The following is a 112,019-nucleotide window of genomic DNA, read 5'->3' on the forward strand; positions in this document are numbered from 1 at the left end:
CGCGGGCGCGTCGCTTTGCGCCATCGCCATCGCCATCGGGGACAGCGCCGCCAGGATTACCGCCGCCATTACTTGCTTCCGCATCTTGCCTCTCCGTCATGGATCACCGGCAGTGTTATAGTTGACTAACACGGTTTTTGCAGGCGATGATGCCGCGCTGTTTGCCGAAAATCGGCATCGGGGAGTGGATGTGCGCCGGATATGAGCAAGCTCGACGCGTTCGACATTCAGTTGCTGAACCTGCTGCAGGACAATGCGCTGGCGACCGCCGAACAGCTGGCGCGGCGCGTGCCGCTGTCGGCATCGGCGGTCACGCGGCGGGTGCGGCGGCTGCGCAGCGCAGGGTGGATTGCGGCGGATGTCGCGATCCTCGCGCCCAGGCTGACCGCACGGCGGCTGCGCGCGCTGGTGCGGGTTCAGGTCCATGAGCATGCCGAGGAACGCGGGATCGCGGCGCTGCGCGCGGCGCTGGCGGTCGAGGAGTCGGTGCAGATGATCCTGGACGTCGCGGGCGCTGACGATCTGGCGGTGCTGATCTGCGCGCGCGATATGGCCGACTATAATGCGCTGGCCGAGCGGCTGTTTCAGAACGACCCTGCCGTGCGGCGGTACGAGACAAGCTTCATCAAGCGCGTACACAAACAGAGCGCGCTCGTTCCACTGACAACCGGAGACATAGGGTGAAAAAAGGCCACCCCGGCATGTGGGGGGTGGCGCGAGTGACGGGGCTCGAACCCGCGACCTCCGGCGTGACAGGCCGGCGCTCTAACCAACTGAGCTACACCCGCTTGAGCCCTGCGCCGAAGCGCGTTCCCTTGCGAGAGCGCGGCACCTAGACGGGTGGTCCGGGGCTGTCAACACCCGTTTCGCGGATATTTTGCGGGCGCGGTGCGGCGGGGTTGCCGCCGGTCACCAGCGTGCCGTGTTCGAACAGGAAACCGGCGATGTCGGGCTTGCCCGCAGCGCTCAGCACCGTCTGGATGATGATCAGCAGCGGCACCGCCAGCAGCGCGCCGGGCGTGCCCCAGACCCAGCCCCAGAAGCTGAGCGAGATCAGGATCATGATCGGGTTGATGGTCAGGCGGCGGCCGACCACCAGCGGGGTGATCAGATTGGCCTCGATCGTGTGCAGCCCGATCACGATCGCGGCAGGCAGCAGCGCGGCCCAGATGTCGGAAAAGGTCATCAACCCCCCGACCGCGAGGAACCCGGCGGCAAAGATCGGGCCGAGATAGGGAATGTAATTGAGCAGCGCGACGATCCCGCCCCACATCAGCGGCGTCGGCATGTCGATCAGCCACAGCGCGCCGGCCACCGTCAGGCCGAGCCCGACATTGATCAGCGTGATCGTGCCGAGATAGGCCGAGGTATCGTCGACCACGTCCTGGATCACCCGGGCGGTCGCCATCGCGCCGCCGAAGCTGGTCCGGCTGGTGATCGCGCTGCGCCGCAGCCGGGTCCAGCCGGACAGGAAGAAGAAGATGACCAGCACCGCAAAGAACATCTCGATGAACGCAGTCGGCGCGCTGGTTGCGGCAAGCTCGAGAATCGATCGCGGCGGCGCTTCGGCGGCGGCGGCGGCCGGCTGGATCGTGCGGGTCGAGGCCAGATCCTGGATCGTGCGGTTCACGAAATTCTCGAAATTCGCGTAGAAATCGATCAGCGGCTTCACGTTCGACTGGATATTGTCGATCCGCTCGGGAAGCAGCGACAGCCAGCCCCAGGCGGGCACGACGATCGATGCCAGCGCGGCATTGGCAGCGGTCAGGAACAGCAACAGACAGATCAGCGCGGCGAGCGGCGCGGGCACGCGGTGCCGCTCCAGCCATTCGAGGATCGGGACCAGCGCGATGGCGATGACGATCGCGGCGGTGAGCGGCAGGAAGAAGGGCGATCCGGCCTTGAGCGCGAACGGAATGGCCAGCACCAGCCCGATGCCGATCATCAGCGTCAGCCCGGCGAGCAGCCGGTCACGGCGGTTCTCCGCCTCGCTCTCCTGCGCTGCGGCCGGCACCATCGGCACGAAGTGCGAGGACGATTCCGACGCGCCCTCGTCCGCGTCCGCGCGCCGCTCGCCACCAAACCCCTCGTCCACCCTGAACCTGCCTTTCCTGACTGAATTCTAGCGCGATTTGCGCCGCTTGTAATCCTGCCGCGCGTCCGCCGCTTCCGCGTGCGCAGAAACTTGCTAGGCTGGGTCGCATGGGAGAGATTTTGCTGGTCATCGACGAGGGGACGACCTCGACCCGCGCGATGCTGTTCGCACCCGATGGGCGTTGCCTCGACAGCATCGCGGTGCCGTTGCGGCAATTCTATCCCCAGCCGGGATGGGTCGAGCATGACCCCGACCAGATCTGGGCCGAATCGGCCAATTGCGCGGCAGTGATGATCGAGCGCGCCAGTGGCCCGGATCGAATCGCCGCGATCGGCATCACCAACCAGCGCGAGACGGTGATGTTCTGGGATCGCCACACCGGCCGCGCGCTCGGCCCGGCGATCGTGTGGCAGGACCGGCGCAGCGCCGAGCTGTGCCGAACGCTCAAGGAACAGGGCGAGGAAGCGGGGGTGCAGGCGCGTACCGGACTGCTGCTCGACCCCTATTTCAGCGGGACCAAGATCGCCTGGGCGATGGCCAACTGGCCGCAGCTGCGCGACGCGGGCGATCGGCTGGCGGTGGGCACGGTCGAAAGCTGGCTGGTGTGGAAGCTGACCGCCAATGAACATCGGGGCGGGTTGCACGTCACCGACGCGACCAATGCGTCGCGCACCTTGCTGATGGGCCTGGGCAGCGGGGCGTGGAGCGACGGGCTGCTCGACCTGTTCGATTGCCCGCGCGGGGCGCTGCCCGAGATTGTCGATTGCGCGGGACGGTTTGGGGAAACGACGCTGTTCGGCGGGCGCATTCCGATCTGCGGCCTGGCCGGCGACCAGCAGGCGGCGACGATCGGGCAGGCGTGCCTGGCGCCGGGCGAGACCAAGGCGACCTATGGCACCGGTGCATTCATGCTCACCAATGCCGGCGAGCGCCAGCCGACGTCGCGCCACCGCTTGCTTTCGACCGTGTTGTGCCAGCTCAACGGCAAACGCAGCTATGCGATCGAGGGGTCGGTGTTCGTCGCGGGGAGCGTGGTCAAGTGGCTGCGCGATTCGCTGGGGCTGATCGCGGATGCTGCGGAAACCGAAGCGCTGGCGCGGTCGGTCGCCGACAATGGCGGCGTCTACTTCGTCCCCGCCCTGTCCGGGCTCGGCGCGCCGTACTGGGAGCCGGAGGCGCGTGGGGCGATCAGCGGGCTGACCCTTGCCAGCGGCAAGGCGCATGTCGTGCGCGCCGCGCTGGAGGCGATGGCGCACCAGAGCCATGACCTCAAGACCGCCTTTGCCGCCGATGGCTGTGACTGGTCGCGGCTGCGGATCGACGGGGGCATGGTCGCCAATGACTGGATTGCGCAGGATCTGGCCGATGTACTGGGGGTGACGGTCGAGCGGCCCGCCTTCACCGAGACGACCGCGCTGGGCGCAGCGATGCTGGCGGGCGTGGGCTGCGGGCTGTTTGCCGGACTGGAGGAAGCCGCAACGATGCGCGGGCGGGTCGAGACGTTCGAGCCGGCGATGGATGGCGGCGCGCGGGATACGCGGCTTGCCGGGTGGGCGAAGGCGGTCGCGGGGGTGCTCGCCTAGCCCCCCGTCGCCCCGGGCTTGACCCGGGGCTGGGCTTCTTCTTTCTCAACGTCGGCCAAGAAAAGCCCGGCCCCGGGTCAAGCCCGGGGCGACGATAAGTGGGTGTGAGTGGCATTGCGCTGCACCCAACCGACCGTTATGGTAACACAATACACCACATACTCTCTGGGGGGATTTTTCCATGAAGATCAACGTTTTCGCGCGGCTGACGCTGGGCGTCGCGGCGCTCGCGCTGACCGCGCCGGCGCTGTCGCAGAGCGGCAGCGGGCCGCGTTACGGCACGGTCGGGCTCGAGCTGACCGGGCAGGACAAGAGCGTCAAGCCGGGCGATGACTTCTGGTCGTACGTCAATGGCGGCTGGGCCAAGTCGGTCGAGATTGCCGCCGACCGCTCCTCGGCGGGCTATGGCGTCAAGCTGACCGACGAAGCCGAAGTGTCGGTCCGTGCGATCCTCGACGACATGGCCAAGAACCCCGGCCAGTTCGGCGCCAAGGGCAAGCAGATCGGCGACCTCTATGCCAGCTGGATGGACGAGGCCGGGATCGAAGCGCGCGGCACCGCGCCATTGAAGCCCTATCTCGCCAAGATCGCGGCGGCGAATGACCGCGCCAAGCTGCAGACGCTGTTCGCGAGCACCGGCTATGCCAGCCCGGTCGATATCGGGATCATCCCCGACCTGGCCGACCCGACCCAGTACACCGCCTTCGCCAGCCAGGGCACGCTCGGCATGGCGCGCGACTATTATCTGCTGGAGGGCGAGAAATACGACAAGTTCCGCGCCGCCTACCGCGCCTATGTCGAGCAGGTGCTGACGCTCGCCGGGATCGCCGATGCCGCCAAGAAGGCGGACGGGATCGTCGCGTTCGAAACCGCGATGGCCAAGGTCCATTGGAGCCCCGAGCAGAACCGCAACATCATGGCGCTGTACAAGCCGATGGACCGCGCCGGCATGGCAAAGCTCGCCCCGGAATTCGACTGGCCGGCAATGATGCAGACCGCGGGTCTGGGATCGCTGCCCAAGATGATCATGGGCAACGACACCGCGCTGACCGCTTTGGGCAAGATGTTCGCGCAGGTGCCGGTATCGACCTGGCAGGACTGGATGACGTTCCACTTCATCTCGTCCAATGCGGCATATCTGCCCAAGGCGTTCGACGATGCCTCGTTCAACTTCTACGCCAAGACGCTGTCGGGCACCCCGCAGAAGCGCGAGCGGTGGAAGCGTGGCGTGCAGCTGGTCAACGGCGCGCTGGGCGAAGCAGTCGGCGAGATTTACGTCGCGCGCCACTATCCGCCCGAAAGCTCGGCCAAGATGAACGAGCTGATCGTCGACCTGCGCGCCAGCCTTGAGGAGCGGCTGAAGGCCAACCAGTGGATGGACGCGGCGACCAAGGAAAAGGCGCTGGCCAAGCTCGCCGCGTTCGACCCGCGCGTCGGCCACCCCGCGACCTGGATCGACTATTCGAGCATGAAGATCAGCCGGGGCGACCTGCTCGGCAACATGGTGGCCGCACGCGAATGGGGGCAGCAGTACCAGCTGTCGAAGCTGGGCAAGCCGGTCGACCGCGCGGCATGGGACATGACCCCGCAGACGGTGAACGCCTATTACAACCCGCTGATGAACCAGATCACCTTCCCGGCGGCGATCCTGCAGGCGCCCTATTTCGACGCCAAGGCGGACCCGGCGGTCAACTATGGCGCGATCGGCGCGATCATCGGGCACGAGATCGGCCATGGCTTTGACGATCAGGGCAGCCAGTTCGGTGCCGACGGCAAGTTCGCCAATTGGTGGACGCCCGAAGCCAAGGCCGCGTTCGCCAAGCGCACCGGCGTGCTGGTCGAACAGTTTAACCAGTATGAGCCGGTGCCCGGGACCAAGATCAACGGCAAGCTGACGCTGGGCGAGAATATCGGCGATCTGGGCGGCATCGAAATGGCCTATGGCGCCTATCAGCGCTACCAGGCCAAGCATGGCAAGGCCCCGGTGATCGGCGGCCTGACCGGCGATCAGCGCTTCTTCCTGTCCTACGCCCAGGCCTGGCAGTCCAAGGTGCGCGAAGATGCCGAGCTGCAGCGCCTGCTGACCGACCCGCACAGCCCGGCCAAGTATCGCGTCAACGGCATCGTGCGGAATGTCGACGCGTGGTATGTCGCGTTCAACGTGAAGCCGGGCGACGCGCTGTACCTGCCGCCGGAGCAGCGGGTGAAGATCTGGTGAGGCGACTCGCCTGACGCGATGGGGGGCCGGTTCGGAAGGACCGGCCCTTTTTTGTCGTTGGGACTCCCCCTCCCCTATCGTCGCCCCGGGCTTGACCCGGGGCGACGAAGCGGGTGTGGCGACGAGCAGTCTTAGTCGCTACCTGCCAGTTGGTCGTACAGGTCGACCCAATCCGGATTCGCCTTCTCGATCAGCGCAAACTTCCACTCGCGGTGCCAGCGTTTGACCCGTTTCTCGCGCGCAATGGCGTCGCGAATGTCCTCGGCATAGTCCGCCCAGACGAGGCGGGTGAGGTGATGCTCGGCGCAGTAACTCGACCCGGCGCCGGTGCGGTGCTGATGGACGCGCGCAGGGAGGTTTGCCGAGACGCCGGTGTACATCTTGCCGCGATACCGGTTGGCCATGATGTAGACCCAGCCGCCTTTGGGTGTGCGTGGCATGGCACAATCCCATCCTAGGTTGGGTCGGCAGTCAAGCCACTCACCCCACCGTCGCCCCGGGCTTGACCCGGGGCCGGGCTGCCTTCTTCTTCACCATAGGCAAAGAAAAGCCCTGTCCCGGGTCAAGCCCGGGACGACGCGAGGGGTGAGGTCGGTCTGAAACTCAGGCCACCCCCTCCTCCACGAACAACGCCTTCAGATCCTTCTTCAGGATCTTCCCGTTGGCGTTCCGCGGCAGCGTCTCCGCGACGAACTTGATCGCGACGGGCGTCTTGAAGATCGCCAGCCGTTCGCGGACCCACGCCTGCAGCTCGGCCTCGGTCGCCTCCATGCCGGGCGCGAGGTGGACCACCGCCGCGGGCTCCTCGCCCAGCGTCTTGTGCGGGATGCCGATCAGCGCGCAGTCGGTGACGGCGGGGTGGGCGTAGAGCACGTCCTCGACCTCGGACGAGTAAATATTCTCGCCGCCGCGGATGATCATGTCCTTGGCGCGGTCGACGATGTAGAGGAAGCCTTCCTCGTCCAGCTTCGCCAGATCGCCGGTGCGGACCCAGCCGTCGCGGAAGCATTCGGCGGTCGCTTCGGGCTTGTTCCAGTATCCCTTCACGATCATCGGCCCCTTGGCCCACAGCTCGCCGACCTCGCCGACGGGCAGCTCGCGCTCGCCCTCCGGGTCCATGATCTTGAGGTCAGCGACCGGCACGGGCGGGCCCGCGCTGGTCGGGCGGTTCAAATAATCCTCGCTCGAATGGCTGGTCACCGTCGCCATCGTCTCGGTCATGCCCCAGCCGTTTCCGGGCAGCGCGCCGAATTCGGTGTAGATGCGCTTGACCAGCTCGGGCGCCGAGGGCGCGCCGCCATAGGCAATCGCCTCAAGGCTGGAGAGGTCATATTTGTGGCGGTCGGGGTGCTCCAGGATCTGCCACGCGATCGTCGGAACGCCGCCGGTCAGGTTGACCTTTTCGCGCTGGATGATCTCCATCGCCTCGACCACGTCCCATTTGCGCATGAACACCGCGGTGTTGCCCGACGCCAGCGTGCCCATCAGGCTCGCCGAACAGGCGGTGACGTGGAACAGCGGGATGACCAGCAGGCCGACCTTGGGCTGCGGCTCGGGCGGCATCTCGCCGCGGCGCAGATAGGAGCGCGCGGCGGCATATCCGCCCGACATGATGTTGGTGCAGAGGTTGCGGTGCGTGCCGAGCGCGCCCTTGGGCGAACCGGTGGTGCCGCTGGTGTAGAAGATCGTCGCATCGTCCTCCGGCCCCAGCGTCGGATCGGCCGGAAGCGGGACGTCAGGCAGCGATGCCCAGCTGTTGGGCGCGCCGATCAGGTCTTCGAGCTTGTCGACGCCCTCGGGCAGCTCGCCGTCCCAGCGGCTGACGATGGTGCGCTCAAGATCGGGCAGGTCGGGCAACCGCTTCTGCAACCGGGCGAAGCGCTCGCCGTCGAGGAACAACACCTTCGACCCCGAATCGCGCAGGCCATAGTCGAGCTCGCCGCCGGTCCACCATGCGTTGAGCGGGACCAGGATCGCGCCGATGCTGACCGCGGCAAAGAAGATCACCGGCCATTCGGGCGTGTTGCGCATCGCCAGCGCGACGCGGTCGCCCTTGCCCACCCCCATCTCGCGCAATTTGGTCGCGAGGTGCGCGGTGGCGCGGAAATTCGCTTCGTAGGTGACGCGCTCGTCTTCATGGATGGTGAAGATGCGCTCGCCATGGGTGCGCGACAGCTGGAGCAGCGCGGCAAGATGCGGCGGGGCGTTCTTCCACACCCGCGTCCTGATGCCGCGAATCTCGATTTCTTCCATTTCCAGCTTCTGGCCGGGCGCGGTCATCAGCGCCTGGGCTTGCGCCAGCGTCATCTTCGGCCAGGACGGGTCGAGCGGGATGAGCGGTTCGGGGGCCAAGGCGGGTCTCTCCAATGCTGTCATCATTTCGTAGTTGAATGTCGGGTTTGGCGATTCCACCACGCCCGAACACACTTCATTCTTGATTCATTAGCCGCTCAACGCAATAGGGAAGCGACACAAAGGCGAACGCCCCCGAACAAGGATTCGAATTAGAGGTATGGACTCCAGCGCCTTCGCTACCGCTACGGAAAGCGGCTTCGACGCCGACCGGCTCGCCCGCATCGATGCGTTCGTCAAGGCGCGCTACCTCGACTCGGGAAAACTGCCCAACGCCCAGCTGCTGATCGCGCGCGACGGCAGAATCGCGCATTTCAGCCATCAGGGTGCGGCGCGTGAGGGCGGCGATGCGGTAAACGACGCCTCGATCTACCGCATCGCGTCGATGACCAAGCCGGTGACGTCGATCGCGTTCATGCAATTGGTCGAGCAAGGGAGCGTCGCGCTCGACACGCCGGTCCACCACGTCCTGCCCGAGTTCAAGGGGCTGGGGGTCTATAATGGCGGCGGCGGCGGGGTGCCGTTCGTGACCAGGCCGACGACCGAGCCGATGCGGATGATCGATCTGCTGCGGCATACTTCCGGCCTCACCTATGGCTTCCAGAATCGCGGCAATGTCGATGCGGCGTATCGCGAGGGGCGGATCGAGAATTGGCACGGGCAGCTCGACCTTGACGGGTTCGTCGCGGCGCTGGGCAAGCTCCCGCTCGAATTCTCGCCGGGTGAGGCGTGGAATTATTCGGTCGCGACCGATGTGCTGGGCGCAGTGGTCGAGCGCGTGTCGGGGCAGAAGCTCGACACCTATTTTCAGGACCATATCTTCGCGCCGCTCGGCATGCACGACACCGGCTTCTGGGTGCCGGCGGACAAGGTCGATCGCCTGACCGACTGCTACACGTTCAAGGCCGGCGAAGGCCGCGTGATGTACGATCGCGGCGCGGAATCGGCGTGGAGCCGCAAGCCGACGCTGTTGTCGGGCGGCGGTGGCCTCGTCTCGACCGCGCTCGACTATCACCGCTTCTGCACGATGCTGCTCGAAGGCGGCACGCTCGACGGCGCGCGGATCATCGGGCGCAAGACGCTCGATCTGATGGTGATGAACCATCTCCCCGGCGGCAAGGATCTGTCGAGCCTGTCGCGGTCCTTGTTCAGCGAGACGCAGAATGCCGGGACCGGATTTGGCCTGGGCTTTGCGATGAACATCGATGTCGCGCGATCGATGATCCCGGGCAGCGTCGGGGAGTTTTACTGGGGCGGGATGTTTTCGACCGCCTTCTTTGTCGATCCGGTCGAGCGGATCACCATGGTGTTCATGACGCAGCTGTCGCCATCGGGGCTCTACCCGATCCGGCGCGAGCTGAAGACGATGATCTATTCGGCTTTGACATGATGCGCTGCGCCGAAACCCATTTCATCGTCACCCCCGCGAAAGCGGGGGCCCATCTCCTGACTGTGCCGCTGGATGCAGCGGCGGGAGATGGGTCCCCGCTTTCGCGGGGATGACGATTTTGATTGCAGGAGAGAGTTCAATGACTTCCCCCATCACGACTGAAAAGCAGGGCGATATCCTCGTCATTACCTCGAACAACCCGCCGGTGAACGCGCTCGGCGCGGCGGTGCGGCAGGGGCTGGACGCGGCGATCAAGGAACTGAACAGCGATGACAGCCTGAAGGCCGCGGTGATCCGCTGCGACGGGCGCACCTTCTTTGCCGGGGCCGACATCACCGAATTCGGCAAGCCGATGCAGGAGCCGGGCCTCCCGACCGTGGTCGACACGATCGAGGCGAGCGAGAAGCCGGTCGTCGCCGCGGTCCACGGCACGGCCCTTGGCGGCGGGTGCGAGGTTGCGCTGGCCTGCCATTACCGCATCGCCGTCCCCTCGGCGAAGTTCGGCCTCCCCGAAGTGAAGCTCGGCATCCTGCCGGGCGCTGGCGGCACGCAGCGCCTGCCGCGCGTCGCGGGGGTCGAATTCGCGCTTGAACTGGCGGCGAAGGGCGATCCGGTCCCGGCCAAGGTCGCGCAGGCCGCCGGACTCGTCGATCGCCTGGCGGGTGAGGACAGCCTGACCGCCGACGCCATCGCCTATGCCCAGGAAGTGGCCGACGCCCGCCCCCTGCCCCGCGCCAGCGAAAAGCCGGTGAGCGTCGAGCCGGGCGTGTTCGACACCTTCCGCAAGACCAACGCCAAGCGCTTCCGCGGCTATGACGCGCCGGCCGAGATCATCGCGGTGATCGAGGAAACGGTCGACAAGCCCTATGCCGAGGGCGTTCAGCGCGAGCGCAACGGCTTCATGAAGCTGATCATGGGCACGCAGTCGGCTGCGATGCGCCACATCTTCTTCGCCGAACGCAAGGCCGCGAAGATCGACGATGTGCCCGAGGATACGCAGCTGCGTCCCATCAAGAAGGTCGGCGTGATCGGCGCCGGCACGATGGGCGGCGGCATTTCGATGAACTTCCTGTCGGCCGGCATCCCGGTGACGATCGTCGAGATGCAGCAGGAAGCGCTCGACCGCGGCACCGGCGTGATGCGCAAGAATTACGAGGGCAGCGCCGCGCGCGGCCGGATCAAGCCCGAACAGGTCGAACAGGCAATGGGCCTGCTGACCCCGACGCTGAGCATGGACGACCTCGCCGATTGCGACCTCGTCATCGAGGCGGTCTATGAGAATATGGACGTCAAGAAGGACATTTTCGGCAAGCTGAGCACCATCTGCAAGCCGGGCGCGATCCTCGCCTCCAACACCAGCTACCTCAACATCGACGAGATTGCGGCATCGACCAGCCGTCCGGGCGATGTCGTCGGCATGCACTTCTTCTCGCCCGCCAATGTCATGAAGCTGCTGGAAATCGTGCGCGGCGCACAGACCGACAAGGATGTGCTGGCGACCGTCATGGACGTCGCCAAGAAGATCAAGAAGGTCGCGGTGGTCGCGGGCGTGTGCCACGGCTTCATCGGCAACCGCATGCTGATGCCGCGTCAGGTCGAGGCGATGAAGCTGCTGATGGAAGGCGCGACCCCGGAGCAGGTCGACCGCGTCCATGTCGAATTCGGCATGCCGATGGGCCCGTTCCAGATGAGCGACCTGGCCGGCGTCGACATCGGCTGGCACCGCGACCCGACCCGGATCGAAAGCATCCGCGACGCGCTCGCCGCCGAGGGCCGCTGGGGCCAGAAGAAGCAGGCCGGCTTCTACGACTATGACGACAAGCGGAACCCCTCGCCCAGCCCGCGCGTCGCCGAGATCATCGAGGATTTCCGCAAGAAGACCGGCGCGGTGCAGCATGAGGTGACCGCCGAGGAGATCATCGAGCGTACGCTCTACACGATGGTCAACGAAGGCGCGCTGATCCTGCAGGAAGGCATGGCGCAGCGTGCATCGGACATCGATGTCGTGTGGATCTATGGCTATGGCTGGCCGGTCTATCGCGGCGGCCCGATGTTCTGGGCGGACACTGTCGGCCTCAAGACCATCGTCGCGGGGCTGGAGAAGCATGGCTTCGAAGTCGCGCAGCTGCTCAAGGACAAGGCCGAGAAGGGCGAGCGCTTCAATGGCTGATGCCGCAGCGACCGGCGCGGAGGCGGGCGAGGTGGAGGCGCTGCGCTTCCGCCTCGGCTTCTTCAAGCTGGTCGTGCGCGACCTCCCCGCGATGGAGCGCTTCTACTGCGACACTTTCGGGTTCGCGGTAAGCAATCGCGTGGTGCTGCCCGGGCTGGAGGAGTCGATGCTCAACCTGCCCGGCCAGCCCTTCACATTGGTGCTGTTCCATCACACCGATGGGCGCGCGGTGACGGTCGGCAACGGGCATGGCCCGGTCGGCCTCACCACCGCCGATCTCGACGCGGCGGCGGCGCGCGCAATCGCGCATGGCGCGCGCCCATTGCACGGGCCGCATGAGTTGCCGGGCGCGCGGCTGACCTTCCTGCTCGACCCCGAGGGGCATGAGATCGAACTGATCCAGCGCACGGGCACGGCGGGATGACACTGGCGCGCGCGTCCGCGATCGACATCGCCACCGCAATCGCGGCGGGCGAGACGAGCGCGCGCGCGCAGTGCGAGGCCGCCATCGCGCGGATCGAGGCCGGGGACGGCGCGATCAACGCGGTGGTGGTGCGCGATTTCGACCGCGCGCTGGCCGCGGCGAACGCAGCCGATGCGGCGGTAGCACGCGGCGAGCGCCGCCCGCTGCTGGGCGTACCGATCACGGTCAAGGAAGCGTTCGACGTCGCCGGCCTTCCGACCAGCTGGGGCTTCGCGCACGCCGTCAACAACATCGCCACGAGCGATGCGGTTGCGGTGCAGCGGCTCAAGGCAGCGGGCGCGGTGATCCTGGGCAAGACCAATGTGCCCAAGGCGCTGGGCGACTGGCAGAGCGTCAATTCCGTCTATGGCCGAACCAGCAACCCGCATGATCCGGAGCGCACCTGTGGCGGCAGCTCGGGCGGGGCGGCTGCGGCGCTGGCCATGGGCTATGTGCCGATCGAACTGGGCAGCGATATTGGCGGGTCGATCCGGGTGCCGTCGCATTTCTGCGGCATCTGGGGGCACAAGCCGAGCTATGGCGCGCTGAACGGCTATGGCCACCGCTTCCCCGGCACCGATGGCGCGGAGGCGGTGCTCAGCGTGATCGGGCCGATGGCGCGGCGTGGCAGCGACCTCCCGCTGCTGGTCGACCTGCTCGCCGACCTGCCCTTGCCGCGGGCTGCCGCGCCTGCCCGGCGGGTGCTGGTGCTGACCGCCCATCCGGCGACCGCGACCGCTGCGGCCGTGATCGACGGGGTGGAGCGCGCGGCGCACGCACTGGCGCGCGATGGGGTGGAGGTGATCCGCGCCCACCCTGCCCTGCCCAATCTGGCGGCGCAGCATGATGCATACACTGCGCTGCTCGGCACCGTGTTCGCGCGGTCCGACCCGAGCCTGCACGACACACTGCCGCGCCTGCTGCCGTACCTTGCGATGCTCGACGCGCAGGCGCGCAATAGCCGGGCCTGGGCACAGCTGTTTGCGGAGGTCGACGCGGTGATCGCCCCGCCCGCCGCGACCCAGGCGTTTCCGCACGACCCGCGCCCGCAGGTGCAGCGGACGCTCGACATTGACGGCGTGGAAAGCGGCTATGACGCGCACCTCGCTTGGGCCGGGCTCGCCACCTATCCGGGCCTGCCCGCCACCACCTTCCCGGCCGGGACCGCAGGCGGCCTGCCGACCGGGGTACAGGTGCTGACCGACTTCAATCACGACCATCTTGCGATTGCGACCGCGCGCCGCATCGCCGCTTTGCTGGACGAGGAGCCATCATGACCGATCTCGACACCTTCCGCGCGGAGACCCGCGCCTGGCTGGAAGCCAATGTCCCCGCATCGATGCGCGAGCCGATGCGCGGCGAGGGCGACGCCAATTGGGGCGGACGCAAGGCCGATTACAGCAAGAACCCCGACCAGAAACTGTACATGGACCGCATGGCCGCGCGCGGCTGGACCGTGCCCGACTGGCCGACCCAATATGGCGGCGGCGGGCTGTCGCCGGCGCAGACCAAGATCCTGCGTGAGGAGATGGCGGCGCTCAACTGCCGCAATCCGCTCAACAGCTTCGGCATTTCGATGCTTGGTCCGGCGCTGCTCAAATACGGCACCGAGGAACAGAAGCTTGAGCATCTGCCCAAGATCGCGCGCGGCGAGATCCGCTGGTGCCAGGGCTATTCGGAGCCGAATGCGGGCAGCGACCTTGCCGGCCTCGCCACCAGCGCGATCAGCGATGGCGACGATTATATCGTCAACGGTCAGAAGGTGTGGACCAGCTATGCCGACAAGGCGGACTGGATCTTCTGCCTCGTCCGCACCAGCAAGGACAGCAAGCAGGGCGGGATCAGCTTCCTGTTGTTCGACATGGACTCGCCCGGCGTCTCGACCAAGCCGATCCTGCTGATCAGCGGCTATTCGCCCTTCTGCGAAACCTTCTTTGACAATGTCCGTGTGCCGAAGAAGAACCGCATTCACGACGAGAACAAAGGCTGGGACGTCGCCAAATATCTGCTCGGCCATGAGCGCGAGATGATTTCGGGCATGGGCCTCGCCGCGCCCGGCGGCAACCCGCTGATCGAAGGCGCAATCGCGACGATCGGGCTGGATGCGCAGGGGCGCCTCGCCGACCCGATCCTGCGCGCGCAGCTCGCGCTGTTCGAAGTGCGGTCCAAGGCATTCTCGGCGATGTCGGAGCGGTTCATCGACCAGTTGAAGGCCGGACAGGCGCACCCCGCCCAGCCGTCGATGATGAAATATTACGGCACCGAGCTGAACAAGGACCGCCACGAGCTGGTGATGGCGAGCGGCGGGTCGGACACGCTGGAATGGGAAAGCGAACGCTCCAACGGCGGCGCCAAGCCGCGCGCGTGGCTGCGCACCAAGGCGAATTCGATCGAAGGCGGGACCAGCGAGGTCCAGCTGAACATCGTCGCCAAGCGGATTTTGGAGCTGCCGGCGTGACGCATTAGCCCTCTCCCCTTCAGGGGAGAGGGTTGGGAGAGGGGCAGTCTGAAACAGATACGGGCCGGAGTTGGAGAGACTGCCCCTCTCCCCGGCCCTCTCCCCTGAAGGGGAGAGGGAGAAAGTGATGCCACTCTACCTCAACGACGAACAGACCATGCTCCGCGAGAGCGCCCAGCAATTCGTGGCGCAGGCCGCTCCGGTCAGCCATATGCGCGCACTGCGCGACGCCAATGACGCGACCGGGTTCAGCCGCGACCTGTGGAAGCAGTTCGCCGAAATGGGCTTCACCGGCATCCTGATCCCGGAGGCCGATGGCGGCCTTGGCCTCGGCCATGTCGAGGCGGGGGTGGTGCTGGAGGAGATCGGGCGCAACCTGTCCCCCTCCCCCTTCCTCACCACGGCGGTCGCGGCCGTGGCGGCACTCAAGGGCACCGCGCAGCGCGAACGCTGGTTCCCCGGCATCCTGTCGGGCGATACGGTCGCAGCGCTGGCGATCGATGAACGTGCCAAGCATGGCGACGCGATCGCGATGAAGGCCGAACGCTCGGGCAACGGCTTCAAGCTGACCGGGGCGAAGCAGTTCGTCGCGCATGGCCATGTCGCCGACCTGCTGATCGTCGCCGCGCGCACCGCCGGGTCGCCCGAGGATGCCGACGGCGTGACCTTGTTCGCGGTGCCCAAGGATGCGGCGAACCTCACCGCCGACCCGCAGCGGCTGGCCGATGCGAGCCTTGCCGCGCGCATGACCTTTGACGGGGTCGAGGTCGATGCCGATGCGGTGATCGGGGAGGTCGATGGCGGCCGTTCGGTGCTGAGCGCGCTGCTCGGCGCCGGGCGCACGGGCGCTGCGGCGGAAATGCTCGGCGTCGGCGGCGGCGCGATGGACATGACCGTCCAGTATCTCAAGGAACGCAAGCAGTTCGGCGTGCTGATCGGCAGCTTCCAGGCGCTCCAGCATCGCGCGGCGCACCTCTATTCAGAGCTGGAAGTCGCGCGCGCCGCGGTGCTCAAGGCACAGCAACTGCTCGACGCGGGCGACGCCAAGGCGGACGAAGCCGTGTCGGTCGCCAAGGCGATGGCCGGCATGGCCTCGACGCTGGCGGTGCAGGAAGGCGTGCAAATGCACGGCGGCATCGGCATGACCGACGAATATGATATCGGCTTCTACATGAAGCGCGGGCGCGTGCTGGCCGAACTGTTCGGCGATACCAACTACCACGCCGACGCGCTCGCGCGGGCGGCTGGGTATTGACCTTCTCTAGCCCCTCCCCTTCAGGGGAGGGGTTGGGGTGGGGCCGATCCTCACAGGCCATCGGTCTCGGTGAGACTGAGACGCCCCACCCCCAACCCCTCCCCTGAAGGGGAGGGGCTTAAGGAATGAACATGAGCGAACCGGAAAAACGCGCCGAAACCGCCGCCGAGCAGGTGACCCAACTCGTCGAATTGCTCGACGTCGAAACCATCGATGTCGACCTGTATCGCGGCGCGCGTCAGCCGGGCGGGGTCGGGCGCGTGTTCGGCGGGCAAGTGATCGCGCAGGCGCTGCAGGCGGCGCAGCGCTCGGTCGAGGGCAAGGACGCGCATTCGCTCCACGCCTATTTCATGCGGCCGGGCAATGAGGATTTCCCGATCATCTATCGCGTCGTGCGCGATTATGACGGGGGCAGCTTCGCCAACCGCCGCGTAATCGCGCTGCAGCAGGGCATGCCGATCCTGAACATGATCGCGTCGTTCCAGCGGCCCGAGGAAGGACTGTCGCATCAGGCCGACATGCCCGATGTGCCGGGGCCGGACGAGTTGCGCTCCGAGTTCGAGCTGCGCGAGGAAATCCGCGACCATGTGCCGGAGCGGTTCCGCCCCTTCTTCCTGCGCCCGCGCCCGATCGAAATCCGCCCCTGCTCCCCGCGCAACTGGTTCAAGCCGGAAAAGCGCGATCCGGTACAGCATAGCTGGTTCCGCACCGCCGCCGCCCTGCCCGACGATCCCGCGCTGCACCGCGCGGTGCTGTCCTATGCCAGCGACATGATGCTGCTCGGCACCGCGACGCTGCCGCACGGCGTCAACTGGATGACGCGCGGGCTGCAGAGCGCGAGCCTCGACCACGCCGTATGGCTGCACGAGCCGCTGCGCGCCGATGACTGGCTGCTCTACACCACCGACAGCCCCTGGGCCGGCCATGCGCGCGGGTTCAACCGCGGCCGCATCTACAGCCGCGACGGACGGCTGGTGGCGAGCGTGGCGCAGGAAGGGCTGATGCGGATGCGCGAGGGGTGAGGGTTTCAGAACCGCACCAAACCCCGTCGCCCCGGGCTTGACCCGGGGCCGGGCTGTTTGTTGTCACCCGCCAAGGAAGAAGCCCTGGCCCGGGTCAAGCCCGGGCAGACGAGCGACTATTCCTTCGGCCGGATCACATAGGCCGCCGGCAGGTACAGAAACACCTCGGTCAGGCTCGCGCGCGACCATTCGACCGGCCGGTCCAGCCCGCGCACTTCGACGCCGTAGCCGGGGCCGAAGCGCGCCGCCGTCGTCGCGGCATCGGCGGCGATCATCTCGATGATTCGGGTGCGATACTGGTCGGGGTTGAGCACCGACAGCGTCATGTCGCCGCTCTTTTCGATCTGCGCGCGGCCCGTCGCCGGCACCGCCTTGATGAACTTCGCGATCCGGTCGAGCGCGGCGCGCGCGTCCATGCCGGGCTCCAGCTTCACCTTGATGATGAAGCTGGTCCGCTCCGAATCCGGGCGGCTGTCGCGCGACAGATTGAGGTTGCCGTAATTGGCCAGCGTCAACGGCTCGACCACATAATCGCCGGTCGCCAGTTCAACGCCGTGCCTGCCCGCCTGTTCGATCGCGCTGCGCACCATCGCATAAATTTCCTTGCGGCGCGTCGCCTCGTCACGCGTGTCACCGGCGATCGACACGCGCTGCACCGCGAAATCCGCCGTGCGCCGCAGTGTGATGATCGGGATCGACGTGCCCTGGAACCCGTCGCGATTGGCCGCCGCGCGGGTGGCGGTCACCACCACTTCCTGCGCCGCGGCGGGCAGGATGCTCGCCGCCATCAATGTTGCCGCCGTCAGTGCCCGAACGATCCGCATTGCCCTGCTCCCATTTGGTTCGGGTGCAGCGTCGGGCTTTGTCCCCGCCGGGTCAACGCCCTGTCAGGGCGCGTCAGAAACCCGGCGCATCGTCGTCATCGGCATCGTCGCGCACCGCCATGCGATACTGCACGCGGGCGATGCAGCCCTGCGCGCCGCGCGGCGCGGCTTCGGCGCGTCCGGCAATGATCATGCGGCGCGCATGCTCGCCAAAATCTGCCGCCGGTTCGCTGGCGAGCACGGTGACCGCACCGGTCGCGCCCCATGGGGCAATGTCGTAGCGGACAATCGCCCAGCCTTCGATTCCGCGGCGACGAAAGGCGTCGGGAAACTCCTGCGCGAGCGGGCGGACCCAGCGGATCGTTTCGGGGCAGGTTCCGGTCGGATATTCGCTCGCGGGCGGCATCGGCGGGGCGGGCACTGGCGCGGTTGCGGCGCGGCGGAAGGGAATGGTGCAGCGCGTGCGCGGCGCGTTGCCGACATAGCGGCTGCGGGCCGCCGCATCGCTTGCGGCCGCTTCCAGCACGCGGTTGCCATCGCTGGCGACGATGCCAAGGTTTTGCGGCACGCCATCCGCATCGACATCGAACCTCGCCACGGCATAGGACGGGATGCCCGGCGTCTGGGGGATGCGGCGGCCGTCGATATAGGCGCGCAGCAACATGCGCGGGCGACCCGGCCCGGCGCAGTCGCCGGCCTTGCGGATCTGTTGCATGATGGCCGGAAATTCCGACGGGTTCACCATGCGCAGCGCCGCGACGCGGTAGAGATCGGCCGGTGCCGCACGGTCCAGCGGAATGCTGCGCGGGGTGAAGGTCATGGTACAGGCGGCCCCCGCGGCACTCGCCGGAAAGCGCCACAGGCTGAGCGCCGGGGCAAGGTCGGTGCCCTGCACATAGGCCTTGCCCCCGGATACCGCGACCCGCTGGGTAATGCCGAGCGGGCGGCCATCGTCACCGATGGTGAACCCCATTTCATACGAACGCGGCGCTTCGGTCCCCAACCGGGCGACCTGGGTGAACGGCGCGACCACGGAAAGCGGCGTAACGCTCCGCCCGCCACATTGGGCGGTGGCTCCGTCATAATCCACCAGATGCGGGCCATAGGGCGGGCTCGGAACCCGGGGCGCAGCGAAATGATCGGGCGCACGCGGCGGCGCCGGGGGCGGCACCGCAATGGTGGCGGTCTGGGCGGCGGCGATGAGGAGCGTCAGCATGAAGCGCAGCGTCCGCCTTTTTTGTTACCGGATCAAGGCATTAGGTTCGAGAAGCAAATGCCCCCTCGGTGAATGCAAGGGCATTTCCAGCGCTAAACCGCCGTCTTCCCATATTCCTGCCGCGTCACCGGATGGCTCGACGACAGCCCGCCATCCACCGCCAGTGCCTGGCCGTTGACATAGCTCGCATCATCCGAGGCGAGGAACAAAGCCGCGCGCGCCAGTTCATCCGGCTGAGCACCACGGCGCAGCGGGTTCAACCGGCCGACGCGGTCCATCTTCCCCGCCTCGCGCGCATAGTCGAAGGTCGGCTTGGTCATCCCCGTCTCGGTCAGCCCCGGGCACAGCGCGTTGACGCGGACATTCGACCCCGACAGCTGCTGCGCCGCGACGGCGGCGAGGTTGATCACCCCGGCCTTGGATGCCGAATAGGCCGGACTGCCTGCGCCCGACCGGATGCCGGCGACGCTGGCGGTCAGGACAATGGCGCCCTTCCCGCGTTCGGCAATCTTCGGCGCGCCATGCTTGATCGCGAGCAATGGCCCGATCAGGTTCACGCGCAACACTTCGGCCATCAGCTCCGGCGTGGTGTCGAACAGATTGGCCATGCCGCCCGAAATCCCGGCATTGGCGAACAGCACGTCGAGCCCGCCAAATTCGGCGACCGCCAGATCGACGGTGGCGATCACGTCCGGCTCGCTACCCGCGTCCATGCGGATCGCCTTGGCCGCGCCCCCCGCAGCGGCGATCAGCGCGACGGTTTCGTCCGCGCCTTCGGTCTTGTCGGCGACGATCACCCGCCCCCCTTCGGCCGCGAACAGGATCGCGGCGGCGCGGCCGATCCCGCTCCCCGCGCCGGTGACGATGATCGACTTGTCCTGAAAACGCATACCTACCTCCGTTCGCCCTGATGACCAAGTCGCCAAAGCCCCCGGCTTTGGCTGAAACGTCCGGGGGACGTTTCACTTGGTCATTGTCGAAGGGCCGTTCTTCTTCTCGCCGTTCAAGTAAGGACTGTGCTTCGATAAGCTCAGCACGACCGGGGGTGGGGCTAGATCGTCACCCCGCCATCGATCACCAGCGCCTGTCCGGTCGTATAGCGCCCCGCCGCCGAAGCGAGGAACACGACGCCCCCGGCAATATCCTCCGGCTCGCCCAGCCGGCGCAGCGGGGTCTGCTTGTTCACCCGCGCCTCGGCCGCGGGGTCCTCCCATAGCGCGCGGGCAAAGTCGGTCTTGATCAGTCCCGGCGCGATGCAGTTCACGCGGACATTGTCGGGGCCATATTCGACCGCATAGTTGCGCGCGAGCTGGAAGTCCGCCGCCTTCGACACGTTATACGCCCCGATCACCGGCGACCCGCGCAGCCCGCCGATCGAGGAGATGATGACGATCGCCCCGTCCTTCCGCTCGCGCATTTCGGGCGCGACCATCTGGATCAGCCAGTGGTTGGACAGGACATTGTTATCGAGGATCTTGCGGAACTGGTCATCCGCAATGCCCGCCAGCGGCCCGTAATAGGGGTTGGACGCGGCGTTGCAGACCAGGATGTCGATGCGCCCGAACACGCGGCGCGTCTCGTCCACCAGATGCTGCAGCGCATCCTTGTGCGAGATGCTCGCGGCGATCGCGATGGCGGTACCGTCGCCATGCTTCGCGTTGATCGCGGCGGCGACCGCATCGCACGCATCCTGGTTGCGGCTGGAGATCACCACCCGCGCGCCCTGATCGGCGAGCGCCTCTGCCGACGCCTTGCCGATCCCGCGCGAGGATCCGGTGACGATGGCGACCTTACCGGTCAGGTCGAACAGGCTCATCTTCTTCTCCCTCTCCCCTTCAGGGGAGAGGGTTGGGGAGAGGGGCATATCGATGCGCCCTGTCCTCGCCCTACTGCCCCTCTCCCAACCCTCTCCCCTGAAGGGGAGAGGGCTTTTTGATTACGCCCCCGCCTTGCGCGCAAATTCCCACGCGCTCGCCGCCAGCCCGGGCACGCGCGCCGCCGTCTCCTCCGCATGCGCATTGCTGGCATTGCCGTCGAGCAGGCGGCGCTTGATCCCCTGCACGATACTCATCAGCCGGAACTGGCCGAAGGCGAAATACCAGTTGAGGTCGGGAATCCCGTCGCGCCCGGTCGCGGCGCAATAGCGCTCGACCATCTGCTCGACCGTCGGAATGCCCGTCTCCGCCCCGGTAATCCCGCCGATCCCCGAAGCGCCATTGGCGGGGATCATCCAGTTCATCAGCAAGTAGCTGAAATCCGCCATCGGATCGCCGAGCGTCGACAGCTCCCAGTCGAGCACCGCCTTCACGCGCGGCGCATCGGCGTCGAAGATCATGTTGTCGATGCGGTAATCGCCATGGACGATCGACGTGCGCGTCTGCGGCGGCAATGTGCGCGGCAGCCACTCGATCAGCTTTTCGACATCCTCCAGATCGTCGGTCTGCGCCAAGCGATACTGCTTGGTCCAGCGCCCCACCTGCCGCTCGAAATAGCTGCCCGGTTTGCCGTAATCGCCCAGCCCCGCCGCGACATAATCGGTCTCGTGCAGCTGCGCCAACCGGTCGCAAATCTCGTAATAGATCGCGGTGCGCTGCGCCGGCGTTTTGTCGGGCAGCGACCCGTCCCAATAGGTCGCGCCCTCGACCAGCTCCATGATGTAGAAGGCCGATCCGACGACGCCATCATCCTCGCACAGCCCATAGGGCTTCGCCACGGGAAAGCCGGTCGGGTGCAGCCCGGCGATCAGCCGATATTCGCGATCCACCGCATGCGCCGAGGGGAGCAGCGGCCCGAACGGCTTGCGCCGCAGCACATAGGCGCCGCTCGCCGCGTCGATGCGATAGGTCGGGTTGCTCTGCCCGCCGGGGAATTTGGCGTAGCGCAGCGGCCCTTCGAACCCCGCGACATTGGCCGCCATCCACGCGGTCAGCTTCGTCACGTCGAGGTCGTCGACCTGCTCCATCGGCTGTCCGCCGCGATGTCCCGCCGGCGGGGTCATGCGAACTCGATCACGGAGCGCACCGCGTCCCCCTGGCGCAGATTGTCGAAGGCGTGGTTGATGTCCTCCAGCTTGATCCGCTCAGCCACCATCGTGTCGAGGTCGAGCACGCCGTCGAGATACATTTGCACCAGCCGCGGCAGATCGATCGGAAACTGCATCGATCCGGCGAGCGACCCCTGCAATTTCTTGCCCGACAGGAAGGTCGGGCCGGGAATGCTGACCGATTCACCCGGCTTGATCATCCCCAGGATCGTCGCGGTGCCGCCCCGGCGCAGCACGTGCCACGCGGTCTCCGCCGTCTGCGGCCGCCCGACCGCCTCGATCGCGTAGTGCACCCCGCCATCGGTGAGCTTGAGCACTTGCTTGATCAGGTCGGGGGCCATGGCGTCGAGATCGTGGGTCGCGCCCATTTTCCGCGCCAGCGCGCGCTTTTCCGCCACCGGATCGATCGCGATGATCTTGCCCGCCCCGGCAATCTTGGCGGCGTTGATCGCCGACAGGCCGATGCCGCCGCACCCGATCACCGCGACCGTCTCGCCCGGCGTTACCTTGCTGTCGCGGAAGATCGACCCTGCCCCGGTCAGCACCGCACAGCCAAGCAGCGCAGCACGGTCGAGCGGCATGTCCTTGCTGATCGCGACACAGGCATTTTCGTGGATCAGCATCTGTTCGGCAAACGCCGACAGGTTGAGGAAATGGTTGACCGGCGTGCCGTCGGAAAGCGTCAGCTTGGGCGCGGCATCCGCCGGGCGGCGCGTCGAATTGTCCAGACAAAGCGACGGGCGGCCCGAGATGCAGAACTCGCAGCTGCCGCAGAACACGGTGAAGAAGGTGATGACATGATCGCCGGGCTTGAGCCGCGTGACCTCGCTCCCCACCGCCTCGACCACGCCCGCCGCTTCATGGCCGGGCACGGTCGGCATCGCGTGCGGATAGGCGCCGTCGACGAAATGCAGGTCCGACCGGCACACACCGCACGCCGCGGTACGCACCAGCACCTCGCGCGGGCCCGGCTTGTCGATGCGGATATCGTGGATTTCGAGGGGTTTCCCGGCCTCGAACAACACTGCTGCTTTCACTTGAGCTCCCCAAACCTCAATCGTCACCCCCGCGAAAGCGGGGGCCCATCTCCTGCGCTATCCATCCACCTCACCGGCACGATTGCCACGCGTCCGGGAGATGGGCCCCCGCTTTCGCGGGGGTGACGGCAGAGGATTACCGCGTCACCGCCATGTCACCGCTGCTCGGGCGATCGGCCTTGAACTCGCCATACTTGCCGAACTCGCTGCGCGCGATCGCGCGGTTGTGCACCTCGTCCGGGCCGTCGGCAAAACGCAGCGTGCGCATGCTCGCCCAGGCGCTCGCCAACGGCGTATCGCCCGACACGCCCGCGCCGCCGAATGCCTGGATCGCATCGTCCAGGATCTGCAGCGTGATGCGCGGCCCCATCGCCTTGATCATCGCGATTTCGCCCTGCGCCGACTTGTTGCCCGCCTTGTCCATCATGTCCGCCGCCTTGAGGCACAGCAGGCGCATCATCTCGAGGTTCGAGCGCGCTTCGGCGACGCGCTGTTCCCAGATCGAATGGTCAGCGATGCGCTTGCCGAACGCGACACGGCTCAACAGCCGCTTGCACATCAGCTCGAGCGCCATTTCGGCAACGCCGATCGACCGCATGCAATGATGGATGCGCCCCGGCCCGAGGCGGCCCTGCGCGATCTCGAACCCGCGCCCTTCGCCAAGCAGGATATTCTCGACCGGAACGCGCACATTCTCCAGCACGACCTCGCCATGGCCGTGCGGCGCGTGATCATACCCGAACACCGAAAGCATGCGTTCGACCCTGACGCCGGGCGTGTCCATCGGCACCAAAATCTGGCTCTGCTGCGCGTGGCGCGAGGCATCGGGGTTGGTCTTGCCCATCACGATCGCGACCGCGCAGCGCGGATCGCCCACGCCCGACGACCACCATTTGCGGCCGTTGATGACATAATGGTCGCCATCGCGAACCATCGATGTCTGGATATTGGTCGCGTCGGACGAAGCCACGTCCGGCTCGGTCATCAGAAAGGCCGAGCGAATCTCGCCATTCATCAGCGGCTTGAGCCAGCGCTCCTTGTGCTCGCGGGTACCGTAGCGGTGCAGCACTTCCATGTTGCCGGTGTCGGGCGCGGAGCAGTTGAACACCTCGCTCGCCCAGCCGGCGCGGCCCATTTCCTCGGCGCACAGCGCATATTCGAGGTTGGTCAGCTGCGTCCCCTCGAACTCGAAACTATCGTCGACATGGGTCTGGCCCGAATGCGGCGGCATGAAGAAATTCCACAGCCCCTGCGCGCGCGCGACCGGCTTCAGCTCCTCGATCACCGGCAGCACCTTCCAGCGCTCGCCCTCATAGGCCTGACGGCGATATTCGTCCTGGCGCGGGGTGATATGCTGGTCGATAAACGCCTTCACGCGATCGCGGAAATACGTCTCCCGCTCGGTCAGCGTGAAATCCATGCGCCCTCTCCTTCTCATGCCCGGTTCGGCGGAAGCAGCGCGCCTCCGCAATGTCGCGGGCGACTCTAGGCCATACCCGATATTCGGTAAAGTGTCCGGAGCGGCTTTTTCGGTTACGGTTCCCGCGACATCGTTGCCTGTCGCATTGGGACTGTTTCTTCGAATCAAAGCTGCTAATCTGGCGCGATGAAGTCCGAAGACGCGGCGCCCGAAGAGGCGCGGGGGGAAACCAAACGATTCCGCGCCAAGCGCGACGCGATCCTCGCGGCGGCGGCGGACGTGATCAACGATCAGAGCGCGAAGGGCATGACCTTCGCCGATGTCGCGCAGCGTGTGGGCCTCAACACCACCAGCGTCACCTACTATTTCAAGCGCAAGGAAGATCTTGCCGCCGCCGCCTTCGAAGTGACGCTCGACCGGCTCGACGCGATGCTCGACGAAGCGCATCGCGAGGCAACGCCCGAGGCGCGGGTCGCCCGCTATCTGTCGATCAACATGGAGCGGCTGGCGCGAATCCATCGCGGCGAGGAAAAGGCGCTGGCGATCCTGTCCGACCTGCGCGCGATGGAGGGCGAGGTGAAGGCAGCGCTGCTCAAGCGGTGGCAGCAGATTTTCCGCAAGACCCGTGCGCTGTGGGGCGAAGGCGGCACCCGCGCGGAGACCGACCTGCGCGGCGGGCGGGCGCATGTGCTGCTCGAAAACACCTTCTGGCTTCCGGCGTGGATCACCCGCTACGAACTGGACGAATATCCGCGCGTCGAAAGCCGGCTGATGGACGTGTTCCGCCATGGCATCGCAACGCCGGGCGACCGCTGGACCCCCGATCTGCTCGACCTCACCCATGACGAGGGCGAACCGGGGCGCGAGGCATTCCTGCTCGCGGCGACGCGCCTGATCAACGAACTGGGCTATCGCGGCGCATCGGTGCAGAAAATCGCGAGCGAGCTCAATGTAACCAAGGGCAGCTTCTACCATCATCTCGACGCGAAGGACGAGCTGGTGATCGAATGCTACAAGCGCAGCTTCGACCTGATCGCCGATGCGCAGCGGCTCGCCGAAGAGGGGCCGGGCGACCATTGGCGCAAGCTGACCAGCATCATCGCGACCCTGCTCGACGTCCAGTTCTCCGAACGCGGGCCGTTGCTGCGCACCACCGCGCTGTCGGGACTGCCGCCGATTGCGCGAATGGCGCTGATCGACCGGTCGAACCGCATCGCGCGGCGCTATGCCGGGATGCTGTCCGACGGGATCGCCGAAGGATCGATCCGCGCGATCGACCCGCTCGTCGCCAGCCAGACGATGATGTCGCTGCAGAATGCCGCGTTCGACATGCGCAAATGGGCGAGCACGATGCCGCGCGAGCGCGCCGTCGCCTTCTACGCCTCGACCATCGTGTTCGGCCTGTTCGACGATCGCGTGCTGGAGTTTTCTTGAGCCGTTGAGGCTCGCCTGCTAAATGACCATCTAGATGGTCAGGAGGCCAATATGGATCGCGTGAACCTGGCGGATGCGAAGGCGCATCTCAGCGAATTAGTCGATCGCGTCGAACGTGGCGAGCAGATCGACATTACGCGACGGGGCAAACCGGTTGCGCGGCTCGCGGCAATCGCTGAGCCGCGCAAGCCGATCGATCTGGCCATGCTGCAAGCGTTGACGGCCGAACTGCCCCGGGAAGCCGAAGATGCGGCGGCACTGGTTCGCGCCATGCGGGACGGCGACCGCTATTGAGCTTCTATCTCGACACGTCGCTGATCGTCGCTGCGCTGTCCAATGAGGCGACGTCCGACACGGTCCAGCATTGGATCGTCGAGCAGGACGCACAGCAACTCACCATCAGCGACTGGACTGCGACCGAGCTATCCTCGGCATTCGCGATCAAGCTGCGCACCGGAGCGATGACGCTCGACCAGCGTGCGGCGGCGCTGGCGGTATTTCATCGGATGGTGTCCGACAGTCTGATCGTCCTTCCGGTCAAACGCCGTCACTTCCGCGAGGCAGCACGGTTCGTCGACCAGCACGAGCTTGGGTTGCGTGCGGCGGATGCGCTCCATCTCTCGATCGCATCGGAGCACGGCGCCACGGTCTGGACGCTCGACCAGCGCATGGCCGAAGCAGGACCGGCGCTGGGCGTGCCGGTGCGCCTCCTGCGCTGATCGACGTCAGGCCGCCGCCACCCCGCGCTTCAGCCACACGCCTGCACGCCAGTAATGCAACAGCGCCCAGGGCGTCGCCGCGGCGAAGGTCAGCATCGCCAGCCGCAGCGCCTCGGCATCGCCATAAGCGGGCTTGAGTGCGTCGGAGATCACGCCGATCAGCGTCGGGCCGAGGCCAAGGCCGATCAGGTTGATCACCAGCAGCGTCACCGCCGCCCACAGCGCGCGCATCCGCAGCGGGGCCAGCCCCTGGATCAGCGCGAAACTGGGGCCGAGATAGGAATTCACCAGCAGCAGCGAGACCCAATAGACCGGAATCGCGACCCACGGATCGGTCGACGCGAAGAACAGGAACGAGAGCGGCAGCCCCACTCCCTTCATCACCAGCACCAGCCATGCCTGGCTGTACAGCCCCCAGCGCTCCGCGGCCTTGTTCGCGAGCCAGCCGCCGAGCACCGCCGACAGCGTGCCGCACACCGCGCCGACCGGCGCGACGATCGACGCGATCTCGATCTTGGTCAGCCCGATCGTGCGGATCATGAAGCTGGCACCAAAGGCGGTGTGGCCATAGCCGATCAGCGAGGTGATGGTGACGCCCAGCACCAGATGGACGGCGGCGCGATTGGCAAAGAGCGAGCGGAACCCGTCGCCAAAGCTGGGCATCGCGCCCTGCGCGGCGGGGGTGTGGCTGGGGTCGGACAGGCCGCGGCGCGGCTCGACCACGAACAGCTTGATGATGATCGCGAGCAGGATGCCGGGAATGCCGACCGCGAACATTGCCACGCGCCAGCCGAAATAATGCGCCAGCGTGCCGCCGATGATCGTGCCGCCGGCCGCGCCCAGCACGACGCCGAGCGAATAGATGCCCATCGCGCCCGCGCGCTTTTCGGGCGGGTACAGGTCGGCGATGATCGAATGGCTGGGCGGGCTCGACCCCGCTTCGCCGATGCCGACGCCGATCCGGGCGAGCAGCAGCTGCACGAAATTCTGCGCCAGCCCGCACACTGCGGTCATCGCGCTCCACAGTGCCAGCGCGACCGCGATGATGTTGACGCGGTTGCTCTTGTCGGCCCAGCGCGCGACCGGCAGCCCGAGCGTCGCGTAGAAAATGGCAAAGGCAAAGCCGGCCAGCAGCCCGAGCTGGGTATCGGACAGCAGCAGCTCGGCCTTGATGTCCTCCTGCAGGATCGCGAGGATCTGCCGGTCCATATAGCTGAAGAAATAGGCAGCGGTGAGCAGGATCAGCGTGGCGGTGCGCCGCCGCAGCGCAAGCTGGTCGGCGGAAGAGGCCGCAGGGGCGGTCGCCATGAACATGCTACTCCTTCACAGGGCCGGAATGGCCGCGATCATTGTGGGAAAATCGGGGCTTCGCCGCGTTCCCCGCGCGACGAAGCCCCGAACTCTGCCGGCTTCAGAACTTGGCGGAGACGCCGATCTTGAAGTTGCGGCCGAGCGGATTCCCCACGAACGGCTCGTAGTTATAGTCCTCGCGGGCGAAGGGCGGATCCTGGTCGAACAGGTTGAGGATGCTGCCCGACAGCGTCACCTTGTCGGTGATCGCGAACTGGATCGTCAGATCGGCCGTGGTGAAGCTGTCGATGAACGCCCCCTCGGTCACCCGTGCCCCGCCCAGCGCCGGGTTCGGGCCATAGACGCCGGCGGTGGTGATGTCGGCGCGCTGGTCGTACAGCCCGTCGATATAGGTCACGGTCAGGCGCGCATCGACCGGCCCGGCCCCGAGCTCAAGGAACGCCTGCCCCTTCCATTCCGGCACCGGGTAGAGCGTCGTCTGATAGTTGAGCAGCCCGACCCCGTCATAGCCCGCCTGCACCAGCGTCCCTTCGACGAAGATGTCGCTGATCCGATTCTGCAGCGTGTAGGTGACGTTACCGCCGATCGCGAAGCGGCTGCCGCTGCCGATCAGATCGGTCCCGCGATAGCTGGCCATGAGGTCGATGCCCTCATTGGTGATCGACGCGCCATTCTGGTTCTGCGTCCGCACGCGCGAAATGGCGGTGCGCGCCGTCGTCGCGGTGCACGGCCCGGTCGAGAAGGTGAAGCGCGCGGCGAGTGCCGCATTGGTCGCGCAGGTATTGCCGCCGGTGCTGGGGAACAGCGTGTTGACCATCGAGATCAGCGGATCGGAAACGATCACATCCTGGATGTCATAGCGGTAATAATCGATGCTCGCGCTGAACCCGCCGGCATTGAGCAGCACGCCCGCGCCATAGTTTTTCGAGCTTTCCGGCACCAGGTTCGGGTTGCCGAACACGTCGATCGGGCGGAAGGTCGTGTCGATGATCTGCAGCGCGGTGATCGACCCGGGCGCCAGCTGGTTGAGCGTCGGCGCGCGGAAGGTGGTGCCGAACCCGCCGCGCACGGCAAGCCAGTCGGTCACCTGCCAGCGCGCACGGATCTGGGGATCGAAGGTCGATCCGGTGGCCCCGCCATAATCCTCGAAGCGTGCCGCAAGCTGCACGTTGAGCGAGTCGAATACCGGCAGCTGCATTTCGCCGTACACCGCCCAGACATCGCCCTGCAGGTCATAGTCGGCATTGGTGCCAAGGAAGCCAAAGGCACCCGCCGCGGCGCGCCCACCGGCGCATGCCAGCGGATTGGTGTTGCCGTTCAGCGGGGTTTCGCGGCACGGATTGACCGCCAGGTTGCTCGCGGCGCCATAACGGCCGGTGATCGAGGTATCGCGATACTGCGCGCCGACGCCGAACTGCACTTCGCCGCCGGGCAGGCTCACCCCGGTCCCGCCGCTGAGCGAGGCTTCGGCCACGAACAGCGTGGTGTCGACCCGGGTGTTCGACTTGACGAAAAACCAGTTGGTCAGGTCCGGGCTGTTCGCCGGGCCGTTCGCCACCGGATTGGTCTGCCCGGTCGCCGGGTTCACGCTGACCGCGTTGCCGAACGGGTTGAGCCACAGACAGCCATTGGCGCCCGGCGTCGTGCCGGTGCAGTTCGGGCCGCCAAAGCCGAGCAGCGCGCGCTGCACGCGGTCGCCGAACGAGTCATAGCCGTCGGTGTAGCGGTAATAATTGTGATAGGTGGCGTTGAGATTGTAGTTCAGCCCGGCGCCAACCTCGCCGCGCAGTTCGGCGGTGAAACGGGTGGATTCGCTCTTGCGCATGCCGCGCGCCGAACCCGGCTCATCCTCGCGGTCGAGCGTCGCCGGGTTGCCGCCCAGCAGGAACGGACGGAACAACAGCGTCGGGAACAACACGCCCGCACCCGCCGGCGTCGTGTTCGCTGCGCGATAGGCGACCAGGCCGGGATTGGCGCTGGGCACGAAATAGCCGCTGTTGAGCAGCGCCGAGAAGGGCGCGAACGGCGTCCCTGCTGCCGCAACGCTCGATGGCGGCTGGGTCAGCAGATAGGAGGGCGAGGTCAGATAATGCGGAACGGTCGTGCGCCCGTACAGCGCGGTGACCTGGAACGTCGTCTTCTCACCCACATCCCATTCGAAATCGATGAACGCCTGGCCGCGCGTCTCCTTCTCGACCAGATTGTCGTACACCGAATATTGGTTGTAGCAGCGCGCATCGGCGCCGACGAACCCGCCGAGCGGCGCGCACGCGCTGTCCGCGACGATGCCGCTGATCGGCGCCCCGGTCGCACCCAGATACAGGAAGTTGGCGGGGTTGCCGCCGCCGGTCCAGCCGCCCTGCGGGTTTTCGGTATAGGGGCGGATCGCCCAGTCGCGTTCCTTCGCCATCAGCTGGCTGCGCTTCTGGAAACCGGCTGCGATGAGGACGCGGAAATTCTCGCCGACATGGCCATAGCTCAGCGACGCGTCGACATCGCCGTCCGACCCGTCGATGAAGCGCCAGTTGCCGGCCGCGTTGAAGCCGCGCTGATTGGTCCGCGTGATGAAGTTGACCACCCCGGCAATCGCTTCGGAGCCATAGGTTGCGGCGGCGCCGTCCTTGAGCACTTCGACCCGGCCGATCGCCGCCTGCGGCAACAGGTTGATGTCGACCGACGGGACGCCATTGCCCGACGTGGCAAGACGCTTCGAGTTGAGCAGCACCAGCGTGCGCTGCGGGCTCAGGCCGCGCAGATTGACCGTCGCGATGCCTTCCGCCCCCTGCGAACGGCTGTCGAACTGGTTGGCGTCGCCGAGCGATGCGCTCGAGCTGGGCAGCGCCTTGACAAGGTCGAGCGCGGTCGGGCTGCCCTGCTTGGCCAGTTCCTCGGCGCCGATCACATCGACCGGCAGCGCCGCGTCCTCGGGCGTACCGGCGATCAGCGATCCGGTGATGACAATTTCGGACTCGCCGTCGCTGTCCTGCGCAAAGGCGGGCGTCAGGCCGCCGAGGACGAGCGCCGAAATCCCGCACGCCGTCAAAAGCTGCTTCTTCATATGATCCCACTCCCGTTCGGCCGGAACGCTTCTCGGTTCCATACCGTAAACTCGAATAGAACGACTTCCGGGGTTCGGGTCAAGGCGTGAAAAGCGTTGCGAAACGCCACTTATCCAACGGTGTTGCTGGGAAGATACGGGGATCGTCGCATCACCGCATTGCACCATGGGTATGACAACCCGATCTTCTAAACCGCGAATTCCATGCCGCAGATGCGAAAAGGGGTGCCGCGCAGCCGCGCGACACCCCCGGTCCGTTCACCGCTGCGGCTGCGGCGATCAGAAGCCGCTGAGCCGCGCGAAGCGTTCGCGGTGATAGGCGGTATTGCCCCACATCTGCTCAAGCACGCGCATCCGCTTGAGATAGAAGCCCGCATCATATTCGTCGGTCATGCCGATGCCACCGTGCAGCTGGATCAGCTCGCGGCTCATCAGATGCCCGATCTCGTTCGCCTTGGCCTTGGCCAGCGACACCGCCTGGCGGGTATCGCCACCGGCCTTGCCCACCGTGTCGATCGCGGCGAGCCCGGATTCGACCGCCGAGCGCATCTGTTCGATCTCGCTGAACAGGTTGGCCATGCGATGCTGCAGCGCCTGGAACGTGGCCAGAATCTGCCCGAACTGGACGCGCTGCTTAAGATAGGCGAGCGTGGTGTCGAACGCCTGCCCGGCCATCCCGAGCATTTCCGCCGCAGCGAGCAGCGCCGCCCGGTCGAGCACCGCGTCGAGCAGATTGTCCTTGCCCGACGCCAACCGGTCGGCCGGCGCACCGTCGAAGGTCACCTGCGCATGGCTGCGGAAATCGACCAGATGGCGGCGATCGACGGTCACGCCCTCCCCCGCCTCGACCAGATACAGGCCATCGGTTGCCGCGACCACGAACAGGCCGGCGCTGTCGCCCTCCGCCACGAACGCCTTGGTGCCGCTCAGCTTCCCGTCGGTCACGCTGGCGTTGATCGCGGTCGGATCGTGCCGTGGCCCTTCATCGACCGCGAGCGTGGCAACCAGCTCGCCGCTGGCGATGCGCGGCAGGTACGCCGCCTGCTGCGCTTCACTGCCGCCCAGCAGGATGGCCGAGGCGGCGGCTGCCGATGCCGCGATCGGGCTGGCCGCCATCGTCTTGCCGAGTTCCTCGATCACCAGCCCCAGGCTCAGCCAGCCGAAATCGCTGCCGCCATGCGCTTCCGGGATGATCACCCCGGTCCAGCCCATTTCGGCCATCGTCGCATAGGCGGCGGGGTCATATCCCGTCGCGTCATTGGCATTGCGGATCTTGCGCCACGCGGTGACCGGGCTCTCGTTGCTCGCCCAGTCGCGCGCCATGTCGCGCAGCATTGTCTGTTCTTCGGTCAGAACGGCCATTTCAAACTCCCTCCCCCGCTTGCGGGGAGAGGGCCGGGGAGAGGGGCAGTGTCTCGCGCCGGCCCATGTTGCGGTGGTGTTTCGAGAAGGACTGCCCCTCTCCCAACCCTCTCCCCTGAAGGGGAGAGGGCTATTTCACTGATGATCCAGCATCCCCAGGATGCGCTTGGCGATCACGTTGTTCTGGATTTCGGTGGAGCCGCCATAAATGGTCGTCGCCTTGCCGAAGAGCCAGGCACGCACGCCGTGAATCTCCTGCTCGCTAAAGCCCTCGCCTTCCCAGCCCAGGCCCTGCAGGCCCTGGATCTCGATCATCAGCTCGGCCCGCTCCTGGCCCAATTTGGTGCCGACGGTCTTGAGGATCGACGAGACTTCGGACACGCCGCCGACCGCCTTGCTCTCCGCCTGCACGCGCATTGCCGTGAGCAGGAAAGTGCGCCAGTCCATCTCGAACTTGGCGATCCGCGCGCGCAGGTCCGGGTCGGCGATCCGGCCCTGATCGTCGACGCCGCGATATTTCTTCGCGACATCGGCCAGCGACGGGCCGCCCATGCGGAACGCGGAGCCGCCGCCCGAGAGGTTGGTGCGCTCATGCTGCAGCAGGCGCTTGCCGATGGTCCAGCCCTGCCCCTCCTCGCCGACGCGGTTTTCCTTGGGCACCTTCACATTGGTGAAGAAGGTTTCGCAGAAGGGGGACATGCCGCTGATCATCTGGATCGGCTTCACCTCGACCCCGGGCGCATCCATGTCGATCAGCAGGAAGGTGATGCCGCCCTGTTTCTGGGTCTTGTCGGTGCGGACGAGACAGAAGCATTTGTGCGCCCATTGCCCGCCGCTGGTCCAGGTCTTCTGGCCGTTGACGATATAATGGTCGCCCTTGTCCTCGGCAAAGGTCTGCAGGTTGGCGAGGTCGGAGCCGGCGTTCGGCTCGGAATAGCCCTGGCACCAGCGCACTTCGCCGCGCGCGATCGCGGGGATATGCTCCTTCTTCTGCGCCTCATTGCCATATTCCAGCAGCGTCGGGCCGAACATCATCACGCCCATGCCGCCGATCGGATTCCACGCGCCGACGCGGGCCATTTCCTCCGACAGCACCTTGGCCTGCGCGCGCGACAGGCCGCCACCGCCATATTCGGCCGGCCAGGTCGGGACGCCCCAGCCTTTCTCGCCCATCGCCTTGCGCCACGCCGCCTGTTCGGGGGTTTCCTCGGTCGGCCCCTCGACCGCGGACATGCTGTTGTCCTTGCCCTTGAGCGAAGCGGGGAAGTTGGCCGCGAGCCAGTCGCGGACTTCGGTGCGGAAGGTGTCGAGATCGACCCTTACTTCCTCCATTACAGACATCTTCTCTCCTCAAAATTCACGGCGGAGTGCGGTTTCACGGCGCGCTCTTGCGCGACATGTTCGCTTTATCGATTCCCGAACAGCCGATTTTGAATTTGCGGTATGGCTCCGTGCGCGTCAATACCCCGCAATCACCGCACCGGGCCGAGCAGCGCCGAATTGTCCATCTCGACCGCCCGTGCCTCCGCCTCGCGCGCGCGCAGTGCGGCGACGTTCGCCTCATGCTTCGCGCGGGTGATCGGGTAGAACAGCAGGATCAGCGCGCCGAGCGTCCACAGCCCGATCGAGCACGGGATATAGTGGATGACGAGGCTGCGGATCGCCTCCTCGCTCACCTGCCCCGGCGCGGGCCGGGCCGGAAAATCGGACCAGACCAGCAGGCGCCCGGCAAGGAAGATGCCGATCGCGGTCGAGCATTGCTGCATGAAGCTCGACGCGGCGAAGAAGGTCCCCGCCTCGTGCCGCCCGGTCCGCACCGCGCTGTCCTCGACCACGTCCGCCAGCATCGAACTGGTGTTGATCAGCGAGATCGCGACCATCGCGCCATAAATGGCGCCGATCGCGAACAGGGTCGGCACCAGCCACGGGTCGCCGGGCACGAAGAACCAGCCCATATAGGACAGCAGCAGCGGCGACAGGCCGATCGCGACCCCGGCAATGGCGAAGATCATCGAACTCGCCCGCTTGCCGATCCACGCCGACATCACCGGCGCCAGCGGGGCGGCAATGGTCGCGGCGACCAGGCTGTCGATCGTCAGGATCGCGAGCTGGGTCGCGTTCAGCTGGAACAGATAGGTGGCGAAAAAGAGGTTGGTCGCGCTGTACAGGCCGATCGCGGAATATTTGAGCACGCCAAAGCCAAAGATCGCCAGAAAGGCGCGGTTGCGCAGCGCGGCCCCCATTTCGCGCAGGTGGCCGAGCAACGGGGTGCGCTCTGCCCGCACCTCCGCCTGGCGCAGATGCGGGATGCGGTTGTGCGTGCCGATCCCGCAGATCAGGATCACCGCCAGGATGGTCAGCGCGCCCGCAATGGCAAAGCCGGGATACCCGTCGGGATTGAGCTGGCCGCGCGGATATTCGGGCGTCGCGGCAAAGAAGGTCAGCAGGCACAGGGTGGTAAAACCATAGGTGCCGGCATAGCCGAACCACCAGCGCAGGCTGAACAGCCGCGTGCGCTCGCGATAATCGTCGGTCATCTCCGGCGTCATCGCCGAGGTCGCGATCTCGAACGCGCTGATCGACATGCGCGTGAGCGCAGCGGTGGCAAAGATCCACACCCCCATCTGCAGATCGGTCATCCCCGCCGGCGGGAACCAGGCGAGCAGAAAGAACAATGCGGTCGGCAGCGCGGCGCCATAGATGAACGGGTGGCGGCGCCCCCAGCGGCTGCGCGTCATGTCCGACCAGCGCCCAAGCAGCGGATCGGCGACCGCATCGACGAGCAGGGTCAGCGCGACTGCGGCGGAGACGATTCCGGCGGGAACGCCGATGATCTGGCTGTAGAAAAACAGCAGATAGGTGGTGAAGGCGGCGTTCTTGATGCCGTTGGCGATGGCCCCGGCGCCATAGCTGACCCGCGTTGCGACCGTGATCGGCGGGACGCCGCGCACCGCATTCGCACCACCGCCGACTCCATCGAGCGCCGTCGCCATCCGCATCTCTCCCATCGCCGTCTGCTGCGGCTGTTTAGAAGCTGCGGTATGTCTGCCGCTACGTCAAGCACCTGCGCAGCATGGCGCGCCGCGCCCGCAGGCGGCAGACGGGCATATTGCGGAATTGCGCCGCCACCCCATCTGAGCGCCAACCCCGCTGGAGACCCCCATGATCGACCTGCACTACTGGCCGACGCCGAATGGCCACAAGGTCACGATGTTTCTGGAGGAGGCCGGCCTCCCCTACACCATCCACACGGTCAATATCGGGACCGGCGAGCAATTCCGGCCCGACTTTCTGAAGATCGCCCCCAATAACCGCATGCCGGCGATCGTCGACCATGCGCCCGGCGATGGCGGCGCGCCGGTCAGCGTGTTCGAAAGTGGTGCGATCCTGTTGTACCTGGCCGACAAGACCGGTCAGTTCCTGAGCCGCGACCTGCGCGAGCGGGTGATGCAGACCCAATGGCTGATGTGGCAGATGGGCGGGCTTGGCCCGATGGCGGGACAGAACCATCATTTCAACCGCTACGCGCCCGAACAGATCCCCTATGCGCAGAAACGCTATATCGACGAGACCAACCGCCTCTATGGCGTGCTCGACCGCCAGTTGGCCGGGCGGCCGTTCGTCGGCGGCGAAGCCTATTCGATCGCCGACATGGCGATCTATCCGTGGATCGTCCCGTACAAGGCGCAGAGCCAGGATCTCGACAGCTTTCCGCATGTGAAGCGCTGGTTCGAGGCGGTCGGCGCGCGCCCCGCGACGCTGCGCGCATACGCCCGGGGCGAGGAGATCCGCCCGGCCGACACGCCGATGACCGAGGAACAGAAGAAAATCCTGTTCGGCCAGACCGCCCGCACCGGCACCGCCGACTAAGGCTGCCCCCATCCCGCAATGCCCCGGCCCGCACCGCCGCGCCGGGGCACAGCCCTGCTGCAAACCGGCCGGCTTCGGGGCCGGTCGTGGTTTCCGCTGTAACAATCATGCTTCACATAGCGGTTTTCGCCGCTAGTCTCCCGGCGATCCGGCCCCAGAGGCCAAGAAATGTCAGGGAGTCTCGTGCCGATGGCGCACACACCAGCAGCCGCACCGGGCGGTGAGCGAACCTTTTTGGGCCACCCGCTCGGCCTGTTCATCCTGTTCTTCGCCGAAATGTGGGAGCGCTTCTCCTACTACGGCATGCGCGCGCTGCTGATCTTCTACCTGACCCAGCACTGGCTGTTTTCGGACGAGAAGTCGGGCGTCATCTACGGCGCCTACACCGCGTTGGTGTACATCACCCCGGTGCTTGGCGGCTATCTGGCCGACCGCTATCTCGGTCAGCGCAAGGCGGTGCTGTACGGCGCGGTGCTGCTGACCTTCGGCCATTTCCTGATGGGATTCGAGGGCGATGGCGGCACCGATAGCGGTGCGCTCAACATCTTCTGGCTGGCGCTGAGCTTCATCATCGTCGGATCGGGCTTCCTCAAGGCGAACATTTCGGTGATCGTGGGCCAGCTCTATCCGCGCACCGACGTGCGCCGCGATGGTGCCTACACGATCTTCTACATGGGCATTAACCTCGGCGCGGCGCTCGGCTCGCTGCTCTGCGGCTATCTCGGCCAGACCTATGGCTGGAGCTATGGCTTCGGCGCAGCGGGCGTCGGCATGCTGCTCGGCCTTGTCGTGTTCGTGCTCGGCAAGCCGCTGCTGATGGGCAAGGGCGAAGCGCCCGATGCCGAAGCGCTCAAGAAGTCGGTGGTCGGCATCAAGCTCGAATGGCTGCTGTACCTGATCGGCATCGCCGCCGTGGTCGGCATCTGGCAGCTGATCCAGTATCAGGCGGTGATCGGCTGGCTGCTGATGGTTTCGGGCGCGCTGCTGGTCGGCTATGTCCTGTTCACGGCCGTGGTGAAGCTCGACCGTGAGGCGCGCGACCGCATTTTTGCCGCGATGTTCCTGATCCTGGGTTCGATCCTGTTCTGGGCGCTGTTCGAACAGGCCGGTTCGTCGCTCAACCTGTTCACCGATCGCTATGTCGACCGCGCAGGCGTTCCGGCGTCGATGTTCCAGTCGATCAACGCGATCTACATCGTGCTGCTCGCCCCGCTGTTCGCGGCGCTGTGGACGTTCCTTGGCCGGCGCGGGCTGGAGCCGTCGACCCCGGCCAAGTTCGGCCTTGCAATGCTTCAGCTGGGCCTGGGCTTCCTCGTCCTCGTCTGGGGTTCGCAGGCAGCGGGCATGGAGAACCTGACCCCGGTCCTGTTCATCTTCCTGATCTATCTGCTGCACACCACGGGTGAGCTGTGCCTGTCGCCGGTCGGCCTCAGCGCGATGAACCGGCTCGCCCCTGCGCACATGGCCAGCCTGATCATGGGCACGTGGTTCTTCGCCTCGGCCACCGGCAACTTCGCCGCGGGCCTGATCGCGGCTGCCACCGGGTCCGAGGCGGCGGCGGGCGAAGGCGCGAACAAGGCGGTCGTGCTCGACGTCTATTCGACCGTCGGCTGGGTCGCGATCGGCTTTGGCGTCGCGGTCGTGCTGATCGCGCCGCTGATCAAGAAGCTGATGCATCTCGACACGCTGAAGGACGACGAACTGGCCGGCCAGGCCGAGCTCGCCGAGCCGCAGGCGCCGGGCATTCATCTCAAAGACGAGACGCGCTGATCGTCTGATCATCGGGAGGGGGAAATGGCGTTACTGATCGCGGCCTGTGCGGCGTTTCTGGGCACCCATTTCCTCCTGTCCCACCCCTTGCGAAAGCCGCTGGTCGACATGGTCGGCGAGCGGCTTTTTATTGGGATCTATTCGCTGGTCGCCTTCGCCACATTGGGCTGGATGGCGCATGTTTATGGGCGGATGCCCGATGAAGCGCCGCTCTGGGCGGTTGGCGACGGCCTGTGGGGCGTGGCGAGCGCGATCATGTTCCTCGCCTCGGTGCTGTTCGTCGGGTCGCTGATCGGCAATCCCGCCTTGCCCGACCCGACCGACAAGCCAAAGCCGGTGCCGCGCCCGCGCGGGGTGTTCGCGATCACACGCCACCCGATGATGTGGAGCTTTGGCCTGTGGGCGGTGGCGCATATCCTGGTCTTTCCGCAACCGGCGCAGATCGTGCTGGCGGGCAGCATCGGCCTGCTCGCACTGGGCGGCGCGGCGTTGCAGGACGGCAAGAAGCGGCGGCTCCAACCCGATTTCTGGCCGCGCTGGCAGGATGTGACCAGCTATTGGCCGTTCGTCGCGATCGCGCAGGGCCGGGCGCAGGGTGCCGCGGCCTGGCCCGGCAGGGTCGCGATGGTCGGTGGAACCGTCCTGTGGCTCGCGGCGACCTGGGCGCATCTGCCACTGGCGAACATGCCGGCCGGCATCTGGCGGTGGATCGGCGGATAAAACGGTGCGGTGCCGCCCCCAATCGGGCGCAAGCGCGATCTCAACATCGCCCGCTACGCATACAATTTGCGACATTATTTCGGTAGACGCACGATCGGCGGGCGCCCATGTCAGGAGCATGAGCCGTCGCGCGATCCTGATGCTGACCCTGGCCGCACTCCCGCTCGCCGGATGTGCCGCCGGACCCGATTACCGCCCCGGCACCGCTGCCCAGATCGGTGTCCCGCCTGCATTTTCGGTTGCCGCCGATCAGCAGGCGCAGGCCGATCTCACGCGCTGGTGGACCGCGTTCAACGATCGGATGCTGACCGCGCTGGTCGAGCAGGCGGCGGGCCAGAATCTCGACGTGGCGCAGGCGGTGACCCGGCTGCGTCAGGCGCGCGAGGCCTTGGTCCAGTCGCGCGCGGCATTGCTCCCCTCGGTCAGCGTCGGCGGCAGCGCGGCGCGCAGCGAGCCGCTGCGCGGCACCAGCACACAGGTGACCCTGCCCGACGGCACCGTCACCAGCGTGTCGCAGGGCGGCAACACCAGCTTCTCGCTCGGCGGCGATGTCAATTATCAGGTCGACCTGTTCGGCGGCGTGCGGCGCGGGGTCGAGGCGAGCCGCGCGCAGCTGGAGGCATCGGGCTACAGCTATGCCGCGACGCTGGTTTCGATCCAGGGCGAGATCGCGCGCAACTATATCCTCGCCCGCGCGGCGCAGGCGCAGCTGGCCAATGCGCGCGAGAGCCTGACCATTCAGGACGACAATCTCGAGATTGCGGGCTTTCGCGTGCAGGCGGGCCTCGTCTCCTCGCTCGATCAGGAACAGGCGCGCGCCAATCGTGCGCAGACCGCCGCATCGATCCCGTCGATCGCGGCGAGTTACAACAGCGCCGTCTCGCGCCTCGGCGTGCTGACCGGACAGGCACCCGGCGCGCTCAAGGCGCAGATGGAAGCGGTGCGCCCGATCCCGCAGGGGCCGGAGCGGATCGCGGTCGGCATTCCTGCCGACACGCTGCGCCAGCGGCCCGATGTGCGGCTGGCCGAACGCAACCTAGCCGCCGCGGTCGCGCAGATCGGCGTGGCCGAAGCCCAGCTTTACCCGCAGCTCTCGCTCGGCGGCAGCATTGACGCCGGCGCGGGCAGTATCGGCAGCCTGTTCGACGTGATCACCGGCCGCGTCTTCGCCAGCATCGCACAGACGATCTTCGACGCGGGACGCACACGCGCGCAGGCCCGCTCGGCCCAGGCGGCGGCCGACGGCGCCTTCTATGCGTACAAGCAGACGGTGCTGGCGGGGCTTGAGGATGTCGAGAATGCCGTGGTCGCGCTGCAGAGTGCGCAGGCGCGCGAGCGCGAGTTCACGATTGCGCTCGATGCCGCGACCAACAGCGCGGTGCTGTCGCGCAGTTCCTACCGCGCCGGCCTTGCCGATTTCCTGACGCTGAGCCAGGCCGAAGCGTCGCTGGTGTCCGCGCGCAACGGGCTCAACCAGGCGCGGTCGGACAAAGCGAGTGCATTGATCCAGCTCTATCTCGCGCTAGGCGGCGGGTGGGATGCCAGCGCCGCGCCGACGCCCGACACCGTCACCGCCCCTCCCCCTGTTTCTGGAACCGGAACCAATTGATGGCCGACGCTGCAAACCCAAAGCTCGACGAATTTCTGGGCGGCAAGACGGTGCCGGCATGGCGCCGGCATTTGAAATGGATCGTGCTCGCGCTGGTCGCGGTCGTCGCGATCTATGGTGTGCTGCGCATGTTCGGCGGCGAGGAAGAGGCGGGCTATGCGACGCGCGCGGTGGAGCGCGGCGCGCTGACCGTGACTGTCTCTGCAACGGGCAAGCTGACGCCGACCAATCAGGTGCAGGTCGGTTCCGAACTGTCAGGGCTGGTCAGCCGGGTGCTGGTCGACGTCAACGATCGCGTGACGGCGGGCCAGCCGCTCGCGCTGATCGATCCCGAACGGCTGGACGACGCGATCACTCAGGCCCGCGCATCGGTCGCGGCGGCGGAGGCGACGGTGGCGCAGAATCAGGCGACATTGGTCGAAGCGCGCAGCCAGCTCGCGCGGTTCGAGGAGGTCAGCCGTCTGTCGGGCGGGCGCGTGCCGGCCAAGACCGAGCTCGACAATGCCCGCGCCGCAGTGGCCCGCGCCGCCGCGACGGTACGCGCGAGCGCGGCGCAGGTCACCTCGCAACAGGCGGCACTGCGCTCGGCGGTGACGCAGCGGAACAAGGCGATCATCCGCTCCCCCGTCAACGGCGTGGTGCTGGCGCGCCAGGTCGAGCCGGGCCAGACGGTCGCGGCATCGTTCAACACCCCGACGCTGTTCGTGATCGCCGAGGATCTGAGCGCGATGGAACTGGAAGTCGCGATCGACGAAGCCGATGTCGGCCAGGTCAAGCAGGGGCAGAAGGCCAGCTTTACCGTCGACGCCTTCCCTGGCGAAACCTTCCCCGCCGCGATCCAGCGCGTCGATGTCGGCTCCAACCTGTCGGCCCAGACGAGCACGACGACGAGCACCACGACGGCGCAGGTCGTATCCTATGGCGCAATCCTGTCGGTCGCCAACCCGGAACAGAAGCTGCGCCCCGGCATGACCGCGACGGCAGAGATCGTGACGCTGCAGAAGGACAATGTGCTGCTCGTCCCCAACGCCGCGCTGCGCTTTACCCCCGGTGCCGGCAGCGGCCAGAGCGGTGGCGGCGTTGCCGGCGCGCTGGTCCCGCGCGGCGGGCGGCGGGCGTCGCAGGGCGCGGAGAAATCGGCGACGATCGGCCGCGGCGCCAAGCAGACCGTCTATGTGAAGGGCGAGGACGGTCAGCCGCGCGCGATCGAAGTGACCACGGGCGACAGCAATGGCCAGGTCACCGAAGTCCTGTCGGGCGACCTCAAGCCCGGGACCGAAGTGATCACCGGCCAGCTCGCCACCAGCGGCGGCAGCAGCGCGGCACCGCGCGCATCGGGCAGTGGCCAGCGCAAGGCGGGAGCGTCGGGTGGCTGATCCGATCATCCGCCTGCGCGGGGTCACCAAGACCTATGGCGAGGGACCGACCGCGTTTCAGGCGCTGAAGGGCGTCGATCTCGACATTGCCGAGGGCGATTTTGTCGCGGTGATGGGCCCGTCGGGATCGGGCAAGTCGACGACGATGAACATCCTGGGCTGTCTCGACGTGCCGACGCGCGGCGAATTCCTGTTCAAGGGCGTGCATGTCGAGGCGCTGGACCGCGACCAGCGCGCACTGCTGCGCCGCCGTTATCTCGGCTTCGTGTTCCAGGGGTTCAACCTGCTGAGCCGCACCAGTGCGCTGGAAAATGTCGAACTGCCCCTGCTCTATCGTGGCGAGGACAAGAAGACGCGGCATAGGCTGGGCATGGCGGCGCTGGAAAAGGTCGGGCTGGATCGCTGGTGGGACCATACCCCCGCCGAACTGTCGGGCGGGCAGCAACAGCGTGTCGCCATCGCCCGCGCGATCGTCACCAGCCCCGCCGTACTGCTCGCCGACGAGCCCACCGGCAACCTCGATTCGGAACGGTCGGTGGAGATCATGGAATTGCTCACCGGCCTCAACAGGGACAGCGGCATCACCGTGCTGATGGTCACGCATGAATCGGAGATGGCGGCGTTCGCGCGCACCATCGTCCATTTCAAGGACGGGCTGGTCGAACGGATCGAGACGGGGATGCGCGCGGGGGTTCCCGCCTGATGCTGGGCACCACCTTCACGCTCGCGATCCGCTCGATCCTGCGGCACAAATTGCGCTCGTTCCTGACGACGCTCGGCATCATCATCGGCGTGGCGGCGGTCGTGGCGATGGTGACGCTTGGCAATGCGACCACGGCAGCGGTGCAGCAACAGATCGCCAGCCTCGGCACCAACATCCTGCAGGTGCGCCCCGGCCAGGGCTTTGGCCGCGGCGGCGGCGGCCCGCGCCCGCCCGATTTCGAGGAGCAGGATGTCGAGGCGATCCGCGAGCAGATTGCCGGGGTCAAGGCGGTCGCGGCGCAGGCGCAGGCGACCGGCACCGCAATCTATAACGGCGCCAACTGGTCGACCACGATCAACGGCACCGGCAATGCCTATTTCGACGTCCAGCCCTGGCCGCTGACCGGCGGGCGCACCTTTTCTCCGGCGGAAGAGGCAGCGGGCAAGGCGGTGTGCATCATCGGCAATACCGTGCGCCGCAACCTGTTCCGCGACGGCGAGGCGATCGGACGGCGCATCCGCATCAACAACGTGTCGTGCGACGTGATCGGCACGCTGTCGACGCGCGGACAGGCGGGGTTTGGCGGCGATCAGGACGATGTCGTGCTGATGCCGATCAAGACGGTGCAGCGCCGCTTTACCGGCAATCGCGATATCCGCCTGATGCTCGTCGGGGTCGACTCAGCGTATGACACCGCCACGGTGCAGGCATCGCTGAGCGACCTGTTGCGCGAGCGGCGCGGGATCGATCCGGGCGAGCAGGATAATTTCAACATCTTTGACACCGCGCAGATCAGCGCGACGCTGACCGGGACGACCCAGTTGCTGACCAGCATCGTCGCGACGGTTGCGGCGATCAGCCTGATCGTGGGCGGCATCGGCATCATGAACATCATGCTGGTCAGCGTGACCGAACGCACGCGCGAGATCGGAATCCGGCTCGCAATCGGCGCGGTCGCGCGCGAAGTGCTGATGCAGTTTCTGGTCGAGGCGATCGTGCTGTCGATGCTGGGCGGCGTGATTGGGCTGGCGGTCGCGCAGATCGTGATCGCGATCCTCACCCCGCTGATCCAGGTGCCGTGGACGTTCGATCTTCAGATCAACATCATCGCCTTTGCCATCGCGGCAGGGATCGGGGTGGTGTTCGGGTACTTCCCGGCCCGACGCGCGGCCGGACTGAACCCGATCGACGCGCTGCGGCACGAATAGGGTGGCGGCACCGGCCCACTCCCCCACCCGGCCACCCATAAGGTATCTTCAATGGGTGGCCGGGTGGGGAAGCGGGCCGGTGCCGCTTCAGCGAAGCTGAAAACGACTTAGCTGAACTGCAGCAGCACCAAGCCGCCCGCGAGCACCACCGCTGCAGCGATGCGGCGGCCGCCGAACCCTTCGCCCAGCATCCACGCGCCCATCAGCGCCGCCCACACCACGGCGGTTTCGCGCAGCGCCGACACCTTTGCCACCTCCATCAGCGAGAAGGCGTAGAGCGCAGACCCGAACGAGATGCTCGACAGCGCCCCCGCCGCGACGCCATGCTTCCATGTCGCCCTGACCGCCCGCCCCAGCGCGCGCCGGCGAAGCAACAGTGCGGTCATGGTGATGCAGATGCTGTCGAGCATGAACAGCCACACGATATAGGTGAACGGGCTTGGCGCGACGCGCACCCCGCGCGCATCGGCCATATTGTACAGCGCGACCCCGATCGCGGTGGCGAACGCCCAGCCCAGCGCCACCTTGTCCGGGTGCGCGGCCAGCCTTACGCCGCGCGCGGGCAGTGCGAACACGATCACCGCACCGGTCGCGACGACCAGCCCGATCCAACCGATCAGCGGCAGATGCTCGTGCAGCACCAGCACCGCGAACCCGGCGGTCAATAGCGGCGCCGCGCCGCGCATGATCGGGAAGACAAGGCTCAAATCGCCGCGCTGCATCGCGCGCACCAGGCAGATCTGATAGGCGAAATGCGCCGGCACCGCCCAGGCGAGCGCTTGCCAGGTGGCGGCATCGGGCAGCGGTACGATCAGCGCGAACGGTGCGATCACCACCGCCGCGCTCGATGACAACAGCGCCCGCGCGACGAGAATATCGTCGCCGCGCTTCACCACCAGATTGGTGAGCGCGAGGCTGAAGGCCGAAATCAGGCCGAGCGCGATGGCCAGCGCCTGATCACCCATGGATCAGCCGATCGAGATCCTCCGGCGTATCGATATCGACCAGCTCTGCGGAGGGCGCGACGACGTGATGCCCGCGGCGGATCAGGTCGCGCGCGCCGCGGTCGCCCGCTGCCGCGCGCAGGGCGGCGAAATGCCCGCGTCCGAACAGTGCCGGGGGGCACGGGGTTACGCCATCGCTGGACGCGACAAGGGCGGTGTCGCCATCGGCGTGGTCGAGCAGCCGGTGAATCTGCGTCGCGGTGATGCGCGGCATGTCGGCGAGCGCGACGATCACCGCATCGGGATCGCCGTGCATCGCCGCCGCCACGCCGAGCCGCAACGAGCGGCCCATCCCGGCGGCGGGATCGTCATTGGTCACGATGCGATAGCCATGGCCGGCAAGATCGAGCGCGGTGTCGGCCACGACCGCAATCCGCGCGGCGAACGGCACCGCCGCCAGCGCCGCCACGGCATGCAGGCCGAGCGGACGGCCGCGCCAAGGCATGGTCAGCTTGTCCGCATCCCCGAACCGGCGCGAACGGCCGGCGGCGAGCAGCACCAAAGCGGCGCGTTCAGCGCGGATCATGCAGCGCCCGCACCATGCCCGCCGCGATCGACAGCGCGATCTCGGCCGGGCCGACCGCGCCGATCGCGATTCCCGCGGGCCCCTCGACCCGGTCGATCTGCGCGGGCGAGAGCCCAGCCGCCGCCAGCCGCTCGCGCCGCGCGGCATGGCTTTTGCGCGACCCCAGCGCCGCGACATAGCCCGCACCGCCCCTCAGCGCCGCGATCAGCGCCGGGTCATCGATCTTGGGATCATGGCTCAGCGTCACGACCGCCGTCGCGCCATCGGGACGCAGCGCGTCGATCGCCTCGTCCGGCCAGCGATCGTCGAGCGTCACGTCGGGGAAGCGCTCCGCCGTCAGGAACCGCCCGCGCGGGTCGATCACCACGGTGGCGATGCCCAGCTCGCGCGCAAGCCCGGCGAGTACCTGAGCAATCTGCACCGCCCCGACGATCAGCAAGCGGCGCGGCGGTTCGTAGCGATTGATGAAGGCGCCGGACAGCGGGTCGACGCTGCTGCGCCCGCTCGCGAGGTCGGTCGCCACCTCCAGCGCCCTGCCCTCAGCCCGTGCCGCCGCAATCGCGTCGAACAGCGCCGGGTCGAAGCCATGCGCAGTGACCGGCTGGACCATCACCTCGATCTCGCCGCCGCACGGCAGGCCGACCTCCCACGCCGCCGCATCCGCCACGCCATAGCGGCGCAGCGCAAATGGCGCGCCGGCGATCACCTCTGCCGCCACCGCCATGATGTCGGCTTCGACGCAGCCACCCGACACCGATCCTTCGAACCGGCCGTCTTCATGCACCAGCAAATGGCTGCCACGCGGGCGCGGCGCCGAGCCCCAGGTCGAGACGACGGTCGCCAGCGCCATCCGCGCGCCCGCCCAGCCACGCGCGGCGGCGATCACGCTGTCATTATCCGCCATGGTGCCTCGCTACTGTCATCCGAATCACCTAGCGCATTGCTGCAATTCGAGGGAGATAGGGCGATGGCGGGATTGTGGCGAGCGGCGCTGGTGCTGCTGACGATTGCGGCTCCCGCCGCTGCACAGGAGGCCGTCATCGCGTCCAAGCCCATCGTCATCGCGCATCGCGGCGCCAGCGGCGAGCGGCCCGAGCATACGCTCGCGGCCTACCAACTGGCGATCGAGCAGGGTGCGGACTTCATCGAACCCGATCTGGTGATGACGAAGGACGGCCAGCTCGTCGCGCGGCACGAGAATGACATTACCGGCACCACCGACGTGGCAAACCGCACGGAATTTGCCGACCGCAAGCGCACCAAGACAATCGACGGCATCAGCCACACCGGCTGGTTCACCGAAGATTTCACGCTCGCCGAACTCAAGACGCTGCGCGCCAGGGAGCGCCTGCCGCAGCTGCGTCCGGGAAACACCAAGTTCGACGGGCACTATGAGGTGCCGACGCTGCGCGAGGTCATCGCGCTGGCCAAGGCGGCGAGCGCCAAGACCGGGCGGACCATCGGCATCTATCCCGAAACCAAGCACCCGAGCTATTTCGCGTCGATCGGCCTGCCGATGGAGGCGGTGCTGGTGGCGGAGCTCAAGGCCGCCGGCTGGGACCGCGCGGATGCGCCGGTGTTCATCCAGTCGTTCGAGGTCAACAACCTCAAGGCGCTGAAACAGCTGACCCGGGCACCGCTGATCCAGCTGATGGCGGCGGACGGCGGCCCGGCGGACAAGGCGGAGCCCAGCTACCGAACGATGGCGACGGCGGAGGGGCTGAAGGCAATCGCCGCCTATGCCAGCGGGGTCGGCCCGCAAAAGGACATGGTGGTGGCGGGCGACGGCACCGTCTCGCCGCTGGTCGCCGACGCGCATCGCGCGGGCCTCAAGGTCCATCCCTGGACCTTCCGCGCAGAGAATTTCTTCCTCCCGTCCGGTCTGCGCGCCGGCGCGAACCCCGCCGATCATGGCGACATGAGCGCGGAGATTGCGCGTTTCCTGGCGGCGGGCGTGGATGGTTTATTTACCGATTACCCTTATCAGGGGGTACAGGCGCGCGATCGGCATTCTCGCTGAACGCCCGTTGAGGGACCGCGCGATGCGCAAGGGACTGATGATTGCCGTTGCCACACTGCCGATCCTGTCGGGCGGCTGCGTTGCCAAAACCGCGTTCGACGTGGTCACTGCGCCGGTCAAGGTCGTGGGCAAGGCGGCCGACTGGGCCACCACCAGCCAGGACGAATCCGACCGCAATTACGGCCGCAAGGTACGCGAAAAGGAAGAAAAAGAAGGCCGCGAGCGCAAGAAGCGCGACGAAAAGTGCCGCAAGGATCCCGACGACTGCGATTGAGCGCGCGTCAGGCGACCCGCCCCAGGGTCTGCGCGATCGCGCGCAGCACCTGCGGCTTCATCTGCACCCACAAATGGCTTGAATCGACTTCGATCGACCGCGCGGTTGCGCAGTCCGGCTCGTAGCAGATCGCGCCATTGACCAGCCCGTCGCTCGCGCTCCAGATCGCGGTTGCCGGGACCGGCAGGGGTGCCGACGCTTCCTCAAGCATTGCGCGGACGGCGGGATCGTCGGCGCGCTGGCCGCTCACCAGTTCGAACACGCGCCAGACATTGGTCGCGGTGGGCAGCCCGGCAAAGGGTGAGCTGACCGTGATGACCTCACGCACCAGCTCCGGGTGGCGATGCGCCGCGATCCGCGCCATGATTCCGCCCAGCGACACGCCGACCAGCGTCACCTTTTCCCCGGTTTCGCCATGCACCTGCGCGATCCGCTCGAACAGCCGTTCGCCCTCCGCCCCGATCGCGCGCGCGCCGAAATTGCGACCGAGCGCCCAGGGATAAGCGCGATAGCCGAGCGCATCGAGATAGCGGCGCATCACGATGTTGCTCAGGTCGCTGTTGACCAGCCCGGGCAGGGTCATCACGGGTCGCCCGTCGCCGCGCGGCTCGGCCAGCAAGTCCTTCCACGCGAACGGTAGCGACCCCAGCGACAATGCCGCGCGCGGCCATTCGGCGAGCAGGGCCGATGCGGGGGGCGCCTTGGCATCGACATTCACGGGCATCGCATCACTCCTCACCGGCACAAGCTCCGGCAAACCCCTCGGTTCCGCGCGTCGCGTCATCATGCTATGCTGCGGACATGATGAGTGAAACCCATGTTTTGGAGCGTCCCCCCGAAGGCGCGGGCGCCGATTGGACGATCCCGCAGAATTGGGACGCGTTTACTGCCGAAGAACATGCCGTGTGGGACACGCTGTACGAACGGCAGGTCAAGCTGTTGCCCGGCCGCGCGTCCAAGGCGTTTCTGCGCGGGCTCGACCTGCTCAAGCTGTCCGAAAGCGGCATTCCGAATTTCGAGGAGCTGTCGCAGCGGCTGATGAAGGCGACCGGGTGGCAGGTGGTCGCCGTCCCCGGCCTCGTCCCCGATGACGTGTTCTTCGACCATATGGCCAATCGCCGCTTTGTCGCTGGCAATTTCATCCGCCGCGCCGACCAGCTCGATTATCTGCAGGAACCCGACGTCTTCCACGACGTGTTCGGCCACGTGCCCCTGCTCGCCGACCCGGTGTTTGCCGATTATATGGAGGCCTATGGCCGGGGCGGCCTGCGCGCGCTGGAACATGGCGCGCTCAAGCAGCTCTCCCGCCTCTACTGGTACACGGTCGAGTTCGGGCTGATCCAGGAGGATGACGACCTGCGCATCTATGGCGCGGGGATCGTGTCGAGCTATGGCGAGAGCCGCTACGCGCTCGACAGCGACAGCCCCAACCGGATCGGCTTCGACCTCAAGCGCGTGATGCGGACCGAGTATCGCATCGACGATTTCCAGCAGAATTACTTCGTCATCCCCAGCTTCGACGAACTGCTGCGCGTCACGGTCGAAACCGATTTCGCGCCGCTCTACGAAGAGATCCTCGCCCAGCCCGACATCGCCATCGCGGCGATCGAACCGGGCGACCGGGTGATCACGCTGGGTACGCAGGACTATGCGCGGAGCCGGGACCGCTAAGCCCCCTTAGCCCGTCATCCCCGCGAAAGCGGGGATGACGGTTGGAGTGGCTCACCAGCTTCCGAACCCCGGCGCGAGCCCCTGCCCGTCCGGACCGGGCCGCGTGGTGCGGCCCCAGCCATGGCGGGTCCGCTTGCGCAGCCGCAGCGTCGGCCAGTCGCCCATCGGGGTCTTGCCCGCGAGGCGCAGGCCGTGGCGGCGATAGGCGCCCGCGACGCGCTCGGCCTGCGTCTCCAGCAAGCCGGCCAGGATCAGCGTCCCGCCCTCGGCCAGCACCGCGCTGATGCTCGGCGCGAGTTCGATCAGCGGGCCGGCGAGGACGTTGGCGATGACGAGGTCATAGGGCGCGCGACCGATCAGCAACGGATGCTCCAGCCCGGCGGCGGCGGCAAGCGCGAGCTGACCCTGCATCACCCCAAGCGGCACGCCGTTGATCGCAGCATTTTCCGCCGTCACTTCGACCGACACCGGGTCGATGTCCGATGCCGTTGCATAAGCGCGCGGCCACAAATGCATCGCGGCAAAGGCGAGCAGCCCGGTGCCGGTGCCGATATCGATCAGATTATCGACCCGTTCGCCCCGCGCGCGCATCGCGTCGAGCGTGCGCAGGCATCCGGCAGTGGTCTCGTGCGTCCCCGTGCCGAACGCGCGACTCGCCTCGATCTGGAAGGTCTTGGCGCCCTCAGGCACGTCCCCGCGATTGGTCGAGGTGTGGACATAGAAGCGCCCGGCATGGACCGGCGCGATCCCCTGCTGGCTCAGCGTCACCCAATCCTCGTCCGGGATCTGCTCGATGACCTCCTTCGCCTTCCTCGCGCTGGGGACGAGCGTGCGGACCGCTGCGATATCGGCCTTGCCCGGCTTGGCCTCGAAATAGGCCTCCAACTGCCAGGCGAGCGGATCGTCGGGGATCGTCTCGCTGGTCAGCAGCACCGGCGCGGGGTCGATGCCGAGCAGCTCCGCCCCCTCGAAATCGATCGCCTCAGCCTCGTCACGCGTGCACGGCAGGGTCAGTTTCCACGAACTCATCGCACGTAGCTCGCGCCGTTCACGTCGAGCACCGCGCCTGTCATCGACGCAGGGGCCTCCAGCGCGCAGAAACGCGCCATGGTTGCGACCTCGTCAGGCATGGCGACGCGGCCGAGCGGGATGTCGGCGAGCAATTTGTCGCCGCCGCGGCTGGCGAGATAGTCTTCGGCCATGCCGGTCATGGTGAAACCGGGGCAGATGGCGAAGGCGAGGATGCCCTCCCGCGCATAGCCGCGCGCGATGCTCTTGGTCATGCCGATCATGCCCGCCTTGGACGCAGCATAATGCCAGTGCGCGGGGGAGTCGCCGCGATAGGCGGCGCGGCTGGCGATGTTGACCAGGCGGCCACCTTCCCCGCGTTCCTGCCAGTGCTTGACGGCGAAGCGGCTGAGCTGGGCCGAGGCGGTCAGATTGACCTGCATCGTCCGCTCCCACGCGGCGAGCCAGGCAGCGTCGTCGAGGTCGATCGGTGCCGCCTCGAAAATCCCGGCATTGTTGACCAGCACGTCGATCCGACCGTCGAGTCGGTCGAGCGCCGTCTGCCACAGGGCGGCGGGGGCGGCGGGGTCGGTGAAGTCGGCGGGGATGCCGCTCGCCGTCCCCTGCCCGACCGCGCGCACGTCATGGCCATCAAAGCTGGAGAGGATGGCGGCGCCGATGCCGCGGCTGGCGCCGGTCACGAGGATATGGGTCGTCATGGCGACCCGGTTAGTCGCAACATGCCGCTTCGTCACCCCCGCCCGCCACGCGGCGAGCGATCCGGTCGCGTCACGCGGCGACGGTCGCCGAAAAGCTGGTCGCCGCGTCGCTCAACTGGCCAAGCCGGGCATCGATGTCGCCAAAGGCATGTTCGAGCGAGTCGATCTCGTCGGCAACAGCATGGCTGTCCTCGCGGATCGCGCAGATCGTGTCGGACATCGAATCGGCCGCAAGCGCGGTCTCGTCCACCGCCGCAGTAATCGCCGTCACCGTCTGTGCCTGCGCAGCCATGGTGTCGCGGATGCGGTCGGCGCTGGCCTGAACCTCGCTGACCGTGGCGCGGATGGTGGTGTTGGTCGACACCGCCTGATCGGTCGCGGCCTGAATCGCCGCGATCTTGGCGGCGATGTCGTCGGTCGCGCGCGCGGTCTGGTTGGCGAGGCTCTTTACCTCCTGCGCCACCACGGCAAAGCCACGCCCGGCATCGCCGGCGCGCGCCGCCTCGATCGTTGCGTTGAGCGCCAGCAAATTGGTCTGTCCGGCAATTTCGCGAATGAGGCCGAGGATCGATTCGATCGACTGGGCATGGCCAGCCAGCGTCGCGCTCATCATCACCGCGTCGCTGGCATGGCGGCTGGCGCGCTGTGCGACTTCGCCGGCAGCTTCGACGCCGGCGCGTGCATCCTCGATCGCGCGGATCAGTCCGGCTGCGGTCGATGCCGCTTCACGCATCGCCAGCGCCGATTGCTCCGCAGCCGCAGCGACTTCGTTGGTCTTGCCCAGCATGCCCCGGGCAGCGCCGGCGGCACTGCGCGCCTGTTCGCGCACGCGCACCCCCAGCGCGCCGGTTTCCTCGATCGTCCCGGCGATATCGGCGCGGAAGCGGTCGGACTGGGCAACGCGTTCCCGTTTGGCAAGCTGCGCATCGCGCGCGCCGAGCTGCGAAGCCATCAGGTCGGCCTCAAGCATCGCCAGCCGGGTCATGACATCGGCGAGCTGATGCAGGCTTGCAATGTCATCGCCCAACCGCTCGGCGAGCACGGCATAGGTGCATGAATGCGCGCAGGCGAGCGCAGACAAGAGCGCCGGCAGCGCGATACGCGCACGATGCGTGTCATCGGCATGCTGGATCGCCATTTCGACCCAGTCGGTGTCGAAAGTGCGCGCATATTTGGCGCGGGTGTAGCGCGCGCTTTCGGCGATTCGCTGCTCAAGCCGCTCACCGACGAAAAAGGCGCGGACATGCGCGGTCGCCGGCAGGGCCAGATAATGCGTCCAGAAGGCGCGCGCGATCGTCTCGCAATCCCCGGCGATCAGCGCACCGATCCGCTCCGCCCCGGCCGAGATCGCTCCGTCCCAGTCATAATCGCGAATCCGGTCGGCAATGGGGCGGTCATCGCCGCTCCATTGTCCCAGCCCCTTTGCTGCGGCCATCCATCCCCTCCATCAGGCAGCGACTTTCGCGACGAACTCGCCCGCGCTGCTCTTGAGTGTGCCAAGCTCGCTGTCGAGCACGGCGAAGCCCTGTCCGACCCGCTCGATATCGCTTGCGACGCTTTCGGTATCCTCGCGGATCGCCCCGATCGTCGCCGACATCGAATCGGCCGCCAGCGCCGTTTCATCGACCGCCGCGGTGATCGCGGTCACGGTCTGTGCCTGAACCTCCATCGCGCCGCGGATACGGTCGGCACTGGCCTGAACCTCCTGAACCGTGTTGCGGATCGACGCGTTGGTCTCGACGGTGCTGCGCGTTGCCGACTGGATCGCGGCGATCTTGCCGGCGATATCGTCGGTCGCGCGCGCGGTCTGGTTGGCAAGGCTCTTCACCTCCTGTGCCACCACGGCAAAGCCGCGTCCGGCGTCGCCGGCGCGCGCTGCTTCGATCGTCGCGTTGAGCGCGAGCAGGTTGGTCTGGCCGGCGATGTCGCGGATCAGGCCCAGGATCGATTCGATCGACTTGGCATGGTCCGACAGCATCTCGCTCATCGCCACCGCCTCACCCGCTTGGGCCGACGCGCGGGTGGCGACATCGGCGGCGACCTCGACCTCGGTGCGCGCATCCTCGATCGCACGGATCAGGCCGGCGGCGGTATGTGCTGCCTCACGCATCGCCAGCGCCGACTGTTCGGCAGCGGCAGCAACCTCGCTCGCCTTGCCCAGCATGCCGCGCGCCGCGATCGAAGTATGGCTGGCCTGGGTGCGCAGCTGCTCACCCTCGCGCGAGGCGCGCTCGACGGTCGTGCCGATCGAGTCGCGGAACTGGCCGGCCAGCCGGTCGCGCGCGACCTGGGCACTATGCTCGCGATAGAGATTGTACAGTTCGACGGTGATGTCGCTTTCCAGCGCGGACAGGCGCATCAGCGTGTCGATCAGCGCAGCGAGGCGCGCATCGCCCGGCGCGACGCGACGCACCAGCACGTCGAGCGCGGCACGATCGCTGGCGTTGATCATCGACAGCAGCGCCATCGGCTCGACCTCCGCGCCATAGGCAGCGGCGACCGAGCGTTCGATCGATTCGACCCAGGCGCGACCGCGCGTGTCGAGGAAGCGGTTGCGCAGGAAGACGATGCCGATGTCGATCATCTTCTGCGTATCGTCCGGCGCCCAGTCGCGCTCGTCCGAGAAACAGCGCAGCCATTGCTGCCAATAGGCCTCCGAAACGAGGCGGATTTCGGGTTCGAGCAGATCCCACACGTCACGGCTCATCCGGTCCATCGACCCGTCAAAGTCGAAAATCCGCAGCCGCGCGGCCAGATCGATCCGCGCGCTCATCGCGCCGATTGCCGGCATATCCTTGTTCGATCGCGCTCCACTCACGAAACCGGTCCCCTGTCTGTGCCGGACGCAGTTCGTCCCAGGCCTTCCCCGCTGGGCTAGACCCGAAATGGTTAAGGGCGGGTTAGGGACGGGTCATTTGCAGGCAGCTTCTTGCATCGGCGGCAGGCGTGGCTATTTGAGGCGCAAATTATAGGGGACACGCCGTGGCCAAGGCCCGCAACATCAACCGCCCGCTCTCACCGCACCTGCAAGTGTGGAAATGGGGCCCGCACATGCTCGTTTCGATCCTGCACCGCGTCACGGGCAGCGGCATGGCGACGGTCGGCGTCGGCGTCCTGCTGTGGTGGCTCGGCGCACTTGCCTCCGGGCCGGAGGCGACGGCGGCGTTTCTCGACTGCCTGACGGTCGAGAGCGGCGCACCCAATGCGATCGGCTACATCCTCGGCATCGGCCTGACGCTCAGCTTCTTCCAGCACATGATGACCGGCATCCGCCACCTCGTCATGGATGCCGGCGCGGCGTTCGAGCTCAAGGCCAACAAGAATTTCGCGGTGCTGACCATGGTCGTGTCGGTGGCGCTGACCGCCCTGCTGTGGGGCTGGCTGGTCTATGGCGAGCTGGCCAAGGCGCCGGCGACGGAAACCCCGATTGCGGTGGAGAAGAAGTAATGGGTAGCGGAACCAGCATCGGCCGCGTCCGCGGCCTCGGCTCGGCGCATGAGGGCACGCACCACTGGTGGCATCAACGCGTCACCGCCGGCTCCAATCTGGTGCTGATGACGTGGCTGATCGTCAGCCTGATCCGGCTTCCCGACCTCGGCTATGAAACGGTTCAGGCATGGCTGTCCGCGCCGGTCGCGGCGGTACCGATGATCCTGCTCGTGATCAGCGTCTTCTATCACCTGCGCATGGGGCTGCAGGTGGTGATCGAGGATTACCAGCATGACGAATCCCGGATCGTGCTGATGACCCTGCTCAACTTCTTCGCCATCGGCGGCGCCGTGTTCGCGATCTTCTCGATCCTCAAGATTGCCTTCGCCGTCACCACCACCGGAGCGCCCGTCTGATGTCTGCAGCGTACAAGATCATCGATCACACCTATGACGCCGTCGTCGTCGGTGCGGGTGGCTCGGGCCTGCGCGCCACCATGGGCTGCGCCGAGGCGGGGCTGAAGACCGCGTGCATCACCAAGGTGTTCCCGACCCGGTCGCACACCGTTGCGGCACAGGGCGGCATCGCCGCGTCGCTCGGCAACAACTCGCCCGATCACTGGACCTGGCACATGTTCGATACCGTCAAGGGATCGGACTGGCTCGGCGACCAGGACGCGATCGAGTATATGGTGCGCGAGGCCCCGGCGGCGGTGATCGAGCTGGAACATGCCGGCGTGCCGTTCAGCCGCAACGACAACGGGACCATCTATCAGCGCCCGTTCGGCGGTCATATGCAGAATATGGGCGAAGGCCCTCCGGTGCAGCGCACCTGCGCCGCGGCCGACCGCACCGGCCACGCGATGCTGCACGCGCTGTACCAGCAGTCGCTGAAGTATGACGCGGACTTCTTCATCGAATATTTCGCGCTCGACCTGATCATGGAGAACGGCGCGTGCCGTGGCGTGATCGCGATGTGCATGGAGGATGGCAGCATCCACCGCTTCCGCAGCCACGCCGTAGTCCTCGCGACCGGCGGCGGCGGGCGCGTGTACCAGTCGGCGACCTCGGCACATACCTGCACCGGCGACGGCAACGGCATGGCCCTGCGTGCCGGCATCGCGCTGCAGGACATGGAGTTCGTCCAGTTCCACCCGACCGGCATCTATGGCGCGGGCGTGCTGATCACCGAAGGCGCGCGCGGTGAAGGCGGCTACCTCACCAACTCCGAAGGCGAGCGCTTCATGGAGCGCTACGCCCCCTCGGCCAAGGATCTCGCCAGCCGCGACGTCGTCGCGCGTTCGATGGCGATGGAAATCCGCGAAGGCCGCGGCGTCGGCAAGGACAGCGACCATATCTTCCTGCACCTCGATCACATCGATCCGGCGGTGCTGGCGCAGCGGCTGCCCGGCATCACCGAAACCGGCAAGATCTTTGCCGGCGTCGACCTGACCAAGAAGCCGCTGCCGGTGGTCCCGACCGTCCATTACAATATGGGCGGCGTGCCGACCAACTATCATGGCGAAGTCGTGCAGCTGCGCGACGGCAATCCCGACGCGGTTGTCCCGGGCCTGTTCGCGGTCGGCGAAGCGGCGTGCGTGTCGGTGCATGGCGCCAACCGCCTGGGTTCGAACAGCCTGATCGATCTGGTCGTGTTCGGCCGTGCGACCGGCCTGCGGCTCAAGGAGCTGCTCAAGCCCAACACGCCGCACAACCCGCTGCCCAAGGGGTCGGAGGAGTTCGCGCTCACCCGCCTCGACCATTTCCGCAACGCCAAGGGCGGCACCCCGACCGCCAAGATCCGCGCCGAAATGCAGCGCACGATGCAGCGCAACGCCGCCGTGTTCCGCGACACCGCGCTGCTGGCCGAGGGCGTGACCAAGATGGACGCGGTGTATCAGAGCATGAACGATGTCGGCGTCACCGACCGGTCGCTGATCTGGAACACCGACCTGATCGAGACGCTGGAGCTGGACAATCTGATCAGCCAGGCGGTTGTCACGATCCGCAGCGCCGACAACCGCAAGGAATCGCGCGGCGCGCACATGCACGAGGACTTCCCGGAGCGCGACGACGCCAACTGGATGAAGCACACGGTCGCTTCGTTCGACGGCTGGGGCGGCAAGGGTGGCAGCGTGGCGATCGATTACCGTCCGGTCCACGACTACACGCTCACCGACGAGGTCGAGTACATCAAGCCGAAGAAGCGGGTGTATTGAATTGCTGGCGGCTCAGGCCGCCAGCTAAAACTCCGCGCGATAGTCCTGCACGGGCTGCTGAAGCGTGAAGCGCGCGCGCTTCGCGTCCATGCGGTCATGCAAGACGCGGACGATCAGCACCGCATCGTCGCGAATCAGATAATAGATACTGTGGCTGCCCTCACCGATCCGGCGCAGCCCGGGATGCAATGCCTCCTGTGCCGTGCCAAGCGCCGGGAAGCGTCGCAACCCCTGAATCCGCGCGTTCAGCGCCCGCAGGTAGATTTCGGCCTGTTCCGATCCCCACTTTTCGACCGAATAGGCATAGATCGAGTCGAGGTCGGCAATGGCGCCAGGCAGGAGTTCGAGCGCGCGCGTCACTCAGCGGCGGTCTTCGATGCGAGCCATGCCTCGAAGTCGAAGGGAATCGGGTCACCGCTGGCCAGGCCGTCTTCGATTGCGGTGCGCAGCTCGGTGAAGCGCTGCTCCTCATCCTCCAGCAACCTCAGTCCCGCGCGGATCACCTCGCTCATCGATCCATAGCGGCCCGACGCGACCTGCCGCGCGGCGAAGGCGGTGAAATGGTCGCCCAGGGCGACGCTGGTGTTCTTGGCTGCCATGATGCAATAGTACCAAAATCCGGTACCAGCGGCAACCTCTGCCCCCGCTTGACCTGATCACATCCTGCACGCACCTTCCCCTCAGGGGGTGATTTGATGCGTTCGATCCTGCCATTTGCGCTGGCGCTGCTCGCGCTTCCCGCCGCGTCCGCGCAGCAACAAGCCTACACTCCGCCCCAGCACACCGCGCCGCCCCCGCCGGGCATCGCGCGTTCGACGCCGGAGGAAGTGGTGCAACAGGCCGATGGCGGCACCCAGATCGAGCGGGATCGGCCGGCAACCTATGCGCTGGCGGAGCATCGTCGCCTGGCCCGCGCGCTCGGCGCCCTGCTGCCGCAGCGCAAGGGCGTGGTCGATGCCTATGTCCTGTCGGTCGCGCTCGACAGCGATCCGGTGTTCGGGCGCGAGGCGCGCGAGGCGGGCAAGGTGCTCGCGCGCCGCTATGATGCGGTCGGGCGGACGATCACGCTGGGCGGCAGTGACGGCAAGGCGCCCTCGCCGCTGCCGATGGGGTCGCCCGCCAATTTCGAAGCGGCGCTCGCGCGCATCGCCGAACTGATGGACGAAAAGGAGGACGTGCTGGTCCTCTACGCCACCAGCCACGGCGCCCCGTTCGGCGTGGTGTATAATGACGGAAACGAGGGGTTCGGCGCGATCTCGCCGCGCCGCCTCGCCGCGCTGCTGCGCGCGCACGGAATCGAACGCCGGCTGCTGATCGTCAGCGCGTGTTACTCGGGCGTGTTCGTGCCGGTGCTGTCGGGACCACAGACCGCGATGCTGAGCGCGGCAGCGGCAGACCGGTCCTCGTTCGGCTGTACCGCAGAGAATGACTGGACCTTTTTCGGCGACGCGCTGATCAACCGCGCGCTGCGCAAGCCCCAGCCGCTCGCGAGGGCGGCGGAGGAGGCGGTTGCCCAGATCGCGCGCTGGGAGGGTGACGCGCGGCTCAAACCGTCCCTGCCCCAGCGTAGCATCGGCGATGGCGTCGCCGTCTGGCTCACCCCGCTCGAGGCACGCATGCCCAAGGTCGCGACCGCGCCGGTGGGCAAGCCATCAATCGACAGCCTGACGCCACCGTAGGGAACAACGCCCCCCGCCACCGGTTGGGCGCCGCATGACCGATCCCACGCGCTATCCGCTGCTCGCCACGCCGCATGTCCATCTGTCGGGGCCGGTGGACCAGTCCATGTACCAGCGGTTTCGCGACCAGCTCGCAGCCGCACCCGGGCAGGGCACGCTGGTCATCGCCATCTCGACACTGGGCGGCGATCCGGAGGTGGCGCGGCTGATGGGCGACGAGGTGCGGCTGATTCGCGACTATCAGGGGCGCGAACTGCTGTTCCTGGGCCAGGTCGCGGTCTATTCCGCCGGGGCAACCTTCATGGCGGCGTTCCCGGTCGACAAGCGCTTTCTGACGCGCGGGACCCGCATCATGGTGCACGAACGCATCCTCAATACCGACATCCATCTGTCCGGCCCGCTCAAGACGCTGACCGCATCGCTCAAGGCCAAGCTGCACGAAATCGAACATTCGATCCGGATCGAGGAAGAAGGTTTCGCCGACCTGGTCGCAGGATCGAAGATCGCGCTCGACGAGGTGCGCCGCCGCGCCCCGGAAAACTGGTATATCGAGGCGGAGGAGGCGCGCGCGCTCGGGCTGGTGCTCGACGTCATCTGACATTCGCCGCACCCCGCGCCCGGCGTTCACAAATCCTGCATAAAATGCGTTGAACCGTGGCGCGACGACGCCATATGGGGGGCGTTGCTGCTCCATTTGCAGCGGCGCCGGGGGTTATGTATCTGGCCCCCATATCTGGACCGGATCGACCCGCGCGGCCGCCCGGTCCGTGGTGATGACTAGGGGTTCAGAATGGCCGATTTCGTCCTGCCGAAGAACAGCAAGATCACGAAGGGCAAGGTGCATCCTGCCCCGGCCGGTGCGACGCGGAAAAAAACCTTCACCATCTATCGCTACGACCCGGATTCGGGTCAGAACCCGCGCTACGACCAATTCACCATCGACCTGGACGAATGCGGTCCGATGGTTCTCGACGCGCTGATCAAGATCAAGTCCGAGATCGACCCTTCGCTCACCTTCCGCCGCTCGTGCCGCGAAGGCATCTGCGGATCGTGCTCGATGAACATGGACGGCAAGAACGGCCTCGCCTGCACCACCGCGATCGAGGATATCAAGGGCGACATCAAGATCACCCCGCTGCCCGCGATGGATGTGATCAAGGACCTGGTGCCCGACTTCACCCATTTCTATGCGCAGTACGCGTCGATCAAGCCGTGGGTGCAGACCGTCACCCCGCCGCCCTCGGGCAAGGAGCGGCTGCAGTCGCCCGAGGACCGCGCGAAGCTCGACGGGCTGTACGAGTGCATCCTGTGCGCCTGCTGCTCGACCAGCTGCCCCAGCTATTGGTGGAACAGCGACCGCTTCCTCGGCCCGGCGATCCTGCTTCAGGCCTATCGCTGGCTGGCCGACAGCCGCGACGAGATGACCGGCGAGCGGCTCGACGATCTGGAGGATCCGTTCCGCCTGTATCGCTGCCACACGATCATGAACTGCGCCAATGTCTGCCCCAAGGGCCTCTCGCCCGCCAAGGCGATTGCCGAGATCAAGAAGATGGAAGCCGAGCGGATCGTCTGATCCGCGTCGGCGCCCCCTGACTTGTCGCAGGCCGACACGCATTTCGTCTATCTGGACGATCCCGACCATCCGGGGTGGAAGCGCTGGGAGCTGCGCGACCCGACGCGGTTCAACGCGTTCCTCGGTCCGATCCTGACGCGGATCGAGGGGGGCAAGGCGCTGGTGCGGATGGTGCCGGGACGCGAACATAGCAACCTGCGCGATTCGACCCATGGCGGCGCGCTGCTCGGCTTCATGGACGTCGCACTGTTCGCGGCGGCGCGGACCTTCGGCGTGCTCGGCGCGGGCGGTGCGGTCACGCTTGACCTGTCGGCGCAGTTCATCGGCACCAGCCGCATCGACGAACCGATCGTGGCCGAGGTCGAGCTGCTACGCGAAACCGGGCGGATGCTGTTCATGCGCGGGCTGGTGAAGCAGGAGGAAAATGTCCTCGCCAGCTTCTCCGGCACCGTGCGCAAATCGTCGCCAATGCCATGACCGGCGTGCTCGAACGCTATTCTGCGCTGGTTGCCGCCGGCGAACTGCGCGCCGACCCGGACCAGGCCGCGGCCGCGCGCCGCCTCGCCCACCTCGCCCACGAACTGGAGCAGGGGCCGCGCAAGGGCAGCGTCTTGTGGCGCCTCGCCCGCCGCGCGCCAGATGTTCCGCGCGGCGTGTACATGTGGGGCGGCGTCGGGCGCGGCAAATCGATGCTGATGGACCTGTTGTTCGGCTGCGTGAAGATCGAGCGCAAACGCCGCGTCCATTTCCACGAGTTCATGATCGAGGTGCACGCCCGCATCGCCGAGGAGCGCAAGAAGGAAGCCGGCGACCCGATCCCGCCGGTCGCCAAGGCGATCGCCGAAAATCTCCGCCTGCTCGCGTTCGACGAGATGGTGATCAACAACACCGCCGACGCGATGATCCTCAGCCGCCTGTTCACCGCGATGATGGCCGAGGGGCTGACGGTGGTCGCGACATCCAACCGCCCGCCCGACGACCTGTACAAGGACGGGCTGCAGCGCGACAGCTTCCTGCCGTTCATCGCGCTGCTCAAGGAAAAGCTCGACGTCCTGCCGTTGAACGGGCCGACCGATTATCGCCGCGACCGGCTCGGCACGATGGACATGTGGCTGGTCCCGAACAGCCCGGCCAACACCGCCACCCTCTCCGCCGCCTTTTTCCGCCTGACCGATTACCCGGTCGAGGATGCCGCGCATGTGCCGAGCGAGGACCTGTCGGTACAGGGCCGCACGCTGCACGTGCCCAAGGCGCTGAAGGGCGTTGCCGTCTTCTCGTTCAAGCGCTTGTGCGAGGAGGCGCGCGGCGCGTCCGACTATCTCGCCATCGCGCGGCGCTATCACACCGTCATCATCGTCGGCATCCCGCGCCTCGGGCCGGAAAACCGCAACGAAGCCGCACGCTTCGTCACGCTGATCGACGCGCTGTACGAACATAAGGTCAAGCTGCTGGCGATGGCCGACGCCGCCCCGATCGACCTCTATGCGGAGGGTGACGGCAAGTTCGAGTTCGAGCGCACCGTGAGCCGTCTGATGGAGATGCAGTCCGAGGAATATCTGGCGCAGGGGCATGGAGCGGCGGGCTGATTAGCCCGCCACCGCCCCCGCCAGCTCTGCCCCCCGCCCGGTCAGGCCATAGAGCGCCACCGGCGGAAACCGGTCCTCCAGCCGCCGCGTCACCAGATCCTGTCCGATCATCGCCTGCAGCGTCAGCGACAGCGCGCGCGGCGTCACCGGGGCCAGCCGCGATTGAAGCGCGTTGAAGCGGGTCCAGTCATCCCCCAGCCCGCCCGCCACCGGCAGCGTCCAGCGTGACAGGTCGGGCGCCTCCAGCCCCAACCGCACGCGCGCATCCTCGATCCGCTCGCACGCCGCGCCGATCGCGCGGCCGCTGTCGGTCAGCACATATTCGGGCCGCAGCGGGTGGCCATGGCCGGGATTGGGCATCACCCAACCCTGTTCGCGCAGATACGCCAGCGTCCGGGTCAGGCTGTTGCGCGACAGACTGAAGCGCCGCTCGATCACCGCGAAGCGCGACCCGCTCTCGCGGCTGAGCAACGCCAGCACGGGAATCGTCCACCGCCCCGCCGCCAGCCGCTGCAACACCGCACTTGTCAGAACCGGATCATTCACGCGCTTGACCAAATCGCAATCTACTATACAAATGGAACCATAGAGTCGGGAGGACGATATGGCAAGCGAAGCAACCCTTGAGGCAACCACCACCGCGATCAGCTATGACGGCGGGCTGACCTGCGCGCTCAGCGTCACCAGCCTCGACCGGTCGATCCCGTGGTACGAAAACGTCCTCGGCATGACGCTGATGTACCGGATGGACGAGATTGCATGGTGCGAACTGACCTCGTCGGTCGCGCGCGTCAGCATCGGCCTGTCGCAGGTCGAAAGCGCGGGCGGCCCCGGCGGCGCGACGCTCACCTTCGGCGTCACCGACCTCGACTCGGCCAAAGCGGCGCTGGATGCCGCCGGCGTACGCCAGGACGGCCCGATCAACGAGATTCCGGGCATGGTGCGCCTGCTCACCTTCTACGACCCCGATGGCAATGCGCTGATGTTCTATCAGGACCTCTCCGGCGGCGGAGCGGGGTGAGCGTGAATCCCCCCTCCCTGCAAGGGAGGGGTCGGGGGTGGGTGCGCGCGTCTGCGCGCTGCAAAGACTCAATAACCCGCGCGGCAAAACAGCGTCCAGCAAGGCATCGAGCCTCGCTTGCCGCTAAACCCACCCCTTGCCCCTCCCTTTCAGGGAGGGGAATTGAGTGTGCTCTGGCCCATCGCGCACTCTCGCCGTAGCATCGTGCGATGCTGCGCCGCCTGTTCTTCCTGACCCTCGCCGTCGCGATCCTGCCCGGTGCGCGTCAGGCCGATCCCGCGCCGCAGGGCTGGTATGTCATCGCGGACGATGCCGGCGCGGTGCTGGGCCACGCTAGCGCCACGACCCGCACACTGCCCGACGGACACGAAACGGTCGAACGGCGCGAACTGCGCCTCGCCGATGGCGAGCGGCCGAGCACCATTCTGACCGACACGATAACGACGCGTTTCGACCGCTCCGGTCGCCCAACGCTGATCGTGACTGAATCGCGCAACGGCCGCACCCTCCGCCGCACCGAAACCCGCATAAGCGCGACCAGCGCCACCGTCACCCGCCAGAGCGCGAGCGGCCGCCACCTCACCCGCGTCGCGCTGCCGCCCGGCACCCGCTTCGACAATGGCGAGGGGCTGATGCGCGGCTGGACGGGCGACGCACCGCTCGACTTCTTCAACCTCAACCCCGCCGCCGGGCTGGTCGAGCGGGTGACGATCGAACGCGCACCGACCCAGCGCCCCGGCACGCTGAGCGTGCTGCGCAAACGCCATGAGGGCAGCGCGCTGCGCGGGATCATGCGGCTCGATCTCGACACCGCGGGACGCATCGTCGCGGCGATCCAGCCGATGTTCGGCGTCGCCGTCACCACCCGCCCTGCCGACCGTGACACCGCGCTGCGCTCGCATCCGCCCTATCGGCTGCTGCGCAACGTCATGGCCAGGTCGCCGGTGCGGATCGGCCCCGCCGCAGCGCAGGGCCATATCCGTTACCGCTTCGGCTTTGTCGACAGCATCGCCTTTGCCCCGCCAGCGACCGGGGAACAGCGCGTGAGCGCCGACGCGAGCGGCGTGACGCTCGACATCTGCACCAGTTGCGGCCCCGGCCTGCCCAGCGATCCCGCGACCCTTGCCGATGCGCGCCGTGCCACCGCCTGGCTGCAGCATGACCATCCCCGCGTCATGGCGCTCGCCCGACCGGTGATCCGCCGCCAGCTATCGCCCGCGCGCACGATGCAGGAACTGGCGGTCCGCGCCCGCAGCGTCATGCAGCGCATCGACTTTACCGGCCATCGCAGCGCCGCCGATGCGCTGGCCCATGGCGCGGGCGACTGCACCGAAGATGCGGTGGTGCTCGCTGCGCTCGGGCGCGCGGCAGGCATCCCCACCCGCGTCGCCAGCGGCCTCGTCTATTCGCGCGAACGCTATCACGGGGTCAGCAACGTGTTCATGCCGCACAGCTGGACGCTCGCCTATGTCGACGGCGCCTGGCGCAGCTTCGACATGTCGCTCGACGGGTTCGATGCGACGCATATCGCGCTGACCATCAGCGATGGCGATGCGCGCTCCATCACGGCGGCGGGACAGCTCGCCAGCCTGCTCGACTGGCAATCGCTGGCAGAGGTCAGGACGCGGGCTTCACCGTGACCGACTGCGGCGCGTCGTCATAGACCACCGGCAGTTCGGGCAGGGTCGCATCGGCCGGATCCTCGACCATCGCCACCGACTTGGGATCCTTGATCCCGCCGACGATGATCATGTCATAGTCTTCGTCCGGGGTCGCGACCTCGACCGGTGCCGGCGCCACATCCTGTGCCGCCGCCGGCAGCCCGACGACCGCCGCCGCCAGTGCCGCAGCGGCCAGCGCCGGCCGCACCGGCAGCGTGTAGCGCACGCACACTTCGGTCTCGCAGCCCTTGAGGAACGCCACGCGCTCGCCGTCGCTCCAGCCCGACAGGTCGAACACCTCGCGCTTGCACATGCGGCAGAAATCGCCGTCCATGATCGCGGCCAGATCGGCCTTGTAGGGACAGGGGCTGTCGATTTTCGGGAACTGGGCCATGGCATGCGCTCCGGTCGTTTGCGCGATCCTACCCCATTTTGCGCCCCAAGTCAGGCCACCCGCGAAAGTCGAAATATGGATTGCGCGCCAGCCCAGCCTTCGATATTTCCACGACTATGGAAATAATAGACAGCACTGCCGTGGCGGCCCTGTCCGCGCTGGCGCAGGAACATCGCCTGGCGCTGTTCCGGCTGCTGGTTCAGGCGGGACCGGACGGCCTGCCCGCGGGCACGATTGCGGAGAAGCTCGGCGTCCCCGCCTCGTCGCTGTCCTTCCACCTCGCCCAGCTCAACCGCGCCGGGCTGGTCAGCCAGACGCGGCAGGGCCGCTCGCTGATCTACACCGCCGACTATGCCGCGATGAATGCGCTGATCGGCTATCTCATGGAAAATTGCTGCGGCGGCGCGGGATGCGCGGCCCCGGCCGAACAGCCCGAAAGGAAGACCGCATGAAGCGCATGCATGTCCATGTCGGAGTGACCGATCTCGATCGCTCGATCGCCTTCTACTCCACTCTGTTTGGCGCGGAGCCCAGCGTGACCAAGCCGGATTATGCCAAGTGGATGCTCGAGGATCCGCGCGTCAACTTCGCGATCTCGGCGGGCAATCACGCCGCGACGGGGATCGAACATCTCGGCATCCAGGTCGAGGATGGCGACGAACTGGTCGAAGTCTATGGCCGCCTGCGTGCCGCCGACCGGCCGGTGCTGGAAGAAGGCGCAACCACCTGCTGCTACGCCAAGAGCGAAAAGAGCTGGATCGCCGATCCCGATGGCGTGGTGTGGGAAGCATTCCTGACCGAGGGTGAGGCGGCCGTCTATGGCGACTCCCCGGCCTTGTCCGCGCTGTCGGACAATGCCCGCCCGGACGCCTGTTGCGCGCCACAGATCGCCCCCGCTCCCAAGCCCGCCTGCTGCTGAGGATCGCGCCATGACCGCACCGGTCGATATCGTCATCTACCACAACCCGGATTGCGGCACGTCGCGCAATGCGCTGGCGATGATCCGCAACGCGGGAATCGAGCCGCATGTGGTCGAGTATCTGAAAACCCCGCCGAGCCGCGCGCTGCTGGTCGACCTGCTCGCCCGCGCACGCGCGACTCCACGCGACTGGCTGCGCGAAAAGGGCACGCCCTATGCCGATCTCGGCCTCGACGACGCGACGTTGTCCGATGACGCGCTGCTCGACGCGATGCTGGCGCATCCCGTGCTGATCAACCGCCCGATCGTCGTTTCCCCGCTCGGCGTCGCCTTGTGCCGCCCGTCCGAAGCGGTGCTAGACCTGCTCCCCGCCGCCCAGCGCGGCGCCTTCGCCAAGGAAGATGGCGAGCAGGTCGTCGACGCATCCGGCACCCGCCTTTCCTGACAGGACCGCCATGACCGATACCTCCTCCCCGCTCGGCCTGTTCGAGCGCTGGCTCTCGCTCTGGGTCGCGCTCGCGATCCTTGCCGGTCTTGCCCTTGGCCTGACCGCGCCGGGCGTCACCACAATGCTGGCGGGGCTTGAGGTTGCCTCGGTCAACCTCGTCGTCGCGGTACTGGTGTGGGCGATGATCTATCCGATGATGGTCGGGGTCGATTTCGCCAGCATCCGCGATGTCGGGCGCAAACCCAAGGGGCTGGTGATCACGTTGGTCGTCAACTGGCTGATCAAGCCTTTCACCATGGCCGCGCTCGCGATCCTGTTCTTTGACTTTATCTATGCCGACCTGATCCCGCGCGACCTGGGCCAGGAGTATATCGCCGGGCTGATCCTGCTCGGTGCCGCCCCCTGCACCGCGATGGTGTTCGTGTGGTCACAGATGACCAAGGGCGACCCGGCCTATACGCTGGTGCAGGTGTCGGTGAACGATCTTGTCATGATCATCGCCTTCGCCCCGATCGTCGCAGTGCTGCTCGGCGTCACCGATATCGTCGTTCCGTGGGAGACGCTGCTGCTTTCGGTCGCGCTCTATGTCGTGATCCCGCTCGCCGCCGGGGCGCTCACCCGCCGCCGCGTGATCGCGACACATGGCGGCGATGCGGCAGCGGTCGACGCCTTCACCGCGCGGCTCAAGCCATGGTCGATCATCGGCCTGCTCGCCACCGTCGTGCTGCTGTTCGCATTCCAGGCGCGGACCATCGTCGCCAACCCGCTGCTGATCGCGCTGATCGCGGTGCCGATCCTGATCCAGTCCTATGCGATCTTCGCCATCGCCTATGCCGCGGCCAAGGCGTGGCGCGTTCCCCACAACATCGCCGCGCCGTGCGCGCTGATCGGCACGTCGAACTTTTTCGAGCTGGCGGTCGCGGTCGCGATCGGCCTGTTCGGCCTGTCGAGCGGCGCGGCGCTCGCCACCGTGGTCGGCGTGCTGGTCGAGGTGCCGGTGATGCTCAGCCTGGTCGCCTTCGCCAACCGCACGCGCGGCAGCTTTCCCGCAGCCTGACCTGCGGGTCAGGCTGGTGTCGCGGATGGGGCAGCGCTAGGGAGCGAGAATGACCTTCCCCATCGCCGCTGATCGCGCGCCTCCCCAACGCCCGCGTCCCGCTCACACGGTCCTGCCGCGATGATCGATGCAATCGGCGCAGCGCTCGCGCCGCACCAGCCGCTGCTGGGCCTCGCGTTCATCGTCGCACTGTTCATCGCCTTTGCGACCGAGCGCTTCCCGCCGGTGACGATCGCGGTGTTCGGTACCGCTGCGGCGATTGCCTTTGGCTGGCTGACCCCCGACATGGTCGGCGCGTCCTTTGCCAACCCGGCACCAATCACCATCGCCGCCTTTTTCGTCCTGTCGAGCGCACTGGTCCGCACCGGCGCGATCGAGGCGGTGGCGAGCGCGCTGGTCCGCCGCGCCGCCAATGCCCCCCGCCGCACGGTCGGGGAAATGTTCCTGGGCGCGGCCGCGGCCCCGGCCTTCATCAACAACACGCCGGTCGTCATCGTACTGATCCCGATCGTCAAGCGGCTGGCCAAGGCGGTACAGATCCCGGTCACGCGCATGCTGATCCCGCTCTCCTATCTCAGCATTCTGGGCGGCACGCTGACCTTGGTCGGCACTTCGACCAATCTGCTGGTCGATGGCGTCGCGCGGGCGCAGGGACAGCCGGGCTTTGGCATTTTCGACATCACCCTGGTCGGGCTGTGCACCATGGCCGCCGGCGTCGCGACGATGCTGATCCTCGGCCCGCGGCTGCTCCCCGCGCGCGACGATGACGACAGCGCCGACCAGCATCACCTGACCTATCTGACCGACCTGCAGCTGATCGGCGAACTGGCCGACCGGCCACCGATGATCTCGGAGCTCGGCTTCCTCAAGCGCGACGCCGTTCGGCTGATCGGAGTCCGGCGCGGCAACGACCTGCTGCGCGATCCCGCGCCCGATTTCGTGGTAACGGGCGAGGACCGGTTGGTCATCTCCGCTTCGGCCGACGAGCTGGACGGGCTGGCGCGCCGCAGCGATGTGCGCGTCGGGCTGCAGAATGTCGGCCAGCCGATCCGCCTGTCGGAAGATGCGCGCGCCGAGGATGTGCGGCTGATCGGCGTGACCATCGCGCCGTCGCACCCGACGCTGGGTCGCCAGCTGCGCGAAATCCCGTTCCTGTCCAACCTGCCCGCGCGCATCCTGGGCGTTGGCCGTGCGCGCCACCTGCCCGGCCCGTTTCTGGGCAGCGTCAGGCTGCGCGCCGCCGACAATCTGCTCGTCGCCGCCGATGCGAACGCCGCCGCAGCGCTGCGCGACAATCCGAACCTGATCGTCGGGGATACCAGCGCGGTGCGCGCCTATCGCCGCCGCCGCGCGCCGATCGCGGTGCTCACGCTCGCCGCAGTGGTGCTGCTCGCCGCGCTCGGCATCGCGCCGATCCTCACGCTGGCGATCCTTGGCGTCGGGATCGTCCTCGTCACCGGCTGTATCGATCCGGAAGAGGCATGGAATTCGATCGACGGCAGCGTGCTGGTGCTGATCCTGGCCATGCTCGGCATCGGCGCGGCGCTCGACCGGATCGGCACGGTCGGGCTGGTCGTCGAAACGGCCTCACCCTGGCTCGGCACGCTGTCCCCGCTCGCGCTGATCCTCGTCCTCTATTTCCTGACCTCGATCCTGACCGAGGCGGTGACCAACAATGCGGTCGCCGTGATCATGACCCCGGTCGCGATCGGCCTCGCCCAGGCGACCGGGAACGATCCCACCGCGCTGATCGTCGCGGTCATGTTCGCCGCCTCGGCCAGCTTCGCCACGCCGATCGGCTATCAGACCAACACCATGGTCTATGCTGCCGCCGATTATCGCTTTTCCGATTTCGTCAAAATCGGCATCCCGATGAACGTGATCGTCGGCGTCGCCACCTGCATCGCGATCCACCTGCTGATCAGCTGATCGCAGCTCAGCGCCGCTGAATGCGGCGCCTGAACGATCAGTCCAGATTGGGCCGCAAATAGCGCTCCGCCAGCTCGACGCTGATCCCCCGCCGCGCGGCATAATCCTCCAGCTGGTCACGCCCGACCCGCGCCACGCCGAAATATTCGGCCTGCGGATGGCCGAAATAGAAGCCGCTGACCGCTGCGGTCGGCAGCATCGCAAAGCTCTCGGTCAGGCTGATGCCGGTCGCATGGTGCGCGTCGAGCATCTCGAACAGCACCGGCTTCAGGCTGTGCTCGGGGCAGGCGGGATAGCCCGGTGCCGGGCGGATGCCGCGATATTGTTCCTTGATCAGCGCCTCATTGGTCAGTTGCTCGCCCTCGGCATAGCCCCACAAAGCCGTGCGCACGAAGTGATGCAACCGCTCGGCGAACGCCTCGGCCAGACGGTCGGCCAGCGCCTTGAGCAGGATGTCCGAATAATCGTCGATCGCCGCCTTGAACCGCGCCAGATGCGGTTCGATGCCGTGGATCGACACGGCAAAGCCGCCGATCCAGTCGCCCTGCCGGTCGATGAAATCGGCGAGGCACATATTGGCCCGCCCCTCGCGCTTCTGGATCTGCTGGCGCAGCATGGGCAGCGTATAGTGCTTCTCGTCCTCGACATGGACGATGATGTCGTCGCCCTGCCGACGGCACGGCCACAGTCCGACAACGCCGCGCGCGGTGAGCCAGCGTTCCTCGATGATCTTGTCGAGCATCTTCTGCGCATCGGCGAACAGGCTGGTCGCGCTCTCGCCAACCACTTCGTCCTCCAGAATCGCCGGGTAATTGCCTGCCAGCTCCCAGGCGCGGAAGAACGGGGTCCAGTCGATATACTGGCGCAGATCCTTCAGGTCCCAGTCGGGGAATGTGTGAACACCGGGCATGCGCGGCTTGCCGGGCTTCAGGCTCATGTCGGCCTCGAACGCATTGGCGCGCGCGGTTTCGAGCGGCACGAGGTCGCTCTGCCCCTTGTTGGCGCGGGCGATGCGCACCGCTTCATATTCGTCGGCGATCTTGGCGACATAATCGTCGCGGATCGTGTCGGAGACGAGCGTGGTCGCGACACCGACCGCGCGGCTCGCGTCGAGCACATGCACCACCGGCCCGTCATAGGCCGGCGCGATCTTGAGCGCGGTATGCACCTTCGACGTGGTCGCGCCGCCGATCAGCAGCGGCATGGTCATGCCGGAGCGCTTCATCTCCTCCGCCACCGTCACCATCTCGTCGAGCGAGGGGGTGATCAGGCCCGACAGGCCGATCATGTCGGCGTCATTCTCATGCGCTGCCTGCAGGATCGTCGACCACGGGACCATCACGCCCAAGTCCACCACCTCGAACCCGTTGCACTGCAGGACGACGCCGACGATGTTCTTGCCGATGTCATGCACGTCGCCCTTGACGGTCGCCATGATGACCTTGCCCTTGCCCTTCGCGCCCGGCTCCTTCGCCGCCTCGATATAGGGGAGGAGGTGCGCGACCGCCTTCTTCATCACGCGCGCGCTCTTCACCACCTGCGGCAGGAACATCTTGCCCGATCCGAACAGGTCGCCGACGACGTTCATCCCGTCCATCAACGGCCCTTCGATCACGTCGATCGGCTTGGCGGCCTTTTGCCGGCACTCCTCGGTATCCTCGACCACATATTGGTCGATGCCCTTGACCAGCGCATGCTCCAGCCGCTTCTCGACCGCCCAGCCGCGCCATTCCGCCGCCTGCTTCTCCGCCACCGCGTCGGTGCCGCGAAACTTCTCGGCCAGCGCGACCAGCCGGTCGCCCGCCTCGGGATCGCGGTTGAGGATCACGTCCTCGCACGCGGTGCGCAGCTCGGGATCGATCGTGTCATAGACGTCGAGCTGCCCGGCATTGACGATCGCCATGTCGAGGCCCGCAGGGATCGCGTGATACAGGAACACGCTGTGCATCGCGCGCCGCACCGGCTCGTTGCCGCGGAAGCTGAACGACAGGTTCGACAGACCGCCCGAAAAATGGACATGCGGGCAGCGCGCCTTGATCTCCTTCACCGCCTCGATGAAATCGACGCCGTAATTATTGTGCTCCTCGATCCCGGTCGCGACCGCGAACACATTGGGATCGAAGATGATGTCCTCGGGCGGGAAGCCGATGCCCATCAGCTCCTTGTACGCGCGCTCGCAAATCTCGACCTTGCGCGCCTGGGTATCGGCCTGTCCGACCTCGTCGAACGCCATCACCACCACCGCCGCGCCATAGTTCATGCACTTGCGCGCATGCTCCAGGAATTGCGGCACGCCTTCCTTCATGCTGATCGAATTGACGATCGGCTTGCCCGAAACGCATTTCAGCCCCGCCTCGATCACGTCCCATTTGGAGCTGTCGATCATCACCGGCACGCGCGCGATGTCCGGTTCCGCCGCGATCAGCTTGAGGAAGGTCGTCATCGCCTCGTGCGCGTCGAGCAGGCCTTCGTCCATGTTGACGTCGATCACCTGCGCGCCATTCTCGACCTGCTGCCGCGCGACCTCGACCGCGGCGGTATAGTCGCCTGCCATGATCAGCTTCTTGAACTTGGCCGAGCCGGTAACGTTGGTGCGCTCGCCGATATTGACGAAGGCGGTGGAGGTGGTGGCAGTCGAGGTCATGGTTTTCTCTTCTATCCCCCTCTCCCCTCCGGGGAGAGGGTCGGGGAGAGGGGGAGTGTGTCTTGATTCATTTGTCGGGAAAGGAACCGCATCGTCCTGCCCCTCTCCCAACCCTCTCCCCTGAAGGGGAGAGGGCTATTCACGTCACGCCGCCATCACGAACGGCTCCAGCCCCGCGAGCTGCGTCCGCACCGGCGGCACCGGGATCGCGCGCGGGGGCAGGTCCTTCACCGCATCGGCAATCGCCTTGATATGCGCCGGGGTCGATCCGCAGCAGCCGCCGAGGATATTGACCTGCCCCTGATCGGCCCATTCCTTGACCAGGCCAGCCGTGGTCACCGGTGCCTCGTCATAGGCGCCCAGTTCGTTGGGCAGGCCGGCGTTCGGGTAGACCATGATCAGCGTGTCACAGAGCTTCGACAGCGTCGCGACATGCGGGCGCAACTGCTCGGCCCCGAACGAGCAGTTGAGCCCGATCGTCACCGGCTTGGCGTGCCGGATCGCCGCCCAGAACGCCTCGACCGTATGCCCTGACAGATTGCGGCCCGACAGGTCGGTCAGCGTCATCGACATCATGATCGGCAAATCGCGGCCCAGCGCCTCGCCCGCCTCGATCGCTGCCATCACCCCGGCCTTGGCGTTCAGCGTGTCGAACACCGTCTCGATCAGGATGAAGTCCACCCCACCCTCGACCAGCGCGTCGATCTGTTCGCGATACACGTCCTTCAGCGTATCGAAATCGATCTCGCGATAGCCCGGATCGTTGACGTCGGGCGACAGCGACAGCGTCTTGTTGGTCGGGCCAAGCGCCCCGGCGACGAAGCGCGGACGGCCGTCCTTTGCCTCGAACTCGTCGGCGATGCTGCGCGCCAGCCTGGCGCTCTCGACATTGATCTCGCGCACCAGATGCTCGGCGCCGTAATCGGCCTGGCTGATGCGGTTGGCGGAGAAGGTGTTGGTCTCGGCGATATCCGCCCCCGCCTCGAAATAGGCGCGGTGGATGCTCGCGGGCACATCCGGGCGGGTCAGCGCGAGGATGTCGTTATTGCCCTTCTGATCGTGGCTGAGGCCGAGATTGCCGGCATAGGCCGCCTCGTCCAGCTTCCAGTTCTGGATCTCGGTCCCGAATGCGCCATCGGTGATCAGGATGCGCTTGGCCGCTTCGGCCAGCAGTTTCTCGCGTGGTGTCATCATCTTCTTCCTTAGCCCCTCCCCTTCAGGGGAGGGGTTGGGGTGAGGCCTATAGTCTTGGTGGGCGGTCTCGGTGAGATTTCACTGCCCCACCCCCAAACCCTCCCCTCAAGGGGAGGGGCTTTTTGATTTAAGCCGCCACGCTCGCCGCCGCGCCGCGCGGGCGCACGCCCAGCAGGTGGCAGATCGCGTAGCTCAGCTCGGCCCGGTTGAGCGTGTAGAAGTGGAACTGCCGCACGCCGCCCGAATAGAGATTGCGGCACAGCTCGGCCGCCAGCGTCGCGGCGACCAGCTGGCGCGCAGCGGGACGGTCATCGAGGCCGTCGAACAGCCGCGCCATCCATGCCGGCACTTCGGTGCCGCACATTGCCGACATCTTCTGGACGGCGGCAAAGCTCATCACCGGCATGATCCCCGGCACGATCTCCGCGTCGATCCCCGCCGCCGCCGCGGCATCGCGGAAGCGCAGAAAGGTATCGGCCTCGAAGAAGAACTGCGTGATCGCGCGGTTCGCACCGGCATCGATCTTGCGCTTGAGGTTGTCCAGATCATGCGCCGCATCGGGCGAATCCGGGTGGCATTCGGGATAGGCCGCCACCGAAATCTCGAACGGGTGCAGCTTGCGCAGCCCCGCGACCAGATCGGCGGCATTCTCGTAGCCCCCGGGATGCGTTGCATATTTCTCACCCGCACGCGGCGGATCGCCGCGCAGCGCGACGATATGGCGCACGCCGGCTGCCCAATATTCCTCCGCCACCGCGTCGATCTCGGCCTTGGTCGCGTCGACACAGGTCAGGTGCGCGGCGACCGCGATCGGCGTTTCGCGCGCGATCCGGGCGACGGTATTGTGCGTCCGCTCGCGCGTGGTCCCGCCCGCGCCATAGGTCACCGACACGAAGCGCGGGTCGAACGGGCTCAGCGTCTCGACCGACTCCCACAGCGTCTTTTCCATCGCTTCGGTCTTGGGCGGGAAGAATTCGAAGCTGACGTCGATATCGCCCGCGACATCGGCGAACAGCGGCGTGGCAATGGTGCCGGACTCGATACTCATGCTGCCTTTACCTCACTCACTGGCAGGTGTTCCCCCGGCCGCCCCGTCTTGCGGGCCAGCCATAATTTCACGGTCAGCGCGCCGCCCTCCAGCGTCTGGGTCTGGACCGGGGCCAGGCCCGCACGGGCGAACCAGCCAAGCATCTGCGCGTCCGAAAATCCCAGTCGCACATGCCCCTCGCGCGTGCGCAGCTCTTCGCGCTCGTGCGGGGCGAAATCGGCGATGAGCAATTGCCCGCCGGACCCGAGCACCCGCGCCGCCTCCCCGATCGCCGCCGCGGGCTGCTGTGCGAAGTGCAGCACATGGTGCAGGATCGCGGCATCCGCCTCGCCATCGCTCATCGGCAGCGCGTACAGATCGGCCTGGCGCAGCTCGGCATTGGCGATGCCCTGCTCCGACAATTTGGCGCGCGCCAGCCGCAGCATTTCGGACGACCGGTCGATGCCCAGCGCCCGCTCGGCGCGCGGCGCGAACAATTCCAGCATGCGACCGGTGCCGGTGCCGATATCGATCAGCCGGGCAATCCGCGCCTCGCCCAGCACCGCCAGCATCGCCGCCTCGACCTGCTCCTCGGCGACATGCAGCGACCGGATCGCATCCCATTCGCCGGCATGCGCCTCGAACCATTCGGCGGCGGCGGCGGCGCGGTCGGCGCGCACCGCGGCGAGCCGTGCGCTGTCGGCCAGCGTCCAGTGATCCTCGCCCTCGCTGCGCCAGGTGTCGAGCGCGGCAAAGACCGGCCCCGTGCGCCGCGCATCGCCCAGTGCAACGAACACCCAGCTGCCTTCCTTGCGCCGCTCGGCCAGCCCCGCATCGCACAGGATCTTCACATGGCGCGACACCCGCGGCTGGCTCTGCCCCAGCACCTGCGCCAGCTCACCCACCGACAACTCCATGGCGCGCAGCAGCGCAAGGATGCGCAGCCGCGTCGAATCCGCCAGAGCGCGGAAGGTGTCGAGTGCCGTTGTCATGGGCATAGAGATATAAAGATATCTTTATATGCCGTCAATGCGAGTGTGCGTTTCATTCCTCCCTGCCCCGTAGGGAAGGTGGCAGCAAAGCTGACGGCGGGGTCGCCGCGTTGAGCGAAGGAATTCTGCCGGGCTGTTCGCGGCTGTCTGCGCAGCTGCCCCTCCACCACCCGCGACGCGGGCGGCCCCCCTCCCCTGCTGCGCAAGGGGGCGGACTGGAAGATCAGGCCGCTCGCGCTTCCTCGGTGATCGGCACCAGTGCCGACAGAAACTGCCCGGCACTCGCCTCCCAGGTGAAGCTGCGCCCATAGGCGGCACAGGCGGCGCGATCGCGCGTCAGCGCCTGTGCGATCGCGGTATCGAGGTCGTCGGCAAGCGCGCCGGTGGTGTCGGTCACGATGTCGACCGGGCCGGTCACCGGATAGGCCGCGACCGGGGTGCCGCATGCCAGCGCCTCGATCATCACCAGCCCGAACGTGTCGGTCTTGCTCGGAAAGACGAACACGTCGGCGGCGCGATAGGCCTGGGCCAGTTCTTCGCCGAACATCGGCCCCATGAACCGCGCTTCGGGATAGTTCGCCGCCAGCGCGGCGCGCGCCGGACCGTCGCCGACCACGAACTTGGTCCCGGGATGGCCCGAGGCGAGAAACGCCTCCAGATTCTTTTCGACCGCGACGCGGCCGACATAGAGCTGGACCGGGCCGGGCTGGCCGGTCATCGCGGGATGGCGTGCGCCTTCGGGATGGAAGCAGCCGAGATCGACCCCGCGCCCCCAATGCCGCACATGCGGCAGGCCATGGTCGACCAGCGCCTGCCGGATCGATGCGGTCGAGGCGAGGATCGACTGTGCCGGGGCATGGAACCAGCGGATATAGCGCCACACCCATTCCGCCGGAACGCCCGAACGCGCCTCGACATAATCGGGAAATTGCGTGTGATAGGCGGTGGTGAACGGGAAATCATGCCGCAGGCACCAGCGCCGCGCCGCAACGCACACCGGCCCCTCGGTCGCCAGATGCACCGCCTGGGGCGAGAAGGCGTCGAGCAGGTCGCCGATCGTCCGGCTACGCACCATCGCCAGCCGGATTTCGGGATAGGTCGGGCATGGCACCGAGTAGAAGCGGTCGGGCGAGATCACCATGATCTGGTGCCCCTGCCCCTCCAGCACCCGCCGCACCGACTGCAGCGTCCGCACCACCCCGTTCACCTGGGGCTCCCAGGCGTCGGTCACGATCGCGATCCGCATCCCGCTGTCGCTCAAGCCGCTACGCGCTCCTCGACCCGTTCGGGGCCGAGGTCACGCGCTGCGATCTCATCGGCCCAATGGAGAATTTCCATCCGGCCATCGTAATGCTCGACCAGCGCGGTGCAACCCTCGACCCAGTCGCCGTCGTTGTAATATTGAATGCCGTCGATCGTCCGCATTTCCGCAGTGTGGATATGCCCGGCAACGACGCCGTCGACGCCGCGCGCGCCGGCCTCCTTGGCAACGATTTCCTCAAAGCCGCAGATGAATTCGACCGCGTTCTTGACCTTCTGCTTGGCGTGCTTGCTCAGCGACCAATAGGGCAGCCCGCGCCAGCTGCGATATTTGTTGCACCAGCGGTTGAGCGCCATCACCGCCGTGTACGCCGCGTCGCCGACATGGGCGAGCCAGCGGTGGCTCAGCGTGATCGCGTCGAACTCGTCCCCATGCAGCACCAGCAGGCGGCGGCCGTCGGCGGTCTGATGGATCGCCTGGCGCTTGATCTCGACCCCGCCGAAGCTGAGGCCGGTGAACTGCCGGAAAATCTCGTCGTGATTGCCGGGGATGTAGATCACGCGAGAACCGCGCTTGGCGCGCTTCAGGATGCGCCACACGATGTCGTTATGCGCCGCCGGCCAGTAGAATTTCTTCTTGAGCTGCCACCCGTCGATGATGTCCCCGACCAGATAGATCGTGTCGCTGTCGACATGATCCAGAAAGTCGATCAGCATCTCCGCATTGCAGCCGCGCGTGCCGAGATGGATGTCGCTGATCCAGATCGTCCGATACTGACGACGCCCACCGATCGTCTTCTCCGGAATCGTCGGATCGGCGGCGGTGAAGTCGGCGAAGTCCGCGACATTGGTGTCGAACGGAAGTCGAGTGATCGTGGCCATGAATGCGCCCCGTGCAATGCCCTTGCCCGGCTCGCCTATGGCGTTGGAATGTTACAGCTGACGGGGCGGGCCCGTCACCGAAATGTCACGCCGATATCGCGATATAGCCATCTAGCCCGGCGACCCGCGCCAGCCATGCACGTACCGCCGGAAACGGTGCCAGCGCGAACCCGCCCTCTTCCGCGACATGGGTATATGCATAGAGGCAGATGTCGGCGAGGCTCGGCGCACGCCCCACGAACCAGTCGCGATCCGCCAGATGCTCGTCCATCAGCTGCAGCGCCGCCACCCCCGCCGCACGCTTCCCCGGCAGCAACGCGCGCTGCAGATCGTCGAGATTGCCCTCCCCGACCCAGCCCATCCAGAACCGCACCGTCGCGATGTTCGGTTCGTGATTATATTGTTCCCAGAACATCCACCGCAGCATGTCCGCGCGGTCGAACGGGTCGGCCGGGATCAGCGCAGTGCCATCGGCAAGATACCAGCATGCCGCATTGCTCTCGGGCAGAAACCGGTTGCCATCCTGCAGCACCGGAATGCGCCCATTGGCGTTGACGCTCGCGAGGAAGTCCGCCGTCCGCGTCTCCCCCGCCAGTATGTCATAGCTGCGCCGCTCGATCGCCGTGCCGGTCAGCGCGGCGGTCAGGCGGATCTTGTAGCAATTCCCCGACGGGGCATATTCATGCAGGATCAGCGGCATCGCCCTTCTCCTTCGGCGCATCTGCAGCCGATTTGACGAGCCCGTCGAGCGATCCGCCCGAAAAGCCCAGTTCCTTCATCAGCCCGTCCAGCATCGGCGCCTGCGCGCGATAGCGCAGCGCGGCGGCGACGGCGTTGTCGGCCAGATTGCCGTCGCCCTGGCCCGCCGCGCCGGCCGGTGCCGAACCGGCGCCGCCACCGGCGGTCAGCCCGTCGACCTGCACGATCTTGATGCTGTCGATCGCCTCCATCGGCTTGACCGATTCGCGGATCACGTCGGGCAGGACCTTGAGCAGCGCCAGCTTGGTCTGCAGCGAAATCTGGTCGGACGACAACAGGTTCGCCGCCTCGTTCACCGCGCGCTGACCCGCTGCCTCGACCTCGAACCGCACCCGGTCGGCCTCGGCGCGCAGCTTGGCGGCTTCGGCCTCGCCCTCGGCGACCAGCCGTGCCGCCTCGGCGCGATCCGCCGCCGCCGCCTTCTCGGCCTCGGCCTCGACCCGCACGCTGATCGCTGCGCGCTCGGCCTCACGCGCCGCGTCGATCAGTTCGATCCGCTTGGTACGCTCGGCAATCTCGGTCTCGCGTGAGGTGACGACCTGTTCCTCCGCTGCGACCGCCTTGGCGCGTGCCGCATCGGCTTCGGCCTTGGCCTGGCTTTCCTCGCGGCTCTTGTTCTGCACCGCGATCTGCTGTTCCTGCCGCGCAAGTTCCAGCGCCTGTTGCTGCGCGATCTTGGCTTCCTGCACCGCGCGGTCGGCCTCGATCTGCTGGCTGTCGACCAGCTTCTTCGCCTCGATCTTCGCCTGATCGGCTTCCTGCTGGCGCAGCGCCTGTTCGCGCGCGACCTCGGCCGCCTGCGCGGCGCGGCGCATCTCCACCTCGCGCTCCTGTTCCAGCCGCGCGAATTCGGTGTCGCGCCCGATCAGGAACGACTGGCGCTGCGCCTCGAGATTCTTGGTCTCGATCTGGACCCGCGTATCCTGCTCGATGTCGTTGCGCGCCTTTTTGCGCAGCTCGATCTGCTCGGTCAGCTTGGTCAGACCCTCGGCGTCGAACGCGTTATTGGCGTTGAAATGCTCGATGCTGGTCTGGTCGAGACCCGTCAGCGACACGCTCTCCAGCTCCAGCCCGTTCATCGCCAGATCGGCCGACGACACCTGCTGCACCTTCTGCACGAACTCGCTGCGCTGCTCGTGCAGCTGCGCCATCGTCATCCCCGCCGCGACCGAGCGCAGCGCGTCGACGAACTTGCCCTCGACCAGCTCCTTCAGCGCATCCGGGTTCATCGTGCGCAGGCCCAGCGTCTGCGCCGCCGTCGCGATCGACTGGCTGTCGGGCTTCACGCGGACATAGAATTCGGCCTTCACGTCGATGCGCAGCCGGTCGAGCGTGATCAGCGCGTCGGCATTCTTGCGCTCGACCGCCAGCCGCACCGTGTTCATGTTGACCGGCATCGTCTCATGAAACACCGGCAGCACCAGCGCACCGCCGTTGATCACGACCTTCTCCCCGCCAAAGCCGGTACGGACGAAGCCGATCTCCTTCGACGCGCGCTTGTACAGCCGCGCGATGATCAGCCCGACGATCAGCAGCGTGAGCAAGCCCGCGCCCGGATAGATCAGATAGGGCAGGATCGATCCCCCCGTGGTGGCCACTTCCTGCATGCTTCAATCCCCCAGTTTCGGCAGATGATGATCGCCATAGGCGATCGCTCGAAAGACATCGCGCTCGCGCCGCACCAGCAGCACGCGCTCGCCTTCCTCGAAAACCTGTCCCGCATTGTCGGGCTCGACCATCAGGTAATGCGCCTGGCCGTGCCAGTCCTCGGCGCGCGCGCGCGCCGGCGATCCGGTGGTGGCGCGCCCGGTCAGGATCGTCGCGCCGCTGCCCACCAGCGTATCGAGATCGATCGCGGTCGTGTGATCCTGCGGTAAAATCGGCGCGATCAGCCGTGCCGACAGCGCGGTTGCGGGCAGCGCGAGCACCCCCGCGCCGGGCACCGCGGCCCAGCCCGGCAGCAAGATGCCGAACAGGTCGCGCGCCAGCTGCTGCCCGATCAGCCCGATCAGGCCAAAGCTCGCCAGCAGCAGCACGACGACCACCAGCAGCGGCACCCGCCCGAACCCCAGCCAGTCGAGCCAGTCGGGCGCATCGACATCGGCGTCCCCGGCCAGCCCCACCGCCTGCACGATGCCGAGCAGCAGCATCAGCACGAGCGCCGATACGAAGACGATATTCTCCGGCGCTGACAGAAAGCCGAACACGTTGATTTCCCCCGATTCGCCGACAGTCTAGGGGCTAGCCCTGCGCCCTGCCAGCGAATCCGGACACGTCACAGCGTCAGGACGATCTTCCCCATATGCGCGCCGCTCTCCATCCGGCGATGCGCCTCGGCCGCCTGTGCCAGCGGATAGGTGCGGTCGATCACCGGGCGCAGCCGACCCTCGGCAACGAACGGCCATACCGACCGGGACAGCTCGTCCGCGACCAGCGTCTTGAACGCGGTGTCGCGCGCGCGCAGCGTCGATCCGGTCAGCGTCAGGCGGCGGCGCATGATCTCGAACACCGGGACGGTCGCCATCGCCCCGCCCTGCACCGCGATCGACACATGCCGCCCGTCATCGGCCATGCACTTCAGGTTGCGCGCGACATAATCGCCGCCGACCATGTCGAGCACGACATTGACTCCGCGCCCCTCGGTCAGGTCCCTGACCCGCGTCACGAAATCTTCGGTCCTGTAGTTGATCGCATGATCCGCGCCGTGCGCCAGGCACGCCGCAACCTTCGCGTCACTCCCCGCCGTCACGATCACCGTGACCCCGAACAGATTGCACAGGCTGATCGCCATCGTGCCGATCCCGCTGGTCCCGCCATGGACCAGCGCGACGTCGCCCTCGCTGGCATAACCGCGCTCGAACAAATTGGTCCACACGGTGAACAGCGTTTCCGGGATTGCCGCTGCCTCGACCATCGACAGGCTTTCGGGCACCGACAGGCACTGGCCGAGCGGCGCGACCGCATATTCGGCATAGCCCCCGCCCGCCACCAGCGCACACATAGGCTGGCCGATCAGCTCGGGCGGCAGGTCCGCGCCGACCGCGACCACAATGCCCGCGACCTCCAGGCCCGGGATGGTGGTCACCCCCGGCGGCGGCGGATAGGCGCCCATACGCTGGATCACGTCGGGCCGGTTGACCCCGGCTGCGGCGACGCGGATCAGCACCTCGTCCGCGCGCGGCACCGGCACCGGGCGCTCGACCGGCACCAGCACCTCCGGCCCGCCGGGCTGCGCAGGATCGATGGCCGTCATCCGGTCGGGTAGGCTGGTCATGCGGATCCCCCTAGAACCGCGCCTGAATCGGGGCGAGTCCCGGTGACGTCAAGGCCGCAGTTGCGCAAAACGAACTAGGCTTCGTCCGTTGACAGCCGCGCGGGCGCGCGAAACGCTCGCGCAATGCCTGCCCTGACCCGCCCCGCCCTTATGGTCCTCGCGCTCGCCATCGCCACGCCTGCGGCGGCGCAGACCCTCGATCAGATGCCGTTGCCGGACGGGTTTCAGGCGGCGATCGAGAAAGGCGATCTGGCGCACGCGCAGGCGCTGATCGCCCCGGCGACCGATGCCTGCATCGCCGCCGACCCGTCTGCTGCGCGCTGCATCGACCTGCTCAACTGGCTGGCCTCGGTCGGACAGCGGCGCGAAGACCGCCCGCTCCAGTTGCGCGCCGCACGGCTCGCCGCCGCGGCCGCGTCGCACTATGCACCCGGCACCGCCTACGAATATTATGCGCTGTTCAACCTCTCGGGCGGCCTTGACCATTCGGGCACGCCGTTGGAGGCGGAGGCGCCCGCCCGCCGCGCGCTCGCCATTGCCGAGCGGCTCTGGCCCGAACCGAGCGACAATGTCGCGCTGATCTGCCGCGCCCTCGCGATCACGCTCACCGCGCTTGCCAAGCACGCCGAAGCGGCAACGCTGATGCGCCGCGCGGTCGCGATCCGGACCGCGCAGAGCGGGGCCGACTCGCTTGCCGCGCTCGATGCCGCCCGCGTGCTTGGCGTGACACTCGGCGCGGGCGGCCGGATCGGCGACGCGGTCGCGCTGCTCACCCGCACCGCCGACACCCTCGCCGCGCGCCACCCCGACCAGCACGCGGCCCGCGCCCGTGCCGAGGGCGACCTCGCCGTCGCGTTGAACGATGCCGGGCGCTATACCGAGGCGGCACAGCGCTATGCCGTGGCCATCGCGCTGTGGGAGCAGGTCGGCGAAACCGGTGAAAGCCTGGTCACCGCGCTCAACAACGCCGCGCGCAACTTTGTCGCCATGGGGGATTACGTGCGTGCCGAGCAGATCGACCGCGCGGTGCTGCGGATCAAGACGCTTCAGCTTGGCCCCGACGACCCCGCGCTGGCGCGGTCTTATGGCAATCTCGGCGTCGTGCTCGAAGCGCAGGGCAAGGTGGACGAGGCGCGCCCGCTGCTGCGCAAGGCGCTGGCGATGGCAATCGCCGCCTATGGCCCCGACCACGTCCGCACCGCGCCCTTTCGTGGCTATCTCGCCGACGCGTTGCCGCTGGCCGAGCAGGAGGGCGAGCGTCGCGCGCTTCTCGCCATCTACCGCACCCAACTTGGCCCCGGCCATCCCGATACGCTCAACGCGCTGGCCCAACTCGCCCACCTGCTCACCGCACGCGGCCGGCATGGCGAGGCGGAAGCGCTGCTGCGTGAGATCGTGGCGCAGGGCGAACGCACCTGGGGGCCGGATAATGTCAACTTCGCCGACTCGCTGATCGCGCTGGCATTGTCGCTGGCGCGCCAGCTGCGCCCCGGCACGCTGGCCGAAATGCGCGCGCTGATCGCGCGCGGGTGGGCGATCCAGCGCGCCGCCCTTGGCCCGGAGCATCCCGACACGATCGAATCCGCCATCTATCTCGCGCAGATGAGCGACGACACGCGCGCCCGCACCCTGTCCCGCTCCGCGCAGGCGGGCATCCTCGCCCGGATCAGCCGCGCGCGCGCCTTCGATCCCGCTGCCCAGGCCGAACTGCGCGGATTCGCGCCGCTCTTTGCCCAGGCGGTCCAGATCAGCTGGCGCCTCGCCCGCGCGCGCAGCGACGCCGCCGCGAAATAGTCCCGGCCAGCTTGACATCGCGCCGACACCGTCCGACCTTCGGACCATGGACGACGACCTCCCTCGCCGGACCGACGACCCCGCCGCACAGCTCGCGCGCCAGGATCTCGATCCTTTTTCGGTGTCGGATCTCGAAGCGCGGATCGCGCTGCTCGAGGCGGAAATCGCGCGATGCCGTACAATCCTTCAACGTGCCGTTAACCATCGCGCAAGCGCTGATGCGCTATTCAAGCGATGAACGGCGCACCGAACCCCGGGCATGACGCTATAAGATATGCGGGGGCAGGTGCGGCGCTTGATGCACGGTGCAACGCTTCCGACATAGGGGTGCACGGGCCGCGTATCCCCTGGCCCGACTGGAGTGACCTGAATGCCTAGTTTCGCCTCCGCCCTCGAATCCACCCTCCACCGCGCACTGGAAGCCGCGAGTTCGCGTCGCCATGAATATGCGACGCTCGAACATCTGCTGCTCGCGCTGGTGGACGATGAACATGCGTCCAAGGTGATGGGTGCGTGCGGGGTGGACTTGGGCGAGCTGAAAACCACCGTCGCCCATTATCTCGATACCGAGCTTCAGGCGCTGCGCGTCGACCAGACCACCGACCCCTCGCCGACCAGCGGGTTCCAGCGCGTCGTCCAGCGCGCGATCCTGCACGTCCAGTCGTCGGGCCGCGACGAAGTGACCGGCGCCAACGTGCTCGTCGCGCTGTTCAGCGAGCGCGAGAGCTATGCCGTCTATTTCCTGCAGCAGCAGGACATGAGCCGCCTCGACGCGGTGAGCTATATCAGCCACGGCGTCGGCAAGGGGTCGACCCCGGTCGAATCCGCTCCCCCCAAGGGCGCGGAAGAGGACAAGGCGCAGAAGAGCGACGGCAAGAAGGGCGAGAGCGCGCTCAAGCAGTTCACCGTCAACCTCAATGAAAAGGCCAAGACCGGCAAGATCGATCCGCTGATCGGCCGCGGGCCGGAGGTCGACCGCACCGTCCAGATCCTGTGCCGCCGCAGCAAGAACAACCCGCTCTATGTCGGCGACCCCGGCGTCGGCAAGACCGCGATCGCCGAGGGTCTGGCGCGCAAGATCATCGAGGGCGACGTGCCCGAAGTGCTCAAGGAAGCCGTGATCTACTCGCTCGACATGGGCGCGCTGCTCGCCGGCACGCGCTATCGCGGCGATTTCGAGGAGCGGCTGAAGCAGGTCGTGTCTGAGCTGGAAAAGCTGCCCCACGCGGTGCTGTTCATCGACGAGATTCACACCGTGATCGGCGCTGGCGCCACCAGCGGCGGCGCGATGGATGCCTCGAACCTGCTCAAGCCGGCTTTGTCGGGCGGCTCGATCCGCTGCATCGGTTCGACCACCTACAAGGAATTCCGCAATCACTTCGAAAAGGACCGCGCGCTGCTGCGCCGGTTCCAGAAGATCGACGTCAACGAACCGACGATCGAGGACACGATCAAGATCCTCGCCGGCCTGCGTTCGGCGTTCGAGGATCACCACAATGTCAAATACACCCCCGACGCGATCAAGTCGGCGGTGGAGCTCAGCTCGCGCTACATCAACGACCGCAAGCTGCCGGACAAGGCGATCGACGTGATCGACGAAGTCGGCGCGATGCAGATGCTGGTGCCGCCGTCCAAGCGCAAGAAGACGATCACGCCGAAGGAGATCGAACAGGTCATCGCGACCATGGCACGCATCCCGCCGAAAACGGTGTCGAGCGACGATACCAAGGTGCTGGCCAACATCGAAACCGACCTCAAGCGCGTCGTGTTCGGTCAGGACAAGGCGATCGAAGTGCTGTCGAGCGCGATCAAGCTCAGCCGCGCGGGCCTGCGCGATCCGGAAAAGCCGATCGGCAATTACCTGTTCTCGGGTCCGACCGGCGTCGGCAAGACCGAAGTGACCAAGCAGCTTGCCGAACTGCTCGGCATCCCGCTGCAGCGCTTCGACATGTCCGAATATATGGAACGCCACTCGGTCAGTCGCCTGATCGGTGCGCCTCCGGGCTATGTCGGATACGATCAGGGCGGCCTGCTCACCGACGCGATCGATCAGAACCCGCATTGCGTGCTGCTGCTCGACGAAATCGAAAAGGCGCATCCGGACCTGTTCAACATCCTGCTGCAGGTGATGGACAACGGCAAGCTGACCGACCACCACGGCAAGACGGTCGATTTCCGCAACGTCATCCTGATCATGACGACCAATGCCGGCGCGTCCGACATGGCGCGCGAGTCGATCGGTTTCGGCGAGATCAGCCGCGACGATGTTCAGGAAGACGCGGTGAAGAAGCTCTTCACCCCCGAATTCCGCAACCGTCTCGATGCGATCGTGCCGTTCGATTATCTCCCGACCAAGGTGGTCGAGCGGGTGGTGGAGAAGTTCATCCTCCAGCTCGAACTCCAGCTCGCCGACCGCAACGTCCATATCAGCCTGGACGATGAAGCCAAGGCGTGGCTCACCGAACGCGGCTATGACAAGCTCTACGGCGCACGCCCGATGGGCCGCCTGATCCAGGAAAAGATCAAGCAGCCGCTGGCCGAGGAACTGCTGTTCGGCAAGCTCGTCCATGGCGGCGAGGTCGAGGTGAAGCTGAAGGACAACGCGCTGACCTTCGCGATCACCCCGGCAGCCCCGAAGGGGTCGAAGAAGGGCGGAAAGAAGGCCCCGGCCAAGGCGAAATAACCCGCCTTACCGCCAGAAACCACGAAACCGCCCCGGTGAAAGCTGGGGCGGTTTTGCTTTGCGGGCACCTCTCCAACTCGGCATCCCGGGCTTCACCCGGGACGAGGCGGCCTTTGCACCGCAAGAAGCCTGGCCCCGGCGCGAGGCCGGGCGACGAAGCCGCTAACGGATAGGCGATCCCTGCGCGAACTCAGCGTACCGCGCGCAGGCAACCGCAACCAGAACGGTCGCGGTCATTCGACGCTGATGGCGGCGCTCTTCATGCGAGCAGCGTATCAAGGCGGACCGCCCCTCGCCAGACTCCCCCCCGGATCAGGGGCGGACCGGTGGCGGTGATCCTGCGGCATCCGCGCCGGTTTCACCTGCCGCGCCGGGTCCGCTCGCCGTCACCGGAGCCTGCCTCGCGGCGGCGTCCGCCAGCTGGGCGCGGGTCTGCGCACGTGCCACGGCCTGCGCAATCTGCGGCTCGGCCGAGGCCCGCGCCTTGCGCCGGCAATTCCGCTCGGCCAACCGCGCGCGCAGATCCTTGAGGTCGGCTCCGCCGCAAATCCGGTCGATCGCCGCCTCGAGTCGGCGGTCGAGCAGGCGCCGCCCTTCGGGTGCGGCCAGATCCAGCCCGGCATGGCTGATCGAAAGCGCGGCCGGACGCCGCTCGCCCGGCCACCAACCCGCCGCGTGCAGACCGCTCACCGCGATCCCGAGCAGCGTCACCAGGCCAAGCCCCGCCAGCAGAGTCCGAATCATCATGCTTCCCCCCATATGGCTGCGCCCTGCGCCCAGCGCGCTCGCCGCTACGCCGATTCGCGGTCGCGGTGATTGCATCTGGATGACGGCTTGAAGGCAGTGGCCCGGGCCGCGCGATTAACCAGCCGCTGCGCCGCCGGCGCGGTGCCGGTCCAATCGCTGCATGCACTTGGCCCGGCGATGCAGCGCGCGGGTCCGCAAAGATCGGTCACCCCGTTAACCGGTTCTTCGCGTTCGGCTGATTAGTTCGCCGGTATGACAAGGGGGATCGTCACTCTGCTCGGGCTTGCGGTCGCATGGGCCGTGCTGCTGCTCGCTCCGGCGGACGCGCGCGCACAGGGCTGGAGTGCGGGCACGGCGGGGCGTCCACTCGCCACCTGTATCCGCCGCGCGGCGCCGGACGAGGATCCCCGCCGCGTCGCCCGCAATCTCGCCGCGTTCGACTGCGTCACCCCGCACAAACAGTTCGGCAGCGGCGATTTCTGGGTCATCTCCGAACCCGTCGGCGAACGTGCCCGCTCGCGCCGCCCGCTCAATGCGCGGATGCTCAGCCTGTGGCAGGACCGGGTGACGCTGCATGTGATCTATGCCGATGGGCGGGTCGCGACGATGTCCGACGACGCGGTCGGGCTGACCAAGCGGATCCAGCTTGGCGCCATCGTCGAATATCCGATCCCCCGCCACACCGCGCCGGTCGATCGGTTGCTGTGGAAGATCGAGGGGTCGAGCAACCTCTACGCGGTGGTGCGCAACCTGCGCATTGCGACCGACGCGCAAAGCAACCGTGCCAATCTGTTCATGGCCGCGCTCTATGCGGCCTTTGCCGGACTGTGCATCGCGCTGCTGACCTATAATCTCGCGCTGTGGACGACGCTCCGTTACCGCTTTCAGCTCGCTTATGCCGCGATGGTCGCCGCGCTGATGGCCTATGCCTTTACCTCGTCGGGCGCGCTTGCCTGGCTGGTGCCGGACATCCCCAACACCTTGCGCCTGCGGCTCAACTATCTGCTGCTCACCACCACCGCCGCCTCGGCGATCTGGTTCGCGCGCAGCTTTTTCGAGGAACATGTGTTCGGGCCGCGCCTGCGGTTGCTGATCCGGGTCAGCATCGGCGCATTGCTGGCCGCCGGCTGCGGCTTTGCCCTGTTCGCGCCCTATGCCCCGCTGATTGCGCATACCCTGTACAATTGGGTGTTCGTGAGCATGCTGGTGCCGATCACCGCGATCGTCCTGTCGGCGTGGTGCAACCGCTCCAATTTCCTGTGGCTGTTCGGGCTCGCCTGGGCCGCGCCGATCGTTGCCGGCTGTCTGCGCGTGCTCGCCGGGCTGGGCGTGCTGCCGTGGAGCTTCTGGCTCGACAATTCGACGCTGATGTCGATGGCGGCAGAGGCACTGCTGTCCTCGATCGCGATCACCTATCGCATCCGCCTGCTCAGCCAGGAGCGCGATGCCGCGGTCGCCGCGGAAACGGTGGCGCGGCGTCTCGCCGATCTCGACCCGCTGACCGGGCTGCTCAACCGCCGCGCCTTTCTGGGCCAGGCGATCGGGCGCAGCGGCACGCAGACGCTGCTGATCCTCGACCTTGACCGGTTCAAGCAGGTCAATGACACGATCGGCCATGATGGCGGGGACGAAGTGCTGCGCACCGTTGCGCGGACCTTGCGCGGGCTGGTTCCCGCCAGCGCGATGATCGCCCGGATCGGCGGCGAGGAATTCGCCGTGCTCAGCACCCCCGCCGAACCGGTCGACCCCGACCGCATCCTCGCCCGGTTGCGCGCCACGCGGATGCCGTTCGACCTGCGCGTCACCGCCAGCATCGGCAGCGCCGATGGGCCGCTGGAGAATGAACGCGACTGGAAGGCGCTGTACCGCGCCGCCGACCGCGCGCTGTTCGACGCCAAGGCCGCCGGTCGCGACCGCGCCAAACTCTCCGCCGTCGCCGCCTGAACCGGCCGCGAATTCAGCTTTCGTTCAGCCGCGCAATGGCCTAGGCCATCGCCAAACGGGAGGCCGCGATGGACCAGTTGAACAAACGCCGGATCATCCTTGCCGCGGGCGCGGCAGCCCTGCTTGCGACCGGCGCAATTGCCCGGCCCAGCGCGGAATTCGTGATCCAGACGCACGATCTGGGCGATACCGCTCCCCGCCGCGTCAAGGCCGCGGTCGATACCGGAATCCTCGCCGTGTCGGTGCTCTACACCTGGACCGAACACGCGGTTCGCCGCTGAACCGCGCGCGGGTGTCTTGCAGAGCCACGGGGCTTTGCTTACACCTGTGTCAATGAGTACTCCCGAGCAGGCCTGGCGCACCGCCTATCGTCATCCCGGTCCGTGGGACCAGCCGTTGCCGCCGCTGTCGATGATCGACGCGTTCGAAGAAACGGTACGGCGCAAGGGCAGCGCACCGCTGCTCGATTTCCTCGGCCGTCAGTACAGCTTTGCCGAAACGCTCGACGGGGCCAATCGCGTCGCCTGCGGCCTGCGCGCGATGGGCTATGGCCCGGGCGACCGCATCGGCCTGTTCCTGCCCAACGTGCCGCATTATGTCGCCGCCTATTACGGCATCCTCAAGCTCGGCGCGACGGTGGTCAATTTCTCGCCGCTCTACAGCGTCGATGAACTCGCGGCGCAGGTCGCCGACAGCGGCACGCGCCTGCTCTTCACGCTCAGCGCCACCGCCCTGCTCCCGACCGCGCTCAAGGTGCTGGACAAGAGCAGCCTCGAACGCCTCGTCGTCGGCTCGGTCGCCGGCGCGCTGCCCACGACCAAGTCGATCCTCTACCGCCTGTTCAAGCGCGGCGAGGTGACCCCAACCCCCAGCGACCCGCGCATCACCGCCTTTTCGCGGCTGATCGCCAATGATGGCGCCTGCCCCGCGCCGGCGATCGATCCGGAGCGCGATCTCGCGCTGATCCAGTATACCGGCGGCACCACCGGCATCCCCAAGGGCGCGATGCTGACCCACCAGAACCTGTCCGCCAATGCGCGACAGGTGGCAAAGCTCGACCCCGACCTGGGCCACAGCCTCGACCGCGTGCTCGGCGTCCTCCCCTTCTTCCACGTCTTCGCCAACACCTGCGTCCTCAACCGCACCGTGCTGACCGGCGGCGAGATCGTGATGCTCCCGCGCTTCGACGCGGCACAGGCGCTCGCGGCGATCAACCGCACCAAGCCGACTGCGCTGCCCGGCGTGCCGACGATGTTCCAGGCACTGATCGACCACCCGCATTCCAAATCGACCGACTGGTCGAGCCTCAAATACTGCATCTCCGGCGGCGCGCCTTTGCCCGCCGAGCTCAAGAAACGGTTCGAGGCCGAAACCGGTGCGACCCTGATCGAAGGGTACGGCCTGTCCGAAAGCTCCGGCGTCGTCTCCGCCAACCCTTATCGCGGCGAGGGCAAGTCCGGCACGATCGGCCAGCCGATCGTCGCCACCCGCGTGCGCCTGGTCGACAAGGAAGACCCGTCGCGCGACGTGGCGACAGGCGAACCGGGCGAGATCGTCCTCGCCGGGCCGCAGATCATGGCCGGCTACTGGAACCGCCCGGAGGTGGACGACACCACCTTCTGCCACGACGCCGCCGGCACCCGCTGGCTGCGCACCGGCGATGTCGGCCAGATCGACGCGGATGGCTTCATCCGCATCGTCGACCGGCTCAAGGACATGATCTCGGTCGGCGGGTTCAAGGTCTTCCCGAAGCACGTCGAGGACGTCCTCTACCACCACCCCGCGATCAAGGAGGCGCTGGTCGTCGGCATGCCCGACCCCCGCATGGGCGAAGTCCCCCGCGCCTATGTCGCGCTGAACGAGGACGCGGAGCCGGTGACCGGCGACGAGTTGCGCGCGTGGCTCAACCCGCAAGTCGGCAAGCATGAGCGCGTCGACGCCGTCGTGGTGCGCGAAAAACTGCCCAAGACAATGATCGGGAAGCTGAGCCGCAAGGATTTGCTCCTGGAAATCGCGGCGGAGGCGGCGGCTTCTCGCTAAGTCCCTCCCCCTTCTTCTAAAGCCCCTCCCGCTTGCGGGAGGGGTTGGGGAGGGTCTTCTTCCTTTTTGAGGCCGCGTGGATAGCGATAAGGTCTGGCTACCTTAAACTGGGTCAAGGTCGTCCACCTTGAACCGCTTCGAGAGCCTCTTTCCGCCTGCCTCTAGGTAGAAGTTCGGCTCCGCGTCTTTGAAATGCCAGATAGCGTCGCGAATGGTGCAGCTACGCCCTGCCGCATTCACGCTGTCCCCAACTTCAAAGGCCACCGAGCCGATTGGCATGAGGCAGTCCTTTCGCACCCTGAACTCTTCAGCCCCGAAGCGAATACGTGACCACTCGCCCTCAAACGAAACGACGCTGACGACCCGCTGATCTAAATTGAGCGAATGCAGCCGATCCGCATCGCCGGGAGCAGCAGCGTTCGGATCGGATTGATTCGTCCAGCGCAAGACTGCCGCATCAGCAATAGGCATATGGCCAGCGTAGACTTTCTCAGTTTTGAGGCAACATCTGGAACGTGCCCTAATTAGCCCCTCCCCTTTAGGGGAGGGGTTGGGGTGGGGCCTATCCTCTTGGCGAGCGGTCTCGGTGAGACAGTCACCGCCCCACCCCCAACCCCTCCCCTGAAGGGGAGGGGCTTAAGAAGGCCACATCTCAGCCTTCAAGTTCATAAACTCATGCAGCCCCCACGGCCCCAGCTCGCGGCCATGGCCCGACAGCTTGACCCCGCCGAACGGCGCGCCCGGCACGGACGCCAGCATCTGGTTCACTGCGGTCATCCCCGCCGCGATATCGCGCACCAGCCGCGCCTGTTCATCGGCATCCTGCGTCCACACGCTCGACCCCAACCCATAGGGGACGTCGTTCGCCAGCCGGATCGCGTCATCGATCGACTCCGCGCGGAACAGCATTGCGACCGGTCCGAAAATCTCCTCCTTCGCGAACTCAGCCTCGGGATCGACATCGGTCAACACGCCCGCGCGCATCCACGCGCCATCGCGGTCGATCTTCTCGCCACCATGCAGCACCGCGCCCGCCGCAACCGCCCGTTCCAGCTGCTCCAGCACCGTATCGCGCTGCTCGACGCTCGACAGCGGCCCCATCTCGACGCCGTCTTCCATCGGATCGCCGATCTTCACCGCATCCATCGCCGCGACGAACTTCTCCGCGAACGCGTCATACACATCGGCATGCACGATCATCCGCTTGGCGCAGATGCAGCTTTGCCCGGCATTCTGGATGCGCGCCTTCACCGCCGTCTTCACCGCCGCGTCCAGATCGGCCGAGGGCATGACGACGAACGGGTCCGACCCGCCCAGCTCTAACACCACCTTCTTGAGCGCGCGCCCCGCCGCCTCCGCGACCTTGGCCCCCGCCCCCTCGCTCCCGGTCAGCGTCACCGCGACCACACGGCTATCGGCGATGATCCGCGAAACCTTGTCCGACTTGATCGGAAGGTTCTGGAACAACCCGTCCGGCGCGCCCGCCGCCTGCACCATCTGCTGGATCAGCGCCGCGCACCCCTGCGTCAGTGAGGCATGCTTCAACAACCCGACATTCCCCGCCAGGATCGTGGGGCCAAGCCAGCGCACCACCTGCCAGTACGGAAAATTCCACGGCATGATCGCCAGCACCGGCCCCAGCGGCAACCAGTGCGTCACCACCCGCCCATTGGGCAGCGCAATCTCTTCACCCTTCAGAAAATCCGGCCCATGCTCGGCATAATAGCGGAAGCCCGAAACGCATTTCTCGACCTCGGCCACCGCCGACGCCAGCGTCTTGCCCATCTCCCGCGTCGCGGTTTCGGCCAGATGCTGCTTCCCCGCCTCGAACCGGTCGGCAATCGCGTTCAGCAGCGCCACGCGCTGCTCCACCGGACTGACGCGCCACGACGCGAATGCCGCATCCGCGCGCACCAGCGCCGCCTCGACGCCATCGCCGTCCAGTTCCTCGAACGTCTCGCCCGGTTCGCCCGTCGCCGGATTGATGCTGGTAAACATGCGCGCTCCTTAAAATCCGTATGTAGGCGGTAGCCAGATATCATCCTCCCCCGCCAGGGGGAGGTGGCGCCGCAGGCGACGGAGGGGGAGGACGGCTGTGTCCTTTTGGATCCAGCGACGCCCCCGTCCTCCCCCTCCGTCAGCTTCGCTGCCACCTCCCCCTGGCGGGGGAGGATTGTTGAAGCCAATCGCGGGAGGTTGAATTGGTTCCGCCGCCATCGCATAGCATCGCCATGACCGACCAGATCGACATCGCCGCCCTGTCCTTTGAGGATGCCCTTCGCGAACTTGAGCGGATCGTCGGACAGCTCGAAACCGGCGATGTGCCGCTCGATCAGGCGATCACTTTATACGAGCGCGGCGACGCGCTGCGCCGCCAGTGTCAGGCCCGGCTCGACGCGGCACAGGCGCGGATTGAACAGGTGCGCGCCGATGCCAGCGGCAATGTCACCGGCACCACCCCCTTCGCAGCAGGATGAGCGCGGACGTGGCCGACGCCAGCCAGACCCTCGAAACCGCGCTGCGCGACGTCGCGGCAGAGATCGACCGTCAGTTCGACCAGTTCCTCGCCGTCCCCGCCGACCCGCGCGCGCGCCTCTATGAAGCGATGCGCCATGCCGCGATCGGCGGCGGCAAGCGCCTGCGGCCGCTGCTCACCTTCGCGACGGCGCAGCTCTTCGCGGTCGACCGCCGCTGCACCGCGCGTGTCGCCACCGCGATCGAGGCGATCCATGTCTATTCGCTGATCCATGACGATCTCCCCGCGATGGACGACGATGACATGCGCCGCGGCAAGCCGACGGTGCACAAGGCGTTTGATGAGGCAACCGCGATCCTCGCCGGCGACTGCCTCCATGCGCTGGCCTTCGAAATCCTCGCCGATCCCGCAACCCATGCCGACCCGTTCGTCCGCGCCGAACTGATCGCCGATCTGGCGCAGGCGTCCGGCCCGTCGGGCATGGCGGGCGGGCAGATGATGGATCTGGTCGCCGAAACCACCAGCTTCGACCTCGCCACCGTGACCCGGTGTCAGGCGCTCAAGACCGGCGCGCTGATCGCCTGCTCGGTCGAGGCGGGCGCGATCCTCGGTCGCTTGCCGCCCGAGGGCCGCACCGGCCTGCGCGGCTATGCCCGCGACATCGGCCTTGCCTTCCAGATCGCCGACGACATCCTCGACGTCGAGGGCGATCAGGACGCGGTCGGCAAGCAGCTGCGCAAGGACGAAGCGGCGGGCAAGGAAACCTTCCTCTCGCTGCTCGGCATCGACCGTGCCCGCGAACAGGCGCGGCTGCTGGTCGATCAGGCGATCGCCCATCTCCACAGCTACGGCCCCGAAGCCGACCTGCTGCGCGCCATCGCCCGCTTCGTGCTGGAACGCGACCGGTGAAACAACGCCTGCCCGTCACCCCCGCGAAAGCGGGGGCCCATCTCCCGGACGCGCGGCAAATCCACCGGTGCGATGGTCCGTGAACCGGCGTCACACTTCGACACTACCCGCCATCCGTGCCGATCGCGCAGGAGATGGCCCCCCGCTTTCGCGGGGGTGACGATGAGGGATTAGATCATGACCACCCGCACCGGCGTCTATCCCGGCACCTTCGATCCGATCACGCTCGGCCATATGGACATCATCCGGCGCGGCGCGAAGCTGGTCGACCGGCTCGTCATCGGCGTCACCACCAATCCGTCCAAGAACCCGATGTTCACGGTCGAGGAGCGGATGGACATGGTGCGGCGCGAGGTCGCGGATCTCGACGGCGAGATCCATGTCGTCAGCTTCGATTCGCTGCTGATGGACTTTGCCGAGCGGGAAGGGGCGAGCATGATCGTGCGCGGCCTGCGCGCGGTCGCCGATTTCGAGTATGAATATCAGATGGCGGGGATGAACCAGCAACTCAACGGCCGGATCGAAACCGTCTTCCTGATGGCCGATGTCTCGCTCCAGCCGATCGCGTCGCGGCTGGTCAAGGAAATCGCGCTGTTCGGTGGGGAGATCGGCAAGTTCGTGCCGCCGACGGTGCGGGACGAAGTGGTCGCGCGGGTCGAGAAAATCGGCCGCAAGGGCAGCTGAAGCCCCGCACAAACCGCTTTCCTACACGATCGCGTCCGTCATATCCTGACGGCGCCCGGCGGCGGCGTTTGCCGCCCGTGGGGCCGAACCTGACAGGCTCGCTCCGTACATGTGCGTTTTTGTCAGTTTTGTCCGGCGGACGACGGCCTGGTCGCCAACGCCGCATTCACTTTGCTGCAAGCGGCGATTTGCTCTAAGCCGCTCCAGTTCCAAACCCGGTGGGGATGTCGATGCGTCTTGTTGCCCTGTGTGTTGCCCTGCTCGGCTCGCTGTTCGCGATGCCAGCCACCGCCCAGCATGTTCCGCCCCCGCCCGGCCGCGCGACCCCGCCCGCGACGACGGACAAGGAGAATCTGTGGGTTCTCGACCTGTCGACCGGCGGGCGCGTCACCATCTGGCTGCGTCCCGACGTGGCGCCCAAAATGGTCGAGCGGATCAAGACGCTGACCCGTCAGCGTTTCTATGACGGCCTGGTGTTCCACCGCGTGATCGACGGCTTCATGGCGCAGGGCGGCGATCCGCGCGGCGACGGTACCGGCGGTAGCGACCTGCCCGACGTCGAAAAGGAGTTCAACTACCTCCCCCATGTCCGCGGCGCGGTCGCTGCGGCGCGCGCGGAGGATGAAAACAGCGCGAACAGCCAGTTCTTCATCATGCTGGTCCCGCGCCTGCAGCTCGACCAGAAATATACCGTGTTCGGCCGCGTGCTCGACGGCATGCAATGGGTCGACGCGATCCCGCGCGGCGAGCCGCCGGCGAACCCCGCGCGCGTCCTTCGCGCGTACATCGCCGCCGACAATCCCCCGCCCTACACGCCCGCGGCCCCGGCTCCGGCCGATGCCCCGGCGGCGCTCCCGGCCAGCCCGGCCAAGTGACCCCGCTCCTCCCCTGCGGTGCGGGGGAGGAACGAGAATGACCCGATGAACGTCGACCTGTTCGATTTCGACCTGCCGCCCGAGCGGATCGCGCTGCGTCCGGCAAGTCCCCGCGATTCGGCCCGCCTCCTTTTGCTCGACGGCGCCACGACCGAAGACCGCATCGTCACCGACCTCCCGGCCCTGCTCCGCGCCGGGGACATGCTGGTCTTCAACGACACCCGCGTCATCCCCGCCCAGCTCGAAGGGACGCGGGGCGAGGCCAGGATCGGCGCCACGCTGCACAAGCGCGAAGGGCCGCGCCACTGGATCGCCTTCATCCGCAACGCGAAGCGGCTGAAGGTCGGCGATACCATCGACTTTGGCAACGCCGTCACCGCACTTGCCGAGGCGCGCCACCCCGATGGCAGCTTCACCCTGTTCTTCCCCGGCGACGAACCGGTCGAACTGCTGCTGGAGCGTGCCGGGCGCATGCCGCTGCCGCCCTATATCGCCGCCAAGCGCCCGACCGACGAACGCGACGCCGCCGACTATCAGACGATGTTCGCCAACGAACCCGGCGCGGTCGCGGCACCGACGGCGGCGCTGCACTTCACCCCCGGGCTGATGGCCGCGCTCGACGCCGCCGAGATCGGCCACACCACGCTGACGCTGCATGTCGGCGCCGGGACCTTCCTGCCGGTCAAGGCCGACGACACCGACGACCACCAGATGCACGCCGAATGGGGCCGCATCGACGCCGCCACCGCCGACCGGCTCAATGCCGTCCGCGCCGCCGGGGGCCGGGTCATCGCGGTCGGCACGACCAGCCTGCGCCTGATCGAAAGCGCCGCAGGCGAGGACAATGTCATCCGTCCGTTCGAAGGCGACACCGCGATCTTCATCACCCCCGGCTACCGCTTCCGCGGCATCGACGGACTGGTGACCAACTTCCACCTCCCCCGTTCGACCCTGTTCATGCTGGTATCGGCACTGATGGGGCTGGAACGGATGCAGGCGGCCTATGCGCATGCCATCGCCACCGGCTATCGCTTCTACAGCTATGGCGATTCGAGCCTGTTGCTCCCGGAGACCCGTGCGTGATCGCCGCCCTCGCCCTGCTCGCCGCAGCCCAGACCGCGCCGGCAACACCGCCCCAGCCGGGGGCCGCCCCCGCCCCGATCCCGCTGATGATCGCCGAGCCGGTGGCGATGGCCATCGCCGCGTTCGACAGCGACCAGGACGGCAGTGTCACCCGCGCCGAGTTCGACACCGGGGTCCGCCGCAGCTTCGAGCTGAGCGCCAAAGGCCAGCCCGCGCTCGGCTATATCGCGTTCGGCGACTGGTCGGAGCGCTGGCTGGGCAACCGCAACGCCCTGCCCAGCCCGTTTGAGGTGGATGCGGATGGCGACAACCGCATCACCATGATCGAGCTTCAGGCGCGGTTCGACCTGTTCTTCACCCGCTTCGATGCCGACAAGGATGGGTCGCTCCGCCGCAGCGAGCTGCTGACGGTCCGCACGCTGCCGACACCGGGCCAGCAGCCCGACCGGCGCAGGCGCGACCGCTAAACCGATGTCCGAGGGTGTGTACTCGACCCCGTGCTGATCGAGTACACACCCTAGCATCTCCTGCCGCACTGCGGCTAAGGTTGACGCAATGCACGGCTCGCACCATCACCACGGCCCTGCCGGGCATAGCCATTCGGGCCATGGCCACAGCCACGCGCCGAAGGATTTCGGCCGCGCCTTCGCGATCGGCACCGTGCTCAACCTCGGCTTTGTGCTGGTCGAGGGATTGGCCGGCATCGCCACCGGGTCGATGGCGCTGCTTGCCGATGCCGGGCACAATCTCTCCGATGTTCTCGGCCTGCTGATCGCATGGGGCGGCGCATCGCTCGCCAAGCGCCCGGCATCGCGCCGCTTCACTTATGGGCTGAGCAGCTCGACCATCCTCGGCGCGCTTGCCAATGCCGTGCTGCTACTGTTTGCGGTCGGCGCGATCGCGTTGGAGGCGGTGCAGCGGCTCGGCTCCCCCGCCCCCGTCCCCGGCGCAACGGTGATGATCGTTGCCGCGATCGGCATCGTCATCAACACCGCCACCGCCCTGCTGTTCATGCGGGGCAGCAAGCATGATCTCAACATCCGCGGCGCCTATCTGCACATGGCCGCCGATGCCGCGGTGTCCGCCGCAGTCGTTGTCGGGGGCGCGCTCATCCTGTTCACGGGCAAGGCGTGGATCGATCCCGCGCTCAGCCTGTTGATCGTCGCCGTGATCCTGTGGAGCACCTGGGGCTTGTTGCGCGATTCGGTGGTGATGGCGCTCCACGCCGTCCCGCCGGGGATCGATGCGGAGACGGTGGAGGAGACGCTTGCAGCCCTTCCCGGTGTGACGCGAGTCCATGACCTGCACATCTGGCCGATGAGCACGACCCAGGTCGCATTGACCGCGCATCTGCAGATGCCCGGCGGCCATCCCGGCGACGCCTTCCTGCACGATATCCAGCACCGGCTGGAGCATGACCATGGCATCCACCACATGACGCTGCAGATCGAGATCGGCGACGGTGACGCCTGCCATCTCCATGGCGGGCACGGTATCGCGCATGGCTGACGCCGCGCAGCCGCTGCGGCTGGTCGTTTTCGATTTTGACGGCACGCTGTCGGACAGCGGCAGCTGGTTCCTGTCGATCGTCGATCACCTCTCCGACCGCTACGGCTTCCGCAAGGTCGCCCCCGGCGAGATCGAGCCGCTGCGCAAGATGACGTCGCGCGACGTGATCAGCCATTTGCGCATCCCGCGCTGGAAGCTGCCGTTCATCGCCCGCTATGTCCGCAAGCTGTTCGGCCGCAACACCGACAAGGTGCATCTGTTCGCCGGTGTGACCGAAATGCTCGCGGCGATCGAGGCGATGGGCATCCCGCTCGCGCTCGTAACCTCCAATAGCGAGGCGAATGCCCGCGCCGTACTCGGCCCCGAAAACGCCGCGCGCTTCAGCTGGTGGGCATGCGGCGCGTCCTTGTTCGGCAAGGCGCCCAAATTCCGCGCGGTCCTGCGCCAGAGCGGCGTGGCGCCCGAACACATCATCTCGCTGGGAGACGAGACCCGCGACATCGACGCCGCCCGCGAAGTGGGTATCCGCGCCGCCGCCGTGCTGTGGGGCTATGCCGAGCCCGAAGCGTTCGCGCACCTCAACCCCGACCTTGCCTTCTCCACCCCGGATCAGGTCGTCGCCTTCGTCCGCGCGTCAGCTAAGATGCACCGCCAGCCATAGGGTCGGCGCGTCGGGATCGGTCCATGTCACCCAATGCCGCGCCCCGCCGGGAATGAAGACATGGTCGCCGGGCACCAGCGCAACCTCGGCCCGCCCCTCGATCCGCAAGCCCGCGCTGCCGCGCAGCACCACCACCCACTCGTCCGCACCCTGGACGAATGGCGCATCCTCCGGCGTTGCCTGCCCATGCGAGACGATTCGCTCGATCCGCACCCCGCTACGCTCCAGCAATGGGGTGAACACCTCCGCCTCTCGCGCATCGGGCAGGGGCGCGAAGATGTTGCCGCCATTTTCAGCCATTGCCATTCCCCCCTCGACATCGCATCGGACACCCATGTCCCGTTTCACCTTCACCATCCACGCCACCGACGGCAAGGCGCGCACCGGCACGATTGCGATGCAGCGCGGCGAGATTCGCACCCCTGCCTTCATGCCCGTCGGTACCGCCGCCACGGTCAAGGCGATGAAGCCGCAGGATGTCCGCGCGTCCGGCGCCGACATCATCCTCGGCAACACCTACCACCTCATGCTCCGCCCCAGTGCCGAGCGGATCGACCGGCTCGGCGGCCTGCACGGTTTCATGAGCTGGGACCGCCCGATCCTCACCGACAGCGGCGGCTATCAGGTGATGAGCCTGTCCGAGCTGACCAAGCGCAGTGAGGAAGGCATCGTCTTCAAGTCGCACCTCGACGGCACGCGTCACATGCTCAGCCCCGAACGCTCGATGGAGATCCAGCGGCTGCTGGGGTCGAACATCGTGATGGCGTTCGATGAACTGGTCCCGACCACTTCGACGCGTGAGGTGCAGGCGGCTGCCATGGAACGCTCGATGCGCTGGGCCAAGCGCAGCCGCGACGCATTCGACGCGGGCGGGGAGCATGCCGCTAACAACGCGTTGTTCGGCATCCAGCAGGGCGCGCTCGACGAAGGATTGCGCAAGGCGAGCGCCGACGCGCTGCTCGACATCGGCTTCGACGGCTATGCCGTAGGCGGCCTCGCGGTCGGTGAGGGGCAGGAGGCGATGTTCGGCTGCCTCGACTATGCCCCGGGCCAACTCGATGCGACCAAGCCGCGCTACCTGATGGGCGTCGGCAAGCCCGACGACATTGTCGGGGCGGTCGAGCGCGGGATCGACATGTTCGACTGCGTCCTCCCCACCCGTTCGGGCCGCACGGGCCAGGCGTTCACGCGCACCGGCCCGATCAATATCCGCAACGCGAAATTCGCCGAGGATCAGACCCCGCTCGATCCCGACTCGCCGGTCGCCGGTTGGAGCAAGGCGTATCTCCACCACCTCGTCCGCTCGGGCGAGATTCTGGGGGCGATGCTGATGACCGAACATAATCTGTGGTTCTATCAGCGGCTGATGGCCGACCTGCGCGCCGCGATTGCGGAGGGGCGACTGACCGCCTTCGCCAATGATTTCCGTGCAGCCTATTATGGCGGTCGCGACTGATTGCACCGGCTCCGCCGCTGTCCTACTCCTGTGCAACCAAGGAGTATCCAGTGACCGACAAGACCGACGCCGCTGAAGAGATCGCCAACGAAATCACCGCCGCCGCACGCCAGGCGCGCGAAGTCGCCGAGCGTGCCGAAGGTACGCCCAAGCCGGGCGATGCGAAGAAATGGCCGCTGGCCAAGATCGGCCTCGGCATCGGTTCTGCCGCGCTCGCCGCCGCAGTGATCTACGCCGCGCGCAGCCGCAAGAAAGACTGAATACCCCATCCCCTCCCGACCGGAGACCGAATTGATGCGCCTGACCCGCACCGCGCTGTACCTCAGCGCCGCCCTGCTTCCGTTCGCCGCGCAGGCGCAGCAGGCGGCACCCGCCCCTGCCCCCGCCGCGCAGCAGCAGATCGCCGTCGCCCCGCTCAACTTTTCCGAGCGGACCCTGCCCAACGGCCTCAAAGTCTATGCAATCCGCGACACGTCGACCGCCAACGTCTCGGTCCAGGTGTGGTACGATGTCGGCAGCAAGGACGATCCGGCGGGCAAGTCGGGCTTCGCGCACATGTTCGAACATCTGATGTTCAAGGGCACGAAGAACCTGGTCGATGAACAGATGGACCGGCTGACCGAGGATGTCGGCGGCTACAACAACGCCTCGACCGCATCGGACTATACGAACTATTTCGAGGTCGTCCCGGCCAACCATCTCGAACGCCTGCTGTTCGCCGAAGCCGACCGAATGGCCAGCCTGGTGGTCGATGAAAAGGTCTTCGCGTCCGAACGCGACGTCGTGAAGGAGGAACTGCGCAGCCGCGTGCTTGCCCAGCCCTATGGCAAGCTGTTCTACGTCTATTTCCCCAACATCTCCTACAGCGTCCATCCCTATGCCCGCCCGGGGATCGGCAGCATCGAGGATCTCGACGCGGCGAGTATCGACGATATCCGCGCCTTCCACGCCACCTATTACCGGCCCGACAATGCCGTGCTGGTCGTCGCGGGGAATTTCGATCCGGCGCAGCTGGACAAATGGGTAGACAAATATTTCGCGCCGATCGCCAAGCCCAACCGTCCGATCCCGCGCGTCACGGTCGCCGAACCGCCGCGCACGGCCGCAGTGCGCAAGACGGTCTACGAAGCCAACACCCCGCTGCCGGCTGTGCTGCTGAGCTACCAGCTGCCGCCCGACAACCATCCCGACATGGCCGCACTCACCGTGCTCGACGGCATTCTGTCGGGGGGTGAGAATTCGCGCCTCTACCGCAATCTCGTCTATCGCGATCAGCTGGTGGTACAGGCCGACACCTTCCTCGATTCGCGCCAGTCGACCGGCGCCTATGCGATGTATGCGATCCTCGCTGGTGGCAAATCGGCGGAGGATGGTGAACGCGCAATGCGCCGCGAAATCGCCGAACTGCGCAACACGCCGGTCAGCGCCGCCGAACTGGCCGAGGCCAAGAACGAGATCCTGACCGGCGCGCTCAAGAGCCGCGAGACGGCGGAAGGCAAGGCATCGACCCTTGCCGCGTCGATCATCGTCAGCCGCGATCCCAAGGCGGCAGATCAGCAACTCGCCGCCATCGCCCGCGTCACCGCCGCCGATGTCCAGCGCGTCGCGCGCCAGTATCTCGGCGACAACCAGGCTGCCGCGCTCGTGTATCTGCCCGAAGCCCCGGGGGCGAAGGGCGACAGCGTCGGCATCGCCGATACGGTCAAGGTCGCGCCGCTCGTCGCGCCCAAGGACATCGTGATCCATACCCAGGCGAGCCCGGAAACCCGCATCGCTGTCCCCGCCCCCGGCGCGCCGGTTTCGCCCACCATTCCCACGGCGTCGGAGAGCAAGCTCGCCAACGGCATGCGCCTGATCGTGGTCGAAAAGCGCGACCTGCCGATCGTCACCGCCACCGTGGTTGCCCCGGCAGGCGGCGCCCGCGACCCGGCGGGCAAGGCCGGCACCGCCGCGCTCGCCGCGTCGCTGCTGACCAAGGGCACCACCACCCGCTCGGCAGAACAGATTGCGCAGCAGATCGAATCGCTCGGCGGGTCGATCGGCGCCGGGGCAGATTGGGACGCGGCTTTCGCGACCGTGACGGTCAAGGCCGATCAGGTCGAACCCGCGCTCACCGTCCTCGCCGATGTCGCGCGCAACCCGGCCTTTGCGCAGGAAGAGCTCGACCGCGCGCGGGCGCAGACGGTCGATGGCGTGACGGTGCAGCTCAAGGACCCTGCCGCGCTCGCCGGTATCGCAGCGAGCCGCGCGGTGTTCGGCAGCCGCGCCTATGGCAACATGCTTTCGGGCACCCCGACCTCGCTGCCGCGGATCACGCGCGATGACGTCGCCAGCGCCTATGCCCGCGCCTGGAGCCCCGACCAGTCGGCGCTGGTCGTCGTCGGCGACATCGCCGCCAAGGATGCGACCGCACTGGCGCAAAAGCTTTTCGGCGACTGGAAGCCGGGCAACGTCACCTATGTCGCCGCCCCGGTCGCCGCCGCACCCAAGCCGCGCGTGATCGTCGTCGACCTGCCCGAAGCGGGTCAGGCCGGAGTCGTCGTCGCCCGTCCCGGCATCGCGCGCACCGACAAGGATTTCTACGCGGCCCAGGTCGCCAACGCCACGCTCGGCGTCGGCTTCACCTCGCGCCTCAACCGCGAAATCCGCATCAAGCGCGGCCTCGCCTATGGCGCGGGCAGCAGCGTCGACGCGCGCCGCCAGCCCGGCATCGTCAGCGCATCGACCCAGACCAAGAACCCGTCAGCGCCGGAAGTGGTCAAGCTGATCGCCGAGGAAATGGCGCGGATGGGCGCCGCCCCGGTCCCCGCCGCCGAACTCGATTCGCGCAAGGCGGTACTGATCGGCGGCTTCGGGCGCCGCATCGAACGCACCGACGGCATCGCCGGCGCGCTTGCCGACTATGTCGCCGACGGCGTCCCGCTCGGCACGCTGCAAAGCTACATCCCGGCGATCCAGGGCGTCGATCCGGCGGCAGTGCAGGCCGCAGCCAAGCGCGTGCTCGACCCCGCCAGCGCCAGCATCGTCGTGGTCGGCGACGCCAAGACCTTCGTCGACGAACTGCGCAAGACCTACCCTCAGCTCGAGGTGATCCCGGCCACCGCGCTCAACCTCGACAGCGCGACGTTGAAGTGATCGGTGCGGCGGTCCTGCTCGGCCTTGCCGGACAGGCCGCCGCGCCCCCGGTGGCCGCGCCGCCGGTGGCCGCGCCGCCGGCCGGCTGGCGGGAGGCGATGGTCCGGCGCGACACCGCGCGCCGGATCGCCGCCGATCTGCCGGCCGAACCGCGTCATTTTCGATTCCAGTGCAGCGCCGCGCAGGTGCTGCGCCGGCCCTATCGCTGGGTACCGCCGAAATGCATCATTGCGCGGGAGCGTCCGGTTACCGATCCCGAGCGCTTCGCGAAGCTGGCGCGGGCGGAAGCTGCTGCGCCCGAAGTGACTGCGGATGACCGGTTGCGCCGCACCGCATGGCTGCGGGTCATGCTGCTTCATGCGCCGGTCGAACCGGTCAGCGAACAGTTCAAGACGTTTTTCGTCGATGAAGCGGTAGCCGCAACCGATCTGCTTCCCGCGCCGCCGTCACGCGGTGAGGCGTTACGTTCGGACATCGCGTTTACGGTCAGGCCCCGCCTGATCGAATATCCGCGGCAGGCCCTACGCAGTTTAGCCGAAGGACAAGTCAATCTTCGTTGCACCGCCAATGGCGAGGGACGGCTGCACTGCGAAAGTATGACGCCCTATTTGCCCGACCCGCTGGTGCGTCCGGACGGCGGTCTCGGCCCGCAGGATCGATTCCATCTGGTGTCCGCCGCCATGCGCTCCGCCCTGTCGGCTGTGGTGGGACCGCGCACCTATGATGGACGGGTCAGTACGGGTTTGAGCTTCACCTTCTCGGTCGACTTCCGGATCAACCAGTGAACCCTAACATTACCTTAACTATCAATCGTTTCACCCCGGGACGCGGCCGAATCGGCAGCAGAATTTAAACCTCCGCCACGCTATCTGATCCGCTCGGGATTCTCCCGGCGGGACGAACATGCTGCGGCGGATGACACGGGTACAGCTGAGGGGTCTTGCGGCGGCGCTGATCGCGTCGCTGATCGGCGCCGGCTTTTCCGCGCATGCCGGGTTGAGCGGGCCGAGCATCGCCGATCGCGGGGCGCGCATCGTCGGGCCGGAACCGACCGGCTATGAGGCTGACGATCACTTCCCCGGTGCGGCCTTTTACCAGCTCGCCGATGACGATGCCGCCGTCCCCTCGGCCCAGGGCGCGACCGGCACGGTCGACCTGCCCGACGCGCCAGTCCCCGACGGCGCGGTGATCGACCCCACGATCCGCCCCGCCCCGCCGTTCGAGCTGCGCGGATCGGCGCAGGACAAGGCGCGCGCGCTGCAATGCCTGACCACCGCGATCTATTACGAAGCCGCGACCGAGCCCGATGACGGCCAGCGCGCGGTGGCGCAGGTGATCCTCAACCGCGCGCGCCACCCGACCTTCCCCGCCACCATCTGTGGCGTCATCTATCAGGGGTCGGAACGCGCCGGCTGCCAGTTCAGCTTTGCCTGTGACGGGTCGATGGCGCGCAAGCCGTCGCGCCAATATTGGGACCGCGCGGCGCGGGTCGCGGCGGCGGCGCTGGCGGGCGAGGTGTTCGCCCCGGTCGGCATGGCGACGCATTACCACACCCACGCCGTCACCCCGCGCTGGAACAGCTCGCTCGTCATGACCGGCGTATTCGGCGCGCATTTCTTCCATCGCTGGAAAGGTTATTGGGGCACCGGCGACGCCTTCACGCAACGCTATCGCGGCGGCGAGCCGGTCCCCGGCCCCAAGCTTCATGTCGCAACCACCGCCCCTGCCCCGGATGCCGCCAAACCCGCGCCACAGCCGACGCCGGTCGCGGCGGTCGGCGCGATCCAGCGTCCCGGCAACCCGTTGCTCCGCCCGGCGCCTGCGGTGCCGATGCCGCGGACCGAACGCCCCGCCCAGCGCCGCGCTGAAGTGGAAAGCGGTGACGTCCTCCCCCGCTATGCCGAACCTGCGGAGTCGCAGGTGCTCGATCGCTGGAAGGACAGCGGCAAACCGATCCGCTGACGCGAAACGGCCCCCGCACCGGAGTGCGGAGGCCGTCATCGTTAAAGCTTAGCGCTCAGGCTTAGCGACGATTTTCCCAGTCGCGACGCTCCCAGCGGATCTTGCGCGCCAGCACGTCGAAGCGCCGGTCAAGGTCGGCCCGCTCGGCCATGGTCAGGCCGGGACGGCTCTGGCGATAGCGCGCTTCAAGCGCCGCGATGCCGCGGAACTCGGCCCGCAGGCGCGCCGCCTCGGCACGCGTCAGCTGGCCGCTGCGCACGCCCTGATCGATCCGGCGATCCAGCTGCGCCTGACGCTGGTTGATGTTCCACCAGCCATTATCGGCTCCCGGGCGGTTCTGACCGTCCTGGCGCTCCCAGCGGATCTTGCGCGAGAGCGAGTCGAAGCGGCGGTCGAGATCACGACGCTCGGCCAGGGTCAGGCCCGGCGCCGAACGGCGGTAGCGGTTCTCAAGATCCGCGATGCCACGGAACTCCGCGCGCAAGCGGACTGCTTCGGCGCGCGTCAGCTGGCCGTTGCGCACACCCTGGTCGATCCGCTGATCGAGCTGCGCCTGACGCTGGTTGATATTCTGCCAGCCCGCCTGTGCGGTGGCGGCGGGAACCGTGGCGGCTGCGATGCCGAGCCCGGCGATCATCAAAGCAACCTTCTTCATCGAACGTCTCCTCTGCAAAATTCGTCGCCGTATCGGCGGCTGTCCCCGTTATCGTGACCGGGTGTCGCAGCGATTTGGCGGGATTGTCGTTATTGTGTCGCGGCGTGTCGCACTGACCGCGGCTCCGTTCATATTCGTTAACATATGCGGGTGTTTTACTTTGACAAAACACCTTGAAGGAGGCATTATCCGCTCATGCTGAACCTGCTCTCGCTCATTATCGGCATCGTCGCCTTCCCGGTGATGCTGATCGGTCTCATCCCGCTGCTCGGCTGGCTCAACTGGCTGGTAGTGCCGCTGGCCATTCTCGGGCTCGCACTCGGCGCGCTGTCCGATTCGAACAGTGGGCGGAACCTCAACATCGTCGTGTTGATCGTCGGCGGTGTCCGCCTCTGGCTGGGCGGTTTCATCCTTTAACCGGTTGCGGGGACCGGCCGGCCGGTCCCCGCCCTAGGGTTAGCGGCAGCGCACATTGCCGCGATCGATCGACGCACCCAGCGCCGCGCCACCGGCGGCACCCAGCAGCGTGCCGAGCACGTTCGAACGCCCGTTAGACAGCGCATTGCCAAGCAGTCCGCCGGCAATGCCGCCGACGATCAGGCCGGTCGTGCCGTCGCTGCGGCGGCAGTAATAGCGGCCGTCGCGCCCGCGATAGATGCGATCCTGACGCGTCAGGCGGCGTTCGCGATAATAGCGGCCATCGCGATAGTAATCGTCGGCATAGTAATAGCGCTGGCCCCGCGCCGGGCGGTTCCAGTCATAATTGCGATAGCGGCGCCAGTCGCGCTGGTCGGCGCGGCGCTCGCGCTGCGCTTCCCGCACGTCGCGGCGATACTCACGCTCGGCAGCACGGCGCTCGGCCGGGGTATCGGCGCGCCGGACATCGCGGCGATAGTCGCGGCGCGCGTCACGCACCTCTTCACGATATTCGCGGTTGCTCTCGCGCGGGCTCTGCTGCGCGAAGCCCGGCGCGGGGGTCAGTACCACCGACGCGAGAATGGCGGCGATCAACGGGGTACGCATGGAGGGTCTCCTCAATCTGGGTCGTATCGCTCAAACGGTTGCGAGCGTGCACGGTTGCGTGAACGCGAAACTACCCGCCATTCATCCCGGCGTCAGGTGACCGGAATGACCGCGACCGGAGCCGGGGCAAGCTCATCTGGCATCTCGCGCGTTACCCCCGCGACCGTGCGCAGCGCGATGCGCGGCACATGGAATACGGCGTGGAACGAGCGGAGTCCGGACACTGCATCCCGGAGCGTGCGCAGTCGCGCGACATCCTCCAGCAGCAGCTTGGCGGCCCCGGTCGCGGGTCCGTATAGCCCCGAGATGCACAGGATACGGTGGATCGCGATCCGGCTGCGGCGGCGTTTCAGCGCTTCGAGACGGAGGAACGCCGCTTCGTCCAGCACGCCATCTGCCGCGAGCCGGTCGAGCGCGGCGATCTCGGCGTCCTGCGCCGCTGCACGCTCGACCCGGTCGCGCGGGTGGTCGAGGCACGAGATCAGCAGATAATCGTCGCGCAACGCGCCGTCCTGGTGCTGGGGCACGAAGGTCTCGCCGGTCGACAGGCGCAGCGCGCGGTGCGACTCGGCGTAGCCGCTATGTCGCCGGATGATGGCGTCGGACGGGTGCATGAAGGTGACCCCGGACCGCGCCGCGTCGGACCCGACAAAGCGGTCCTGCGCATCGACCTCGACGCCATACAGGCTGCGCGCCATCGCGTTGGAATTCGGGCTGCCAAAGGTCACGGCATCGCTGTCGAACCGCGCCTCGCCATAGTTCAGGTCCACCGCCACCTGCCCGTTGGAGCGGCGCCGGACCCCGGCCTCGAACGCGCTGAATGCATCGCGCATCGAATCGCCCCAGCGCTGCGCGCGCGTCTGCAGCGCGGGATGATGGATCCCGGCAAGATATTCGACCCCCGGCTGCAGTGGGTCAAAACCGAAAATCTGCGCCGCGAGGTCCATCGCATCCGGCGCTGCATCGCGATCCCGCGCACCGGTCTGCGCGCCTTCGTGCAGCAGCCACAGGGCCCGCTCCATGCTGAAGCGCAGGAAGGTCTTTCCCCATGCCGGCCCCGTCATCGCTACCGTCCCCGCTGCGGCGCCAAGGTCGATCCGAGATAGGCAAGTGTCCACAGCGCCATCAGCAGCGACAGCGGAAAGCCGCCGACATCGTGAAAATGAAAGCAGTAGCTGTCGACCGACACGAACACGACGAGCAGCGCCGCGAGCACCGTGACCGACAGATAGAGCTCGCCCGGCTCGCGCTCCTCCCTGGCGGTCAGGCGCCAGATGCCGATGCGGCGCGCGACCCAGATCCCCAGGATCACCATCAGCGCCAGGCCGGCGACGATCGCGATGCGCAGCATGTAATCCGGATCGCTTGCCCGGTCGGGAATGATCCGGCTGAGCGGCGTGAATTGCAGCAGCATGGCAAGGACGATCGTGGTCACGACCTCATGCTTCTGGAACAGCGCGCGGCGGGTGTCGCATTCGCCAGGATTGGCTGTTGTCTCGACGGCCATGCATGCCTCCATCCCGGATCGCTCCAGAATGCCACGGCGTCGCCGACTCCCGCAACGGTTAACTATGCAAGCGCGAGCCGCTCCGCCCCCGGATAGGCGATGAGCAGATCGGCGTCCGCGCTCGCCTCCAGCTGCACATAGCCGCTCAGCACCAGGCAATCGCCCGCGCGCCACGCGACGCCGTCGGCCGTCCCCTCCCCCGCGACCGGGACCAGCCAGCCCTGACCGGTCCCCAGCGGCAGGCATGCCGACCCGCCCGATCGCCGTTCGACGACGAATTTCGGCCCCTCGGCCAGGATCCGGCGCGTCGGATCGGCGCCCGGTGGCGGCGGCAGCGGCACGAATGGCCGGGCATCAGCCACCTCGACCGCCAGGTCGAGATGCAGTTCGCGCGGGCGCCCATAGTCGTAGAAGCGATAGGTCAGGTCGACATTCTGCTGAATCTCGATGACCGTCAGCCCGGGACCGATCGCGTGGACGGTGCCGGCGGGCGAATAGATGAAGTCGCCCGCTTTGACCGGTTTCCAGTCGAGCAGCGTGTTGATCGACCCGTCCAGCGCGGCGGCGCGCAGCTCGTGCTTGTCAACCGGCCGCACGGTGCCCAGCCCGATCGTCGCGTCGGCATCGGCGGCGAGGACCAGCCACGCCTCGTCCTTGCCCCGCTCATGCCCGTGCGCGCGCGCCTGACCATCGTCGGGATGCACCTGGATCGACAGTTTTTCGCTGGTGAACAGATATTTGACCAGCAACTCCGGCTCGAACCCGTCGGGCGACTGGAACCACACTTCACCCACGGGATCGCCATCCGGCGACGGATCGGCGAATCCCGGCCATAGCTGCCGCCGCCCCCAGGGCTTTTCAACGCGGTGCATGGCAAGCTGTTGTGCCGGCATGGATCCTCCCGGAACTGGTGCGGGGGTTCGCGCCAGTGCAGGGTTTTTGCGTCGGGAACCGCTTCGCCGCAACCGTCATCAAAAAACATTTCGCGAGGCTGCAACCCTCGGCTAAGAACCGGCGCAATGCGTACGCTTTCGACCCGCTCGCTCGCGCTTGCCGCGCTCGCCGTCCTCGCGCTTCCGATTGCTGGTTGTGCCAGCAATGGCGGCAAGCGCGCCGATCTGCCCTATGTCGCGCGCGACGTCGGCACCTTGTACACCTCGGCCAAGGATCGGCTCGATCGCGGCCAGTACAAGCTCGCCGCCGCCCTGTTCGACGAAGTCGAGCGTCAGCATCCCTATTCGGTATGGGCACGGCGCGCCCAGTTGATGGGTGCGTTCTCCTACTATCTCGACAAGAATTACACCCAGTCGATCCAGTCGGCGCAGCGCTTCCTTGCGGTTCATCCGGGCAATCGCGACGCGCCCTATGCCTATTATCTGATCGCGCTCAGCTATTACGAGCAGATCAGCGACGTGACGCGCGACCAGAAGATCACCCAGCAGGCGCTTGACGCGTTGGGCGAACTCAACCGCCGCTATCCCAACACCCGCTACGCCGCCGACGCGCGACTCAAGATCGACCTCGTCCGCGATCACCTCGCGGGCAAGGAGATGGAGGTCGGACGCTATTATCAGGTGCGCGGCCAGTGGCTCGCATCGGTGATCCGCTTCCGCAGCGTGGTCGATCAGTATCAGACCACGACCCATGCGCCCGAAGCGCTCATGCGCCTGACCGAAAGCTATCTGGCGCTCGGCGTGAAGGACGAGGCAAAGAAGGCGGCCGCCGTGCTCGGCGCCAACTATCCCGGCACCGAATGGTACAGCCGCGCCTATGCGCTGGTTGAGCAGCATGGCGCGCCCGTCCCGGTTCCGCCGCTGCCAACCGCGATTGCCCCGCCCGCGCGCGACGAGACCCCGTCGCCGGCACCGGCGAGCGACGAGACCGACTGACCGCGCGGGATCGCCAGCATGCGCGTGTTCAACGCGATGCCGCCGGTGAATCGCCTCTCCCATGGCGGAACAAAAAGGGATAATGGGGGCGAATGCTGACCGCGCTGTCCATTCGCGACGTCGTCCTGATCGAGGCACTCGACCTTGATTTCGGGCCAGGCCTTGGCGTCCTCACCGGCGAAACCGGCGCGGGCAAGTCGATCCTGCTCGACTCGCTCGGCCTTGCACTGGGCGCGCGCGCCGATAGCGGACTGGTGCGGCAGGGCGCGGCGCAGGCAGTCGTCACCGCCAGCTTCGAACCCGCCGACCCCGCACCGATCGCTGCGCTGCTCGGCGAGAGCGGCCTCGACCACGACCCGTCCGAACCGCTGACGATCCGCCGCCTGGTCAAGGCCGATGGCGGCAGCCGCGCCTATGTCAACGACCAGCCCGCCTCGGCCGGATTGCTGCGCGAACTCGGCGCGCTGCTGGTCGAGATTCACGGCCAGCACGACGATCGCGGCCTGCTCAACCCGCGCGGCCACCGCGCGTTGCTCGACAGTTTCGCGCGTGCCGATACCGCTGCCGTCGCTTCCGCGCACCGCGCGTTGCGCGAGGCGGAAGAGGCGCTCGCCGCCGCGCATGCCGAGCAGGAGAGCGCCGCGCGCGATCGCGAATGGCTCGAACACGCCGTCGCCGAACTGACCAAACTTGCGCCAGAACCGGGCGAGGAAGCCGTGCTCGCCGAACGCCGCGCGACGATGCAGCGTGGCGAAAAGATCGCGGGCGAGCTTCAGGCGATCGCCGACCTGATCGACGGGTCGGACGGCGCGCTCACCCGGTTGCGTCAGGCCGCACGCATCCTCGAGCGGATTGCCGAGGATCACCCCGCACTGACCGAAGCCCTTGCCGCGCTCGATCGCGCGCTGAACGAGAGCAGCGCCGCGCAAGAGGGGATCGATGCCGCTGCGGATGCACTCGCCTTCGACCCCGCCGCGCTGGAGGCGGATGAGGCGCGACTGTTCGAACTGCGCGGCCTTGCCCGCAAGCACCGCGTCCAACCCGACGACCTCGCCGAACTGACCGAAACGCTCGCGACCCGGCTGGAACGGATCGAGGGTGGCGAAGGTCTGATCGCGCGCCTCACCGCCGATCTGGCGAAGGCAGAGACCGCCTATGTCGCGGCGGCGGAAGCACTCTCGGCCACCCGCACCGCCGCCGCCGCGCGGCTGGACGCGGCGGTTGCAGCCGAACTCGCCCCGCTCAAACTCGACGCGGCGCGCTTTTTGACCCGTGTTGAACCGCTGCCGCGCGACCAATGGTCGGCAGCGGGCCGCGACCGCGTGGAGTTCGAAGTCTCGACCAACCCCGGCGCGCCCTTCGCGCCCCTGATCAAGATCGCCTCGGGCGGCGAGCTGTCGCGCTTCATCCTCGCGCTCAAGGTCGCGCTGGCCGAGGAAGGCGGCGCACGCACGCTGATCTTCGACGAAATCGACCGCGGCGTCGGCGGTGCGGTGGCGAGTGCGATCGGCGAACGCCTCGCCCGCCTCTCGACCGGCGCACAATTGCTCGTCGTCACCCACAGCCCGCAGGTCGCAGCCCGGGGCGCGGCGCACCTGCTGATCGCGAAAAGCCACGACGGCACCGTCACCCGCACCGGTGTGCGACAGCTGAGCGAGGACGAACGGCGGGAGGAAATCGCCCGGATGCTTTCAGGTGCGCAGGTTACGGACGAGGCTAGGGCGCAGGCCGGGCGGTTGCTGGAGGCGGCGTAGGTCGCCCAACGCAAAAACAACGGCCATCGATAAGTGGCTGAATGGCCGACTATGGTTGGATTGCGGAATAGCGGTTTTTTGGGGATTGGGCCGACCTATGCTGCACCGCGAACGCGCCTCCATCTGCGGCCTTCGGGCGATACAGCTCTAGGGATTGATATCGGCTTCCATGCCTTTCGCAAACGCACGGCAAGCATCTGGCAGGGCGTAAATCTCTGGCTTGGAATCGCCGAAAGGCCCGCCTCTGGGGACTTTCTTGCTGATCCGGATGATGGCGGCCCTTAACCGCTTCCACCATCGCTGCGTGGATGGATGGGCAGGCAAACCGATGCGAGCATAATGGCTCCCGGTCCATTCCATGCCTGACAAGCCAATCCTG

The 112,019-nt window shown here is 67.0% G+C and carries 108 protein-coding genes, 1 tRNA gene and 1 pseudogene (2 of these 110 running past the window's edge); 60 read left to right on the top strand and 50 right to left on the bottom strand.

Going from position 1 to position 112,019, the window contains the following annotated elements:
* Positions 1-84: the start of a S41 family peptidase gene (locus J2Y54_RS05110; protein ID WP_310037474.1), read on the bottom strand. Its footprint begins 1,038 nt before the window's first position; only the first 84 of its 1,122 coding nucleotides appear in the window; the start codon lies at positions 82-84; its stop codon lies off the left edge, out of view.
* 117 nt (positions 85-201) lie between these two features.
* Between J2Y54_RS05110 and J2Y54_RS05115 the strand changes: the two genes are divergently transcribed.
* A complete protein-coding gene (locus tag J2Y54_RS05115) occupies positions 202-684 on the top strand; it encodes an Lrp/AsnC family transcriptional regulator (protein WP_310037477.1) in 483 nt (160 codons plus the stop codon).
* A gap of 27 nt (positions 685-711) precedes the next feature.
* Here the strand turns inward: J2Y54_RS05115 and J2Y54_RS05120 are convergent.
* Together J2Y54_RS05120 and J2Y54_RS05125 are read right to left on the bottom strand one after the other, a co-directional pair.
* A tRNA-Asp gene (locus J2Y54_RS05120) sits at positions 712-788 on the bottom strand.
* A 44-nt stretch (positions 789-832) separates the two neighbouring features.
* Positions 833-2,017 (bottom strand): AI-2E family transporter, encoded by a 1,185-nt coding sequence (locus tag J2Y54_RS05125; protein WP_310038469.1) that lies wholly within the window; start codon positions 2,015-2,017, stop codon positions 833-835.
* Positions 2,018-2,202: 185 nt separating this feature from the next.
* Between J2Y54_RS05125 and J2Y54_RS05130 the strand changes: the two genes are divergently transcribed.
* Both J2Y54_RS05130 and J2Y54_RS05135 read left to right on the top strand, forming a co-directional pair.
* The gene (locus J2Y54_RS05130; protein ID WP_310037479.1) at positions 2,203-3,678 is read left to right on the top strand and encodes a glycerol kinase; all 1,476 of its coding nucleotides are present in this window, start codon (positions 2,203-2,205) and stop codon (positions 3,676-3,678) included.
* Positions 3,679-3,859: 181 nt separating this feature from the next.
* Positions 3,860-5,896: a M13 family metallopeptidase gene (locus J2Y54_RS05135; protein WP_310037482.1), complete on the top strand. Its 2,037-nt coding sequence runs from the start codon at positions 3,860-3,862 to the stop codon at positions 5,894-5,896.
* A gap of 131 nt (positions 5,897-6,027) precedes the next feature.
* Here the strand turns inward: J2Y54_RS05135 and J2Y54_RS05140 are convergent, their stop codons facing one another.
* A complete protein-coding gene (locus J2Y54_RS05140; RefSeq protein WP_310037484.1) occupies positions 6,028-6,336 on the bottom strand; it encodes a GIY-YIG nuclease family protein in 309 nt (102 codons plus the stop codon).
* A 163-nt stretch (positions 6,337-6,499) separates the two neighbouring features.
* Entirely contained in the window at positions 6,500-8,272 is a 1,773-nt protein-coding gene (locus J2Y54_RS05145; RefSeq protein WP_310037486.1) for a class I adenylate-forming enzyme family protein, read from the bottom strand.
* 136 nt (positions 8,273-8,408) lie between these two features.
* On the opposite strand from J2Y54_RS05145, the gene J2Y54_RS05150 reads away from it, so the two are divergent.
* The 7 genes from J2Y54_RS05150 (at position 8,409) to J2Y54_RS05180 (ending at position 17,006) form a co-directional block, all read left to right on the top strand.
* Positions 8,409-9,638 carry a serine hydrolase domain-containing protein gene (locus J2Y54_RS05150; RefSeq protein ID WP_310037487.1) on the top strand — a complete coding sequence of 410 codons (1,230 nt, stop codon included), beginning with the start codon at positions 8,409-8,411 and terminating at the stop codon, positions 9,636-9,638.
* A 139-nt stretch (positions 9,639-9,777) separates the two neighbouring features.
* The gene (locus J2Y54_RS05155) at positions 9,778-11,808 is read left to right on the top strand and encodes a 3-hydroxyacyl-CoA dehydrogenase NAD-binding domain-containing protein (protein WP_310037488.1); all 2,031 of its coding nucleotides are present in this window, start codon (positions 9,778-9,780) and stop codon (positions 11,806-11,808) included.
* Positions 11,801-12,232 carry a VOC family protein gene (locus tag J2Y54_RS05160; RefSeq protein WP_310037490.1) on the top strand — a complete coding sequence of 144 codons (432 nt, stop codon included), beginning with the start codon at positions 11,801-11,803 and terminating at the stop codon, positions 12,230-12,232. Before J2Y54_RS05155 ends, J2Y54_RS05160 begins: the two co-directional genes overlap by 8 nt.
* Positions 12,229-13,548: an amidase family protein gene (locus J2Y54_RS05165; protein WP_310037491.1), complete on the top strand. Its 1,320-nt coding sequence runs from the start codon at positions 12,229-12,231 to the stop codon at positions 13,546-13,548. Before J2Y54_RS05160 ends, J2Y54_RS05165 begins: the two co-directional genes overlap by 4 nt.
* Complete coding sequence (locus J2Y54_RS05170) at positions 13,542-14,729, top strand: acyl-CoA dehydrogenase family protein (protein ID WP_310038471.1); 1,188 nt, start codon at positions 13,542-13,544, stop codon at positions 14,727-14,729. The genes J2Y54_RS05165 and J2Y54_RS05170 overlap by 7 nt, the downstream gene beginning before the upstream one ends.
* Positions 14,730-14,856: 127 nt before the next feature.
* Entirely contained in the window at positions 14,857-15,984 is a 1,128-nt protein-coding gene (locus J2Y54_RS05175; protein ID WP_310037492.1) for an acyl-CoA dehydrogenase family protein, read from the top strand.
* A 131-nt stretch (positions 15,985-16,115) separates the two neighbouring features.
* Complete coding sequence (locus J2Y54_RS05180) at positions 16,116-17,006, top strand: acyl-CoA thioesterase II (RefSeq protein WP_310037493.1); 891 nt, start codon at positions 16,116-16,118, stop codon at positions 17,004-17,006.
* A 116-nt stretch (positions 17,007-17,122) separates the two neighbouring features.
* Here the strand turns inward: J2Y54_RS05180 and J2Y54_RS05185 are convergent, their stop codons facing one another.
* From J2Y54_RS05185 to J2Y54_RS05215, 7 genes are all read right to left on the bottom strand, one after another.
* Positions 17,123-17,830 (bottom strand): TonB-dependent receptor, encoded by a 708-nt coding sequence (locus J2Y54_RS05185; RefSeq protein ID WP_310037495.1) that lies wholly within the window; start codon positions 17,828-17,830, stop codon positions 17,123-17,125.
* 73 nt (positions 17,831-17,903) lie between these two features.
* Positions 17,904-19,046 carry an energy transducer TonB gene (locus J2Y54_RS05190; RefSeq protein ID WP_310037496.1) on the bottom strand — a complete coding sequence of 381 codons (1,143 nt, stop codon included), beginning with the start codon at positions 19,044-19,046 and terminating at the stop codon, positions 17,904-17,906.
* Positions 19,047-19,138: 92 nt separating this feature from the next.
* Positions 19,139-19,936 (bottom strand): SDR family oxidoreductase, encoded by a 798-nt coding sequence (locus tag J2Y54_RS05195; protein ID WP_310037497.1) that lies wholly within the window; start codon positions 19,934-19,936, stop codon positions 19,139-19,141.
* Positions 19,937-20,097: 161 nt separating this feature from the next.
* Positions 20,098-20,862, bottom strand: a complete 765-nt coding sequence (locus tag J2Y54_RS05200; protein WP_310037498.1) for an SDR family oxidoreductase — start codon at positions 20,860-20,862, stop codon at positions 20,098-20,100.
* Positions 20,863-20,982: 120 nt separating this feature from the next.
* Positions 20,983-22,044, bottom strand: coding sequence for a phosphotransferase family protein (locus tag J2Y54_RS05205; RefSeq protein ID WP_405052878.1), 1,062 nt, complete (start codon positions 22,042-22,044; stop codon positions 20,983-20,985).
* The gene (locus tag J2Y54_RS05210; RefSeq protein ID WP_310037500.1) at positions 22,041-23,126 is read right to left on the bottom strand and encodes a Zn-dependent alcohol dehydrogenase; all 1,086 of its coding nucleotides are present in this window, start codon (positions 23,124-23,126) and stop codon (positions 22,041-22,043) included. Before J2Y54_RS05210 ends, J2Y54_RS05205 begins: the two co-directional genes overlap by 4 nt.
* A 136-nt stretch (positions 23,127-23,262) precedes the next feature.
* On the bottom strand, positions 23,263-24,546 hold the full coding sequence (locus J2Y54_RS05215; protein WP_310037502.1) for an acyl-CoA dehydrogenase family protein: 1,284 nt from the start codon (positions 24,544-24,546) through the stop codon (positions 23,263-23,265).
* Positions 24,547-24,732: 186 nt separating this feature from the next.
* Here J2Y54_RS05215 and J2Y54_RS05220 point away from each other — a divergent pair, with 186 nt between their 5' ends.
* From J2Y54_RS05220 to J2Y54_RS05230, 3 genes are read left to right on the top strand one after another with little or no spacing between them, the layout of a single operon-like run.
* Entirely contained in the window at positions 24,733-25,980 is a 1,248-nt protein-coding gene (locus J2Y54_RS05220; RefSeq protein ID WP_310037504.1) for a TetR/AcrR family transcriptional regulator, read from the top strand.
* A 51-nt stretch (positions 25,981-26,031) separates the two neighbouring features.
* A complete protein-coding gene (locus J2Y54_RS05225) occupies positions 26,032-26,274 on the top strand; it encodes a type II toxin-antitoxin system prevent-host-death family antitoxin (RefSeq protein ID WP_310037505.1) in 243 nt (80 codons plus the stop codon).
* The gene (locus tag J2Y54_RS05230) at positions 26,271-26,699 is read left to right on the top strand and encodes a type II toxin-antitoxin system VapC family toxin (RefSeq protein ID WP_310037506.1); all 429 of its coding nucleotides are present in this window, start codon (positions 26,271-26,273) and stop codon (positions 26,697-26,699) included. The genes J2Y54_RS05225 and J2Y54_RS05230 overlap by 4 nt, the downstream gene beginning before the upstream one ends.
* Before the next feature lie 6 nt (positions 26,700-26,705).
* Here the strand turns inward: J2Y54_RS05230 and J2Y54_RS05235 are convergent, their stop codons facing one another.
* From J2Y54_RS05235 to J2Y54_RS05255, 5 genes are all read right to left on the bottom strand, one after another.
* Positions 26,706-28,007, bottom strand: coding sequence for an MFS transporter (locus J2Y54_RS05235; protein ID WP_310037508.1), 1,302 nt, complete (start codon positions 28,005-28,007; stop codon positions 26,706-26,708).
* Positions 28,008-28,110: 103 nt separating this feature from the next.
* On the bottom strand, positions 28,111-31,068 hold the full coding sequence (locus J2Y54_RS05240) for a TonB-dependent receptor domain-containing protein (RefSeq protein ID WP_310037509.1): 2,958 nt from the start codon (positions 31,066-31,068) through the stop codon (positions 28,111-28,113).
* A gap of 279 nt (positions 31,069-31,347) precedes the next feature.
* On the bottom strand, positions 31,348-32,430 hold the full coding sequence (locus tag J2Y54_RS05245) for an acyl-CoA dehydrogenase family protein (protein ID WP_310037511.1): 1,083 nt from the start codon (positions 32,428-32,430) through the stop codon (positions 31,348-31,350).
* A 135-nt stretch (positions 32,431-32,565) separates the two neighbouring features.
* Positions 32,566-33,771 carry an acyl-CoA dehydrogenase family protein gene (locus J2Y54_RS05250; protein ID WP_310037513.1) on the bottom strand — a complete coding sequence of 402 codons (1,206 nt, stop codon included), beginning with the start codon at positions 33,769-33,771 and terminating at the stop codon, positions 32,566-32,568.
* A gap of 131 nt (positions 33,772-33,902) precedes the next feature.
* Positions 33,903-35,423: an MFS transporter gene (locus J2Y54_RS05255; protein WP_310037514.1), complete on the bottom strand. Its 1,521-nt coding sequence runs from the start codon at positions 35,421-35,423 to the stop codon at positions 33,903-33,905.
* 169 nt (positions 35,424-35,592) lie between these two features.
* Here J2Y54_RS05255 and J2Y54_RS05260 point away from each other — a divergent pair, with 169 nt between their 5' ends.
* The 7 genes from J2Y54_RS05260 to J2Y54_RS05290 all read left to right on the top strand — a co-directional run bounded on the left by J2Y54_RS05260 (position 35,593) and on the right by J2Y54_RS05290 (position 43,686).
* Positions 35,593-36,300 (top strand): glutathione binding-like protein, encoded by a 708-nt coding sequence (locus tag J2Y54_RS05260; RefSeq protein WP_310037515.1) that lies wholly within the window; start codon positions 35,593-35,595, stop codon positions 36,298-36,300.
* Positions 36,301-36,489: 189 nt separating this feature from the next.
* Positions 36,490-38,070 carry a peptide MFS transporter gene (locus J2Y54_RS05265; RefSeq protein ID WP_310037517.1) on the top strand — a complete coding sequence of 527 codons (1,581 nt, stop codon included), beginning with the start codon at positions 36,490-36,492 and terminating at the stop codon, positions 38,068-38,070.
* 24 nt (positions 38,071-38,094) lie between these two features.
* Positions 38,095-38,790, top strand: coding sequence for an NnrU family protein (locus tag J2Y54_RS05270; protein ID WP_310037518.1), 696 nt, complete (start codon positions 38,095-38,097; stop codon positions 38,788-38,790).
* A 118-nt stretch (positions 38,791-38,908) separates the two neighbouring features.
* Positions 38,909-40,399, top strand: a complete 1,491-nt coding sequence (locus J2Y54_RS05275) for an efflux transporter outer membrane subunit (protein WP_310037520.1) — start codon at positions 38,909-38,911, stop codon at positions 40,397-40,399.
* On the top strand, positions 40,399-41,775 hold the full coding sequence (locus J2Y54_RS05280) for an efflux RND transporter periplasmic adaptor subunit (RefSeq protein WP_310037521.1): 1,377 nt from the start codon (positions 40,399-40,401) through the stop codon (positions 41,773-41,775). Before J2Y54_RS05275 ends, J2Y54_RS05280 begins: the two co-directional genes overlap by 1 nt.
* Entirely contained in the window at positions 41,768-42,478 is a 711-nt protein-coding gene (locus J2Y54_RS05285; RefSeq protein ID WP_310037524.1) for an ABC transporter ATP-binding protein, read from the top strand. Before J2Y54_RS05280 ends, J2Y54_RS05285 begins: the two co-directional genes overlap by 8 nt.
* Entirely contained in the window at positions 42,478-43,686 is a 1,209-nt protein-coding gene (locus tag J2Y54_RS05290) for an ABC transporter permease (protein ID WP_310037526.1), read from the top strand. Before J2Y54_RS05285 ends, J2Y54_RS05290 begins: the two co-directional genes overlap by 1 nt.
* A gap of 107 nt (positions 43,687-43,793) precedes the next feature.
* On the opposite strand, the gene J2Y54_RS05295 is transcribed toward J2Y54_RS05290, so the two are convergent.
* From J2Y54_RS05295 to J2Y54_RS05305, 3 genes are read right to left on the bottom strand one after another with little or no spacing between them, the layout of a single operon-like run.
* Positions 43,794-44,651 (bottom strand): DMT family transporter, encoded by an 858-nt coding sequence (locus J2Y54_RS05295; protein WP_310037529.1) that lies wholly within the window; start codon positions 44,649-44,651, stop codon positions 43,794-43,796.
* Positions 44,644-45,216 carry a nucleotidyltransferase family protein gene (locus tag J2Y54_RS05300; RefSeq protein WP_310037530.1) on the bottom strand — a complete coding sequence of 191 codons (573 nt, stop codon included), beginning with the start codon at positions 45,214-45,216 and terminating at the stop codon, positions 44,644-44,646. The genes J2Y54_RS05295 and J2Y54_RS05300 overlap by 8 nt, the downstream gene beginning before the upstream one ends.
* Positions 45,203-46,120, bottom strand: coding sequence for an XdhC family protein (locus tag J2Y54_RS05305; RefSeq protein ID WP_310037532.1), 918 nt, complete (start codon positions 46,118-46,120; stop codon positions 45,203-45,205). Before J2Y54_RS05305 ends, J2Y54_RS05300 begins: the two co-directional genes overlap by 14 nt.
* A gap of 63 nt (positions 46,121-46,183) precedes the next feature.
* Between J2Y54_RS05305 and J2Y54_RS05310 the strand changes: the two genes are divergently transcribed.
* Positions 46,184-47,236 carry a glycerophosphodiester phosphodiesterase gene (locus J2Y54_RS05310; protein WP_310037533.1) on the top strand — a complete coding sequence of 351 codons (1,053 nt, stop codon included), beginning with the start codon at positions 46,184-46,186 and terminating at the stop codon, positions 47,234-47,236.
* A gap of 22 nt (positions 47,237-47,258) precedes the next feature.
* Positions 47,259-47,510 carry a hypothetical protein gene (locus J2Y54_RS05315; RefSeq protein ID WP_310037535.1) on the top strand — a complete coding sequence of 84 codons (252 nt, stop codon included), beginning with the start codon at positions 47,259-47,261 and terminating at the stop codon, positions 47,508-47,510.
* 7 nt (positions 47,511-47,517) lie between these two features.
* On the opposite strand, the gene J2Y54_RS05320 is transcribed toward J2Y54_RS05315, so the two are convergent.
* Complete coding sequence (locus J2Y54_RS05320; protein ID WP_310037537.1) at positions 47,518-48,234, bottom strand: alpha/beta fold hydrolase; 717 nt, start codon at positions 48,232-48,234, stop codon at positions 47,518-47,520.
* A gap of 77 nt (positions 48,235-48,311) precedes the next feature.
* Here J2Y54_RS05320 and phhA point away from each other — a divergent pair, with 77 nt between their 5' ends.
* Positions 48,312-49,181, top strand: a complete 870-nt coding sequence (gene phhA / locus J2Y54_RS05325) for a phenylalanine 4-monooxygenase (RefSeq protein ID WP_310037538.1) — start codon at positions 48,312-48,314, stop codon at positions 49,179-49,181.
* Positions 49,182-49,232: 51 nt separating this feature from the next.
* Here the strand turns inward: phhA and J2Y54_RS05330 are convergent, their stop codons facing one another.
* From J2Y54_RS05330 to J2Y54_RS05345, 4 genes are all read right to left on the bottom strand, one after another.
* Positions 49,233-50,210: a 50S ribosomal protein L11 methyltransferase gene (locus tag J2Y54_RS05330; protein ID WP_310037539.1), complete on the bottom strand. Its 978-nt coding sequence runs from the start codon at positions 50,208-50,210 to the stop codon at positions 49,233-49,235.
* Positions 50,207-50,908, bottom strand: coding sequence for an SDR family oxidoreductase (locus J2Y54_RS05335; RefSeq protein ID WP_310037540.1), 702 nt, complete (start codon positions 50,906-50,908; stop codon positions 50,207-50,209). The genes J2Y54_RS05330 and J2Y54_RS05335 overlap by 4 nt, the downstream gene beginning before the upstream one ends.
* Positions 50,909-50,978: 70 nt before the next feature.
* Positions 50,979-52,343 carry a methyl-accepting chemotaxis protein gene (locus tag J2Y54_RS05340; RefSeq protein WP_310037542.1) on the bottom strand — a complete coding sequence of 455 codons (1,365 nt, stop codon included), beginning with the start codon at positions 52,341-52,343 and terminating at the stop codon, positions 50,979-50,981.
* A gap of 12 nt (positions 52,344-52,355) precedes the next feature.
* On the bottom strand, positions 52,356-53,699 hold the full coding sequence (locus tag J2Y54_RS05345; RefSeq protein WP_310038474.1) for a methyl-accepting chemotaxis protein: 1,344 nt from the start codon (positions 53,697-53,699) through the stop codon (positions 52,356-52,358).
* A gap of 191 nt (positions 53,700-53,890) precedes the next feature.
* Here J2Y54_RS05345 and sdhC point away from each other — a divergent pair, with 191 nt between their 5' ends.
* Genes sdhC through sdhA form a run of 3 tightly spaced genes read left to right on the top strand, consistent with a single transcriptional unit; the run spans position 53,891 to position 56,555 of the window.
* Positions 53,891-54,355 (top strand): succinate dehydrogenase, cytochrome b556 subunit, encoded by a 465-nt coding sequence (gene sdhC / locus J2Y54_RS05350; protein ID WP_310037544.1) that lies wholly within the window; start codon positions 53,891-53,893, stop codon positions 54,353-54,355.
* Positions 54,355-54,753: a succinate dehydrogenase, hydrophobic membrane anchor protein gene (gene sdhD, locus J2Y54_RS05355; protein WP_310037545.1), complete on the top strand. Its 399-nt coding sequence runs from the start codon at positions 54,355-54,357 to the stop codon at positions 54,751-54,753. Before sdhC ends, sdhD begins: the two co-directional genes overlap by 1 nt.
* The gene (gene sdhA / locus J2Y54_RS05360) at positions 54,753-56,555 is read left to right on the top strand and encodes a succinate dehydrogenase flavoprotein subunit (protein ID WP_310037547.1); all 1,803 of its coding nucleotides are present in this window, start codon (positions 54,753-54,755) and stop codon (positions 56,553-56,555) included. Before sdhD ends, sdhA begins: the two co-directional genes overlap by 1 nt.
* Before the next feature lie 24 nt (positions 56,556-56,579).
* Here the strand turns inward: sdhA and J2Y54_RS05365 are convergent, their stop codons facing one another.
* Together J2Y54_RS05365 and J2Y54_RS05370 are read right to left on the bottom strand one after the other, a co-directional pair.
* A complete protein-coding gene (locus J2Y54_RS05365) occupies positions 56,580-56,915 on the bottom strand; it encodes a type II toxin-antitoxin system RelE/ParE family toxin (protein WP_310037548.1) in 336 nt (111 codons plus the stop codon).
* Positions 56,912-57,154: a type II toxin-antitoxin system ParD family antitoxin gene (locus J2Y54_RS05370; protein ID WP_310037550.1), complete on the bottom strand. Its 243-nt coding sequence runs from the start codon at positions 57,152-57,154 to the stop codon at positions 56,912-56,914. The genes J2Y54_RS05365 and J2Y54_RS05370 overlap by 4 nt, the downstream gene beginning before the upstream one ends.
* 96 nt (positions 57,155-57,250) lie before the next feature.
* Between J2Y54_RS05370 and J2Y54_RS05375 the strand changes: the two genes are divergently transcribed.
* From J2Y54_RS05375 to zapE, 5 genes are all read left to right on the top strand, one after another.
* Positions 57,251-58,234 (top strand): C13 family peptidase, encoded by a 984-nt coding sequence (locus J2Y54_RS05375; protein ID WP_310037552.1) that lies wholly within the window; start codon positions 57,251-57,253, stop codon positions 58,232-58,234.
* A gap of 34 nt (positions 58,235-58,268) precedes the next feature.
* Entirely contained in the window at positions 58,269-58,832 is a 564-nt protein-coding gene (locus J2Y54_RS05380; RefSeq protein WP_310037553.1) for an ATP-dependent Clp protease proteolytic subunit, read from the top strand.
* Between the two features lie 192 nt (positions 58,833-59,024).
* A complete protein-coding gene (locus tag J2Y54_RS05385) occupies positions 59,025-59,807 on the top strand; it encodes a succinate dehydrogenase iron-sulfur subunit (RefSeq protein WP_310037555.1) in 783 nt (260 codons plus the stop codon).
* Positions 59,808-59,828: 21 nt separating this feature from the next.
* Positions 59,829-60,284, top strand: a complete 456-nt coding sequence (locus J2Y54_RS05390; RefSeq protein ID WP_310037558.1) for a PaaI family thioesterase — start codon at positions 59,829-59,831, stop codon at positions 60,282-60,284.
* Complete coding sequence (gene zapE / locus J2Y54_RS05395; RefSeq protein ID WP_310037559.1) at positions 60,281-61,393, top strand: cell division protein ZapE; 1,113 nt, start codon at positions 60,281-60,283, stop codon at positions 61,391-61,393. The genes J2Y54_RS05390 and zapE overlap by 4 nt, the downstream gene beginning before the upstream one ends.
* Here zapE and J2Y54_RS16155 read toward each other — a convergent pair whose 3' ends face one another.
* Positions 61,394-61,651: a winged helix-turn-helix transcriptional regulator gene (locus J2Y54_RS16155; protein WP_405052899.1), complete on the bottom strand. Its 258-nt coding sequence runs from the start codon at positions 61,649-61,651 to the stop codon at positions 61,394-61,396.
* Between the two features lie 24 nt (positions 61,652-61,675).
* Positions 61,676-61,921, bottom strand: a pseudogene (locus tag J2Y54_RS16160) (winged helix-turn-helix transcriptional regulator); the annotation flags it as partial.
* A gap of 76 nt (positions 61,922-61,997) precedes the next feature.
* Here J2Y54_RS16160 and J2Y54_RS05405 point away from each other — a divergent pair.
* A complete protein-coding gene (locus J2Y54_RS05405; RefSeq protein WP_310037563.1) occupies positions 61,998-62,414 on the top strand; it encodes a VOC family protein in 417 nt (138 codons plus the stop codon).
* Positions 62,415-62,623: 209 nt separating this feature from the next.
* On the top strand, positions 62,624-64,054 hold the full coding sequence (locus J2Y54_RS05410) for a transglutaminase-like domain-containing protein (RefSeq protein ID WP_310037564.1): 1,431 nt from the start codon (positions 62,624-62,626) through the stop codon (positions 64,052-64,054).
* Here J2Y54_RS05410 and J2Y54_RS05415 read toward each other — a convergent pair.
* Positions 64,032-64,469: a hypothetical protein gene (locus J2Y54_RS05415; protein ID WP_310037567.1), complete on the bottom strand. Its 438-nt coding sequence runs from the start codon at positions 64,467-64,469 to the stop codon at positions 64,032-64,034. The two genes, J2Y54_RS05410 and J2Y54_RS05415, sit on opposite strands and share 23 nt — an antisense overlap.
* Before the next feature lie 116 nt (positions 64,470-64,585).
* Between J2Y54_RS05415 and J2Y54_RS05420 the strand changes: the two genes are divergently transcribed.
* The 5 genes from J2Y54_RS05420 (at position 64,586) to J2Y54_RS05440 (ending at position 68,822) form a co-directional block, all read left to right on the top strand.
* Positions 64,586-64,921: a metalloregulator ArsR/SmtB family transcription factor gene (locus J2Y54_RS05420; RefSeq protein WP_310037569.1), complete on the top strand. Its 336-nt coding sequence runs from the start codon at positions 64,586-64,588 to the stop codon at positions 64,919-64,921.
* A complete protein-coding gene (locus tag J2Y54_RS05425) occupies positions 64,918-65,388 on the top strand; it encodes an ArsI/CadI family heavy metal resistance metalloenzyme (protein ID WP_310037571.1) in 471 nt (156 codons plus the stop codon). The genes J2Y54_RS05420 and J2Y54_RS05425 overlap by 4 nt, the downstream gene beginning before the upstream one ends.
* A gap of 10 nt (positions 65,389-65,398) precedes the next feature.
* Positions 65,399-65,833 (top strand): arsenate reductase (glutaredoxin), encoded by a 435-nt coding sequence (arsC, locus tag J2Y54_RS05430; RefSeq protein ID WP_310037574.1) that lies wholly within the window; start codon positions 65,399-65,401, stop codon positions 65,831-65,833.
* Between the two features lie 10 nt (positions 65,834-65,843).
* Positions 65,844-66,893, top strand: coding sequence for an ACR3 family arsenite efflux transporter (gene arsB / locus J2Y54_RS05435; RefSeq protein WP_310037576.1), 1,050 nt, complete (start codon positions 65,844-65,846; stop codon positions 66,891-66,893).
* A 120-nt stretch (positions 66,894-67,013) separates the two neighbouring features.
* Positions 67,014-68,822: an SLC13 family permease gene (locus J2Y54_RS05440; protein WP_310037578.1), complete on the top strand. Its 1,809-nt coding sequence runs from the start codon at positions 67,014-67,016 to the stop codon at positions 68,820-68,822.
* Positions 68,823-68,859: 37 nt separating this feature from the next.
* Here J2Y54_RS05440 and metH read toward each other — a convergent pair whose 3' ends face one another.
* The 10 genes from metH to J2Y54_RS05490 all read right to left on the bottom strand — a co-directional run bounded on the left by metH (position 68,860) and on the right by J2Y54_RS05490 (position 80,854).
* Positions 68,860-71,466, bottom strand: a complete 2,607-nt coding sequence (gene metH, locus J2Y54_RS05445) for a methionine synthase (RefSeq protein ID WP_310037580.1) — start codon at positions 71,464-71,466, stop codon at positions 68,860-68,862.
* Positions 71,467-71,610: 144 nt separating this feature from the next.
* Entirely contained in the window at positions 71,611-72,657 is a 1,047-nt protein-coding gene (locus J2Y54_RS05450) for a homocysteine S-methyltransferase family protein (protein WP_310038476.1), read from the bottom strand.
* 130 nt (positions 72,658-72,787) lie between these two features.
* Entirely contained in the window at positions 72,788-73,708 is a 921-nt protein-coding gene (gene metF, locus J2Y54_RS05455; protein ID WP_310037582.1) for a methylenetetrahydrofolate reductase, read from the bottom strand.
* On the bottom strand, positions 73,705-74,679 hold the full coding sequence (locus J2Y54_RS05460; protein WP_310037585.1) for a metalloregulator ArsR/SmtB family transcription factor: 975 nt from the start codon (positions 74,677-74,679) through the stop codon (positions 73,705-73,707). Before J2Y54_RS05460 ends, metF begins: the two co-directional genes overlap by 4 nt.
* A gap of 223 nt (positions 74,680-74,902) precedes the next feature.
* Entirely contained in the window at positions 74,903-75,925 is a 1,023-nt protein-coding gene (locus tag J2Y54_RS05465) for a glycosyltransferase family 1 protein (RefSeq protein WP_310038477.1), read from the bottom strand.
* Positions 75,926-75,936: 11 nt separating this feature from the next.
* The gene (locus J2Y54_RS05470) at positions 75,937-76,821 is read right to left on the bottom strand and encodes a UDP-2,3-diacylglucosamine diphosphatase (RefSeq protein WP_310037588.1); all 885 of its coding nucleotides are present in this window, start codon (positions 76,819-76,821) and stop codon (positions 75,937-75,939) included.
* Positions 76,822-76,906: 85 nt separating this feature from the next.
* Entirely contained in the window at positions 76,907-77,521 is a 615-nt protein-coding gene (locus J2Y54_RS05475; protein WP_310037590.1) for a glutathione S-transferase family protein, read from the bottom strand.
* On the bottom strand, positions 77,502-79,187 hold the full coding sequence (locus tag J2Y54_RS05480) for a flotillin domain-containing protein (RefSeq protein WP_310037592.1): 1,686 nt from the start codon (positions 79,185-79,187) through the stop codon (positions 77,502-77,504). The genes J2Y54_RS05475 and J2Y54_RS05480 overlap by 20 nt, the downstream gene beginning before the upstream one ends.
* A 3-nt stretch (positions 79,188-79,190) precedes the next feature.
* A complete protein-coding gene (locus tag J2Y54_RS05485; protein ID WP_310037594.1) occupies positions 79,191-79,787 on the bottom strand; it encodes a YqiJ family protein in 597 nt (198 codons plus the stop codon).
* Positions 79,788-79,855: 68 nt separating this feature from the next.
* Entirely contained in the window at positions 79,856-80,854 is a 999-nt protein-coding gene (locus J2Y54_RS05490; RefSeq protein ID WP_310037596.1) for an NAD(P)H-quinone oxidoreductase, read from the bottom strand.
* A gap of 123 nt (positions 80,855-80,977) precedes the next feature.
* On the opposite strand from J2Y54_RS05490, the gene J2Y54_RS05495 reads away from it, so the two are divergent.
* The 3 genes from J2Y54_RS05495 to clpA all read left to right on the top strand — a co-directional run bounded on the left by J2Y54_RS05495 (position 80,978) and on the right by clpA (position 85,331).
* On the top strand, positions 80,978-82,648 hold the full coding sequence (locus J2Y54_RS05495) for a tetratricopeptide repeat protein (protein WP_310037597.1): 1,671 nt from the start codon (positions 80,978-80,980) through the stop codon (positions 82,646-82,648).
* 46 nt (positions 82,649-82,694) lie between these two features.
* The gene (locus J2Y54_RS05500; RefSeq protein ID WP_310037598.1) at positions 82,695-82,886 is read left to right on the top strand and encodes a DUF1192 domain-containing protein; all 192 of its coding nucleotides are present in this window, start codon (positions 82,695-82,697) and stop codon (positions 82,884-82,886) included.
* A 132-nt stretch (positions 82,887-83,018) separates the two neighbouring features.
* Complete coding sequence (gene clpA / locus J2Y54_RS05505; RefSeq protein ID WP_310037600.1) at positions 83,019-85,331, top strand: ATP-dependent Clp protease ATP-binding subunit ClpA; 2,313 nt, start codon at positions 83,019-83,021, stop codon at positions 85,329-85,331.
* A 312-nt stretch (positions 85,332-85,643) separates the two neighbouring features.
* On the opposite strand, the gene J2Y54_RS05510 is transcribed toward clpA, so the two are convergent.
* Positions 85,644-86,078, bottom strand: a complete 435-nt coding sequence (locus J2Y54_RS05510) for a UrcA family protein (protein WP_310037601.1) — start codon at positions 86,076-86,078, stop codon at positions 85,644-85,646.
* Positions 86,079-86,330: 252 nt separating this feature from the next.
* On the opposite strand from J2Y54_RS05510, the gene J2Y54_RS05515 reads away from it, so the two are divergent.
* The 3 genes from J2Y54_RS05515 to J2Y54_RS05525 all read left to right on the top strand — a co-directional run bounded on the left by J2Y54_RS05515 (position 86,331) and on the right by J2Y54_RS05525 (position 90,062).
* On the top strand, positions 86,331-88,022 hold the full coding sequence (locus tag J2Y54_RS05515) for a diguanylate cyclase (RefSeq protein WP_310037603.1): 1,692 nt from the start codon (positions 86,331-86,333) through the stop codon (positions 88,020-88,022).
* Between the two features lie 68 nt (positions 88,023-88,090).
* Positions 88,091-88,303 carry a hypothetical protein gene (locus tag J2Y54_RS05520; protein WP_310037606.1) on the top strand — a complete coding sequence of 71 codons (213 nt, stop codon included), beginning with the start codon at positions 88,091-88,093 and terminating at the stop codon, positions 88,301-88,303.
* A 52-nt stretch (positions 88,304-88,355) separates the two neighbouring features.
* On the top strand, positions 88,356-90,062 hold the full coding sequence (locus tag J2Y54_RS05525) for a long-chain fatty acid--CoA ligase (protein ID WP_310037607.1): 1,707 nt from the start codon (positions 88,356-88,358) through the stop codon (positions 90,060-90,062).
* Positions 90,063-90,164: 102 nt separating this feature from the next.
* Here the strand turns inward: J2Y54_RS05525 and J2Y54_RS05530 are convergent, their stop codons facing one another.
* Both J2Y54_RS05530 and J2Y54_RS05535 read right to left on the bottom strand, forming a co-directional pair.
* A complete protein-coding gene (locus J2Y54_RS05530) occupies positions 90,165-90,533 on the bottom strand; it encodes a hypothetical protein (RefSeq protein ID WP_310037608.1) in 369 nt (122 codons plus the stop codon).
* A 165-nt stretch (positions 90,534-90,698) separates the two neighbouring features.
* The gene (locus tag J2Y54_RS05535) at positions 90,699-92,060 is read right to left on the bottom strand and encodes an NAD-dependent succinate-semialdehyde dehydrogenase (RefSeq protein ID WP_310037610.1); all 1,362 of its coding nucleotides are present in this window, start codon (positions 92,058-92,060) and stop codon (positions 90,699-90,701) included.
* Between the two features lie 233 nt (positions 92,061-92,293).
* Here J2Y54_RS05535 and J2Y54_RS05540 point away from each other — a divergent pair, with 233 nt between their 5' ends.
* The 8 genes from J2Y54_RS05540 to J2Y54_RS05575 all read left to right on the top strand — a co-directional run bounded on the left by J2Y54_RS05540 (position 92,294) and on the right by J2Y54_RS05575 (position 98,259).
* Positions 92,294-92,539, top strand: coding sequence for an exodeoxyribonuclease VII small subunit (locus tag J2Y54_RS05540; protein WP_224921406.1), 246 nt, complete (start codon positions 92,294-92,296; stop codon positions 92,537-92,539).
* Positions 92,536-93,447 carry a farnesyl diphosphate synthase gene (locus J2Y54_RS05545; protein WP_310037612.1) on the top strand — a complete coding sequence of 304 codons (912 nt, stop codon included), beginning with the start codon at positions 92,536-92,538 and terminating at the stop codon, positions 93,445-93,447. Before J2Y54_RS05540 ends, J2Y54_RS05545 begins: the two co-directional genes overlap by 4 nt.
* 177 nt (positions 93,448-93,624) lie before the next feature.
* Positions 93,625-94,131 (top strand): pantetheine-phosphate adenylyltransferase, encoded by a 507-nt coding sequence (gene coaD / locus J2Y54_RS05550; RefSeq protein ID WP_310037614.1) that lies wholly within the window; start codon positions 93,625-93,627, stop codon positions 94,129-94,131.
* 230 nt (positions 94,132-94,361) lie between these two features.
* Positions 94,362-95,006, top strand: a complete 645-nt coding sequence (locus J2Y54_RS05555) for a peptidylprolyl isomerase (protein WP_405052900.1) — start codon at positions 94,362-94,364, stop codon at positions 95,004-95,006.
* A gap of 45 nt (positions 95,007-95,051) precedes the next feature.
* Complete coding sequence (gene queA / locus J2Y54_RS05560; RefSeq protein WP_310037615.1) at positions 95,052-96,089, top strand: tRNA preQ1(34) S-adenosylmethionine ribosyltransferase-isomerase QueA; 1,038 nt, start codon at positions 95,052-95,054, stop codon at positions 96,087-96,089.
* Entirely contained in the window at positions 96,086-96,556 is a 471-nt protein-coding gene (locus J2Y54_RS05565; RefSeq protein ID WP_310037617.1) for an EF-hand domain-containing protein, read from the top strand. The genes queA and J2Y54_RS05565 overlap by 4 nt, the downstream gene beginning before the upstream one ends.
* 88 nt (positions 96,557-96,644) lie before the next feature.
* Positions 96,645-97,598 (top strand): cation diffusion facilitator family transporter, encoded by a 954-nt coding sequence (locus J2Y54_RS05570; protein WP_310037620.1) that lies wholly within the window; start codon positions 96,645-96,647, stop codon positions 97,596-97,598.
* Entirely contained in the window at positions 97,591-98,259 is a 669-nt protein-coding gene (locus tag J2Y54_RS05575) for an HAD hydrolase-like protein (protein WP_310037622.1), read from the top strand. Before J2Y54_RS05570 ends, J2Y54_RS05575 begins: the two co-directional genes overlap by 8 nt.
* On the opposite strand, the gene J2Y54_RS05580 is transcribed toward J2Y54_RS05575, so the two are convergent.
* Complete coding sequence (locus J2Y54_RS05580; protein ID WP_310037624.1) at positions 98,233-98,559, bottom strand: cupin domain-containing protein; 327 nt, start codon at positions 98,557-98,559, stop codon at positions 98,233-98,235. The two genes, J2Y54_RS05575 and J2Y54_RS05580, sit on opposite strands and share 27 nt — an antisense overlap.
* A 34-nt stretch (positions 98,560-98,593) precedes the next feature.
* Between J2Y54_RS05580 and tgt the strand changes: the two genes are divergently transcribed.
* The 5 genes from tgt (at position 98,594) to J2Y54_RS05605 (ending at position 104,812) form a co-directional block, all read left to right on the top strand.
* Positions 98,594-99,715 carry a tRNA guanosine(34) transglycosylase Tgt gene (tgt, locus tag J2Y54_RS05585; RefSeq protein WP_310037625.1) on the top strand — a complete coding sequence of 374 codons (1,122 nt, stop codon included), beginning with the start codon at positions 98,594-98,596 and terminating at the stop codon, positions 99,713-99,715.
* Between the two features lie 50 nt (positions 99,716-99,765).
* Positions 99,766-99,975 (top strand): hypothetical protein, encoded by a 210-nt coding sequence (locus J2Y54_RS05590; protein ID WP_310037626.1) that lies wholly within the window; start codon positions 99,766-99,768, stop codon positions 99,973-99,975.
* A gap of 34 nt (positions 99,976-100,009) precedes the next feature.
* On the top strand, positions 100,010-102,850 hold the full coding sequence (locus J2Y54_RS05595) for a pitrilysin family protein (protein ID WP_310037628.1): 2,841 nt from the start codon (positions 100,010-100,012) through the stop codon (positions 102,848-102,850).
* Positions 102,847-103,635: a hypothetical protein gene (locus tag J2Y54_RS05600; RefSeq protein WP_310037630.1), complete on the top strand. Its 789-nt coding sequence runs from the start codon at positions 102,847-102,849 to the stop codon at positions 103,633-103,635. Before J2Y54_RS05595 ends, J2Y54_RS05600 begins: the two co-directional genes overlap by 4 nt.
* Before the next feature lie 130 nt (positions 103,636-103,765).
* A complete protein-coding gene (locus J2Y54_RS05605) occupies positions 103,766-104,812 on the top strand; it encodes a cell wall hydrolase (RefSeq protein WP_310037632.1) in 1,047 nt (348 codons plus the stop codon).
* A 61-nt stretch (positions 104,813-104,873) separates the two neighbouring features.
* Here the strand turns inward: J2Y54_RS05605 and J2Y54_RS05610 are convergent, their stop codons facing one another.
* Positions 104,874-105,467, bottom strand: a complete 594-nt coding sequence (locus J2Y54_RS05610) for a hypothetical protein (protein WP_310037633.1) — start codon at positions 105,465-105,467, stop codon at positions 104,874-104,876.
* A 195-nt stretch (positions 105,468-105,662) separates the two neighbouring features.
* Here J2Y54_RS05610 and J2Y54_RS05615 point away from each other — a divergent pair, with 195 nt between their 5' ends.
* Entirely contained in the window at positions 105,663-105,884 is a 222-nt protein-coding gene (locus J2Y54_RS05615; RefSeq protein ID WP_310037634.1) for a hypothetical protein, read from the top strand.
* Positions 105,885-105,923: 39 nt separating this feature from the next.
* Here J2Y54_RS05615 and J2Y54_RS05620 read toward each other — a convergent pair whose 3' ends face one another.
* From J2Y54_RS05620 to J2Y54_RS05635, 4 genes are all read right to left on the bottom strand, one after another.
* Positions 105,924-106,490, bottom strand: coding sequence for a glycine zipper 2TM domain-containing protein (locus J2Y54_RS05620; RefSeq protein ID WP_310037636.1), 567 nt, complete (start codon positions 106,488-106,490; stop codon positions 105,924-105,926).
* 92 nt (positions 106,491-106,582) lie between these two features.
* A complete protein-coding gene (locus tag J2Y54_RS05625; RefSeq protein WP_310037637.1) occupies positions 106,583-107,554 on the bottom strand; it encodes a hypothetical protein in 972 nt (323 codons plus the stop codon).
* A gap of 2 nt (positions 107,555-107,556) precedes the next feature.
* On the bottom strand, positions 107,557-107,997 hold the full coding sequence (locus tag J2Y54_RS05630) for a hypothetical protein (RefSeq protein WP_310037640.1): 441 nt from the start codon (positions 107,995-107,997) through the stop codon (positions 107,557-107,559).
* Between the two features lie 62 nt (positions 107,998-108,059).
* Entirely contained in the window at positions 108,060-108,890 is an 831-nt protein-coding gene (locus J2Y54_RS05635; protein WP_310037643.1) for a class I mannose-6-phosphate isomerase, read from the bottom strand.
* A gap of 126 nt (positions 108,891-109,016) precedes the next feature.
* On the opposite strand from J2Y54_RS05635, the gene J2Y54_RS05640 reads away from it, so the two are divergent.
* Both J2Y54_RS05640 and recN read left to right on the top strand, forming a co-directional pair.
* Complete coding sequence (locus J2Y54_RS05640) at positions 109,017-109,886, top strand: outer membrane protein assembly factor BamD (protein ID WP_310037644.1); 870 nt, start codon at positions 109,017-109,019, stop codon at positions 109,884-109,886.
* Between the two features lie 92 nt (positions 109,887-109,978).
* On the top strand, positions 109,979-111,640 hold the full coding sequence (gene recN, locus J2Y54_RS05645; RefSeq protein ID WP_310037645.1) for a DNA repair protein RecN: 1,662 nt from the start codon (positions 109,979-109,981) through the stop codon (positions 111,638-111,640).
* Between the two features lie 147 nt (positions 111,641-111,787).
* Here recN and J2Y54_RS05650 read toward each other — a convergent pair whose 3' ends face one another.
* A protein-coding gene (locus J2Y54_RS05650; protein WP_310037648.1) for a hypothetical protein crosses the window boundary here: on the bottom strand, positions 111,788-112,019 show its final stretch. Its footprint extends 305 nt past the window's final position; 232 of the gene's 537 nt are visible here — the last part of the coding sequence; its start codon lies off the right edge, out of view — the gene reads right to left on this strand; it ends in the stop codon at positions 111,788-111,790.

The sequence above is a fragment of the Sphingomonas sp. BE123 genome (genome assembly GCF_031456015.1).
GTDB lineage: Bacteria > Pseudomonadota > Alphaproteobacteria > Sphingomonadales > Sphingomonadaceae > Sphingomonas.

What these genes read in the sequence shown, in the direction of transcription:
- J2Y54_RS05115 (WP_310037477.1), top strand. Translation starts at nt 202, where the DNA reads ATGAGCAAGCTCGACGCGTTCGACATTCAGTTGCTGAACCTGCTGCAG.
- J2Y54_RS05125 (WP_310038469.1), bottom strand. Translation starts at nt 2,017, where the DNA reads ATGGTGCCGGCCGCAGCGCAGGAGAGCGAGGCGGAGAACCGCCGTGAC.
- J2Y54_RS05130 (WP_310037479.1), top strand. Translation starts at nt 2,203, where the DNA reads ATGGGAGAGATTTTGCTGGTCATCGACGAGGGGACGACCTCGACCCGC.
- J2Y54_RS05135 (WP_310037482.1), top strand. Translation starts at nt 3,860, where the DNA reads ATGAAGATCAACGTTTTCGCGCGGCTGACGCTGGGCGTCGCGGCGCTC.
- J2Y54_RS05140 (WP_310037484.1), bottom strand. Translation starts at nt 6,336, where the DNA reads ATGCCACGCACACCCAAAGGCGGCTGGGTCTACATCATGGCCAACCGG.
- J2Y54_RS05145 (WP_310037486.1), bottom strand. Translation starts at nt 8,272, where the DNA reads ATGACAGCATTGGAGAGACCCGCCTTGGCCCCCGAACCGCTCATCCCG.
- J2Y54_RS05150 (WP_310037487.1), top strand. Translation starts at nt 8,409, where the DNA reads ATGGACTCCAGCGCCTTCGCTACCGCTACGGAAAGCGGCTTCGACGCC.
- J2Y54_RS05155 (WP_310037488.1), top strand. Translation starts at nt 9,778, where the DNA reads ATGACTTCCCCCATCACGACTGAAAAGCAGGGCGATATCCTCGTCATT.
- J2Y54_RS05160 (WP_310037490.1), top strand. Translation starts at nt 11,801, where the DNA reads ATGGCTGATGCCGCAGCGACCGGCGCGGAGGCGGGCGAGGTGGAGGCG.
- J2Y54_RS05165 (WP_310037491.1), top strand. Translation starts at nt 12,229, where the DNA reads ATGACACTGGCGCGCGCGTCCGCGATCGACATCGCCACCGCAATCGCG.
- J2Y54_RS05175 (WP_310037492.1), top strand. Translation starts at nt 14,857, where the DNA reads ATGCCACTCTACCTCAACGACGAACAGACCATGCTCCGCGAGAGCGCC.
- J2Y54_RS05180 (WP_310037493.1), top strand. Translation starts at nt 16,116, where the DNA reads ATGAGCGAACCGGAAAAACGCGCCGAAACCGCCGCCGAGCAGGTGACC.
- J2Y54_RS05185 (WP_310037495.1), bottom strand. Translation starts at nt 17,830, where the DNA reads ATGCGGATCGTTCGGGCACTGACGGCGGCAACATTGATGGCGGCGAGC.
- J2Y54_RS05190 (WP_310037496.1), bottom strand. Translation starts at nt 19,046, where the DNA reads ATGCTGACGCTCCTCATCGCCGCCGCCCAGACCGCCACCATTGCGGTG.
- J2Y54_RS05195 (WP_310037497.1), bottom strand. Translation starts at nt 19,936, where the DNA reads ATGCGTTTTCAGGACAAGTCGATCATCGTCACCGGCGCGGGGAGCGGG.
- J2Y54_RS05200 (WP_310037498.1), bottom strand. Translation starts at nt 20,862, where the DNA reads ATGAGCCTGTTCGACCTGACCGGTAAGGTCGCCATCGTCACCGGATCC.
- J2Y54_RS05205 (WP_405052878.1), bottom strand. Translation starts at nt 22,044, where the DNA reads ATGACCCCGCCGGCGGGACATCGCGGCGGACAGCCGATGGAGCAGGTC.
- J2Y54_RS05215 (WP_310037502.1), bottom strand. Translation starts at nt 24,546, where the DNA reads ATGGATTTCACGCTGACCGAGCGGGAGACGTATTTCCGCGATCGCGTG.
- J2Y54_RS05220 (WP_310037504.1), top strand. Translation starts at nt 24,733, where the DNA reads ATGAAGTCCGAAGACGCGGCGCCCGAAGAGGCGCGGGGGGAAACCAAA.
- J2Y54_RS05225 (WP_310037505.1), top strand. Translation starts at nt 26,032, where the DNA reads ATGGATCGCGTGAACCTGGCGGATGCGAAGGCGCATCTCAGCGAATTA.
- J2Y54_RS05235 (WP_310037508.1), bottom strand. Translation starts at nt 28,007, where the DNA reads ATGGCGACCGCCCCTGCGGCCTCTTCCGCCGACCAGCTTGCGCTGCGG.
- J2Y54_RS05240 (WP_310037509.1), bottom strand. Translation starts at nt 31,068, where the DNA reads ATGAAGAAGCAGCTTTTGACGGCGTGCGGGATTTCGGCGCTCGTCCTC.
- J2Y54_RS05245 (WP_310037511.1), bottom strand. Translation starts at nt 32,430, where the DNA reads ATGGCCGTTCTGACCGAAGAACAGACAATGCTGCGCGACATGGCGCGC.
- J2Y54_RS05250 (WP_310037513.1), bottom strand. Translation starts at nt 33,771, where the DNA reads ATGTCTGTAATGGAGGAAGTAAGGGTCGATCTCGACACCTTCCGCACC.
- J2Y54_RS05255 (WP_310037514.1), bottom strand. Translation starts at nt 35,423, where the DNA reads ATGGCGACGGCGCTCGATGGAGTCGGCGGTGGTGCGAATGCGGTGCGC.
- J2Y54_RS05260 (WP_310037515.1), top strand. Translation starts at nt 35,593, where the DNA reads ATGATCGACCTGCACTACTGGCCGACGCCGAATGGCCACAAGGTCACG.
- J2Y54_RS05265 (WP_310037517.1), top strand. Translation starts at nt 36,490, where the DNA reads ATGGCGCACACACCAGCAGCCGCACCGGGCGGTGAGCGAACCTTTTTG.
- J2Y54_RS05270 (WP_310037518.1), top strand. Translation starts at nt 38,095, where the DNA reads ATGGCGTTACTGATCGCGGCCTGTGCGGCGTTTCTGGGCACCCATTTC.
- J2Y54_RS05275 (WP_310037520.1), top strand. Translation starts at nt 38,909, where the DNA reads ATGAGCCGTCGCGCGATCCTGATGCTGACCCTGGCCGCACTCCCGCTC.
- J2Y54_RS05280 (WP_310037521.1), top strand. Translation starts at nt 40,399, where the DNA reads ATGGCCGACGCTGCAAACCCAAAGCTCGACGAATTTCTGGGCGGCAAG.
- J2Y54_RS05290 (WP_310037526.1), top strand. Translation starts at nt 42,478, where the DNA reads ATGCTGGGCACCACCTTCACGCTCGCGATCCGCTCGATCCTGCGGCAC.
- J2Y54_RS05295 (WP_310037529.1), bottom strand. Translation starts at nt 44,651, where the DNA reads ATGGGTGATCAGGCGCTGGCCATCGCGCTCGGCCTGATTTCGGCCTTC.
- J2Y54_RS05300 (WP_310037530.1), bottom strand. Translation starts at nt 45,216, where the DNA reads ATGATCCGCGCTGAACGCGCCGCTTTGGTGCTGCTCGCCGCCGGCCGT.
- J2Y54_RS05305 (WP_310037532.1), bottom strand. Translation starts at nt 46,120, where the DNA reads ATGGCGGATAATGACAGCGTGATCGCCGCCGCGCGTGGCTGGGCGGGC.
- J2Y54_RS05310 (WP_310037533.1), top strand. Translation starts at nt 46,184, where the DNA reads ATGGCGGGATTGTGGCGAGCGGCGCTGGTGCTGCTGACGATTGCGGCT.
- J2Y54_RS05315 (WP_310037535.1), top strand. Translation starts at nt 47,259, where the DNA reads ATGCGCAAGGGACTGATGATTGCCGTTGCCACACTGCCGATCCTGTCG.
- J2Y54_RS05320 (WP_310037537.1), bottom strand. Translation starts at nt 48,234, where the DNA reads ATGCCCGTGAATGTCGATGCCAAGGCGCCCCCCGCATCGGCCCTGCTC.
- phhA (WP_310037538.1), top strand. Translation starts at nt 48,312, where the DNA reads ATGATGAGTGAAACCCATGTTTTGGAGCGTCCCCCCGAAGGCGCGGGC.
- J2Y54_RS05330 (WP_310037539.1), bottom strand. Translation starts at nt 50,210, where the DNA reads ATGAGTTCGTGGAAACTGACCCTGCCGTGCACGCGTGACGAGGCTGAG.
- J2Y54_RS05335 (WP_310037540.1), bottom strand. Translation starts at nt 50,908, where the DNA reads ATGACGACCCATATCCTCGTGACCGGCGCCAGCCGCGGCATCGGCGCC.
- J2Y54_RS05340 (WP_310037542.1), bottom strand. Translation starts at nt 52,343, where the DNA reads ATGGCCGCAGCAAAGGGGCTGGGACAATGGAGCGGCGATGACCGCCCC.
- J2Y54_RS05345 (WP_310038474.1), bottom strand. Translation starts at nt 53,699, where the DNA reads ATGCCGGCAATCGGCGCGATGAGCGCGCGGATCGATCTGGCCGCGCGG.
- sdhD (WP_310037545.1), top strand. Translation starts at nt 54,355, where the DNA reads ATGGGTAGCGGAACCAGCATCGGCCGCGTCCGCGGCCTCGGCTCGGCG.
- sdhA (WP_310037547.1), top strand. Translation starts at nt 54,753, where the DNA reads ATGTCTGCAGCGTACAAGATCATCGATCACACCTATGACGCCGTCGTC.
- J2Y54_RS05370 (WP_310037550.1), bottom strand. Translation starts at nt 57,154, where the DNA reads ATGGCAGCCAAGAACACCAGCGTCGCCCTGGGCGACCATTTCACCGCC.
- J2Y54_RS05375 (WP_310037552.1), top strand. Translation starts at nt 57,251, where the DNA reads ATGCGTTCGATCCTGCCATTTGCGCTGGCGCTGCTCGCGCTTCCCGCC.
- J2Y54_RS05380 (WP_310037553.1), top strand. Translation starts at nt 58,269, where the DNA reads ATGACCGATCCCACGCGCTATCCGCTGCTCGCCACGCCGCATGTCCAT.
- J2Y54_RS05385 (WP_310037555.1), top strand. Translation starts at nt 59,025, where the DNA reads ATGGCCGATTTCGTCCTGCCGAAGAACAGCAAGATCACGAAGGGCAAG.
- zapE (WP_310037559.1), top strand. Translation starts at nt 60,281, where the DNA reads ATGACCGGCGTGCTCGAACGCTATTCTGCGCTGGTTGCCGCCGGCGAA.
- J2Y54_RS05405 (WP_310037563.1), top strand. Translation starts at nt 61,998, where the DNA reads ATGGCAAGCGAAGCAACCCTTGAGGCAACCACCACCGCGATCAGCTAT.
- J2Y54_RS05410 (WP_310037564.1), top strand. Translation starts at nt 62,624, where the DNA reads ATGCTGCGCCGCCTGTTCTTCCTGACCCTCGCCGTCGCGATCCTGCCC.
- J2Y54_RS05415 (WP_310037567.1), bottom strand. Translation starts at nt 64,469, where the DNA reads ATGGCCCAGTTCCCGAAAATCGACAGCCCCTGTCCCTACAAGGCCGAT.
- J2Y54_RS05420 (WP_310037569.1), top strand. Translation starts at nt 64,586, where the DNA reads ATGGAAATAATAGACAGCACTGCCGTGGCGGCCCTGTCCGCGCTGGCG.
- J2Y54_RS05425 (WP_310037571.1), top strand. Translation starts at nt 64,918, where the DNA reads ATGAAGCGCATGCATGTCCATGTCGGAGTGACCGATCTCGATCGCTCG.
- arsC (WP_310037574.1), top strand. Translation starts at nt 65,399, where the DNA reads ATGACCGCACCGGTCGATATCGTCATCTACCACAACCCGGATTGCGGC.
- arsB (WP_310037576.1), top strand. Translation starts at nt 65,844, where the DNA reads ATGACCGATACCTCCTCCCCGCTCGGCCTGTTCGAGCGCTGGCTCTCG.
- J2Y54_RS05440 (WP_310037578.1), top strand. Translation starts at nt 67,014, where the DNA reads ATGATCGATGCAATCGGCGCAGCGCTCGCGCCGCACCAGCCGCTGCTG.
- metH (WP_310037580.1), bottom strand. Translation starts at nt 71,466, where the DNA reads ATGACCTCGACTGCCACCACCTCCACCGCCTTCGTCAATATCGGCGAG.
- J2Y54_RS05450 (WP_310038476.1), bottom strand. Translation starts at nt 72,657, where the DNA reads ATGACACCACGCGAGAAACTGCTGGCCGAAGCGGCCAAGCGCATCCTG.
- metF (WP_310037582.1), bottom strand. Translation starts at nt 73,708, where the DNA reads ATGAGTATCGAGTCCGGCACCATTGCCACGCCGCTGTTCGCCGATGTC.
- J2Y54_RS05460 (WP_310037585.1), bottom strand. Translation starts at nt 74,679, where the DNA reads ATGACAACGGCACTCGACACCTTCCGCGCTCTGGCGGATTCGACGCGG.
- J2Y54_RS05465 (WP_310038477.1), bottom strand. Translation starts at nt 75,925, where the DNA reads ATGCGGATCGCGATCGTGACCGACGCCTGGGAGCCCCAGGTGAACGGG.
- J2Y54_RS05470 (WP_310037588.1), bottom strand. Translation starts at nt 76,821, where the DNA reads ATGGCCACGATCACTCGACTTCCGTTCGACACCAATGTCGCGGACTTC.
- J2Y54_RS05475 (WP_310037590.1), bottom strand. Translation starts at nt 77,521, where the DNA reads ATGCCGCTGATCCTGCATGAATATGCCCCGTCGGGGAATTGCTACAAG.
- J2Y54_RS05480 (WP_310037592.1), bottom strand. Translation starts at nt 79,187, where the DNA reads ATGCAGGAAGTGGCCACCACGGGGGGATCGATCCTGCCCTATCTGATC.
- J2Y54_RS05490 (WP_310037596.1), bottom strand. Translation starts at nt 80,854, where the DNA reads ATGACCAGCCTACCCGACCGGATGACGGCCATCGATCCTGCGCAGCCC.
- J2Y54_RS05495 (WP_310037597.1), top strand. Translation starts at nt 80,978, where the DNA reads ATGCCTGCCCTGACCCGCCCCGCCCTTATGGTCCTCGCGCTCGCCATC.
- J2Y54_RS05500 (WP_310037598.1), top strand. Translation starts at nt 82,695, where the DNA reads ATGGACGACGACCTCCCTCGCCGGACCGACGACCCCGCCGCACAGCTC.
- clpA (WP_310037600.1), top strand. Translation starts at nt 83,019, where the DNA reads ATGCCTAGTTTCGCCTCCGCCCTCGAATCCACCCTCCACCGCGCACTG.
- J2Y54_RS05510 (WP_310037601.1), bottom strand. Translation starts at nt 86,078, where the DNA reads ATGATGATTCGGACTCTGCTGGCGGGGCTTGGCCTGGTGACGCTGCTC.
- J2Y54_RS05515 (WP_310037603.1), top strand. Translation starts at nt 86,331, where the DNA reads ATGACAAGGGGGATCGTCACTCTGCTCGGGCTTGCGGTCGCATGGGCC.
- J2Y54_RS05520 (WP_310037606.1), top strand. Translation starts at nt 88,091, where the DNA reads ATGGACCAGTTGAACAAACGCCGGATCATCCTTGCCGCGGGCGCGGCA.
- J2Y54_RS05525 (WP_310037607.1), top strand. Translation starts at nt 88,356, where the DNA reads ATGAGTACTCCCGAGCAGGCCTGGCGCACCGCCTATCGTCATCCCGGT.
- J2Y54_RS05530 (WP_310037608.1), bottom strand. Translation starts at nt 90,533, where the DNA reads ATGCCTATTGCTGATGCGGCAGTCTTGCGCTGGACGAATCAATCCGAT.
- J2Y54_RS05535 (WP_310037610.1), bottom strand. Translation starts at nt 92,060, where the DNA reads ATGTTTACCAGCATCAATCCGGCGACGGGCGAACCGGGCGAGACGTTC.
- J2Y54_RS05540 (WP_224921406.1), top strand. Translation starts at nt 92,294, where the DNA reads ATGACCGACCAGATCGACATCGCCGCCCTGTCCTTTGAGGATGCCCTT.
- J2Y54_RS05545 (WP_310037612.1), top strand. Translation starts at nt 92,536, where the DNA reads ATGAGCGCGGACGTGGCCGACGCCAGCCAGACCCTCGAAACCGCGCTG.
- coaD (WP_310037614.1), top strand. Translation starts at nt 93,625, where the DNA reads ATGACCACCCGCACCGGCGTCTATCCCGGCACCTTCGATCCGATCACG.
- J2Y54_RS05555 (WP_405052900.1), top strand. Translation starts at nt 94,362, where the DNA reads ATGCGTCTTGTTGCCCTGTGTGTTGCCCTGCTCGGCTCGCTGTTCGCG.
- queA (WP_310037615.1), top strand. Translation starts at nt 95,052, where the DNA reads ATGAACGTCGACCTGTTCGATTTCGACCTGCCGCCCGAGCGGATCGCG.
- J2Y54_RS05570 (WP_310037620.1), top strand. Translation starts at nt 96,645, where the DNA reads ATGCACGGCTCGCACCATCACCACGGCCCTGCCGGGCATAGCCATTCG.
- J2Y54_RS05575 (WP_310037622.1), top strand. Translation starts at nt 97,591, where the DNA reads ATGGCTGACGCCGCGCAGCCGCTGCGGCTGGTCGTTTTCGATTTTGAC.
- J2Y54_RS05580 (WP_310037624.1), bottom strand. Translation starts at nt 98,559, where the DNA reads ATGGCTGAAAATGGCGGCAACATCTTCGCGCCCCTGCCCGATGCGCGA.
- tgt (WP_310037625.1), top strand. Translation starts at nt 98,594, where the DNA reads ATGTCCCGTTTCACCTTCACCATCCACGCCACCGACGGCAAGGCGCGC.
- J2Y54_RS05595 (WP_310037628.1), top strand. Translation starts at nt 100,010, where the DNA reads ATGCGCCTGACCCGCACCGCGCTGTACCTCAGCGCCGCCCTGCTTCCG.
- J2Y54_RS05605 (WP_310037632.1), top strand. Translation starts at nt 103,766, where the DNA reads ATGACACGGGTACAGCTGAGGGGTCTTGCGGCGGCGCTGATCGCGTCG.
- J2Y54_RS05610 (WP_310037633.1), bottom strand. Translation starts at nt 105,467, where the DNA reads ATGAAGAAGGTTGCTTTGATGATCGCCGGGCTCGGCATCGCAGCCGCC.
- J2Y54_RS05615 (WP_310037634.1), top strand. Translation starts at nt 105,663, where the DNA reads ATGCTGAACCTGCTCTCGCTCATTATCGGCATCGTCGCCTTCCCGGTG.
- J2Y54_RS05620 (WP_310037636.1), bottom strand. Translation starts at nt 106,490, where the DNA reads ATGCGTACCCCGTTGATCGCCGCCATTCTCGCGTCGGTGGTACTGACC.
- J2Y54_RS05625 (WP_310037637.1), bottom strand. Translation starts at nt 107,554, where the DNA reads ATGACGGGGCCGGCATGGGGAAAGACCTTCCTGCGCTTCAGCATGGAG.
- J2Y54_RS05630 (WP_310037640.1), bottom strand. Translation starts at nt 107,997, where the DNA reads ATGGCCGTCGAGACAACAGCCAATCCTGGCGAATGCGACACCCGCCGC.
- J2Y54_RS05635 (WP_310037643.1), bottom strand. Translation starts at nt 108,890, where the DNA reads ATGCCGGCACAACAGCTTGCCATGCACCGCGTTGAAAAGCCCTGGGGG.
- J2Y54_RS05640 (WP_310037644.1), top strand. Translation starts at nt 109,017, where the DNA reads ATGCGTACGCTTTCGACCCGCTCGCTCGCGCTTGCCGCGCTCGCCGTC.
- recN (WP_310037645.1), top strand. Translation starts at nt 109,979, where the DNA reads ATGCTGACCGCGCTGTCCATTCGCGACGTCGTCCTGATCGAGGCACTC.